Here is a 115343-nt window from a genome sequence, read left to right on the forward strand (position 1 = left end):
GATTCCGTCTCTGGATATTGGGCAGAAACAATTCGTTTCCCGGTCTGTGCATCCAACACGGAAACTTTAATAAAAGAGGTCCCTAAGTCAATCCCTAGTAATAGCATAAATTGTTTATAATGGATAAGTTGATTCCACAATATAATTATTTTTAAAATAAGACCTACATTCTATTATGAAATCATGGAAAGCACAGTTTTATCAGCACCCTTCCAAACCAATAGCTAAAAACATACAAAACCCTGATAATCAACCAAAAAACATCTCATTCATTCACTCTTTTCAACTATAACGTTTTCGTAAATAAAGATATAACGGTTTAGCAAAGTCAGTTACTTTATTGGTTATTATTGTGATATAAACCATTACAGATCATTCATTATCTAACTCCATTTTCCGCTTCCTAAGCCTATTTACCAAGCTTTCGAAATGGAAAATGAATTGTAAACCTTAAACTCTTTAAATTATGACAAAACAGTATGTTTTACTCATCCTATTCTCGTTTTGGATGATTCTGCTCTCTGCAGACCCCTGTTTTTCACAGCAAAACCAAAACCTCATACGAGGGACCGTCAAATCAACGGATGGCACTCCTGTTGAAGGAGCCAGCATCATGCAGACAGGTACAAAAAATGGAACCTTATCTGATGGAGACGGAAAATTTGAACTGGAATTAACAAACGGTACTAGAGGAACCCTGACAATTACCCACACGGGCTTCAATACACAGACCGTTTCAATCAACAGTCAAGATTTACAGATTTCTTTGCAACCTAAAGCAGAAGACTTAGATGAAGTCGTTGTAGTAGGTTATGGTACTCAAAAACGAAAGGACCTTACTGGTGCCGTTGCTTCTGTACAAGCCGAAAAGCTTGAAAAAGAAGCCCCTAGGTCGGTCCAAGATCTATTGAGAGGAAATGCTGCAGGTATTGTAATCAGCCAAGGAAATACAGCGAAGGGCGACGCGGATCTTCTGGTAAGAGGAAGAGGAACCCTAAAAGCTGGCGCTAGCCCACTCAATGTAGTTGATGGGGTTATCTTTGATGGAACATTTGCTGATATCAACCCAAATGACATTGCTTCCATCGATATCCTAAAAGATGCAAGTGCAACCGCAGTTTATGGTGCTAGAGCAGCAAATGGCGTCGTATTGATCACTACCAAACGCGGTGCTTCCGGTAAACCAACCATTACGTTGAATGGCAATTTTGGCTTCGTAGAAAACTCCTACATGCCAAGGGTCATGAATGGACAGGAATTCCTAGCCTATCGTTATGATTATGAAATGGGTAAAAGAGCCCAAGATTACCACGACAAATATCCTGAAATGTTTGTGGATCCAAGAAAACTGTCAAATGTGGATCAATTGGCATGGTATAACTATGACCAAAAAGACCCTGCAACAACCGTAACGGAAGAACAATTGATCCGCTCTTGGTTAGCAAGGTTAGAAATGAGATCTCCTGAAATTGAAAATTACCTGATTGGGAAAGAAACAAACTGGCAAGATCAAGTTTTTCACAAAGGAATCCAGCAAGATTATACAGCAAGTATTTCCAATAAAACGGATAACCTAAACTACTATTTCTCCCTTAACCATGTAGATCGCGAAGGCTTTATCGTTGGAAACCGGTTCAAGAACTTCAGGACCAGGATCAACTTGGAATCCAAGATCACCAACTTCTTAAAAATTGGAACCAACGCCAACTTTGCTGCCAGAAACGAAGGTTTCCTACAGGCAGATTGGGGGCAATCAGCAATTATTCCTCCATATGGGTCTAACAATATCGATGATCCGAACAGCCTTTACAGAAGATTGCCTACGGGCGATGTTACTCCAGTTAACCCATTCTTCGATAATATGTTTAGAGACCGTGTGGATCGCTATAACACTTTAAATGCAACTCTATACGGCGTTATCACATTACCTTATGGATTTGAAATCCAATCCAACTTTACGCCATCATTCATCTGGAGAGAATACTACAATCACGATTCTTCCCTGAACCCAGAATGGGCAGCTAAGGGCGGAACGGCGGAACGTTCCTTCTTCAGGACCTACAACTGGCAGATTGACAACGTCCTGCGTTGGAAAAAAGCCTTTGGAGATCACAACTTTGAGGTTACTTTACTTCAAAATGCTGAAAAAGGTCAATATTGGAGAACCAAAGCTACGGCTTCCAACTTCGTTCCTAGCGATATCTTAGGCTGGCATAGAATACAGGCCGGAACGGTTCCTTTGAATGAAAGTGATGACACTTACCGCACTGGAGATGCCTTAATGGGTCGTTTATTCTACTCTTTCAAAGACACCTACCTTTTCACCGCATCGGTACGTCGTGACGGTTATTCTGCATTCGGTTCTCAAAACCCTCGTGCAACCTTCCCTGCACTGGCCTTCGCATGGAATTTCACGAATGAGAAGTTTATGGAAGGAACTAAATCTTGGTTAGACTACGGAAAACTAAGATTGACTTGGGGAAGAAATGGTAACCGCGATATCCCACAGTACGACGCACTTTCTGATATGACCTCAGGCTTACATCCATATATCGACTCCAAAGGAAATGTTTACCTAGGCTCACAATTGTATGTGAACCGCATGGCCAACCTGGGGCTAAAATGGGAAAACAAAGCCTCTTATAACTTAGGTTTGGATTTCGCGATGTTCAAGAACCGCCTATCTGGAGCAATTGACCTGTACACCGCAACAACCCATGACCTATTAGTTGACCGCGAACTACCTGAAATTATTGGTTTCAGCAGCGTAGCAGCCAATTTAGGAGAACTTAAAAGCCATGGTATCGACGTGAGCTTAACTGGAAACATTATCCAAAAAGAAACCTTTAACTGGTCTTCTAACTTCATTTTCATGCTAAACCGCAGAAAGATCGTAACTCTTTATGGCGACATGGTGGACATTAAAGATGATGCCGGCAATGTTATTGGCCAGAAAGAAGCTGATGATATCAAGAACAGATGGTTTATCGGACAAGACCCTGACCGTATCTGGGATTACGAAAGACAAGGAATCTGGCAACAAAATGAAATTGATGAAGCTGAAAAATTCGGATTACAACCTGGAGATTTCAAATATATTGACCAGAATGGCGATGGCGTGATGACTGATGCTGACCGTATCTTCCAAAGGTACAAAACACCGCGCTTCCGTTGGTCTTGGAGAAATGACTTCAACTATAAAAACTTCAACCTTTCTGTGTTCATTTACTCTAATTGGGGACAAACTGATGGATTCAACCGTGCAGCAAACAACAGTAACTTCGCTGACCGAACTACTGATTATGTGATGCCGCGTTGGACTCCTGAAAACCCAATCGATGATTATGCGAGAATCGGTTCAAAGAATATCGGATCAAATTACATCAATAAGTCCTTTGTTAGGTTAGAGAATATTTCTCTTTCATACTTGGTGCCTTCCAACATCTTGGAGAAAGCAAGCATCCGAAACCTTAGGATTTCTGCTTCTGTAAGAAATGCCGCCATGTGGGCTCCACATTGGGAATTTGGTGACCCAGAAGGATTTCCTGTTCCTAGAACCTACAACCTAAGCCTTAATTTCTCACTATAACCTATTGATCATGAAAACTTATAAGAAACTATTATATATCGGCTTATTTGGCACTGCTTCCATCACCTTGATGGAAAGCTGTAGCAAAGATTGGCTAAAACCTCAACCCCTATCCTTCTATGCCCCTGAAGTAGCCCTATCTACACCTGAAGGACTCTACTCGGCACTGACCGCCTGTGAGCGGAATATGCGACATGAATTCTTTGGAGATGGCGCACCTATCCTGACCGAAATCATCCAATCGGATGTGGCTGTTGAAGGGACTACGGACAAAGCCGGTCCTCAAATGAACATGGACATCGCACTCCTACCTGATGCACAGCTTAACCATGAAAACAATACGCGTGTGGGTTGGTATTGGTATGAAGCCTACAAAGGGATCAAATATGCCAATACGGTGATCGCCAGGATAGACAATGCAACATTTAAGGATGACGCTGAAAAGAACGCTATCCTGGGTGCAGCCTATTTCCAACGTGCTTATCGCTATTACAAATTGGTTCATCAATTTGGAGATGTCCCTTTCCTGGACTGGGAAATCAACGAGCCTAAATACGATTTCTATTCTTACGATCGCTGGAGCATCTTAAAAAGACTGAAAAAAGATCTAGAATTTGCATACCAATGGGTACCGGAAATAGTTGATCGTGGAAGGACCTCGAAAGCAGCTTGCGGAATCCTCTTGATGAAAGTAGCTATGGCACTTGAGGATTTTGATCTGGCCATCAAAGTTGGAAACGAAGTAGTAGCCAAACATCCTTTGATGAAGAACAGGTTTACCGTCAACCAGAACCGACCTAATACAAACTTGATGTTTGATCTCCACAGTGTTGAAGCAAAGCTGGACATGAGCAATACCGAAGGTCTAATGTATGTAGTTGCCTATCCAGAAGCAGAGGGTTCAGCAAGAATCGAAACCATGCGTAATGCCGTTCCATTCTGGAATAATGGAAATATCAAAACACCAGATGGCCAAACAGGAACCAATGTAAACTTGGCCCCGGGCGAAACCGACCCATCCATGGACCTCAACAAATCCTATGGAAGAGGAATTGGAAGGTTGAGACCTACATGGTATTTCAGCAACTCGATCTGGAGAGCCGACAAAGAAAAGAACGACCTACGCGGCATCCACAATATGAACAGCTGGAAACGCATGGAAGACTTGAAATACAACAGCCCAGACCTAAAAGCTAAGGGAAGTCAATGGTATGGAAAAAACTTCGTCAAAAGCCCTAGTATGAGCCCAGAAGACACCATCCGTCTTTGGTTCTCATGGCCGCATTACAAGGTTTTTGTACCAGATCCTTTGAGCTCCACTTGGACAGGCGGTGAAACCCCTTGGTATGTATATCGTTCGGCTGAAGTTTATTTGCTTTTAGCGGAATCATATTACTGGAAGAACCAACCTGGAATGGCTGCAAATGCGCTTAATGAAGTTAGGACAAGAGCCGGCGCAACCCCTATACAGGCAGGAGATGTCAATATCGGGGAAATCCTAGATGAACGCGCAAGAGAGCTTTACTACGAAGAAAACAGGCACGTAGAATTGGTCCGGATGTCATATACCTATGCTAAGACCAGAAAGCCTTGTGAAATTTTTGGAGGAAGGGTCTACAGCCTTGAAAACATCAGCGGACCAGGAGGCACCAATTCCAACATCAAACAAAATGGTGTGAACTTCTGGTATGACCGTGTGGTAGCAAAAAGCAATTTCTACAACAAAGGAGTAAAACATAAATGGGCAGAATACAAAATATCCGTTCACCATATCCTTTGGCCGGTTCCAGCTGGAGCGATCAACACCAACCTAAAGGGAATTATCAACCAGAACATTGGTTACCCTGGCGCGGAAAGAAATGAAAAACCATTAATCGTGCCTGATGAAGGAACAGTATTGGGTCCTAAAGCAGAATAAGAGAAAATTACATGTTGAATACCATAAAATAGCAATCAATGAAAAGAAAAACGATTATCAGATCCATCTCCTCAGTAGGGCTCGCCCTATTACTATCCGCCCAGGCAAATGCACAATCCAGCGATAGCAAAGGTTTTAAACCTCTGTTTGACGGAAAAACTCTGGCTGGTTGGAAATCCGCAGGTGGTGCAGCACCATATACCGTTGAAGACGGAGCAATAGTTGGAAGAATGACCAAAGGAACCCCAAATTCCTTTCTGATCACGGAAAAAGAATATGGCGACTTCATCCTTGAACTCGATATCAAACTGGAAGGCGATAAAACCAATTCGGGAATCCAGACCAGAAGCCATATCGACCCCAATGCCAACAATGGAAAAGGAAGGGTCTATGGCCGTCAGATTGAGATCGACCCTTCTCCACGCGCTTGGGCAGGCGGTGTCTATGATGAAGGAAGAAGAGGATGGATCTATCCATTGGACCTAAATGAACCTTCAAAATCGGCATACAAAAAGGATGAATTCAACCATATCCGTATTGAGGCCATCGGAAATGAACTTCGTTCTTGGGTTAATGGCGTGCCTGCAGCTTATGTTGTGGATACCGTCGATGCATCTGGCTTCATTGGTTTACAGGTCCACAGCATCCCTGCTGAATTGGATGGCAAAAAGGTATATTTCAAAAACATAAAGATCAAGACTGAAAACCTTAAACCTAGCCCATATCCAAAAGGCCAATACATAGTAAACCTTACTCCCAATGCATTAAGTGCGACAGAGCAAAAGAACGGCAGCAAATTGCTATTCAACGGCAAGAACTCCGATGGTTGGCGAAGTGTAAAGGGAGAAAATTTTCCGGAAAAAGGTTGGTCAATCAAGGATGGCATCATAAAAGTGCAGAAATCCGATGGCGGCGAATCTACGAATGGTGGCGATATCATTACCAAGGATAAGTTCAGCGTGTTTGACCTGTCCTTTGAATTTAAACTTACACCGGGTGCTAACAGCGGTGTAAAATACTTTGTCACCTTGGCGGAAAAAACATCAGGATCTGCCATTGGATTGGAATATCAGATCTTGGATGACGCGAAGCATCCTGATGCAAAATTAGGAAGAGATGGAAACCGCACCATTGCATCCCTGTATGATCTAATCACTTCCGATAAAGGTAGAGGTGCCACAAGACCTATTGGAGAATGGAACAGAGGCCGTGTATTGGTGGACAAGGACAACAAGGTGACCTACTACCTCAACGGTGTCAAAGTTTTATCCTATGTGCGAGGATCTAAGGAGTTCAAGGATTTGGTGGCAATCAGTAAATACAAGGACTGGGATAAATTTGGAGAAGCTTCGGAAGGACATATCCTGCTTCAGGACCATGGCGACGAAGTATCGTTCCGATCAATAAAAATCAACAAAATAAAATAACCATTAGCTGTCAATAAATATGAATCATTATTTATCACGCAGGAGCTTCATCAGCAAGTCTATAATGGCAGGAGGTGCAGTTTTACTTTCCAACAGTGTACTGGGGAAAGTAAAACTTGCCAGTGCCAATGAAAGAGTTAATCTTGCCTGCGTAGGAATAGGAAATAGAGCGAACGAAATCATCAAGGAACTGTACAAAACCGGACAATGTAACATTGTCGCACTTTGCGATGTGGACATGGGCGCAAAACAAACCCAGGAAATCATCAAGATGTTCCCAAATGCGCCAAGATATCAGGATTTCAGAAAAATGTTTGATGAAATGGGCAATCAGTTTGATGCTGTTGCCATTGGAACGCCTGACTTTGCCCATTTTGCCATTACCATGCAGGCCCTGGACCAAGGAAAACACGTCTACGTGGAAAAACCTATGGCAAGAACCTTCAATGAGGTGGAGCTGATGATGCAAAAAGCTAGGAAAAACCCGAAGCTTGCCACTCAAATGGGTAACCAGGGTCACTCCGAAGCCAATTACTTTCAGTTTAAGGCTTGGAAAGATGCCGGGATCATCAAAGATGTTACCCGCATCGATGCCCATATGAATAGCCCAAGAAGATGGCATGGCTGGGATCCAAACATCACTGGATTCCCATACCCAGAAAGAATTCCGGAGACCCTAGATTGGGAAATCTGGCAAATGCAGACGCTTGGCCACCATTACAACAAAGACTTTGTAAATGGTCAATGGCGTTGCTGGTTTGACTTTGGAATGGGTGCATTAGGAGATTGGGGAGCCCATATCTTAGATACCTCCCATGAATTCCTCGAGTTGGGATTACCGACCGTGGTTGAGGCAAAATCCCTAGAGGGACATAATTCCTATTTCTTCCCCATGTCCTCGACCTTGAACTTCCATTTCCCGAAAAGAAAGAATATGCCTGCAGTGGACATCAACTGGTATGATGGACTTACAAACCTGCCACAGATTCCGGAAGGTTATGGTGTCTCAGGATTGGATCCAAACATTCCACCGCCAAGTACAGGAAAAATTGAACCCGCGAAACTAAATCCTGGAAAAATAATCTATTCCAAAGACTTAATTTTCAAAGGCGGATCACATGCCAGTACCTTGTCCATCATTCCAGAAACCAAAGCCAAGGATATGGCGTCAAAACTTCCTGAAGTTCCCGCTAGTCCTTCAAACCACTTTGCAAATTTCCTGAATGCCTGCAAAGGAACGGAAAAGACCAGGTCATCCTTTGAAATCGCAGGACCGCTCAGCCAAGTCTTCTGTCTTGGAGTCATCACTCAGAAAATGAACAACAGAATTGAGTTCGACCCAAAAACCAAACAGATTACCAACGACAAGTTCGCCAATGAAATGCTTTATGGACCTCCTCCAGCAAGAGGATGGGAAGAGTATTACAAGGTGTAGTATTTACCAAATAGTATTTAGTATAAAGTATTTAGTATTTAGACTTTCCTTTATTGCGGACAAGAGTTTAGAAGAGTTACTTTTTAAGTATTTAGACTTTCCCGTATTGTGGACAAAGGTTTAGAAGAATTACTTTTTGAGTATTTAGACTTTCCCGTTTTGTGGACAAAGGTCTAGAAGAGTTACTTTTCAAATATTTAGTAATAATATTTAATATTTGGATAGATTAGCCGACCTAGGTCTAAATACTAAATACTTTCTACTAAATACTAAAAAAAAAGATCTGCAAAATATTTGCAGATCTTTTTTTTTGGCTCCTGAAGCTGGGCTCGAACCAGCGACCCTCTGATTAACAGTCAGATGCTCTAACCAACTGAGCTATTCAGGAGTTTAAACCGTCCCTTTCGTTTTCGGTGATGCAATTATCGGAAGTTTCTCCGACAAGTGCAAATATTTTTTGGCGATTTATCGCAAGTTATTCAAAACCAATTAGAATTAATTAAACAGAACATCTCGCAGGATATACGTCGCGAAGCTAAAGTAGATCACTAAGCCCGTTACATCGACAATAGTCGACACAAAGGGAGCTGATGAACTCGCTGGATCCGCTCCAAACCTACGAAGTATGAATGGCAACATCGCCCCGACCAATGATCCCCAAAGTACCACACCGACCAAAGAACTCCCGATTGCCGCGCCATACAGGTACCATGCATCACCATAGGTATCCTTGAACACTTCCTCAACCCCAATTCTCATGAAACCTAAAACACCTAGGATTATCCCAAGCAGCAAACCCGAAAGGATTTCACGCTTCATAACCATCCACCAATCCCGAAGGGTCACTTCACCCATCGCCATCGCTTGAATGATCAGGGTGGATGCTTGAGAACCGGAGTTCCCCCCGCTAGACATGATTACAGGCATCAACAAGACAAGAACGGTAGTGAACTTGGCCTCGTAGTGCTGAAGGACATTAAAAGTCAACAGCTGGCCTAAAAACAGCACGATAAGCCACCCTGCTCTTTTCTTCACTAGGTGAAAGATCGAAACATCCAAATAAGGTTCATCTAAGGCCTCGGTACCCCCGATACGCTGCATGTCTTCGGTATACTCTTCATTGGCCACCCATAAGATATCATCGATCGTCACAATACCCAACATGATATCCTGTTCATCCACCACCGGAAGGGCCACTCGATTGTTCATACGGAAAATCGTCACGGCCTCTTCTTGCGGGTCATCGGCATGCAAAGAGATCAAGCGGTTGTCGATCAAGTCTGCAATTACCTTATCTGGCTCCGCCAGAAGAATGTCCTTGATCCGAACGTCATCGATCAGCTTCCCATCCGAGTCGATCACATACAAGACATCAATCGTTTCAGAAGCCGAACCGTATCGACGGATGTGATCCAAAACGCGAGGCATGGTCCAATGTTCCTTCACTGTTATGTAGTCCGGAGTCATCAAACGTCCTACCGAATCTTCAGGGTAGCCAAGCAAGGACAGTGCTTCCTTTCTCTCTTCGGGAGTCAACAGAATAATGAGCCTTTTTACAACATCACCTTTCAGTTCCGAAAAGAAGGAAGTACGGTCATCCGGAGGCATCTCGTTTAGGAGCTCTCGGATCTTGGAAGCCGGTAATTTTTTGAGAATTCTTTCTTGGGTGGGGAAGTCTAAAATACGGAACACATTGACCGCTCTTTTAAGACTTAAAGTTTCTAAAAACAGGGGGCCATATTCAGGAAGCTCATCAATCAATTCTTCAACATCCGAAATATTTAGTTCGTTCAAATAATCCGCAAGCTCAGTATGATCTCCACGTTCAATCAATTGCTCAACATGTGCTACAAGCATTGCTAATTCTTCCATACGCCTCCTTTATTTTATTATCCTACATTGGTCCAAAAATCGTTTGTGCAAAAGTCGTTTTTTTTGGCATAATAATATAATTAATTTTTAATCAATAAATCCGACAACCCGGACAACTCAATAAGCATGCAACACCCACACCCGCAACATGCCATAATGTCACTAGAAAAATTTACTAGACCAACCCAATAAATCGAGATCAAATCAATGGGTAAATTCCAGTTCATAAAAATTAAGAAAATCCGGGGTTTCAAATTTTTGAAAATAAAACAGGGACGAAAACCAAGTTGGAATCCCAGCACCTGGATCTAGAAATTTTTCAAATCAAAAATCCACCCTCCAGCTAACGTCAATCCTATTTTAAAAAAAGCCTTAAGAAGCGCCAAACATTTGAATTTATTAAAATTTAACCTACATTTACAAAGCAAAAAGTTAACTGAATTATTAATCGCAACTCAGTGATTTAAAGACAAAAATACACTTAAAACAGTGTAAATTATGGAAAAATCAATATGAATATTAAACACTATTATTCAACTACTTATATCTTCTATAAAAACAATCAATTAATATAAACACCTAAATTTTTACTAATATATTTAGTATATGCTAATATCACCATATTCTATCAATTATAAAAAGCTTTTTATCAGCATTTTAACTATTCTTATAATAAGTTTAAATACACATCTTGTAAAATCTCAAATAATTGACAATGAACAAGCCTCTTCTAAGGTTAAGTGGAGACAGATAAATACTGAAAAATTTCAACTCATATTCCCGATGGAGTTCGAAAAATCAGCCTTGCTCCTCTCCCAACAAATCGACAGCATGATTGATTATTCCAGTCGGGATTTAAAGCGCGCTCCAAAGAAAATTTCAATAATTCTTCACGAAAATCATATTGAACAGAACGGCTATGCACAACTTGCCCCTCGAAAAGTCGAAGCATTTTCAACCCCTGGACCTGCAAGCGATAATACTGAATGGCTTCCAAATCTCATCCAACATGAGTTAAGACATGTAGCACAATTTGACAAGTTGACAGGTAGTATTCAAGGTCCATTTTTCCAACAATTGGCCTTCGCATTGTATGGTCTTCACCTACCGGCTTGGTACTTTGAGGGAGACGCGGTCTCCATAGAAACTCAATTTTCTGCCGGAGGTAGAGGCAGAAGTAGCTCCTGGTTCATGCCCCTTCGGACCAATTTGCTCTCCGGAAAAGACTACTCTTTTAGTAAAAATATACTAGGGTCTTTCCGAGATCTGACCCCCTCCTACTACCTCACCGGGTACAGCATGAACAGCTATCTGACCAACCATTTTGGCTATGGGGTAAAGGAAGAAATCATGGACAACATGAGAGCAAATCTATGGCGACCTTTTAACTTCAATTTAGCACTGAAAAAGTACAGCAATCTGAACAGCAAAAAACTCTATGACGCCACAATTTCTGAACTCAAAAAGGAATGGGAATCTTCAAAAAATGAAGGAAATTTTAACCTTATTTTTAAGGAAAACAACCGCTACCCCACGCACTATTTCCTTCCTCAAACCAACTCCTCAAAAGCAATTTTTACCCTTGTTCAATCACCCGCTTTCATCCCAGAAATCAGAAAAAGAACTGCAGATAAAGAAGAAATCATAACCAAAATTGGGTACCAACTCACTCCATATTTTCATGTGAACGACCAATTTCTGGTATGGGATGAACTCAGAAAGGATGCTAGATTTGGCAAACAGACCTATAATATTATTAGGATTTTGGATCTCAAAACTGGAAAAATTAAGGACCTTTCTAAAAATTCTCGATTTTACAGCCCTATATTGAGCGATAATTCCCAAAAGGTATATACAGTCCAAGTGGACCAAAACAACTTATCTAGCCTCTTCTATATCGACCGAATTTCAAAGAAATCCTCAAAAATCATGGATTTTCCTGCAGGATTTCTTATCCAACAGCCCCGCTTGAATGCAGATGAAACAAAGATTTCAGCGATTGCCATCAGTCCAAAAGGGACAAATATCATTGAGATAGACCTCGAAACCTCGCAATTTAAGGAGCTGTTTCCTTGGTCAAACCAAGAATTCCAACGTCCCATTTACCTGGAAAATGACCTTATTTTTAAAGCTCAATTTCAAAAAATCGACAATCTTTACCGCTATTCCAGCAACGATAAGAAGCTATATATTATCTCAGATTCGCCATTCGGAGCCTTTCATCCAAGCCCCGGGAACAACCATTCCGTACTTTATAACGAGTATCAATTCAACGGATATAAAGCAGCTTTCCTTGACTCTGCACAACTGATAGGACAGGAAATCACAGCGAATTTTGAGGTTCCGGCCCAGACAGACCACAGGATAAAAGCTAGTTTTGCAGGACCACAACCCGAGGAAACACAGCCTTATCAAGTAGAAAAATACAATAGCCTTAGTCATTTATTTAACTTTCACAGCCTAAGCATAAGCAGCAATAACTTCGAAAGTTTCGACAATTATAGACCTGGAATCTTCTGGATTGCCAATGATCTACTCAATACTTCTCAGCTAAAATTAGGTTATGAATACGATTTGGACATGGAAAAAAGCGTCTATTCAGCAGAGCTAACCTACCAGAAATACTATCCGAAATTCAGTTTTTCCTATAAAAACAGGGGCCAAATCGGCTATGCTAAGAAGCAAAACTCGGAAAATGAGTACACAAGATTTGACTTCAGGGAACATGTTTATAGCTTGGACATGCAGATTCCCTTGAGCATTTACAGAGGAAAAACCACCTATAACTACGGCTTTAACCTAGGTACGTCCTATCAAAAACGATATGATTTAAGCTTAAATACCCTGCGGGGATTTCATGATGAAATTGCCTTCCCTCTCAATTATCAGGCATATTTCAACCGTAATCAAAGAAGAAGTCAAATGGACCTGATCCCTAAATGGGGACAGAATATCAATGTTCTTTACCGTCATGTACCATTCGAAAACACGTTAGAAGGCTCATTATTTGCCATCAGGACCAATTTCTATTTTCCTGGTTTCTTCAGGAACCATGGCTTCCAGGCTAGGCTATCCTACCAGAAAACTGATGGAAGATACAATGATACCTATGATATTCCAATGGTATCTGGCTATGCTCATTTCGATTCGCCGAAAGTAGAAAACACCCTTTTGATGAACTACAGGTTCCCGATTGCTTATCCCGACTGGGCAATTGGGCAATTGGCTTATATCAAACGTTTCCATGGTTATTTCTTTGCCGACTATCAAAATATCCAGGACAGCAAGGCCGAACCTACCTCATTCGGAATAGGCCTATCAGCAGACTTCAATATGTTCAAATATGTACTTCCAGACTTTGGAGTGGGAGCTAAACTCAGCTATATCAATCAGGCTAGTGCCAAGCAGCGGTTTGTGCCAAGCTTCAGCTTGAGCTACAGCTATTAAACAAGGAAGGGGAACCAAATGGCTCCCCTTCCTTTATTTTATAGATAATATTAGTCTAAAATAGCTTTAACACCAGGAAGTGTCTTACCTTCCATGTATTCTAACAAAGCACCACCACCAGTACTAACATAGCTAACATGTTCTGTCATTCCAAATTTAGATACCGCAGCAGCTGAGTCACCACCACCGATCAATGAGAATGCACCGCGCTCTGTTGCTGCAACAACTGCATTTGCAACCGCACGAGTACCTTTAGCAAAAGTATCCATCTCAAATACACCCATTGGACCATTCCACAACAAGGTATTTGAAGCCATGATCACATCTTTAAAATGCTCAGAGGACTCAGGACCTATATCCAAACCTTGCTTATCAGCAGGAATCTCATCATTAGGACCATCATAAACATTGGCATCATTTGCAAAACGGTCAGCAATCTGAGCATCAGTTGGAAGAACCAAGTTCACGCCTTTTTCATCCGCTTTTTTCACTAATTCATTTGCCAAATCCAATTTATCTAGCTCAACCAAAGATTGACCAATTTCACCACCGCGCGCCTTTACAAAGGTATAAGCCATACCACCACCAATGATCAAATTGTCAACTTTGTCCAATAAGGCCTCAATCAATTCCAATTTATCAGAAACCTTAGCTCCACCCATAATAGCTGTAAATGGACGTTCAGGTTTATTCAATACTTTCTCCGCATTTTCAATTTCCTTCGCCATTAAGTAACCAAAGTACTTGTTGTTAGGGAAAAATTCAGCAATAATAGCCGTAGAAGCATGAGCTCTGTGCGCAGTACCAAATGCATCATTAACATAGACATCACCTAATTCAGCTAATTTCTTTGCAAAATCACGGTCTCCTTTTTCTTCTTCTTTGTAGAATCTTAGGTTCTCTAACAATAAAACCTGACCTGCCTGCAAATTCTTTGCCTTCTCCACAGCATCAGAACCAATACAGTCATCTGCAAATTGTACATCAACACCTAATACCTCAGATAAGTGCTTTACAATATGTTTAAGTGAATATTTGTCGGTAGGTCCTTCTTTTGGTCTTCCTAAGTGGGACATCAAAATAACGGAACCTCCGTCTTTTGAGATCTTTTTAATAGTAGGCAGCGCACCTTGAATACGGTTGTCATCAGTAATGTTGAAGTTCTCATCTAAAGGAACATTGAAATCAACTCTTATTAAAGCTTTCTTCCCGTTGAAATTTAAATCGTCGATAGTTTTCATTTTATTTTTATTTCCGGTTGATTTTAGAGTTTAAAGATATAAAAAACTTTCATTTTTCTTTTCAATCTGTAAATCTCTACAATAATTCTAAATCTATGTAGTAATACCTTATGCATTTCCTATAAAAGCCCATTTCTATTTTTATGAAAAGGCTGAGCGCTGGCAAGAACTGCCATGATTCAAAAAAAGCGCTGATTTCTCAATCAGCGCTTTTTATTAATATATCTCTACCAGATATGGAACCCTAGCCTGCACACCCGATTGCTGACTGATCCTTTTCAGTTCCGTCAAATATTTTACGTAGTCCCCCATCTCATCTTCTAACATCCACATCTTTATTTTATCCCTCGAAGTAGACCATATCGAAGCAAAAGGATCTTTCGCTCTTGGATACTCCGAAACTCTATAATTCTCGATTTTTGCTTTCTTAGCAGCCGCAAGAATAGCTTGGTCCAAGGTCGCTAAACGGTCCACCAATTTCAATTTCACAGCTTGTTCACCGGTCCACACTCGGCCTTGACCAATGCTATCAACATCTGCTACTTGCATTTTCCTTCCATCAGCCACACGCTTCAGGAATACTTGGTAAATCTTATTAACGCCACCCTGAATGATTCCTTTTTCCTCTTCCGACAATGGTCTGTCCATATCCACATCCATATCAGCAAACTTAGAAGTCTTCACCGCATCGAAATGGATGCCTAATTTATCATTGAATAATTTTTGGAAACTTGGAATCAATCCGAATACACCAATTGAACCTGTTAGGGTTGTTGGATCGGCAAAGATAGAATCCGCAGCAGCCGAGATATAATAACCTCCAGAAGCAGCATAATCACCCATGGATACTACTACAGGTTTCACTTTCTTTGTTAGATCGACCTCTCTCCAGATGGATTCCGAAGCCAAGGCAGAACCTCCCGGAGAATTTACGCGCATCACAATAGCCTTAACCTTATCATCCTGTCTCAATTCCCGTAATTCCCTAGACAATTTATCTCCACCAATCTGTCCTTCTATACCTTCACCATCAATGATCTCTCCATAGGCATATAATACAGCTATACGATCGCCACCTGCTTCGCCAGCACTTGCTTTGTTATTATAATCTAATAAGGAAACTACTGGAATATTTTTTTTCGCATCAATACCCAACTTGTCCTTGATTTTAGAAATCACTTGATCTTTGTACAACAGATCTGTAACAAATCCATATTTCTTGGCATCTTCCGCTTCACGGATCAAATAACCGTTTGCAATGCTTTTTAAGCTATCTGTTGATATCTTTTTAACAACCGAAATATCGTTCAGGAAAGTACCATAAATACTGCTTAGATAAGAATTCACCTGCTCCTTATTCGCCTCGCTCATACTATTGAGGATAAAAGGTTCAACCGCACTTTTATAAGTTCCAACTTTGAGGACTTGCATATCGATTCCCAATTTATCCAATGCCTCTTTATAAAACATGACCGAAGTAGCCAACCCTCTGAAATCAAGGTTCCCTTGTGGATGCAAATAAACCTCATTAGCCACAGAGTTCAGGTAATAGCCTTTTTGGCTCATCACGTCACTATAGGCTACAATAAACTTATCCGAAGTCTTAAAGTCCAAAAGTGCCTCACGAATGGCTTTCATCGTTGCGAAGCCAGTCCCTACACTTGTCACATTAAGATAGATTCCCTTGATGTTATTGTCTGTTTTTGCTGCTTTTATCTTTGAAACGATATCATTCAATCCAATGGATTTAGACCCCGAATAGCCCGGGATATCCAGACCTTCAAATGGATTTGCTTCTGTTTTTTCTGTGATTGCATGATTTAGGTCGATTAACAGAACAGAGTTGCTAGCTGTTACAGTTTCACTCTTACTGCCCACCGAACTGATCATCATCCCAATGATCCCCATCAGGATAAAAAACATTAATATACTACTGATAATAATACCTGTAATGGTCGCAAGTACGTATTTAAAAAATGATCTCATATAATTTATTTAAGTAGTGTCCGTAAATTTAAGCTATTATTCCGATTATCATAAAACAATTCATATATTAAACTCATGAATAAAGTTTACCTACTTTTAGGGGCAAATATTGGTAATCCCAACAAACAACTAGAAGACGCAAAGGTTGAAATTGAAGACAGAATTGGAAAAATCACACGGCAATCCAAAATTTATGAATCCGAAGCTTGGGGCGTAGAAAACCAACCGGTATTTTTAAACCAGGTGATCTTGTTGGAGACTGATTTCTCCGCAAATAAAGTCTTGAATGAAATCTTGAAGATTGAAATTCTTTTGGGCAGGATCCGTGGACAACGCTGGGGATCAAGGATCATCGATATTGACATTCTATACTATAACGAAGACATTATACATACCGAAGACCTTCAAGTCCCTCATCCATATATTCAAGAAAGAAACTTTACCCTGATACCCCTCGTAGAAATAGCTGCCGACTACTCCCACCCTATTTTTAAGAAATCTAACAAGGAATTGCTGGAAGAATCAACCGATCAACTGAATGTAAAAACAATCTAACATGAACCATTATTCCATTATTAACCCCGCCTCTATCCAAGAGAACATGATGAACAACATCGAGGTCATCAAACAGATGATCCCTTTATATCTTGGTCAGGGAGTAGAAGATTTTAAGGCTTTAGAAGTCGCGATTGAATCTCAGGACCATTCAGACATCAAATCAAAAGCGCATCATATCAAGCCGACCATGCAATACCTAGGTGCTACGGATTTAAGGATGAAGTTCCAGGATCTTGAGGACAAAGCTGCCGGCGAAGAACCGATGGCAGACATCCTGGATCTATTTGAAAACATCAAAAAGGATTTCCATTTAGCCATGGCTGAATTGGAAGATTATCAAACTAAACTTCACTAATTTCTTTCTCGGAGGCAAAATGTATTTTTGAAAAAACAATATAAAGAACCAAGATAATTGGTAAAGCTAAAAACTTCAAGATTACCAATAACACGACGCTGATAATAAGGAAAAGGTATTTGTATTTATTGACAACCCAACTCAAACTGCTCAGTTTCATAGAGAATAATTTTATTTCCGACACCAATAGCAAACTGGTCAGGATAGCTATGCCCAATAAAAGCCAAGTGTTCTTTAAGGCAGGATAATCTTGGAGGATAAAAGGCAAGGAAACTATAAAAAAGGTATTCATTGGCGTATTCACACCAATGAAATCCGTGCTCTGTCTCGTATCAATATTGAATTTTGCCAATCTTAAAGCCGAAAATACGGTAATGATAAAACCTAGATAAGGAAGGTATTCATTCGAACTGGTATCTTTTAGTAGTGTAAAGATTATGGCTCCCGGTAAAAACCCAAAACTAATCACATCAGCCAAGGAGTCCAATTCCTTTCCAATCAACGATTTGACATGCAATGCTCTAGCTGACATACCATCGAAAAAGTCAAAAATACCCGAAGCTAATACACAGTAAAAAGCCAACATATACTCTTGGTTCAGGACCATGACAGTACCGATGCAACCTGAAAAGAGGTTTAGGGAAGTGATCGTATTTGGAATGTATTTCTTCATAAAAAAAGCCATCTTTTCGCAAAGATGGCTTAAAAATATCAATTTATGATGGCTTTTTAGCCATTCATGCTAATTAAAAATTCTCCGTTGGATTTAGTTCCACGCATTTGGGTCAACAAAAATTCCATTGCTTCTTGCGAGTTCATGTCGGCAAGGTGGTTTCTCAATACCCATAGGCGTTGCAATTCATCACGGTCAACCAATAGGTCATCACGTCTTGTGCTAGATGCAGTAAGATCGATGGCAGGGAAGATACGTTTGTTAGACAATTTACGGTCTAATTGTAGCTCCATATTACCTGTACCCTTGAATTCTTCAAAGATTACCTCATCCATTTTAGAACCTGTTTCAGTCAATGCTGTAGCTAAAATCGTCAATGAACCACCGTTCTCGATATTTCTAGCTGCACCGAAGAAACGTTTTGGTTTATGAAGTGCATTGGCATCCACACCACCGGAAAGGATTTTTCCTGATGCTGGAGCAACAGTGTTATAAGCACGTGCTAACCTGGTAATGGAATCCAATAAGATAACCACATCATGGCCACACTCTACCATACGTTTTGCTTTTTCCAATACGATGTTGGCAATTTTCACGTGACGGTCAGCAGGCTCATCAAAAGTCGATGAAACAACTTCTGCACGTACGCTTCTTGCCATGTCTGTAACCTCCTCTGGACGTTCATCGATCAATAAAATGATCAAGTAAACTTCAGGATGGTTTTTGGCGATCGCATTGGCAACCTCTTTCAATAAATTGGTCTTACCAGTTTTAGGCTGTGCAACGATCAATCCACGTTGTCCTTTACCGATTGGAGTGAAAAGATCCATAATCCTTGTCGAGTAGTTGCTCGGACCTAGATCCAAATTCAATTTCTCATCAGGGAACAATGGTGTCAAATAATCAAAAGGAACACGGTCTCTTACTTCAGCTGGGTCTTGACCATTGATGGCCTCAACTCTCACCAAAGGAAAATATTTCTCGCCTTCTTTCGGAGGACGGATACATCCTCTTACATTATCTCCAGTTTTCAATCCAAATAACTTGATCTGTGATTGAGAAACATAGATATCATCCGGAGATGTCAAATAATTATAGTCTGAAGACCTTAAGAAACCATAACCATCGGCCATAATTTCCAATACACCTTCATTAATAATTACGTTGTCAAAATCTGTTGGAGTGGAAGCTTTAGAAGAAGGTTCAGGAGAAGGAGTAGTTGTGGATTCTGTGGGAGTAGATTCTGCTGCTGGTTTGCTAACAAAATCCATTTTCGTTTCCTCATCATCGGCTGCCACTCTGTTTCTACCTACTGCTACAGGTTCTGCAGCTTTCACTGTACGCACTCTTTTTCTTGTTCGCTCTGCATTGGCTTTATCCGAATCAGCATCAGAAACTTCTACAGTTTGCTCTTGCTGAGACTCTTTGGCTATTTCAGAAATACGATCAATTAACTCTTGTTTTCTAAGCTTTTCAGCATCAACAATGCCTAGAACTTTCGCAATCTCGCGCAATTCAGACACGAGCTTCGTATTCAATTCATTAATATCCATTAATATTAAAATATGATTTTTAAGGATTTTTACTTTTTTTGAAATATATCTCTCAGCTAATACATAAATTTCATATGTCTTATTGGGTAACTAAATCTTTTATAGAGATTTTATACTAGCGTCCCGAAAGATAAATTAAGAACCGCCACAAAGAAAAAAAGAACTATTGTAATTTCAAAAGAAAATCAGCACTTTTTTTTATTTATAGTTTATTATATAACGTTAAGTAGCAGTAAAATGTTTTAGCAGCTGCCGAAAAACTTTAGAAATCAAAAAAAAGTTCTTTATTTGTACGATTAAATCATAAAGTTAGACATTTTTTTTATGAATAACCAACAAACAAACACCAATTACCCAGCTCTTTACACCTTAATCGTGGTGTTTTTTTTCTGGGGATTTATCGCAGCTGGAAACAGTGTATTTATTCCGTTCTGTAAAAATTACTTTCACTTAGATCAATTTCAATCTCAACTTATTGATTTTGCTTTTTACTCGGCCTACTACATTGGCGCTCTTCTTCTCTTTATTTTCGGAACCATTTCTGGAAAAGACCTCGTAGGAAAATGGGGCTACAAGCGAAGTATAGTCTATGGCCTTTTGTTCTCGGCATTAGGTGCCGCAGCAATGATCGTCGCTGTAGAAGTCAATGTGTACACGGGAATGTTAATAGGTCTATTTATTGTTGCATTAGGTTTCTCCTTGCAGCAAACCGCAGCAAACCCATTTGCAGTGCTATTGGGCGACCCTAAAACTGGGGCATCTCGGGTGAACCTGGGGGGCGGTATCAACTCTTTCGGTACCACTATCGGACCATTGATCGTTGGATTTGCACTATTTGGTACCTTCGAAACCATTTCCGATGCTGAAATCGCTAACCTTCCCCTAAACAAAGTCGTATACCTTTATATAGGTGTGGGTCTTCTTTTCGTATTGGCAGCTGGTTTATTCCATTTCTCTAAGAAAGTTCCGGCAGGTTTCAACCTGGAACAGATGGAACCCGCTAACAAGGCGAGGACAACATTGATCATTATGACCATTTTGTTGCTATGTGCTTTTATCCCTGTATTTACCAGTTACAAATCTGACACTGCCCTTCATATCCTAGACCTAAAGGAACAAGCGGCTAACAACAATAACCAAGAGCTTTTAGCACAGATTAAAGACCTTTCACATGGTTTGGAAATCAAACGTATGCTATGGTTACTGGGTGCTTTGGCCGTAATTGTTTTCGGTCTTCTGTTCTCTTATAATAGTGCCAAGAAAAATCCTGAAGGTTGGGGAGCCATGAAATATCCACAATTGGTTTTGGGTATGTTGGCCTTATTTATCTATGTAGGGATTGAAGTTGCTATCGGTAGTAACCTAGGTGAACTTTTGACTTTGGAAGAATTCGGCAACCTGCAATCTTCGCAGATTACTCCATACGTTTCCATGTACTGGGGCGGTATGATGATCGGTCGATGGGCAGGCGCGATTACAGCGTTCAACTTGACAAAATCTAAGAAAAAATTACTTACTATTATCGTTCCTGTCATAGCTTTCACCATTATTATCGGTGTGAATTCACTTGCTGGATTCGACATGTCCGTTCTATACTATTTCATTATCTGTGTGGCATTACAGATCGCTGCATTCTTCTTGAGTAAAGAAAAACCTGTCCGTACCTTGATCATTTTCGGAACTTTCGGGCTATTGGCCATGATCGTTGGTTTGATGACATCAGGCACGGTAGCAATCTACTCCTTCCTAGCTGGAGGTTTAGCTTGTTCTATCATGTGGGGTTCCATCTTTAGTCTTTCCATCGTAGGATTAGGAAAATACACCGAACAAGGTTCGGCATTCTTGGTGATGATGATTTTAGGTGGTGGTATCATCCCTCCTATCCAAGGAAAGCTTTCGGATATCATTGGTATTCACAACTCTTACATTGTTCCAGCGGTTGGTTTTATCTACATCATCGTCTTTGCGGTACTGGTTCGCAAATTCTTGTCTAAACAAGGAATTGCAATTGACGAAATTGAGGCCGAAGGAGCTCACTAATGCTAAACTAATTGTAAAAAATACACTAAGTATTTTTCGCGCTAAAATAATTTTAAAAACCTTATAACCAAGCAGTTATAAGGTTTTTATTTTTAATCAAGGCCCTAACCTTCCTAAATTATTTCAATATATCAAATAAAAATTCTTATTTTTATTAATAAATACCGTATTTTGGGATTTAAACTTAGAACAATACCATTGTAAAACGAAAAAACAAGTTACTTTAAAACTAAATTTATAAATAATGATAATAATTGCAGATGGAGGGTCTACAAAAACAAACTGGTGTTTGCTAGATGATAACAACAAGAAGATTTACTTCAACACCGAGGGTTATAACCCATATTTTGTAGATAGCGAATACATTATTGCATCCCTTAAAAAAGGACTACCTCAAGATATTCCATTTGAAAAAATCAGCGAGGTAAATTATTATGGTGCTGGTGTACACAATGAAGAGAAGGCAAAAATTGTCGAAGATGCGATCCAGGCAGTGTTCCCAAATTCTAAAGTTGAGGTTGGTCACGACTTATTAGCTGCTGCACGCGCTTTATTAGGTACTAACCCTGGTTTTGCTGCAATCCTTGGAACGGGTACTAACACTTGTATATACGACGGAAAAGACATAACTCACAATATTGATTCAGCTGCCTACATCCTAGGTGACGAAGGATCTGGTAGTTTCATCGGTAAGAAACTTTTGGTAGATTTTATCAGAGGTCTAATGCCTAAAGATGTTGCTGAGGCATTCTTTAATACTTACAAACTTACTCCTGATGAAATCATGGACAACGTATACACAAAACCTTTAGCTAACCGTTTCTGCGCTAGCTTCAGTAAATTTGTATACGACAATAATGTAAATATTGAATACACTCGCAAAATCGTTGACGATGCTTTCGAAGCTTTCTTCAACAACCTTGTGAGCAAATACCCTGATTACCAATCTTACACTTTCAACTGTATCGGTTCTGTAGGTTACAACTTCAGAAACGTACTGGAAGAAAAAGCTACTCAATATGGAATGAAAGTTGGAAAAATCTTGCGTTCTCCTATTGACGATTTGGTACAGTTCCACATCAACAGATCAAAAAGCGTTGCTTAACCTATAGCAGCCTGAACATAAAAAAGCCCAATTGCTAGCAATTGGGCTTTTCTTTTGATATATCTCTTTTAGAGCTCTACCGACTCACCGATCTTTGGCAAGGCCAAGTACACCTCTGACTCGTTAAACTTCTTCTTTGCTTCCTCATGATTAATCGTAATTGGAGGAAAAGAATCATAATGTATTCCGATCACATTATTGCAGTTCACAAATTCAGCTGCAATCACGGCATCATCCACATCCATGGTATAATGGCCACCAATAGGCAACAAGGCCCAATCAATCTTATGGCGTTCCAATAACTTCATTTCCATGGTCAACGCAGTATCTCCAGCAAAATAAATGGTTTTGTCTTTCAAAAAGAACACATAACCTACCGGAAAACCTGCATAAGCACCATCTGGAGTGCTATTGCTATGTGCGGCATAAACCATCTTCACCTTCCCAAAAGGAAGGTTCAAGGTTCCACCCAGATTATATTCGATTACTTTATCATCGGGTACCCCTTGTTTTCTCACCCATGCAGCTGTTTCTACAATGGTTGCAACAGTGGCCCCACTTTGTTGTTGGATACTGAACATGTCGGCCACATGGTCTTGATGGCCATGGCTCAGGAAAATGTAATCAGGATTGATCTTACCGATATCCACAGCCTTCGCCAAAGGATTATAACTGATGAATGGATCCATCAAAACCTTGGTCCCATCAAAATCAAACTCCACACATGACTGTCCGTAATATGTTGCTTTCATTTCTCTTTTATTATTTACCAAATAAGTTGCCTAAACCTCCTAATCCACCTAATAGGTCCTGTGAGGCTGCTTGCATTTCAGTTTGACTGATACTTTCAGCCTGAACCAAAGCCTTATTCAAGGCAACAACCATTAGCTCTTCGATTTCCTCTTTTTCTGCATCCTTAAAGAATTCAGGGTCGATCTGAATTTCTTTGATCTCCTTATTCGCCGTGGATATTACACGGACCTTGCCGCCCTCTGCTTCTCCCGATACGGAAATATGATCCAATCTTGCCTTGATCTCCTGTGCCTTTTGCTGTGCTTCAAATAACTTATCAAACATAAATACTCCTTAAATTTTAAACCCCAAATTACAAATTATTTATGAATCTCGACAATTGCTTGGCTCTTTTGAGCAGCTTGTTTACCTTTGTAGGATAATTGTCTATCATAATGATTCAACTAAAACACTATTCCGCAATAGCAAACGAATTACAAGAGTCTGAGCCCGAAAAATTCGAGCAACTTGAAGAAGAAATCAATATCATTATCCATAAATTAAAGTTCATCCATATTGAAAACCGACCGATGGTCGAAATTGTGGACCTTTCAAAACCTACCACAGACCCAACTTATATCGAAGAACTGAGCGAAATCGCTGGAGCTCAGAACAACCCCTTGGTAAAAGAGCCTGAAAACACCGAAATCCTGATCTTTATCAACGACAATCCTGCTTTCCTAGGAACACTGCCAGATTTATTGAACGAGCAATACAGCGACTATAAAGCCGTTAAAAACAACAATGTCTTTATTATTCAAAAGCCTGGTTTTGGAAAACGCAAAGGAGACTTTTTATTGGATACAGAAATATTCGCTGAAATTATCCAATCAAAATATTTTGTATATGGACATGAAGGAAACCATTGGATCAAATTTGATCTTTTATTCTGAAAACTCCATAAAAAAGGTCGCTTCTTGAATTAGAAGCGACCTTTTTTATTCGAACTGAAATTATATATATTTCTTTCTTAAGATAGCATAAAGCTTATCCACAGTCTGTGGTTTTGAAGCCCAGTTATTCTTCAGCGAATAGTTAGACTGCAAAAAGGCATCTGCTTCTGCAAAATTGTCAAATCTGTTCAGGAGTTCAATCGCTTCAGAATAAGCTAAGCTATAGCCATTGAACAGGTCTTTAATAAACAGGAGTTTATCATTTAGGCTCACTGCAACCTTAAGGTCTGCAATGCGGTCACTACTTTTATCTTGGGAAGTATTGAACTGATTTGCATTGGTCAATCCAGCCTTTTTTTGTTGCTGGATCAATTCGTTCAATGTCAATGGACGGCTAGGTTTAACTTCCGCCTGTTTTGCCAAATCATTCAAGGAAACGACCTCTTCCGGTTTATCTTCCTCAATCTCGATTTCCTTCTCTTCGATTACGACCTCGTTAACGGTAGGTTCAGCATCAGCTTTCACTTCCTCCCTGTTTTGCTCCTCGACATTCTTTTTATCTTCTTCAGCTTCATCTGCAGATGCTACTGAAGTATAACCTGAAGAGGCGGTATGGACAGGATTGGATGATATATTGAAATTTTTGAAATCAGATACTTCTTCAACGGGTTCAGCTTCTTCCTTCTCTTCTTCCCTAGCCTCAGCCTCTTTTGGATCTTCTACCAATTCCTCTTCCTCATCTTCTATTATTTCCTGGTTTTCCTCGTTCGATTCCTCTGCATAAGTGGTCGATTCCGGTTCCTCTTCATCATATTCCTCGACAAAAGGTTTCCTTTCAGTTTCAGGTTCTACGGCTTCAACTTCTTGGATCTCTTCTTCCACCGGTTGCTCATCAGCCTCATGCTCCTCGTGTTCGATCGCTGGCGTAAAGGTTTTTTCCTCTTCCTGCACTATCCCTGCACTCGCAGAAGCCAATAAATGAGTCGGTTGAGTCTGTAGCGATGCTAAGGCTTCGATATGTGCTGCCAAGTATTTCGCCTGAGCAGCCAACAACAATATATCTGCTTTTTTGCCTGCTAGATTCTTCTTGTCTAGCCCTGCATAATGCTCATTGATTTCTACCAAAAGATCCCCAATTTTCCCTAAAATATCCTGATCTGAATAAGCCATGTTTTATGTGTATAGATTGAAATTAATTCTATTATTAAATGTGATATAAAAAAATAAACAAACTGATTGACACCTCGTTTACGCTTTTATCCTATCTCCTTAAACCAAAAATAAGATTAAATTTCGATATTCGTAAGCTATATTAGCTAAGAATTTCATATTATATGAAACTTCTGAAATCAGGTTTTTAGAATAAAGTTTTATCAAAATGATGTTGTTTTCTGAACATAATTTCCCCAACAGAAGAGGTCCCATTGGTAGTATCGAAGTGATCTGTGGGTCTATGTTTTCTGGCAAAACGGAGGAACTGATCCGTCGGATGAAAAGGGCTCAATTTGCTAAACTTCCAGTAGAAATTTTCAAACCTGAAATCGATGTGCGTTATGGCATAAATGAAGTCGTTTCCCATGATAGCAACTCCATTCCATCCACGCCAGTATCGCATTCTTCAGCCATCCTGCTCTTAAGTGCCGATACCAAGGTAGTAGGAATCGATGAAGCCCAATTCTTTGATGAGGAACTCCCTAACGTCTGTGTAGAATTAGCAAACCGTGGTATCCGAGTGATCGTTGCAGGGCTGGACATGGATTATCTAGGGAAACCCTTCGGACCCATACCTAGCCTGATGGCCATTGCCGAAGATGTAACCAAAGTCCATGCTGTCTGTGTTAAATGCGGCGCTCCGGCTAACTACTCCTACCGTCTCCAACAAAATGAATCCCGTGTCCTTCTCGGTGAAAAAGAAAGCTATGAACCTAGATGTAGGTCTTGCTATTTTGGATTAGATAGGAATTAGACATAAGACAATAGACATAAGACAATTGTCCATCCCTAAATAGGGTTGACCGTTTTTATACTTTTCTCATTTTCATCAAATATTCTCCATCTCTGCCATAAGTTGAGCCAAGATAACCCGTCAGAAAGTTCTTTTGTCTGATGTCTAATGTCTTGTGTCTAAATCTTATAAAAACAAAAAAGACGCCTTGGAGCGTCTTTTTGTTTTTATAAGATTTGTGATGTTATCACCTTATCAAGTGGTGTAACTTTCGAACGGTATCGGTGTGCTAGTTTACCATCTTTTCCGATCAGAAATTTCTCGAAGTTCCAATTGATATCACCTTTGAAGTCTGGATTTTCGGTTTCTGTTAGGTATTTGAATAAGGCAGTTTGCTTATCACCTTTTACATCTACCTTTTCAGAAAGGATGAAGTTCACCCCAAAATTCTTTTCACAGAACTCAGCGATCTTTTTATTGTCTCCGTATTCCTGGTTTCCAAAATTATCAGAAGGGAACCCGATAACCACCAGTTTATCTCCATATTGTTCATGTAGCTCCTGAAGCTCTTTATACTGCTTCGTGAACCCACATTTAGAAGCGGTGTTGACTATCAAAAGTTGTTTTCCTTTGAAATCAGCGAGATCTACTTTCTTTCCATCAATGGATGTGAAAGAAAAGTCATATACGGTAGGCTGTTGGAACAGCATAGTATAAAACATTATCATGGCCATGATCATAATCTATATATTTTTAAAGTTGAACATTCAGCTCTCTGTCCACTACATAATGGAACAGCTCTTCAATTGGGCTACTCAATATCTTGCCCACACGAACACCATGCAAAGAACATACCTCTCTTAGGTGAATATCAAAATAATAGGCAATTCTCCCAACAAAATGACATTCAAATTCCCAAAAGTTCGGGTATGTCATGATATTGGTCCTTACAAATTCGTCAAAACCATTTCTCAGGAGATTATCGATATAGGGATGTTGTCTATTCTGTCCCATAAATTCGGCAAAAGATGCCAAATAGGCATTGGGTCTATCCCTTTGATACACATTCTTGATGATGATATCTTTTGTGATGTGATGCGTCTCCTTAAAGATCCTTGCCAAATCCCTTGGCATGGTCTCATAGAGATAGGCAGTAATCAACTGTTTTCCAAACCAGGCACCAGAACCCTCATCCCCAAGCACATAGCCATTACCATGCAAACTTGCCGACAGTTTCTCCCCATCATAGAAACTGATATCAGAACCAGTTCCAAGATTGGAAATCAATCCTTTTCCAGCTCCAAAGGTTGCATAGGCAGACCCTAACAGGTCGCTTTCAACAGAAATAAAGGAGGATGGAAAAATTTGGGTCAGGGCATTGGATACTAATTCACGGCGGTCAGGAGTAGAACAACCTGCTCCAAAAAAATAGACCTCATGAACTTCTTTTATATATGGGATAATTTCGGGAACCTCAGTCAAAATTGCCGCAATCTCCTTCTCGCTTACGAAGAAAGGATTTAAACCTTTGGTACTGAAACGTAATGGTTTGCTATCTGGAAGATGGAGCATCCAATCTGATCGTGAGGATCCGCTATCTGCAACTAAAATCATATGCTACTAAATGTCATCATCTCAAATATACAAATTCCAAGAGAATAAAAATCGTTTTCTCGATTTAAACAAAAACGAGTATTCGACATTAAAATCCACCCCTTTGACAGGACCAACCGGATAAGATTGCAAAAGCTCTAGACTGTAATATTATTGTGAAGGTCCTGCATTAGATCGATCTTTCTCCAATGAATCTGCAAGCGATTCTTATCTTTAACCTATAAATTATTACCTAATAAAATTATGAAGAACTCAATGAACCTCATCCGGTTACTGATGTTTTCCTTTGCTTTTATTCAGATGGTATTTGCCCAACAAATAACCAGTCCGAAAGAGCACTTTGGATTCCAGATTGGTGATGACTACCAATTGGCAACATTTACTGAAACTGAACAGTATTTCAAAAAATTGGACCAACAATCTGATCGATTGTTATACACGGTCATCGGCAAGACCGAAGAAGGCCGTGACCAATGTATGCTGATCATCAGTTCTCCGGAAAACTTAAAAAATCTGGAAGAATTCAAGAACATCTCGACAAAACTTGCCCATGCGGAACTGTCTGAAGAGGAAGCTAGTGCACTGGCCCAAAAAGGCAAGAGCATCGTTTGGATTGATGGTGGCCTTCACTCCAATGAAGTGGTAGGAACACACCAGCTTATCCAAACTGCCTACCTGCTGGCTTCATCCAACGACCTTGAAACGAAGAACATCCTGGAGAACAGCATTGTCCTCATGGTGCATGCCAATCCAGATGGGCAAGAGTTGATCTCTAACTGGTACATGCGTGAAAAAACTCCTGAAAAAAGATCGGGCAACTATGTCCCTGTCCTTTACCAGAAATATGCAGGACATGATAATAACCGCGACTTTTTTATGCTGAACCTCAAGGAATCCCAAAACATGGCTAGACAGCTGTTTGTTGAATGGATCCCTCAGATTATGTACAACCACCACCAAACTGCACCAGCAGGTGCCGTGGTAGCAGGCGCACCCTATAGAGATCCGTTCAATTATGTATTTGACCCAATCTTAATGTCTGGAATCGATGCCTTGGGAGCCGCAATGTCTTCTAGGTTGAATGCCGAAGGCAAACCCGGATATACGGCAAAAGACGGTTCGGTATTCTCGACCTGGTATAATGGTGGCCTGAGAACGACCACCTATTTCCACAACATGATGGGACTGTTGACCGAAATGATCGGCAACCCAACTCCATTCGAGATCCCACTTGTTCCAAACCGCTTGATTCCGAATAATGACACCCAAAACCCGGTGATTCCGCAGGTATGGCATTTCCAACAATCAATTGATTATTCCGTATCCTTAAACTACGCAGTCTTGAACTATGCCAGCCGCTATAAGGATGAAGTCCTGTACAACATGTTCAGGATGGGCAAGAACTCCATAGAGCGAGGTTCTAAAGACTTCTGGCCACTTTCACCTAGCAAGGTAGCTGTAATCGATACAGCCTTTCAACAAGCCAAGAGAAAGGACCCTAAAATCGAGAACAACCGCGAAGCAGAAAGAAAATTATTGGGCAGCCTCTTCGAGAACAAATCCCTTCGTGACCCTCGCGGATTTATTATCCCTGCGGATCAGGCTGATTTTGTAAAAGCTACTGATTTCGTGAATGCATTGATCCAAAATGGTATCGATATCCAACAGGCAACAGCGGACTTCACTGTAAACGGCAAGAAATATGCAAAGGATTCCTATATCATCAAGACTGACCAAGCTTTCCGTCCACATATCTTAGATATGTTCGAGCCGCAAGATCACCCTGATGATTTTCAATATCCAGGAGGCCCTCCAATTCCGCCTTATGATGCTGCAGGCTGGACATTGGCTTACCTGATGGATGTAAAATTCGACCGTATCCTTGAGGACTTCAATGGTCCATTCCAATATTTGACGAACGGAAAGGTCATCCAATTGGCAGAACTTGCAAAACCTAAAGGTAAATACCTAAGACTTCCCGCAACAATCAACGAATCCTTCCGCGTAAGCAATGACTTGCTTAAACAAGGAAAGAATGTGTGGCGAGATGAATCAAATGGGGATATCTATGTTGAAAACAATGCGAACGTGAAATTGATCTTCCCTGCGGAGGCCAGCAATAGCTTACCAAAACAAAACAAGAAGATCAAACCTCTACGAATAGCGCTATGGGATACTTATGGCGGGAGCATGCCTTCCGGATGGTTGAGGTTCCTGATGGAAAAATATCACTATAATTTTGAGGTCATCTATGCACCAGATATCGACAAGGGTAACCTGAATGCAAAATATGATGTCATTATCTTCCCTGGAAATTCTATTCCTAGGTTCAATAGCAATCCAAATGCATCTTCCTACTATGGACGTATGCCAGCAGAGGCTCCAGAAAATATCCCTTCTCCATTTAAAGAAAGATGGGGTCGCTTGACCGAACAGAAATCAATACCTGTATTGAAATCATTCTTGGAAAACGGAGGTAAAATCGTAACGATCGGAAGCAGTTCTGATTTGGCTGAACATTTGGAATTAGGTGTAGAAAACCATTTGGTAGATGCCCAACACAAGGCTTTAAAGAGAACTGAGTTTTATACCCCTGGATCTGTTTTGACAGCAAAAGTTGCAAAAGGATCTGCCAGCACTTGGGGCTATAATGATGAAATAGATATATATTACAGCAACGACAACTTGTATAAGATCAAAAATACCAATATCAAACCATTGATGTGGTTTGATTCGGAGAAGGTCCTAAAGAGTGGGTGGTCATGGGGACAGAAATATTTGAAGGATGGAGTTATTGCATTTGAAGCGCCAGTAGGCAAAGGTAAACTGGTATCTTTTGGAAATGACATTAATTTCCGCGCGCAAACTCATGGAACTTTCAAGCTATTGTTCAACCAGCTGCAGTAAGTTAAATAAACATAAATTTTAAGGTCATATCTCCACAGATATGGCCTTTTCTTTTTATTTGTAACATAGGCTGCTGTTCTAAATCCATTTTTTTTGTGGATTTGCAATTGACCTTATTCGAGACATATTCGGAATTTTCGCAAAATGTCTAAACCAGTATACCTTAATTACTCGAATCATTCTCGAATGAGACCCGAATGAGACCAAGAGAAAGTGACAAGAAGAAAAAGAGGAAACGGAAGTAAGCAGGAGGGATTTTTTAGGCCAGGAATAATATTGGTGGTGAACCATAAAGAAAGGCAAAGAATATTAGTTCATTGCCTTTCTTATGTTAATTATCTTTTAAATATCGTTATTCGCTGCCTCGATCAATTCGGAATAGAAAGCGGTTTCTGTACGGCCATCTGCTCGGACCTGTTGCGGAATAAAGCTTTGTGCAGTTTGACCAGGAATGGTATTGATCTCAATAAAATAGAATTTATCGGTGTCATTTTGGATAAAGAAATCCACACGGACCATACCTTTACAATTCAATCGGACATAAACTTCACGGATAATGGCATCTGCCCTATCCTTTTGTTCTTTGTTAAGGTCGGCAGGTGTGATCTCTTGGGTCAACCCTGGTGTGTATTTGGCTTCAAAGTCAAAGAATTCCCTGGTCGTGATCACCTCTGTTGCCGGAAGCACCTGAAGCTCTCCTTTGGAGTCCCTAAAGATCCCTTGGGAGAATTCTCTACCTTTAACAAACTCTTCGACCAAAACTTGCATACCGGTTCCTTCTGCATCATATGCTTCATCTAAGGCCTTAGGAAGTTCCTCCCAAGTATTGACCTTGTTCATTCCGATACTGCTACCTCCAGCATTTGGTTTTACAAATAAGGGAAGAGTTAATTTTTCTTTGACCAGGTCGAATGCCTTTGGTCTGTCGATATCAAATAAAAGAACCGATTTTGCGACGTTCAATTCTGCAATGTCCTGGATAATAGCCTTGGTATAACCCTTGTTCATGGTCAAGGATGAGGTCAAAGCGCCACAAGAAGTATAAGGCAATCCAACCATATCTAAATAACCTTGTAACCTTCCATCCTCGCCCGGGCTACCGTGCAAAATGATAAAGGCCACGTCAAAACGTAGCTTTTCGTTATTTATGTTCAAAGAGAAATCTTGACGATCAATTTCGTGTTTTTGGCCGTTCTCATCCGTATAGGCCCAGCTATGCAATGTAATATCAATAAGATACACATCGTATTTTTCTTTATCGATTTGGGAATAAACAAACGCTGAACTTTTATAGGAAATTTCAGCCTCTCCAGTATAACCACCCGTAATTAATGCTACTTTAGTTTTCATATGTAATAATCGAGAAGCAAATATAATTTGAGATACGAGGAAAAACGAATATTTTTGCCTTTATATTAGCAGTATTTGCGGGAATTTGTAAAATTGGAATTAATATTGTTAATAGGATATTCAAAAAAAACACATTAATAGATGTCGAAGTTCTTTTTATACTTGAGAACGAGTGCTTTCAGGAAAAACTTAATTGCAGGGCTCATTTTCATTGTCATTCTTTTTATTTTAGTTTATTTCGGATTAAAGATCTACACTAAGCATGGTGATTCTCAAGAGGTTCCTCTATTGAAAGGCTTGAACATCAGTGAAGCTTTGAACGTATTGGACAAGGCAGGATTAGAGGTGGAAATCGATTCCATCTACCAAATGGATGCGAAACCAGGATTGGTGATCGACCAGGATCCTGACCCTAAGACGCATGTAAAAGGTGGTCGTACGATTTATTTGACCATCATTACCCAGTCTGCACCTGAAATTGCCTTCCCAGAAGTTATTGATAAAACATTTATCGAGGCATCTGCTATCTTAAAGAACCATTCTTTAAAGATTGCGGATACCGTCTATAGGAATGACATCGCTAGAGATGTGGTATTGGATGTAAAATTTGCCGGCCAACCGATCCGACCGGGACGTATGGTTCCTAAAGGATCCAAAATCAGCTTGATCTTAGGTAATGGTCGCGGAGACGATGAGGTTGAAATCCCTGTATTGATTGGATTGAACCTGACTGAGGCCAAATTTGCACTGGCAGGAAAAGGCTTGACCTTGGGTTCTGTTTCTTTTGATGGGAACTCAAATGATACTTTAGGATCAGTGGTCGTAAAACAAAACCCAGATACGAGTGCGAAGATTATTTCCATTGGCAATGCCATCCATGTTACCTTAGGTAAACCGGCAGAACCAACTCCAACACCTACTATTCCACAAAACCCATAACATGGCTGAGAACAGAAATAAAAGAAAAGGATTAGGGATTGTACTTATCATTATCTTATTGATAGTATTGGTCGCTGGATGGGTAGGATATCAGGCGTTTATGGCACCAAGTATTGCCAGCGATAAGGATTACTTCTACGTAAAAACCGATGAACCTTATGCGAGTGTGATCTCCAGGATCGAGTCGGAAGGTATTGTAAAAAACCCAACCTATTTCAAGTATGTGGCGAAAGCTATGGATCTGGAAAGCACCGGCATTAAGGCGGGCCGCTACAAAATATCGAAAGATATGAGCAATCGCCGATTGATCGGGAACTTGCGTGGCGGTTATCAGGATGCTGTAAAGTTCAGGTTTCAGAATATACGATTGAGACAGGATTTTGCTGGATTGCTGGGTAGAGATTTTGAAGCGGATTCCCTGACTTTCATCAATCTGCTGAATGATGAGAAGTTAGCAGAGAGATATGGTTTCAATAAAGAGAATTTCTTCAGCATGTTCATTCCAAATACGTATGAAATCTATTGGAACACCAAGCCTGAGGAGATCATCGATCGTTTTTCGAAGGAATATGAGAAGTTCTGGAATGCTGAGCGGAAAGCAAAGGCAGATTCTTTGGGAATGACCATACAAGAGGTGAGCACCTTAGCTTCTATTGTAAAAGGTGAAGCCCTGCATGTGGATGAAATGCCAAAAATTGCAGGTCTTTATATCAATAGATTGAAGAAAGGGATGCTATTGCAGGCGGATCCTACGGTGATCTTTGCCAATAATGACTTTACTATCCGTAGGGTATTGAACAGGCACCTGACCATTGACAATCCATATAACACTTATCGTTTCAAAGGCCTTCCTCCGGGACCGATCATGATGCCAAGTATCGCCTCTATCGATGCGGTATTGAATTATGACCATCACCCCTATATCTATATGTGTGCGAAGGATGATTTTTCAGGATACCATTTATATGCGGAAACAGTTGCTGAACATTTGATCAATGCGCGTAAATTCCAAAAAGCTTTAGACGCCAGAAATATCAAGAAATAGTATGTTTCATTATCAGCATCAGATCAGGGTTCGTTACGCAGAGACAGACAATATGGGTTATGTCTATTATGGAAACTATGCGACCTATTATGAAGTTGCCCGTACCGAAATGTTAAGGAGCACGGGGATTTCCTATAAACAGCTCGAGGAAATGGGCGTGATGTTGCCTGTGATCGAATTGAGCTGCAAATTCAACAAAGCAGCGAAATATGATGATTTAGTAACCATAAATATTTATATTAGAGAAAAACCAGGAATAAGGATTAAATTTGAATATGAGCTGTTTAATGAATCTGGAGAGCTGTTGAATACAGGTTCTACCCAACTGGTATTTGTTGATATGGAACGAAACAGGCCTTGCAAACCTCCACAGATTTTCATGGATAAGATGGCTCCATTTTTTGGAGAATAATGAAAAAAATTCACCAACATCTTCTGTACGTTAAGCCGTATGACAGATTTATCGAGTGGACCAAATCAGCCACCTTACCGGGATTTGGAAAATTACCGCTCTATACTGTCATGGTATTTTTCTTTCAGGAGATCGCTCGGGAATCCATCATCAATAAAGCCTCTTCCCTAGCCTACAACTTTATGTTGGCGGTATTTCCTGGAATCATTTTCCTTTTTACGCTGATCCCTTACATTCCTGTGGACAATTTTCAGGAACAATTGATGGAACTGATCCAGTTGGCTCTGCCAAACAATGCATACGAAATCCTGGAAACTACCTTAGAAGATATCATCAAGAGACAGAACAGTGGCTTGTTATCTGCCGGTTTTGTACTCTGTACATTTTTTGCGACCAATGGTATGACGACATTGATGATGAGCTTTAATAAAGCATCCTTATCCAAAGAGTCCAGAACTTGGTTTCAAAGACGAATTGTAGCCCTAGCCCTATCCCTTGCCATCGTATTGGCCCTTGCCGTAGGAATTGCACTTTATGCCGGTTCAAACTACCTGATCAATTACCTGAAAACCCATATCGATTATGACCTGAAATGGTTTTGGGCATTTGCCATTAAAGTTGCACAATGGATTATTTTATTTGGTATCTATTTTTTTACAGTGAGCCTTATTTATAAGTTTGGACCAAGTTCGACAAAAAAATGGAAGCTATTTACGCCCGGTGCAACCTTGGCTACGATATTGGCCATGTTGTCTTTTTCATTTTTTACCTTCTATATCAATAACTTCGGTGCGTACAACAAATTATACGGTTCTATCGGAACATTGATCGTCGTGATGATCTGGATGTACATCAACGCCCTGATCTTGATCATAGGTTTCGAATTAAATGCCAGTATTGCGCTTTCAAAGCAAAGCATTAAAATTGTTAAGCCGCGAGTATACAACTCATTTAAACCAAACAAAATTTAATTTATTATAAATTTATTATTATTGTAATCGTATTGAGTATTTTGTTAGCTCAGATCAACGATTAGACCGGAAAAACTTACCGATGGAAGACAAGGATTTACAAAAGCGGAACAAGCGGAACCAGAACGTCAGAAATATCCTGTTGAGTTCAATAATTGTATTGTTCATCACTTTTGTTGTCTTTTTTATCTTCTCCTATATACAGTACAAGAGCATACAGAACAAAATCCAGAATATTTACACTTCTGTAAACAGTGACCAAAATAACTTTACAGAATTACTGACCATATTCAGCGAGGCAGAAGACCATTTCAGGTTATTCTCCATTACCTATAATATCAATGACTATAATTCCTACCGTTCTAAACTGATAACCTTAAAGTCGGCGGTCGATTCATTGATCAAAGTACGAAGTGAGGAGTCCAAAACATTTAGTGATAAAAATTACCATGGTCGCAAGCTGGAAGACCTCCTGCCTAAATACAGTCAGTTGAACAGCAAATTGGATTCTATCTTGGTCGCTTCAGAGACCCTGAAGACCTTTAATATCCAAGCGAACAATGAAACGAACATCAGCATCCCACGTCCTAAGGAACCTGCACCGATCGTTGCCAATGAGCCGAAGAAAGTCGTAGTCAAGAAGAAATCATTGTTAAAGCGGATCTTCCAAAAAGGAGATGATACCATTACGGTGGAAACAGGTACGCCTACGCATACCCAACAGGTAACTGAGCAGAACGCGAACCTGAAAAACATCATTAAACAAGGCAATACGCAAGCGGAGAACAGGCTGAAAGAACTGAAACAAACCCTGACCGATATCCGGAAAAATGAAAGGTCTCTTTTGGCAGATAATTTTACCCTATTGCACTCTGCCAATCAGTTGATCAGGATCATCCATGAAGAGCGCATACAGATCCAAAGAGACAAGACCGACCATGAGTTGAGCATCTTAATCGCTAGGACCGATACCTTCAAATGGCAGATCATTATATCCCTGACCTTTGTCTTTATCGTGATCTGTATCTTGGTTTACTACCAATTCTTTACCAACTACTATGAGCGTAAATTATTGGATGAACGCGTTTACGCCTCCAAATTGGCAGAACAGAAAACAGATATCCTGGCGGAAATTACCCATGAAATCCGGACCCCTATCAATTCGCTGATCGGCATTGTGGACCTATTGAAGAGCCGCAAGGACCTTTATCAGGCCAACGACATCCACTTGTTGGAATCGGCCTATACAAATATTACGGCGACCTCCAAAACCATCAATGATATCCTGAACCTGAGCAAAATAGACCAACAGAACAGCATTGAGGCCATTCACTTTGATTTCGTTGACCTGCTGATCGATGTGGTGGAAACCCATCGCAACCATGCCGAAATGAAAGGGATAGAATTGGCGTATGAGCTGGACAAAAATCAGCCAACGGTGATTTTCTCGGATGAATTTAAGGTCCGCCAGATCATGAGCAACCTGGTGAGCAACGCGATCAAATACTCGAATGGTGGAAAGGTGGTGGCTAGCGCGATCGTAGATGACCAGAGCAACCTGATATTTAAGGTATCGGATCAAGGCCAGGGAATCCCTGATGCCCTAAAGAAGAACATCTTCAAGAAATACTATACGGTCAATAAGTCCAATAAGGTAGAAGGTGGCGTTGGATTAGGGCTATATATCACCAAAAATATTGTCAGCACATTAAAAGGAAAGATAAACTTTAAAACGAATGCCGGTCAAGGCACCACCTTTAAGGTAGAGATCCCTATTCCTGAGCCGAAATTCCGTCGGAAGACATCGTTGAACATTGAGAAAATCAGCGATTTTTCCAAGGATCTAAGTTGGCTAATCGTGGATGATAACGCCTTGAATTTACTGTATTTAAAGCAGTTCTTCTCGTTACATACCCATGTTAAGACAGCAACCAACGGAAAAGAGGCCTTAGAGATATTGAGCAGGTTTCCGATTGACGTTGTTGTTACCGATATCAACATGCCGGTGATGACCGGTGACGAATTATTGGCTACCGTAAGGGCGAACCCTGCCTACAACTCGGTTAAAATAATAGCTACATCTTCTGATAATGAGCAGGTTAAGAAGCTGGAAAAGGAGAGACAGGTCTTATTTGACGGAATTTTGATCAAGCCATTTAACGAGCGGAAACTGACCGAAGTGATTGTAAAAACGATCTATCCTATCTTTGAGGACAGCGACGAGTTACGTCAAGAATCCTAAACTTTTCAATCTTTTTAAACTTTTTTACATCTAAACTCTTGTAAATAAAAGTTTTTCGTATCTTTGCAATCCCTACATTGTAGGGAAAAGGAGATTATTAATTAATGGCAAAAAAACAAGAAGCAGAAAAAGAGTTAGCGGCAAAAAATGCAGAGCTACAAGGTGCTGACACAAAAGTTGTGAAGGACACTGAAAAGATTGAGTCTGAGGCAGATTCAAATTTAATCGATGAGATTAAATCAAACACTTGGAGTACTCCATCAGGAGACTTCGACTGGGATCTTGATGAAAAAGCTTTTGGTAACTACAGTGATGCGGAACGTACTAAACTAGAAGAGCAGTACGCTGGCACATTCAACCAAATCAATCAAGGTGAGATTATTGAAGGTATCGTTGTATCTATCAATAACAAAGATGTTGTTTTAAACATCGGTTTCAAATCAGACGGTCTAGTAGCATTATCTGAGTTCCGTGACTTACCTGACTTAAAAATCGGTGATACGGTTGATGTATTTGTTGAATCGCAAGAGGATGCAAATGGTCAATTGGTATTATCACGCAAACGTGCTAAAACACAAAAATCTTGGGAAGAGATCAACGAGGCTTTGGAGAACGACAAAGTTATCGATGGTTTTGTTAAATCACGTACAAAAGGTGGTTTAATTGTAGACATCAAAGGTGTTGAGGCATTCTTACCAGGATCTCAAATTGATATCAAACCTATCCGTGACTATGATGTTTACGTAGGTAAAACTATGGAGTTCAAAGTTGTTAAGATCAACCATGAGTTCAAAAACGTAGTTGTATCACACAAAGTATTGATCGAAGACGATTTGGAAAACCAAAAATCAGAGATCGTTGCGAAATTGGAAAAAGGACAAGTATTGGAAGGTACTGTTAAAAACATCACTGACTTCGGTGTGTTCATCGACTTGGGTGGTGTTGACGGATTACTTCACATTACAGACATCTCTTGGGGCCGTATCGAGCATCCAAAAGAGGTGTTGGCTTTAGACCAAACTATCAACGTTGTAGTTCTTGACTTTGATGACGAGAAAAAACGTATTGCATTAGGTTTGAAACAACTTTCAGAGCACCCTTGGGAATCTTTAGACAAGAACTTAGAAATCGGTTCTAAAGTAAAAGGTAAGATCGTTACTGTAGCTGACTACGGTGCTTTCTTAGAAATCATCCCAGGAGTAGAAGGATTAATCCACGTTTCTGAAATGTCTTGGTCTCAAAACTTACGTTCTCCACAAGAATTCTTGAAAGTAGGTGACGAAATCGAAGCTGAAATCTTGACTTTGGACCGTGAAGAGCGCAAAATGAGCTTAGGTATCAAACAATTGACTCCAGATCCTTGGCAGAACATCACTGAACGTTACCCAGTTGGTTCAAAACAATCAGCAGTTGTTAAGAACATGACTAACTTCGGTGTATTCGTTGAGTTAGAAGACGGAATCGATGGTTTAATTCACATCTCTGACCTTTCATGGTCTAAGAAAGTTAACCACCCTAACGAATTCACTAAAGTTGGTGAAAGATTAGAGGTTGTGGTATTAGAATTAGACGAAGAAAACCGCAAGCTTTCTTTAGGTCACAAACAATTAGAGGAAAACCCTTGGGATACTTTCGAAACGATCTTCACTGAAGGTTCAGTTCACGAAGGTACTGTAATCAAAGTTGGTGACAAAGGTGATATCGTAGCTTTACAATATGGTGTTGAAGGATTCTGCCCTAACAAACACTCTGTAAAAGAAGACGGTTCAGCATTGAAAGTTGACGAAGTTGCTGAATTCAAAATCATTGAATTCAACAAAGAAAACAAACGTCTAGTGATTTCTCACTCTCGTATTTGGGAAGATGCTAAAGCTGAAGCTCGTATCGAAGAGTTCAACGCTCGTAAAAAAGAAGCTAAAACTGCTAACGCAGCAGTGAAAAAAGTTAAAGATTCAGTTGAGAAATCAACTCTAGGTGATCTTGACGTATTAGCTCAATTGAAAGAGCAAATGGAAGACGACGAGAAAAAATCTAAATAATTTTAGATTACTCTAAATACTTCGAAGCCCCGATTTTACAATCGGGGCTTTTTTTGTTTATAGATTTGAGATGGGAGATATGAGATGTGAGATATTGGAAAAATTTTATTTCTTGAATGTAGCATAAGGGATTTAGGTTGTGAGATTAGTGAATGTAAAAGATTAGATGTAGATGTTCCAAGTCTTATTACATTTTGCATATCTTTAACTTAAGAAGTTTAATATCTCAATACTCATATCTCATATCTATATACCCATGAGAACAGCAGCATTAATCAGTACCGATGAGGCCCTCAAATTGATCAATGAGGAGAATGCCATAGTCTTGGATGCGACCATCGACAAGGTCAACCAGAAGATGGACAACGATAATCTGGAACTGTTGCCCAACAGTTTGTTTTTGGATATCGAAGGTGCGTTTTCAGATCATCATAGTCCATTTCCACATACGATGCTTTCGGCACAGCAATTCAGCAAGGAAGTACAGAAGTTAGGCATCAATCAGGATTCGACATTGATCATCTATGATCGCTGGGGGGTCTATTCAAGTCCGCGTGCTTGGTGGATGTTGAGGTATATGGGCTTGGATAAGGTTTATGTGCTGAACGGTGGACTGCCGGCCTGGAAAGCGGCAGGATTGCCCATCGAACATCAATATACTGAAGCTGTGGCCTTAGGCAACTTTAAAGCGAAGCCAAATTATGAATGGTTCATCTCGAAAGATGAACTGGTGGAGCGCCTAGGCGATGATGATATCAGCATTACCGACGCGAGATCTTCTGGAAGGTTCCATGGAACTGCTCCAGAACCGAGACCTGGATTGCGTTCAGGGCATATCCCCGGATCAAAGAACCTACCCTTTGACCTGGTACTCGATGGCATAAAATATCAGGAGAAGGAAGAACTACAGCGACTGTTTGAAGGGAAGATCGATTCCGCTAAGCAAAATATCTTTACCTGCGGCTCAGGCGTATCGGCAGCAATCATTGCTTTGGCTGCCTATGAACTAGGAAATGACTATGTAACTATTTTTGATGGGTCCTGGAGCGAATGGGGCGCTGATGAGAATACATTGGTTAGTATATAGTATTTAGTATATAGTATTTAGTATATAGTATTTAGTATTTAGACTTTCCTGTATTGTCGCCTAGGATTTTGAAGAATTACATTTCAAGAATTTAAAAGTAATATTTAGTATTTAGATAGGTTCGGCGAAATAGGTCTAAATACTAAATACTTAATACTAAATACTACCTAACAGGTAGTGGCACATAACCATCATCACCAGGTACTTTAGGGAATTCATGGTTGATCCATTTTTCTTTGGCTTCATCGATGGTGGATTTATCACTGGCTACAAAATTCCAGGAGATAAAGCGTTCTTCAGGGAAGGGTTCGCCTCCGAAGATATAGACGGTAGATCCGGCTTTCATTTCAAAGGTACATAGATGTGCATCTAGGGTGATCAGGATCTGTTTAGGTCCATATGTAAAGCCATTGCTATCGACCTCCCCTTCTAGGATATACAGTCCGCTCTCACCATACAGCTCCCCTCTTATATCAATTAAGGAATCTTTCTCAGCCTTGACCTCAATCATATAGAGTTTGCTATAGACAGGAACGGGTGATTTCTTTCCGAATGCTTCACCAGCTATCAGCTTGTAGGAAACATCTGCATCTTTCCAAGTAGGAATATCGCTAGCTTCGGTATGGTGGAATTCAGGGTCCATAAATTCGAGGTCCTTTGGAAGGGCTACCCAAATCTGAAGACCATGGAGGAACTTATCCTTTTGGCGTAGGTATTCGGGAGTCCTTTCTGAGTGGACTACCCCTTTTCCGGCGGTCATCCAGTTAACAGCCCCTGGTTTGATCTCCATGGCTGTACCGAGGCTGTCCCGATGGAAAATAGAACCATCAAACAAATAAGTCAAAGTGGATAAACCAATATGCGGGTGTGGACCGACATCTAAGTTCTCATGGTCTGCCAAACAGGCTGGCCCCATATGGTCAATAAAAACAAAGGGTCCTATAGAACGTTTTTGACGGAAAGGCAGTAACCTACCTACCATAAAGTTGCCGATGTTCGCTGCTGTCTCTTCTCTAATGAAATCTATATTCGACATATGTTTCCTTTTTTTATGTTTCTTTAAAGTTACATATTATCGTTTATTATTCACTAGGCGAAAAATCAGATCAGCAGCCAATTTTGTCGTCCTATTGTCAATATCATAAAGGGGATTTATTTCAGCAAAGTCAATGGACTTTATACTTGGGAGCTGCAAAAGGGATTGGAATATTTTGTGGAAGTTATGGTCTGGAACAATGCCATGGAAAGCTGGTGCGCTTACCCCTGGGGCATATGCAGCAGCGAATACATCCATATCCACCGTAAGGTAGATGTCATCGGAGTCATTCGCAAACCCTTGGATTTGGGAAATCAACCTATCGATATTTTCAGGAAAGATTTCTTCTCCTTTGATGACCTGTACACCCTTATCCTTTGCATAATTGAACAGGGCCTGGGTATTACTGATATCTTGTATCCCAAGAGCTAAATAACGAGCTTCAAAGCCTTCCTGTTCGGCATCCTCAAAAATCTGATAGAATCCAGTCCCTGAGTTTCCTTGATCATTTACTAAAGGTCGGATATCGAAATGTGCATCCAGATTGATTACACCAATCTTTTTGGTTTTACTATGGCTTTTCAGTCCATTAAAATGTCCATAGGTCACTTCATGTCCTCCGCCCAGTACCACAGGGAAACCTCCCTTATCTAAAATCTGCGCTACTCTTTTTGCAAGTTCATTTTGCGCTGCTTCTAAATCTTCTGCTGAACAGAATACATCACCTGCATCAGCTATTTTAATGGCAGCCTGCATATGGCTAGGAAGTCCAGCAAGAACCTTTCTTAAGGCTGCAGGAGCATCCTTTGCTCCTATTCGTCCTTGGTTCCTTCTTACACCTTCATCACAGCAGAAACCTAAGAAAACAATATGTTTGTCAAGTGATAGGGTCACTGCATTCAGATCAACACAAGTGATCAACTGGTGCCAACGAAGGTTTTCCGCTGTATCACCATCGATTCTTCCTGACCAATTTTGTTGTTCAGCGGGTTTATAGCATACATTCCCAAATGCTTCCATAAAAGGTTTATTCAAAAAGGTTATCAATTAATTGGTCATCCACGAGTTCGGCCTTGGTGACTTTCAAGGTAGATGTCCTTTCTAATTCTGTTTCAATGGCACTAATCGCTTCCTTGTTTCTTGCCCAGGCTCTCCTTGCAATTCCATTATTGACATCAAAGAAAAGCATTTGTTTCAATTTGCGATCACTGGCTTCCGAACCGTCCAAGACCATTCCAAAACCACCATTGATTACTTCTCCCCAGCCTACACCGCCACCGTTGTGGATGGAAACCCATGTGGCACCACGGAAACTATCTCCAATTACGTTATGGATGGCCATATCTGCAGTAAATTTACTACCGTCATAGATATTACTGGTTTCACGATAAGGCGAATCAGTTCCGCTTACATCATGATGGTCGCGACCTAAAACAACAGGAGCCGACAATCGACCATCTGCAACCGCCTGATTGAAGGCTTCAGCAATCTTCATTCTTCCCAAGGCATCAGCATAGAGGATACGAGCTTGGGAGCCCACAACCAATTTATTGTTTTCAGCTTCAGATATCCATTTTATGTTATCTTCCATCTGTTGATAAATCTCAGATGAAGCCGCTTTTTGAAGTTCTTTCATCACTTCCAAAGCTAACTGATCGGTCAATCGGAGATCTTCAGGTTTACCTGATGTACAAACCCATCTGAAAGGTCCAAACCCATAGTCAAAACACATTGGACCAAGGATATCCTGAACATAGGAGGGATATCTAAAATCAATTCCGTTTGAAGCCATTACCTCTGCACCAGCACGACTTGCCTCCAAAAGGAAAGCATTTCCATAATCAAAGAAATAGGTTCCTTTTGCCGCATGTCTATTGATTGCGTCTGCATGCCGAACTAAAGTCCGTTGGACTTCCTTTTTAAATTGTTCAGGGTTATTTGCGATGAGATCATTTGATTCTTCGAAACTCAGATCAACAGGATAGTATCCTCCCGACCAAGGATTGTGCAAAGAGGTTTGGTCAGAGCCAACGGTAACTGGGATATTCTGCTTATCAAATTGTTCCCATACATCAACGATGTTTCCGATATAGGCGATTGATACCACTTCCTTTTGGGCCATTGCAGCTTTTACCGCTAGGATAAGACCGTCCATATCTTCTACCAATAAATCCACCCAACCTTGTGCATGCCTCTTCCTTGCTGCTGCAGGATTGACCTCAGCACATACGGTGATACAGCCTGCAATGTTTCCTGCTTTGGGTTGCGCACCACTCATTCCGCCCAATCCAGATGTGACAAAAACTTTCCCTTGTATCGTTTCTCCTTCAGGAAGATGCTTCCTGAAGGCATTCATCACTGTAATTGTAGTTCCATGAACTATCCCCTGTGGTCCGATATACATATATGAACCTGCAGTCATTTGCCCATATTGGGTTACCCCTAGCGCATTGAATCTTTCCCAATCATCAGGTTTCGAATAGTTCGGGATCATCATACCGTTCGTCACGACCACCCGCGGGGCATTTTCGGACGATGGAAAAAGTCCCATAGGATGTCCTGAATACATGTGCAGGGTTTGCTGTTCAGTCATCTGGGACAGATATTTCATGGTCAACAGGTATTGAGCCCAGTTTTGGAAAACCGCTCCATTACCACCATAAGTAATCAGTTCGTGGGGATGCTGCGCTACAGCAGGGTCCAAATTGTTCTGGATCATCAGCATAATGGCTGCAGCTTGCTGACTTTTTGCTGGGTAGGCAGAAATTGGCCTTGCATACATTTCATATTGAGGCCTGAAACGGTACATATAGATACGTCCGTATGTTCTTAGTTCCTTTAAAAACTCAGCGGCCAATTCATTATGCCACACTTTAGGAAAATAACGCAATGCATTTCGGATGGCTAACTTTTCTTCTTCAGGGCTTAGTATAGCCTTACGTTTTGGAGCATGGCTTACTTTATTATCGAGATTAGCTTTTGCAGGTAATTCTGAAGGAATCCCTTGCATAATTGCTTCCTTAAAATCTTTTTCAATCATGTTATTAATCATTTCTAACAAACACTTCGATTCCATTTTTCCAGACTGCCTTTGGCTGTAATCCGCCTTGCAGGTAGGTAATGTTCTGGTAGTTATCCGTATCATAGATGACGAAGTCTGCCAACATCCCTTCCATCAAACGTCCTCTATCATCCAAGTTCAAGGCTTTGGCAGCCCTGTAGGTAATCCCGGCCAAGAGCTCAGCATTGCTAAGTTTCTCCATGGTTGCCAAAATACTTGCGCTTTCGATCAGTTTTCCCATTGGAGCAGAACCAGGGTTCCAGTCTGTGGCAATAGCTAAACTGGCACCAGCATCTAACAGCCTCCGTGCAGGAGTAAATCCACAGCCAATACCTAATGATGCCGCCGGCAAAGCCACTGGAATCACGTCAGAACCTGCCAACAAACTGATCTCATTTTCAGTTGAAGCTTCTAGGTGATCTGCCGAAACTGCCGCCAATTCAACTGCCAATTTAGAACCGGAGGTGCTGAACTGATCCGCATGTACCGTCAGGTCAAAGCCCAAATCCTTGGCTTTTTGGTAATAGGGAAAAATCTGCTCAGCAGAGAAGGCACTCTTCTCGACAAAGGCATCTACACGGCTGGTCAAATTCTCTGCTTTCAGAATCGGAAACAGCTTTTCCCCCATTTCAAACAGGTAATCTTCTGCATTCCCTTCATAGTCCTTAGGATGCATATGGGCAGCAAGACAGGTCGAAACCAAGTCTACATAAGTGGATTGGTTTGCTTCTTTGATGGCGCGAAGGGTTTTCAATTCCTCCTCCACTTGAAGTCCATAACCACTTTTGACCTCTACGGTTGTTATACCTTGTCTCAACAGGGCATCAGCACGTTTCAGGGTCACAGCTTTTAATTCTTCTTGGCTACAAGCACGGGTATGTTTTACAGTACTCCAGATACCGCCACCAGCTTCTGCAATTTCTAGGTATGAACTCCCGGCATTACGCATGGCAAAGTCATTCGCTCGGTTTCCACCGAAGGCGATATGGGTATGGCAATCAATATATCCTGGTAGAGCAACGAAATCTCCTTTCAGTTCAACGATCTCAATATCATCGGGCAAAGCCTCCTTCAATCCCTCAAAATCGCCTACCACGCTTATTTTGCCATCAACAATATAAATACCCGCTTGTTCTATGATTTCCAGTTGCTCGTCCTTTAAAGCACCCTTCAGAGGCAAATGCTGCATAGTCAGCACCTGTTTGAATGGCCCTATTAATTTTCCGTTCTCATTCATGATCAATAGTTTTCAAAATATTCGACATCCTTACCAAAGTACGGCTTATCACTATCTTTGGCAGCTTTTCTTGCTACCTCGATCAACTCTCCAGATTTAATGATAGCCAAAGCATTGTCCAAGATATCCTGCATAGGTTGATCCTCTTCGATATGTGGAATCCTTGTCCTGATATGTTTATGGATGGCTTCAATTACTGCTGTTGACTGTTTAGGATTATGAAAATCCTTAGCTTGGGCAGCACAAAGCATCTCAATGCTCAATATTTTATCAACGTTATCCAGTACCTGCAGCAGTTTTCTGCCAGAGATAGACCCCATGCTCACATGGTCTTCCTGACCTAAAGAAGTCGGAATGCTATCCGCACTTGCTGGGAAGCAAAGTCCTTTGTTTTCACTAGCGATGGCAGCGGTACTATATTGAAGGATCATAAATCCAGAGTTTAAACCTGTTGCTTTCATCAACAATTTAGGAACCCCATTAGTTTCCCCTTCAAGGGATAAATAAACCCTTCTGTCGGAAATATTTCCCAATTCAGAAACTGAAAGTGTAGCATAGTCCAAAGGCAAAGCAATCGGCTGCCCATGGAAAGATCCGCCGCTGATGGTCAGTTCACTATTGATGATGATCGGGTTATCGGTTACCGAATTGATTTCCGTTTCGATGATTTCCTTAAAGTGCAACCAAGCATTTCTTGACGCCCCATGCACTTGTGGGATACAGCGTAAAGAATAAGGATCCTGTACCCGGGAGCAATTTTTATGCGATTCCAATATTTCCGAATCTTTCAAAAGATTAAAAATAGTCGAGGCCACAAAAGTATTTCCTTTGTAAGGCCTCAGTTGATGCAATTCAGCAAAGAATGGTTTGATAGAGCCGTTCAACCCTTCAATCATCAGGGTGGCGATCAGGTCGGCATTGTTCATCAATCTATTCATTTCCACTACAGCTTTTACACCATGGGCAGCCATGAATTGCGTTCCATTGATCAGGGCCAAACCCTCCTTGGCGCCAAGTTGAATGGGTTCCATTCCAAATTCCTGAAGCACAGAAGCCGAATCAACTGACTTTCCATCTATCCAGACCTTACCTAACCCGATCAAGGGTAAGAAAAGATGAGATAAAGGAGCTAAATCACCAGATGCACCAACCGAACCTTGCTTAGGTACAACTGGAATCACATCATTCTGAATATGCCAGATAATACGTTCTACCGTGCTCAATTGAACCCCCGAAAACCCCTTTGCCAGGGCATGCACCTTTAAGATAAGCATGAGCTTGCTCAATTCCTTATCAATAGGCTCGCCTACCCCAACGGCATGGCTCTTTAATATATTTTCCTGTAATTTCTTGGTATCTTGAGGGCTGATCAAAGTAGTACACAGTGGCCCGAAACCAGTGTTGATTCCATACACCACTTTTCCAGCATCTACAATCTCTTGGACATACTGGGCGCTTTGGTTTATTTTACTGATCGTTTCATCAGTCAATAGCCCTTGGCAATCAGATTTCGCAATAGCTATGGCTATTGAACTATTCAAATAATCTTCTCCGTATTTAAATGTTTTCATAATATTTCCCTGTGTAACCCAAATTTACCTGCTATATTTGATAATTGGCAATATCAATTTTAGCAACAACTGATAACCATGAATTATCAAATAGAACTCCGACATCTCTTATATTTCAAGGTAGTAGCCGAGGAATTACACTTCAGAAGGGCCGCTGAAAGACTATTTATTGCTCAGCCAGGACTGTCTAGGCAGATCAAGCAATTGGAGGAGCATTATGGCACTCAACTTTTCCGCCGTGACAAGAGAAATGTGGAATTGACAGAGTCAGGCATTTACCTTAAAAAAGAGGTGGATTTGATTTTCAATCAATTGGACAATATCAAAGACCATATTGAAAAAATATCAGAAGGTAAGATTACTTCGCTGAAGCTTGGGTTTATCGGATCTGCCGTTCAAGCCATGTTGCCCCAATTACTGGTGGAACTGAAGCAGAAACAACCATTGATCGATATTACGCTCAATGAACTCGCCAATGAGATTCAGATCGACATGATCAACAAACAAGAACTCGACTTTGGTTTTGTTCGGGTCAAGGACACTCCTATAGGCTTAAAATCCATTCCCATCTTAACGGAACATTTCTCCTTGGTGGTTCCTAAAAACTCCACGGCTAGGCCAAAGGGAAAGGTCAATCTCCATAATTTTAAGGACGAATCCTTTATTCTCTTTTCCAAGGAATACAGTAATTCCTATTATGAACTGGTGATGAGTATTTTTGAAGATCATGATTTTGACCCGCACGTAGCGCTGCGTACAGTCAATGCACTAAGTATTTTTAACCTGGTGAGTCAAGGCTTAGGTGTAGCCATTGTGCCTACTTCCTTAAAAAAAGGTTATCATACCCATGTGGATTTCTTAGAGTTGAACCATCTGCCACAACGCACTACTCTATCTCTTATCTGGAGCAAAAAGAACAGAAACCCAGGTATTCCTCTGCTATTGGATATTGTTTCGGGGTTAAAAAGAAAACAATAGTTTTTTCCTAAATTTAGTACCAATCAAGAGATTTCTGGTAAGGAAGAAATTCAGTCCATTAACAATATTTAAAGGAGCATTATGGAATCAGCTCCATTTCTGCATCCATTGCAAAAACAAGGTTATGAACATTAAGGTTTATGTTATATGAAACAATTATTCATCCTATTATTCGCACTTTCACCCATCTTGCTATTCAGTCAGCAATCTAAAACGACAAACATGATAGAAGAAAAATGGAAAGAGGTAGACAGACTAATTTCCATTGGGAATTATGAACAGACAGCCCCTCTTCTGAATGAAATAAAAACTTACGCCAAAAAATCTAAAAATGGCCCAATGGAGCTTCGAGCGATTATTGCAGAGAGCCAATTGCTTCAAGTCAATACGACACAAGAAGATCTTTTCGATAAAGTAGACAAACACTTCCAAAACAACATCAACCAAGCAGAGGGGGTTCAAAGAAGTCTACTCTATAGTTTTTATGCCCAGTATTTAGGAAGCAATACCGATTACTACAGCGAAAGCAAGAATAAATTTTTAGAGGCAGATGAAGAAACCAAGTATAAAATCTTGGACTCCCTGTTCAATAAATCCTTGGAGAACAAAGACCTTCTCTTGAAACAACCTATTGAAGATTGGAAATCGCTCTTTTCCAGCAGCAAAAATTTTAGCCTCAGTCCTACCCTTTACCACTTCAATAGTAATGCATACCTCGCTTTCTTGCGAGGGAACAGGGTAAAAAATGCAGTAAAAATCAAAAATATATCAGAAGATTTGTTCAGCATCAATAAAAAAGTAGGATACGCTGATGCGACCTCCTATCTAATGGTGAACAATATTTCCCCTAGCTATCAAAAAAAAGACGGCTATGTTGATGCTTTGAAAAACGTAATTGCCCAAAACAAGAGCGATTATAACGCGTTCATCTATGCCATCATTGCAGAAACATTGCACAACAATAATGACACAAAAAAGGCAGTTGAATATCTAGCCAAAGCAAAACAAGAGTATCCAAAATCACCTTGGATCAAGGATGTTGAGCTCATGGATCAACGATTTAAAAGTGTGGAAATACAGTTTTATAATAAGCAGATTAATCCTTCCAATGTCAACAGTCCGGTCCAGCTATCCTTTAAAAATGCGGAAAAGCTCTACTTGAAAGTTTTCAATGTGACCAATACCCCAACAAACTATAAGAAATTTGAAGTAAAATTAGATAGCATAACGAAAAAAGTAGAGGTAAATGCGACGGAGGTGTATGCAGAGGAAATTCCAATAAAATCATTTGATGATTATAAACGACATTCTACCATTTACAAGATAAATGCTCTTCCTTTTGGCAATTATGTAGCCCTTATTTCAAACAATCCTGAATTCAAAGCTGATGGTCTATTCAATACCGTGTCCTCATCAAGTTTTATTGTTTCGGATTTATTTAACTACACAGAACTGGAGAAAGGGAAGAATACAGAATATCTTTTCAAAGGTTTGCTGATCAATCGAAAGACGGGTTTGCCTTATGCTGATAAATCGTTGGAGATCTATGATGTAAATTCAGGAAAAGCACCAAAGCTGGTTCATAAAATGAAAACTAATCAGAATGGAGAGTTTTCAGTAGATATCAATAAGGATTCATATTATCGCTATCAATCTGGGGCGATGCTTTACCTTGCCGAGGAAAAGCAGATCATCGACATGGCTGCTCCTTTAAATTATAGCTTTTCGCAGATCGAGAAAGAAGAGGATAGGGTTAGGTTCAATACCAAGATCCTAACCGATAGAAGGATTTATAGACCCGGTCAAAAGCTTTACTTCAAAGGAATTGTTTATAACAACAGCTCATTAAGTGGAAAAGTAATAGAAGGTAAAAAACTAGATGTTATCCTTCAGGATGCCAACGGTCAGAAGGTAGACTCCTTGTCATTGACCAGCAATGCATTTGGTTCTGTAAATGGAGAACTTCAAATCCCAGCCAATACCTTGGCGGGTGGGTTCAATATCCTGATTATGGATAAAGGAAACCAAATTGGCTATCACTACCTAAATGTGGAAGAGTATAAGCGTCCTACCTTTAGTGTTAAATTTGAACCCAATAAGGAAACCTATAAACGCTCAGATATAGCCGAATTCATAGGAAAAGTAGAATCCTATTCCGGTGTGCCACTTGTAGGTGCTTCGGTGAATTACAAAGTTCGAATAAACTCCTATGGTCGTAATTATACCAATTTCACATTAGCCGACAGTTCAATAATCGCTGATGAGCAAGGAAAATTTACCATCAGGGTTCCACTGGAAGATACCGCATTAAATAAATTGGAAGATTTCAACATCAGTGTAACTGCTGAGGTCGTGAATCAGACCGGAGAAATGCAGCAAGCATCTGTTTTTTACACCTATTCGGATAAGCCTTGGGTAATCAATATTCAAGGTCCAAGAATAGAAGAAGCAGGTAAATGGAATAAATTATTCATCAGTACCGTGAATAAAAATAACCAGCCCTTGCCCTTGACAGGTGAGATAAAAATCTATAAGTATCCTGAGCCTAATATTGCTTTACCGGATCAATATGACAATATATTTAAAAATGTAGATTACCATATTTTCAGTAATGCAGAGTACAAAAAACTTTTCCCAACCTCATTTGATGAGTCTTTAATCATCAAGAAACCAACAGAATTGGTAAAAACCTATTCCTTTGACACAAGGGATACGAGCCTTGTGAAAATAGATTCCAACCTGTTTCCAAAAGGAAAGTATTACGTTGAAGTCATTTCAATCCAAGGAAAAGATACCATAAGAAGTCAAGCAGATGTGAGCATTTTCGACCCTGTAACCAAAAAGAGCAGTGATCATGACTTTCTCACATACAGTTTTGATAAACCAAATTATGGTCTGGATGAACAGGTCAAATTAAATTTCTATACAGATGTCCCTAATGCAAAGGAGATTTTTCTTTTTCCAAGTAACTCCTTTGGTAAACAAGAGACCTTTACCATTCCTGTAAAGAATGGCCGAGCAACCTATGAATTCAAATTTGATAAGGAAAAGTTTGCACGAGGTTATCAATTAGACGCTATATTAATTGTAGACAACCAGATTGAAAATAAATTCATCAGCGCTCCTAAGCGAACTGATGATCAAGATTTAAAAATTAAAATCAGCAGCTTTAGAGACAAAATTACGCCGGGAACAAAAGAGAAATGGAGCTTTAGCATCTTGCAAAAGGACAAGGTCATTCCATCCGAGGTATTGGCTACCATGTATGACATGTCATTAGACGTTTTTGGAGCCAATTACTTCCCTACCTTTTTTGACAGGTATAGCCCATCCTATTACAGGCGATATAATTTTACCAATTTATTCTATGCTTCATCAGCCTCAAGTCCCTTTGGATTCAATGAAAAAATTATCAATGCAGTTGGCAATGAATTACCTATAGTAAACAATTATGGCCTGTGGGATGCCTATTGGTTAAATCGCGGCATCAATAGTCTGCATAATTATTATGATGATCAAGTTCAATATGCAGCTGGATCAGCCCCTGCAGCAAATGGTATGCAAAGAGTTCTTCGAGGCAAAGTATCTGCTGTCAATATTGAAGCAGTAGCCGATGTACGTGAAGTAACGGAAGAAACTGTATCCTTATATGATGAACTAAAAGACCCTAATCTTAGGGCACAAGTTGAAGAATTAAAGAATAAGGGCCAAGGAGTAGACCTCTCCCAAGTCCAAGCGCGCAAGAACCTTCAGGAAACGGCATTCTTCTACCCGAACCTGTACACCGACAAGGAGGGCAACATCAGTTTCGAGTTCGACAGTCCCGAGGCCCTGACCAAGTGGAAGCTCATGCTCTTCGCCCATGGCAAGAACCTCGAGGTGGGCTCCGAACAGTTCTATACACAGACCCAGAAGCAGCTGATGGTACGTCCCAACCTGCCTAGGTACTTCCGCGAATCCGACCAGATCGAGATCATCGCCCAGGTACAGAACCTCAGCGGCAAGCCGCAGCAGGGCAAGGCCAAGATCGAGATCATCAACCCGGTCGACAATGCCGACCTCAGCGAACGGTTCGTGCTGGGCGACATCACGACCGACTTCAGCGTAGAAAAGGACAACAACCAAACGGTGTCCTGGAAGCTCAAGGTACCTGAAGGGTACCCAAGCGTGCAGGTCAAGATCGTTGCGGCAAGCGGGGAACATTCCGATGGCGAGATCGTGGAGCTGCCGGTACTGTCCAACAAGGTGCTGGTTTCCCAGACCGAGAAGATCGCCCTGAAGGCCGGCCAAAAACAGGACTTCAGCATCGCTTCTGCCGGCAAGGACAACCTACAGGCCAAGGTACAGGTACAGAGCAACCCGATCCTGGAGATTATCTCTGCCCTAGACTACCTCAAGAACTACCCTTACGAATGTACCGAACAGTCCAGCAGTAAATGGTTCGGTCTGAAGATGGTACAGTACATAGGCAAGCATTACCCTGCAATTTCCGATTATTTCAGGTCCATCAAGGTAAAGGATACCAAGAGCAGACTGGAGGAGAATGCCCAGCTCAACGAGCTGAAGCTGCAGGAAATGCCTTGGCTACGCGACATACAGCATGACAGCAAGCGCCTGGAGGCTTTGGCCGAACTGTTCAATTCCAATATCGAGACCGAGCTCAAGGGCATCGAGCAGAAACTGCTCCGTGGACAATTGGACAATGGATCCTTCCCTTGGTTCGAAGGCGGGAAGTCCGATACCCATATCTCCATGCGGATACTGGAGGTCGTTGGCAAGGTATTCTACCTGGACCACAGCCTAGTGAACCCGCAGATGAACGGCAGCATGAGACGCCTGGCTACCTATTTGGACCAGGACAGCAGCATAACCAGGGAAAAGGCATCCGCCAATATCGCACTGGACTATCTATATGCACGCCACTTCTGGAACTCGGAAGTCAAGGTACCTGAAAAGAACGGCAAGGTCCTTCGGGCCAAGATCGCCAAGGCACCGATCATCACCGCCAAGGGTCCTGCCGGCTATGCCGCAAAGGCATGGATCGTCAACCAATTGTTCGGGGAGTCCAAGGAGTCCAACGAGATCCGCAACAGGATCCAACAGGAGGTCATCCTGGATCCCGACAAGGGCATGTACTGGGAGAGCAACGGCAAGCAGTACAACGATATCAGCCTACATAGCTATATGCTGGAGGCATACAAGCTCCATGACCCGAGCAAGCTCAATCCGATCAGCCAATGGATCTTCTTCCGCAAGGAAGCCAACTATTGGCGAAACACCTGGATGACCGTGGATGCCATCTATAGCCTGTTGCTGGCCAACAATCCAAAGGACTTCAACCTGGACAATGCCGTAACCGTACTGGTCGACGGACAGAACGCCAAGATGGACTCGGTGGTACTGGGACAGTTCTCCAAGACCTTCAATAAGCAGGATCTTGATCGCAACAGGTCCGTACAGATCGAGAACCACAACGACCGCACGGTCTTCGGTGGAGTTTTCCATCAGTACTTCCTTCCTGTGTCCGAAGTGAAGGCATCGACCAACGACATCAAGGTCAGCAAACAGTACATGGTAGAGCGGAACGGTAAATGGGTGGAGAGCAATCAGGCAAAACTGGGCGAAAAGATCAAGGTGATCATCACCGTCATCAACGACCAGGACCTGGAATATGTGCACCTGAAGGACAGCCGACCTGCAGGCGTGGAACCTGTATTCGTACCTTCGGGCTACAGCTGGAGGAACAACTACTATTTCACCCTGAAGGACGCATCGACCAACTACTTCTTCAACGCCCTGCAAAAAGGGAAAAGGACTTTCGAGTACGAGGTCAAGGCCAATAACCTAGGTGAATTCAGCTCCGGTATAACCAACATCGAAAGCATGTACGACCCGACCGTGAATGCAAGATCTGATAACAAGGTCATCACGATTGTAAAGTAAGCACATAAAAAAAGAAAGCCCTCTGTCGCAATTTGCATGACAGAGGGCTTTTATTTTAGAAAGGTTTAATGCTTATTTGTTTTTCGTGATTACCGGTTTATGATCAACCATAACCACTTTTTCTTTATTATCTACCTTATCCTTCTTTGCATTTTCTGCAAGGTGATGTCCGCCCAAGATTGGAGCAATCACCAACCCTACCAGACAAGTCAATTTGATCAAGATATTCATGGAAGGACCGGAAGTATCTTTGAATGGATCACCAACGGTATCACCGGTTACAGCTGCTTTATGGGCATCTGAACCTTTAAAGGTCATCTCACCATTGATCATAACACCAGCTTCAAAGGATTTTTTGGCATTATCCCAAGCACCACCGGCATTATTTTGGAAGATTGCCCACATGACTCCGGAAACCGCAACTCCCGCCATATACGCTCCTAATGCCTCTGCTCCCATCACAAACCCAACAATGATCGGCGTGATAATGGTGATGGCACCCGGCAACATCATTTCGCGCAGGGCGGCTTTGGTGGAAATATCCACACATCTTCCATAATCAGGTTGACCTGTTCCTTCCAAGATGCCTGGAATTTCACGGAATTGCCTTCTCACTTCGTTCACCATATCCATGGCTGCTTTACCTACCGATTGCATCGCCAAAGCGGAGAATACAACCGGAATCATACCACCAATAAACAAGGCAGCCAATACATCGGCCTTAAAAATATTGATACCATCAATTCCTGTAAAAGTCACATAAGCTGCAAATAAAGCGAGTGCGGTCAATGCTGCTGAAGCAATGGCAAAACCCTTTCCTACCGCAGCTGTAGTATTACCCACCGAATCCAAAACATCCGTACGCTGACGCACCTCTTTTGGCAATTCGCTCATTTCCGCAATACCGCCGGCATTATCAGCAATTGGTCCAAAAGCATCGATGGCTAATTGCATCGCTGTGGTCGCCATCATCGCTGAAGCCGCAATTGCCACGCCATAGAAACCCGCCAGTTCGTATGAACCCCAAATTGCCAATGCAAATAGGATAACTGAAGAAGCCGTCGATTTCATACCGGTTGCTAATCCCGCAATAATATTGGTCGCTGCACCGGTAGAAGAATTCTGTACAATATTCAAAACTGGTTTCTTACCCAAACCGGTATAGTATTCCGTGAAAGATGAAATCAAACCTCCAACGGCTAAGCCTACAATGGTTGAATAGAATATGTTCATTCGAGGGACATCCTGATAGCCTTCACCAAAAAACTTCATCTGGATAACCTCTGGCAACATATACTGGATCAAAAAGAAACAAGCAACCACCGTCAATAGGATCGATGTCCAGTTCCCCATATTTAAGGCCTTCTGTACTTGATTTTCGCGGGCATCATTCGATGAAACCTTAACCAGGAATGTACCGATAATAGAGGCTAAAATACCTACTCCTGCAATCACGATAGGAAGCAAGATCGGTCCCATGCCATTAAATGCATCCGTAAACTGCGATCCATTTACTTCCGACATGTCCTTGATGATATAGTTTCCCAGCACCATAGATGCCAATACGGTTGCTACATAAGACCCAAATAGATCGGCCCCCATCCCTGCTACGTCACCCACATTATCACCAACGTTATCGGCAATGGTTGCCGGATTACGAGGATCATCCTCTGGAATCCCAGCTTCCACCTTACCCACTAAATCCGCTCCAACGTCTGCTGCTTTGGTATAGATACCACCACCAACACGTGCAAATAGGGCAATTGACTCAGCACCTAGGGAAAAGCCTGCCAGAGCCTCCAAAACAACGGTCATCTCCAGGTAGAAATTACCACCCTCGGTCAAAAACATCTTAAGGAACAACAGAAAGAAAATACTCAATCCCAATACCGCCAATCCGGCTACGCCTAATCCCATAACGGTACCTCCAGAAAAGGAAACCTTTAGGGCTTGTGGTAGACTGGTTCTGGCTGCTTGGGTTGTTCTGACATTGGCACGAGTCGCTATCCGCATCCCGATATTCCCTGCCAAAGCCGAGAAAAAGGCACCACAGACAAAAGCAACGACAATGATCCAATGGGAAGTCTCTACCAAGGTAGAAACGATAAAAAGTGCAATCGAGGCGATCACAACAAAAATTAACAGGATTCGGTACTCCGCTTTTAGGAAAGCCATCGCCCCCTCTTGGATACTCTTGGAAATGGATTGCATCTTGCCGTCGCCAGCATCTTGCTTACCAACCCATCCTGCTTTGACAAACATAAATAACAGACCCAATACAGCGAGTGCTGCTGGTAAATAGATGATAAATTGTTCCATACAAAGTTTATTTGGTTAGTATTAAAGATAACACATTTTTTTATCAATATACAAGCGTACAAAAACTTGTTTGTTTTTGTACTCAATCGATAAACCTTGGAGGAACAATCACTTATGCTTAAGATTTTTTATGCTGGAATTGGTTAGAGGGCATTCCAACTATAGTGCTCGTTTTCCAATTTCACTTCATCGGAATCCAATAGTTTTCGGAGGACTTTGAGGCGATCCTCATCTTTGCCTATCTCAATAGCTTCGATCAGGTCATGAAGCAACATGGGCTTTGCCAGCAATAGGAACTGGATCTTCTTTTCGATAGACTCGGCCAAACCCGATTTATGCTCGCGGACCACACAGAGATCACATACGCCACAGGGCTCCTTGGCTTCTTCCCCAAAATAATGCTGCAAACTCAAACTCCGGCAATCCTTGCTGTCCAGATAATGATATATGGCCTTTACCTGATCCTCTTTGATCAGTTTTCGTTCTGCAATAAACGCGGTATCGATGTAGAGGTTCTTATAGTCCACCCTTGGCTGTAAAAATTGTAATTGTGGTGAATCGGTCTTGGCCACATAGGTCATCAGTTCCTGTTGTTGCAGGTACCGCATCATCCGAACAATCTCTTCATAGGGCTTGCTTAACTTCTTGGCAATTTCAAATTCATTGATCGGGACATAATAATCAAATACACCACCATAAATCCGCAAGATGGCCTTGATCAATGGATCATACTGCGCACTCTGGACCTGAAATTTATAAAGCTCCTGAAAATCCACCTCGAATTTAATCCTTGCCGGAATATACACCGCTTCACTTAATGACAACCATTTATCTCTTTCCAGGAATTTCAAGGAGCTCAGGGTCTTGACCACATCCAGCTTATATTTCTTGGCAAAATCGACCACATCAAAATCATAGGTCAACCCTTTCCCAGCACCGTACGCAATCTGGAAATAATTACAGAGATGATGGTAGACTTGTTGGATATATTGAAAATCCGGAAAGCTCAAATCTATATTTTCCCAGAGTTCATTTCGATCAGCTTGTTGATATAACAAGACTGGAAATGCTTTTTTTCCATCTCTACCTGCCCTTCCAGCTTCTTGATAATAGGCCTCTAGGGAGTCTGGAATGTCCAGGTGAATGACAAAACGTACATCAGGCTTATCTATTCCCATCCCAAAGGCATTGGTCGCTACAATGACCCGTACCTGGTTACTGGTCCAAGCATCCTGTTTTTTGGAACGGCTTTGCATATCCAATCCGGCATGATAGTAATCGGCCGGTATACCATGGTTCAACAGATAGCGAGCCACCTCTTGGGTTTCCCGACGGTTCCTTACATAAACAATTCCCGTTCCACCGACCTTGGAGATGATCTTTAACATCCGACCCATCTTATTGTCTTCCTTGAAAACCATATAACCCAAGTTTTCCCTTCGGAAACTCTTGGAGAGTACATTTGGCTTCGCAAATCCTAATTTTTCCTGTATATCTTCAACGACCTTAGGGGTAGCGGTGGCGGTCAAGGCAAGTATCGGAACTTTGGGTTGTAATTCCCTTAACTTGATCAGTTCCAGATACGATGGGCGAAAATCATATCCCCATTGCGAAATACAATGGGCCTCATCAATGGCAAACAGATTCACCTTCATGTGGCGAATCCTTTCTTTGACCATATCGTTGTACAATCGCTCCGGTGCCAAATAGAGGAATTTGATATTGCCGAAAATACAGTTGTCCAGTGCAATATCCACTTCTCGATGCGACATACCTGAATAAATGGCAATCGCTGGAATATTTCGCTTACGTAGATTTTCGACTTGATCTTTCATCAGGGCAATCAATGGACTGATCACGATGCAGATCCCTTCTTCGAGCATGGCAGGTACCTGGAAACAAATAGATTTCCCGCCACCGGTTGGCATCAAAGCCAAGGTGTCATTTCCCAACAGGATCTCATGGATTATCTCTTCCTGCAAGGGACGGAATTTATCGTATCCCCAGAACTCCTTTAATATGGATAAGCTCGTTTTTTCCATCTTGATTACTCTCCCAAACATACGCAAAATTATCCTTCAATATGTAATAAGCCCTGTTTACCCTTTTTAATTCTGCCACTGTCTGCTCGATATACCAATCTGAATTGGACCCATCCAAAATGCACATAGAAGCATTCAATTCATTCGGTAGCTGCGCATTCTTTCTGAGCAATAAAATCTTGGAAGCCTGATGATCATGGACCTGGGTATTTTGGATATATAGGTCCATATCATCATAGAGATGTAGGAATTGGTTTTCATCCTTAACCTTCAAGCTGGCAAACTGAATATCTTTTGGATCCACATACTTCTTTAAATCTGGCAATACTGAAAACCGCAGGCTTTTATGCTGAAGAGAATCACAGGTACTCAAGAGCAGTACATCTGCACGATTGATATAGGCAATGCTCAACTCTTTTCTTGTATTATAGATTTTTACTCCCTGAAAGGATCGATGATCCAGCCTTATTTTTAGGACCATGGAAAATAGCATGACAAAGGAAATGACCGAGGTGCAGAGAAATATTTTCGACTGTTTCTGAAATCCAATAAAAAGAAAGGCAAGACCTAAGTAGCAGAGAAAGGTTACTTTCGCATCTATTACCACTCCTTTGATGCTGGAAAAAGGAATGGAATCAATGTACTTAAGGATTTGGTAGGAAAACAAAATGCATTTGTTCAAGAGATTGCCAAGGATCTCTCCTATCCCTTCCATTGAAAAAACGACTAGCCCCATGCCTAAATAAAGGATAACCGTAGATGGCAGGCTGATAAAAAGGTTAGAAAACAGAAAGAAGGTGGGAAACTGCTGGAAATAGAAAATTGCCAAGGCAGTTGTTGATAATTGTGCTGCAATGGAAATATATAACAGGTCCAATAGCTTATTGATCCATATGTGGGATGTATAATATAAACCTTGGAGTACGGGAATAAACAGCAGGATTCCAATAACTGCAAGATAGGAAAGCTGAAAACCTATATCAAGAAGCATAAAGGGGTCAAAAACCAATAAAAGAAATGCAGAGGAAAAGACCGTGTTTAATGATAGGACGACCCGAGCTCGCCAATGTCCGATCAAGTACAGGCTAAACATTAATGTTGCTCGCAGCACGGCGGGGACAAATCCACAGATCAGTGCGTAAAACCATATAAAACAAAGAATTAGAAGGTACCTTGCCTTTAGACCATGTGCTAGGCGATCTATTGGTTTTAATATCCAGGTCAAAAGCAAGAACATCAAACCGACGTGCATGCCTGATACACTCAGTACATGAATGGTCCCGGTGTTAGAGAACACTTCCATCAGCTCATCGGCCATGTCGGAGCGATATCCAAAAGTAATCGCACTGGCAATCTGAAAGGCTGAAGGATCGTTGATAAATTTCCTGAAGTTCATCTGGAGCCTTTCCTGATATTGCAAAACCCAGCTTTCAAACCTGTTGATCTTGGCAATTTTCAGTCGCAACAATTGGTCTTTTGGGATAAAGACCTGGTAGAATATCCCCTTCCCATTTAAATATTTTGAATAGTCAACCTGTCCTGGATTAAAGGCTGGATCCAATTCCTTAATCTTGGTTCTAAATCCAATGATATCGCCCTTGTGCAAATGGACTATGCTGGAATCTTTATCCCAAATAGTGGCCATAACCAGGATACTCTTTGGTTTTGGACCTGAAGGAAGATGTTGAAAATTCAGTTCAAGCTTACTTCTTAAAACCTGACCCTTTCTGCTTGGCTCTTCCAATAATTTCCCTGAATAGATCAGCGTTTTGGATAGATCGACTTTTTCTTTGGGCATTTTTATCGCAAGGCTCAAGACCCCCAACAGAAATAATAGGACATAGATAAGATAGTAAAGATTCCTTGATTTTTTCCGCACCCAAAACAGGAGAAGGAGAACAAACAACATTAGGATCAATAGTGCCAATCCTTGGAAATAGGCATAATTCCAATGGATCTGAAAGGAGACCAATATCCCAAGTCCGAAGCAAAAACATATCCGAAAGAAGGGAATCTGCTCTAATTTTAATTCTTGGATTTCCATGTTTACCAGGAATAACGGATTTGCAATTTTATATCCGACTTTATATTCCCCGATATCTGATCCAAGCCAGAGCCTATCTGCGTTTGACCTAGATAATGTGTCAGGGCATACCTGAGCCAGATATCAATTCCTTTAATAGGTCTCATTTTTTGGTTGAGGTAGGCGCGAAAGCCTTTTCGAAAATAAGATGGAAATGAAAATCCATACAGTACATCCCTTTCGTAAGCATATAATCGCGATTCGTAGGATTCGGCATTGAAATAGGCCAAGCGGAGGTTCCCCCCGATCCGCCAGGTAGGTTTATTCCAGATCAAATCTTGATATGCCATGAAACCATGCTTTTTCCCCAAGTTGCTTTTATGGAACTCTTTCACTTCCATCTGATGTCCAATCTGTACCGAATTATTGAGCTTGTACAGGAAGATCAGCCTCGCCTGTTGCCTGGCTACATCTGCCACAGCTATTGGTCCCTTCTGCGTAGCACGATAGTTCTCCTGAAAGAATTTATATTGATACCGTAATCGCAGATGCCCTTTCTTATACCAGATATAACTTATTTGGATGCGTCCCTGGAAGGAATAGGAAGCTTCTTTGGTCCTAAATTTCATCCAAGGAAATTTTACATAGTCTATGCTACTCATCCATTCTATTTTCCGGTTAGGTTGAAAGGCGAAACCCAGGCTCCAAGCTTTTTCATTGGACAAATGAGATTGTGCCTGAAGAGACTGAGCAAAGAAAGCATGATAATCTTTCGCATAATCCCTATAGGAAATGGAAGCAGAAAACTTCCTTCCCAGCGCTGCTATCAATCCATGGTTATGGGCCCAGCCTGATCCAATGGAATGTGCTGATTCTCCAAATAGCAACATGTTGTATAGATTGTATTGATAGTAGGCAGAAACGTTCTGTAAATTTTGACCTTCAAATCTATACCGGCTGTGGGCTTTCGTATTTAGCTTTAGGGGTAAGCTGAATTGCGTATTCAAAAGATTTGCCCCTACTTTAAAACGTTCATTCACATAACCCACCTGAATTCCGTAGACCATTTGATCGAGCCTTTTTCGATTTTTCCATTCAGTGGGCGTTCGATGTAATCCAGAATAATTGATGCGCTCGACAAAGGGTTCTTTGCCTTCGGTATTTAGGCTGGCCGAGAGGTTATTGTAGGAAAAAAAAGGGCTTAGCTCAAAGCTTTTCCTTTTGATCCGAATCGCCAAGCCACGCATAAATTTACTTTCCATCATTCCTGTATGCGGCCTGATCCCCAATCCCTGTTGCATAATGTTTGCAACAGATGCTGACCTACCCACTACAGATCCATTCCATAAGGAAAGGCCTTGACCAAACTGTAAAAGATAATCGCCCACAACAATCTGCTCAAAAGGTCCTAGCTTATTGATCAAGATCGATCCTGAATAATAATCGAATCCCATCCTTTTACCCTTTATCGAAAAGGGTTCACCCGCATCTTTCTTCATGTTGAGGCTGACCTTAAGCTTCTTTCGGGCATTCCAGCGGATACGGTTGATGATCCTGTCTGGACTGCCCAAATACCTTGAGCGCTTAGGATCGGCAATCTCATAACCTCTAGGCACCTGCAATCCACGGGAATAGGTCATCATCCAAGATCCACTTGGATCCTTGAGCAATTCGCGCCAATGCCCATCTCCATCCAAAAGGTTTTCATTGACCCTGACAAAGGGAAGCAGTTTTTCTAAAGTTTCTAGATTGACGCTTGGAATAGCCTGAAGTTCCAAGGTGGAGATAAATGGTCCAGCTTTCTCGCGGTGTAGCAGGATCTGCTGTACCTGAAATGGTGAAAGGAAAATCAATTGATTTAGATCCGCTGCTGTTACCTTGTTCAAATCCAGAGGTCGCTTTAAGTATTGAGATAAAGCTTCTGCATAGTCGGAAAGACCTGCATCTACTTCACTTTCATCCAGAATCTGGTTGACTATTATTTCTTCGGTTTCACTTTCATTTTGGGCAAGTACAGAACATGAAAAAAGACATAGGGCAAAATGGGAAAGCAAACAACGAAATATACTATTCATTCAAAAAAGCAATACAAATCCACACTCGGGTTTTCATGCTAAATATCGTTGCCCTCTGTTAATCGGGAATGATCTCAATTTTAAACTAAGGCTAAGGGTACGGTACTGTAAAATAATTTTTGGTAAAGTACAGCTGAAGATCAGGACAGGGAAAGGGGAAAAAACCTAAAGAAAAATAGGGTTGAAAAATAAAAAAATCGAAAAAAGTTGGAAAACTTTACCTTACTCTTGTTCGAGGCATGTTCGGGCCATATTGCGAAAATTCCGAATATGTCCCGAATAAGACCAAAATCAGAATGGGGGAAAAATTCATGGCAAATTCATGTTAAGAAAAAGTAAAGGTGGTCAAAATTACTTCTGACCACCTTTACTCTGTGAAACTTATATTTTTATCTATTCTTAGATATCTATTTTTGCGTAACGCGCATTCGCTTCGATGAACTCTCTACGTGGCGCAACCTCATCACCCATTAGCATGGAGAAGATACGGTCACATTCAGCAGCGTTCTCAATGGTGACTTGGCGAAGCGTACGTTTTTCAGGATCCATGGTCGTATCCCATAACTGCTCAGCGTTCATCTCTCCAAGACCTTTATAACGTTGAACATGTACGCTATCTTCTTTACCTGCACCTTTTAAGCGTTGGATTGCTGCCAGACGCTGATCTTCGGTCCAAGCGTATTCGAAATCTTTACCTTTCTTCACCAAATATAATGGTGGAGTAGCGATATAGACATAGCCACGTTCAATCAATTCTTTCATGTAACGGAAATAGAAAGTCAACAACAAGGTTGCAATGTGCGAACCATCGACGTCGGCATCCGTCATGATGATGATCTTGTGGTAGCGAAGCTTATCAATGTTCAAGGCTTTGGAATCTTCGGCAGTACCGATCGACACGCCTAATGCAGTGAACATGTTCTTGATCTCTTCATTTTCATAGATCTTGTGTTCCATGGCTTTTTCCACGTTCAAGATCTTACCACGTAAAGGCATGATGGCCTGAGTAGCACGGTCACGGCCTTGTTTCGCCGTTCCACCCGCTGAGTCCCCCTCGACGAAGAAAATCTCACATCTTTCAGGATCCCTATCCGAACAGTCGGCCAGTTTTCCAGGAAGTCCGGAACCACCCATTACGGTTTTACGTTGCACCAATTCTCTTGCCTTACGCGCAGCAGCACGTGCTTGGGCAGCTATCACTACCTTCTGAACGATTTGCTTAGCCTCTTTCGGGTTCTCTTCCAAATAAGAGCTCAAGATCTCGCCTACGGCAACATCTACGGCACCCATTACTTCCGAGTTACCCAATTTGGTTTTGGTCTGTCCCTCGAATTGAGGTTCTGCAACTTTTACCGAGATTACCGCAGTAAGTCCTTCACGGAAGTCATCACCGGTGATCTCGACTTTTAAGTTTTTCAATAGACCCGAATCGTCAGCGTATTTCTTCAGGGTACGGGTCAATCCTCTACGGAAACCAGCAACGTGAGAACCACCTTCGATGGTATTGATGTTATTTACATAAGAATGAACATTCTCAGAGTACGTATCGTTGTATTGCAGGGCAAGTTCAACTGGAACCCCTTGTTTGATACCTTCCACATATATTGGTTCAGGGATCAGAGCGGTTCTATTACCGTCCAGGAATTTCACGAATTCTTGAAGACCACCTTCTGACAGGTATACATTTTTCTTAAACTCGCCATTGTCCAAGATTTCCCTTTCATCGATCAAGGTCAACTTAATGCCTTTGTTCAAGAAAGAAAGCTCTCTAAGACGGTTTGCTAAGGTATCGTAGTTATATACTGTGGTAGTGGTAAAGATTTCCGGATCAGGAATGAATGTAACAATGGTTCCTGTGACATCACTGGTACCGATTTCTTTTACATCAGCCTGAGGTTTTCCTTGTGCATATTCTTGGACAAAGATCTTACCTTCTCTATGTACTTCAGCGCGTAAATGAGTGGAAAGGGCATTCACACAGGAAACCCCCACACCGTGCAAACCTCCGGACACCTTGTAGGTATCCTTGTCGAATTTACCACCGGCGTGCAATACAGTCATTACAAGCTCTAAAGCAGATTTCTTTTCTTTTTTATTGATTCCTGTTGGAATACCACGACCATTGTCGCGTACAGATACACCGTTAGATTTTAGAATGGTTACGACGATGTCGTTACAATAACCGGCAACAGCTTCATCGATAGAGTTATCGACTACTTCATAAACCAAGTGATGTAGGCCTTTTACGCCTGTATCACCGATGTACATGGAAGGGCGCTTACGTACAGCTTCTAATCCTTCTAATACCTGGATATTATCCGCTGAATACGTAGATGCATTTTTATTTTCTTCGCTCATGAAAATCCTTTAAAATTACTGTTGATTAACTTTCAAAAATACGAAATTTTCCCCTAATAATCAAATAAAAAAGGCAACGTGAACGAGCAAAATTAACATTATTTCACTATTTAAATTCCATAGGAAATAGCGGCGTTTTTAGAATAATTGAAATTTTTATATTAGGTTTGTCATTAAGAAAATCGAAATATAAAACACAGAATGAATAAACTATTAAAAATTACCTTAGGTCTTGTTGCTACTGCAGCAATCGTATCTTGTAATCAACAGGCTAGTACCCAAGCAGAAAAATCACCATCTGCAGCAACAACTACCGCTACTACGCCTGACCCTACTGACAAAATCGCATATGTAAACTCGGATACTCTTTCTGAGAAATACCAATATTTCAAAGACGTTCGCACTAAACTTGAAGCTAAAGTGAAAAAAGCACAGAGCGACCTTCAAGCGAAAGGACAAGCTTACCAACGTGAACTAGCTGAATACCAACAAAAAGCAGCGACCATGAGCGCTTCGGAGCGTCAAGCTACAGAAGAGCGTTTGGTAAGACACCAAAATGACCTTGGCCGTATGGACCAAAATGCATCTACTTCCATTGCGCAAGAAGAACAGACTGAATTCACTAAAGTGTACACCACCATTACCGACCACCTGAAGAAACACTCAGAAGGAAAAGGTTACAAATTGGTATTGACCTATTCAAAAACCAATCCTGCGGTATTGTATGCTGATCCTAAAATGGACATCACAAACGAAGTTTTAGATGCCCTAAACAAGGAATATAAAGACAAAAGCGCTGCTGACAAAAAATAAGCAGTAAAGGAAATTTTGGAGATGCCCCGATAGATCGGGGCATTTTTTATGCCCTACAGTTCCCTAAAAAACTGTCAAAGGCATGCCTAGCCTTACAAATCAAATTTGTAATTTAATGGAATCTCACTAAATTTCATCTTTAAACGAAATACATGGTACGACATATCCTCCGAAAAGAAGAAAATGGTTACGATTGGTACGAGATCCTGGACCCTACCCTAGAGGACTTTATCGAACTCAAGGCAAAATACGACCTGAACGACGCTTCCATCAAGGATTGTTTGGAAATTGGCCACCTTCCCAAGATTGAGGAATTCGACAATTACCACTTCCTGATCTTGCGTTCCATTGCCGATTCCTTTCCGGAAAATTCGGATACCTTAGCGGATATCACCTTACGTATTTCGGTCTTTTATGATGAAGATTTCATCATAACGGTCCACAGGAATGAAATCCCATTGCTCAATGAACTGATTGAACTGGACAAGACCAATAAAAAGCTGAAGTCCAGCAAGAGCCTGGTCAACAGCTTGGTATCGCAATCGCTGAAAACCTTCGAAAACCTGGTGATCAATGATTTGGCCGAGAAACTGGATGATTATGAAGAGATCGTGTTTTTGCACAGAAAGCGGAAACCCTTCCTGATGAAGCTTTATTACCTGAAAAGGCAGGTAGACCTTATCAAGATAATCCTAACCCTGTACAAGGACATTGTGGACTATTTCCATATGCCGGAATACCAGAACATCTATACGCAGGACCTTAGGGACATTTACTCCAGAACGAACACCTTGTATAGGAATATAGCTGAAAACACGGCTCAGTTGCTTTCTGTTTACTTTAACATAGAATCCAACCACACCAATGAGATCATGCGCATCCTGACCATTATCTCGGTGTTCTTTATGCCATTGACCTTTATCGTCGGGGTATATGGGATGAACTTCAAATATATGCCCGAATTGGAATGGTTGCTAGGCTATCCTGCAGTCTGGATCTTGATGATCTTGGTTTCCCTGATGATCTACATCTGGTTCAAAAGGAAAAGATGGTTATAATAAAGGCGATTTCTTGGGTGTAGTAGCCACAAAATCTTTGAGATAGAAAGGCTCAAAATAGGCCACATCTTCAAATTTCTGATCCACAAATTTCTTGTAGGAAACTTCATCCTGGTAGTTGGCAATGGAATCGAAGCCAGCAATGACCTGAACCTGATCGTTATTTTCAAACGTAGTCATAAACTTATCTGCACCTGAACCGAAAAGTATCAGTCGGTATCCATCGTTCAGGTATCCATCAAATGTATGTTCATCGATGATCAAGGCTTCAGTTTCCTTATACAGGCTTCCGTCTGTGTGGAATACTGCGGTATAAACCTCTCTCCGTCTTGCATCGATCATTGGCAACAGTAGCACCTTATGATCACTTTGGGGATATTTGGTCATGAAACCGTCTTTTAGCGCTTCTAAGGTATTATTGGCGATAAGCGGGATATCCAAGGCGTAACACAGTCCTTTTGCCGTAGAGACGCCAATTCGCAATCCGGTATAAGATCCTGGCCCCATGCTTACGGCAACTGCGGCAAGCTGATCGAGGGACATGCCAGCCTTATCCATTAATTCCTGGATGAAAACGGTCAGTTTGGTCGCATGAAGATTGGGCTCATTGCCGACTACGCTGCATAGATTTTGACCATGATTGGAAAGAGAAACTGAACACAGATTGGTCGCAGTCTCGATGGAAAGGATATACGAATTTGACATAGTGAATTAAGGGACTGGATCGTGCCCATGTCCACCCCAAGGGTTGCAACGGGCAATACGTTTAATAGTTAGCCAACCACCCTTGAAAGGGCCGTGCTTAAGAATTGCTTCTTTGCCGTATTGGGAACAGGTTGGGGAATATCGACAGCTAGCGCCGAGCAATGGCGATAGAAATAGCTGGTAAATCTTGATTATGAGCAAAAAAAGCCACTTTATGGGTAACTTAATTCCTTTCTCCCAGATTAGATTTAGATATTTCATGTTCTAGTTTACCGATCAATTGACCAAGCTTGCCCTGAAGCGTTTCCATAGGTAGCTTTTCATTACTTACGTACTGAATGGCCAGCAACAAATTTAAGGAATGATCTTGTAAAAAGGAATAGAGTTTGTCTTTCTCGAGCCTGTAAGATTCCCGGGTAAGTCTTTTGATACGGTTTCGGTCCACTGCTTTTTTGAAGCGTTTCTTGGGGACCGAGGTAATGACCTGAGCGGGGAATTGCTGTTCGGGACTGGCGGGCTGGCTAAGGTAAACCACTCGGAAAGGATATACAACAAAAGAAGAACCATTATGGAAAAGATCGTCAATAGACCTTTTGCTACATAATCGTTCTTCTTTTTTAAATGTATATTTTTTCATCACGATGACCATAAAGCCGGCTAAAACAGCGCGGTCCCTATATCACCGGCGAGCGCAAGATTAACCTTTGTGACGGCTTTCGTCAGAAACTGAAAGGCGTTTTCTTCCTTTTGCTCTACGAGCAGCAAGTACTCTTCTACCATTTGCAGAGCTCATACGCTCTCTGAATCCGTGTTTATTTCTTCTTTTTCTTTGCGAAGGTTGAAATGTTCTCTTCATGACGCTTTTATGCTTGTTTTAATACTTTTAATCAAATTATCCCTCAAAAGAGGAATGCAAAAATAAAGTTTATTTCACACATACGCAACACTCTAAATCTAATAAATAAAAAAAAGCAAATTATTTGGGCCAATAACCCTCATAATTTGCTTTAGAGCATATATTTTATGCTTATTTATTTTTTAAAATATCGCGAATCTCAGCAAGCAATGCTTCCTCTTTTGTAGGAGCTGGAGCTGCTTCTGGTTCTTTTGGTTCTTCTCTTTTCAAAGAATTGATCCCTTTAATCACCAAGAAAATACAGAAAGCAATGATCAGGAACTGGATCAACACGTTGATGAAGTTACCATACGTTACGGCCACTTCGGCAACACCTGCTGCTTCGTTTCCTTCTTTGATAACATACTTCATGGCGGAGAAATCCACACCACCGGTGATGAATCCAATAGGAGGCATGATGATATCATCGACCAAGGAGGTAACGATCTTTCCAAACGCGCCACCGATAACAACACCGACAGCTAGATCAATCACGCTGCCGCGCATAGCGAATTCTTTAAATTCTTTTAAAAATCCCATAAGTTAAATAGTCTAAAAGTGAATATAATATGTTTAAATTGTTTTTCCCTTAATAGTTGTGTAATGTATTGAATATCTTACAAAAAAAGCGGTTTACATTCACAAACTAAAATTATTTTCAAAATAAATGAGTATTTTTATTGTATACTAGGTACTTGTACTGAAGTAGCCGCACACAAAACTTTAAATTATTTTTTAAAGAGAACGAATACATATAAAATTATTATATTTGAGGAAACAAATTAACTACTAAATACAATTTTTCAACCCAAATCTATACGTTGAGAAATTCAAAAAAATCATGTGAATCTAGGGTAATTTGTGTAATAACTTTATGAAAAAAATATTAATAGCCGACGACCATATTATTGTCCGACTGGGGGTTTCAACTGCCATTAAAGAGACTTTAAAAGCGGTTGAGATAGTCCATGCGCAAACATATGATGAGGTATTTGCACAATTAAAGACAACACATTTTGATTTACTTCTCCTAGATATCAATATGCCGGGAGGAAATAACATCAAGGTGATCAAGGAGTTGTTGGACATTCAACCTGACTTAAAAATCTTAGTCTTTTCTTCTTATGACGAGACCCTGTACGCCCTTCGCTATATAGAGGCTGGTGCAGCGGGCTATGTCAATAAAACGACTAGCATGACCGAATTCACCAATGCCATCAATAGCATTTTTGAACGCGGACGCTATATGTCAGAAGCCATTAAGGACCTCTATGTTCAAAAATTGACGACCAGTAAATCCAAGGTGGATAGCCTGAACCCTCTGTACAAACTTTCTAATCGCGAAATGGACGTGGCGAGACACTTAATAGAAGGATTGGGAATCATTGAGGTTTCAAACAGGTTGAACCTGAGCTCATCCACAGTGAGTACCTATAAGAGTAGAATCTTCGAGAAGCTGGGTGTACACAACATCCCAGATTTGATATCGCTGTTCAAAATGAACGCAGATAAGGAATAACCAAACGGTTATTCCTTATTTTTTTATCTTCTGCCTATGGTTTAAAACCCTTAGGTCAGATCAGCCATGCTCTTCACGGGAATGTCTTCTCGCGAAACTACATTTAAAGGCTTCTGCTCGGTAAATTCATATCCATTGGCATCTAGCTTCCAGAGCAATGGTGAAAGGAAGCTGATACAGGCTCTGGCACCTTGGTTGATCGCCGCCATATTATGCGTGTCCTTGGAATTCTTCGCTTCGTTTTCAATTTCAAAGGGCCCTGAAAAGCCGCGCTCATGCAGAACCTCCGCAAAGCTGTTCCAGTCCATATCATCAGTACCTCCAAAACCCGGAAGCATCGCGGTATAATGATGACGGTCCCAATCGCTCTGGGGCACACTGACACCCGCTCGTTTAGCAAGTTCAGCATCCACCTGCTGCATGGGATACATTCCGCCCCACTCTACCCTAGCCTTGCTGCTCAGCATCCTAGTTGTTTTTACATGTACACGCTTCAATCGCTCGATATCCATTTCTTCAATTACCTCCACGGGATCTGTATTCTGCCAGATATCATGGGAAGGATCGTATATCTCTCCATGTGCCTTGCTAGGGATCATCGTGTACATTAGTTTGCGAGCTGCCAATACGCCGGGCAGGTTGTTGAAGGTACTGGTGTAACGAGAGGAACGCCATCCTTCCATCGGACAGTTTTCGTAGACCACCGTTACGCCCAGGTCTTCTGCATAGCGGATGATGGGCTCGAAAACCCGTTTATATTCATCGAGGTTCTTTTGGAAGCCATCGATTTGGTTACCCAGCTCATGGTTATAGCCTACGAATGTCCCCACCATGACATTGTTTTCATCTCCACCCAGCAAATGAGCTATTCTAATCAGTTTTAAGAGATGGTCCTGGTTTTTCAGCCTTTCCCCTTCATCACCACCGACCATGTTCTCAAAAGCCCCCAAAGACAGCCTTAGCCCTTTATTATTGAAGGCTTCCAATGTTCTTTTGGCCTCCTCTGGACCGAAGCCTTCGTAATCCAAATGGGTAGCGGTATGGTCCGCCCTGGAACCATCCTTACGGAACACACAGAGATCAATTCCCTGCGCACCTAATTGGGCAGCAGTATCTAATAGTTCGGATTGTCCCAACTGGTCGTATGCGGAGCTCATCAGCCAAATGGGATTCTGGATCTGTTTCATCTTATATCTAGTTTATTCGAATATACACATAAAAAAAGCCCAATAATGGGCTTAGTTCTTAATAGGGTTAAAGATCTTTATTTCTTGTTTTTCAGACCTTGGATTCCTAGGCGTAGATCTTGAGCTAATGTCTTGATATCCTGCAGGCCTTTTCTTACTCGTGTACCAGCGGCACTATTCCCTTTTGCAAAAAACTTGTCTGCGTCATTTTCTAATCCGTCAATTAGAGACTTCAACTCTTTGAATTTATCAATACTTGCCATAACTTTTAGATTTATTTATAATTTTTAATAGTAACTCACTTAAAATTAGCATCTTTTTTCTATAAACAAAATCTAAAAAACAAAAAAGGTGACCTTTTCAAGCCACCCTTTATTTATTAAATAGGATAAGATTAATCTACATTATCGTGTAGAAAGGAGTTGTTCGGTCTGATTTCAGTCTCACCATCATCAAAAGATAGGGTGAAACGGGAAACCTGAGATTCTGAGGAATGAGGAACATCATCCAATGTTTTTTGCTTTCTTTTGTAAGCTGGCTCATTCTCAAGCTCTTGAAGACCATTTGAAGACTTCAACTTCATGCTCAGTTCTTTCAGGCGAAGGATACGCTCCTTGGTTTTCAACAACTGATCTTCGAAATTAGTTTCTTCTTTCTTCGCTTCTTCCAACTCGATTTCAGCTTTTGGCTGAACAACTTCGTTCACTGGCTCTGGAGTTGGCTCTTCCTTCTCTTCAGTAGGTTTGTATGTATCAAATACAGTTGGCAACTTGAACTCGAACAGTGATGGCGAAGTCTTTAATTCAAATCCATGTGGATTTGGATCTTCCTCAATTTCTTCCACATCAGAGTTATCATCTAATTCCAATGTATGGCGAACGATTTGAGATTCGTTTTTTTCCACTGCATTTGCTTGTTGGGCAGCTACTGCTGCTTTGTTTGAAAACAAGTCGCTTTGTGGAGCTTGATTCGATGGCGAGTCAACTGGCGTACTAGGCTTCACGAAAGCACTAGCTTCAGTATTGCTTCTATCCACGAATTGATTGGTCGTTACCGGTTTAACGAATGCTGAAGTCGATACCTCAGGAGTCAAAGGAATGGCAATCTTTTCCATTTCTTTTTCCTTCACACGCTCTTCAGAAGTCTGAAAACCAGTAGCGATTATGGTTACTGAAAGTTCCTCTTCGTAGTTTGCATCGATACAGTTACCCCAGATTAAGTCAGCTGAAAGGCCAGCTTTTTCTTGGATATAGTCTGTAATGATCGCAACCTCATCCATGGTTACTTCACGGGTACCGGAAGTAATGTTCAATAGGATGTAACGAGCACCTTCAATTTCATTGTCTTTTAATAATGGTGATGCCAACGCGCCTGTTACAGCATCTAATGCACGTTGTTCACCTGTTGCCACAGCATTACCCATGATCGCAACACCAGAATCGTTCATTACGGTACGAACGTCCTTGAAATCGACGTTTACATATCCAGGGATGGTGATGATCTCTGCTATACCTTTGGCCGCAGTGGTCAAGATATCATCTGCTTTGGCAAATGCAGCAGTCATCGTCAGGTTCCCGAAGATTTCGCGCAAACGGTCGTTTGAAATAACTAGATAAGAGTCAACGTATTTGCGAAGTTCTCCCAAACCGTCTTCTGCTTGCATACGACGACGTTTACCTTCGAATGTGAATGGAGTTGTAACGATAGCAACGGTCAAGATTCCTAATTCCTTTGCTGCCTTGGCAAGCACCGGACTAGCTCCAGTACCAGTACCACCACCCATTCCTGCAGTAATGAAAAGCATCTTTGTATTGGTACCCAACATGCGTTTGATATCCTCAATACTTTCGATAGCTGAGTTTTCACCAACATCAGGATCAGCGCCAGCACCCATACCTTCTGTAAGACTCGCTCCCAATTGCACCTTGTTTGGAATAGGGCTAAGCTCCAAAGCTTGCGCATCTGTATTGCAAACTATGAAATCAACACCACTAATTCCTTGCTTATACATGTGATTGACTGCGTTTCCGCCGCCCCCACCTACACCAATTACCTTGATAATTGATGAGTTCTCCTTTAACATTTCAAATTGTATCGACATATATTTTATCCTATTTAATTCTTCATCAAGCCTTTACGTTAACACAACGCAAGTCAACAATTCTAATGTAATATTACCAAATTCTTAACAAGAGTTTTCCACATTTGTTAAAATGTGGAAAAAACAAGTCGATGTTGATAATTATTTCTTACCGATGAATGTGTCGTCGTCTATATCCGCCCCATCTTTGATCCAATCGCCTAAAAAACGAGTCAACCACCCTTCTTTTTTGTTTTGACCTTCCGCTATTTCTTTAACGCCTTCTTTCACTTTTCCTTGTGTTGGCGCAGTCTTTTTGATGAATTTCTCTTCATTCCTTTTCTCTTCTTCCTCGATCGACTGAATCCCTTTGATCAATAGACCAATACCGGTTGCATACAATGGGCTCTTCAATTCTTCAAATGCCTGCTTGTTCAACATATCGGTTTTTGCAAGGTATTCATTCGGATATCCAATTCGACAATCGATTCCAGTGATATATTCTACCAATTGAACCAAGTGCTTTAATTGTGCACCACCACCAGTGATCACGATTCCTGCAATCAATTTGTCTTCATAACCTGAAGATTTGATTTCGTAGAACACGTGCTCGATGATCTCTTCCATTCTCGCTTGAATGATATATGCTAAGTTCTTAACGGAAATTTCTTTAGCTTCTCTTCCTCTGATACCAGGTACACAGATAACCTCGTTCTCTTTGTTCTCATCGGCTAAAGCTGATCCGTAACGTACTTTCAATTGCTCAGCTTGATTGCGCAATACGGCACAACCTTGACGGATATCTTCCGTAACGATATTTCCTCCCAAAGGAATAACAGCCGTATGACGGATGATGCCCTCATGGAAGATAGCAACGTCGGTAGTTCCACCACCGATATCCACCAACACAACACCTGCAGTCTTTTCCTCTTCATCCAACACAGCCTCGGATGATGCAAGAGGTTCAAGAATCAATTCAGAAACTTCAAGGTCCGAGTTGTCCACACATCTCTTGATGTTCTTGATGTCGGTAACACGACCAGAGATGATATGGAAGTTAGCTTCCACTCTTCTTCCCGCCATACCGATTGGCTCCTTGATACCAGGTTCGTTGTCAATGGTAAATTCTTGTGGCAAGACATGGATGATCTCTTCTCCCGGAGGCAGTACCAACTTGTACATGTCCGAGATCAAACGCTCGATATCCAGGCGTCCGATTTCATCATCGTCATTCTTTGTTAAAATACCACGGTGTTGGATACTCTTGATGTGCTGTCCGGCAATACCTACATTGACAACTTTGATGTCAACATTGGATTGACCTTCAGCCACAGCAACAGCCTCACGGATACTTGTAACGGTCTTCTGGATGTTGGCAACAACTCCACGATTTACGCCGGCAGATTCCGCTTTCCCTACACCTAATAACTCAACCTTGTTCGATCCACTACGACGACCTACAGTTACGCAGATCTTTGTCGTACCGATGTCCAATCCAACGATAATTGGATTTTCTTTTTCATTTTCTACAATTCTAGGTTTCATATGCTGTGTTTGATGCTGTATGTAATTTGTTTCTTAAATCTTCTTGTTAATTTTCATTTGCAGGCTATCGATAAACCAATCGCCCTTGCGCTCGCAGACTATCTGTCCGCTATACTTCACGTTCACCTTGCTGTATGCATCGGAGCCTACCCTTGGAAGGATATGCGTATAGAACTTCTTCAAACGTTCCAACTTGTAGCTTAAAGAGTCTGCATTTCCGATGATCAATTGTTGGCTGCCCACTCTAGGAACGATCTCGATATCTCTTTCATCATTGACATAAAGTTGGACGATCTGGTTGCTCCAAAGCTCATCTGCTATTGTTTCCTCAACGATTCTAACCAGGTCTTTCACCAACTGGCTCTGTACAGGCTCCAAAGACTTCTTATAGCCCTCTTTGATATTTCCATTTGCAACCATGACATGCGGTACATATTTTAAGGTCACTGGAATCTTATTTCCTTTGGAGTCTACATAGAACTCCTGCCCACCTTGATTGATAATCCTGACAACAACCTCGCGCTGCTGAACGGAAACGCGCATTGTACCATCCATATCCATATGAACATCAGCATTGGATACATACGGTGATTTTTTCAATTCCGTTTCGATCTGTTGCAATGGCAATTGGTTCAATTGCTTGCCTACCACTGCTCCAAACTTCTCCTTGATCATCGATGAAATATCATTCTGATCGATGAAAGTCTCCTTTCCTTCTACCATCACTTTGAGTGCGGTACATTCTTGCACTTGGTCTTTCTTGTTGACCAAGCTCATCAACATGCCGACACCTACGATGGCCACTAATCCTAAGAAAAAATAGCCGACTTGACGCCATTGTATATTTCTTATTCTATTTAGCATGGTTCAATTCTTCTTTAAGAGGTTTCACCAATTTGTCAATATCTCCAGCTCCAACGGTTACCAATAATTCTGGATCTTCTGTTTTCACGATTTCCAGAACTTCCTCTGGGCTTACCAAACGCTTGTTTTCCAATTCGATCTTGTTCAGCAACCATGTTGAGTCAACACCTGGGATTGGCAATTCCCTTGCAGGATAGATTTCCATCAATAGCAACTCATCTGCCAAGGCCAACACTTCTGCAAAGCCATCAACAAAATCCCTGGTCCTGCTGAAAAGGTGCGGTTGAAAAACTACCGTCAATTTCTTGTTTGGGTACAGTTTTTTCATCGAGGTCAAAAAAGCCCTCAACTCTTCTGGATGATGTGCATAATCATCGATGTACACATTCTTATCAGACTTCACGATATATTCAAAGCGTCTTTTCACGCCTTGGAAATCAGATAATGCCGCAACGATTTTATCAGCAGGGATATCCAAAAGATGAGCAACCGTAATGGCCGCAACTGCATTTTCAACATTGTGCAATCCTGGAATTCCTAAATGGATATCTTTGATCACTAAATCTGCAGAGTGGTAATCAAAATAGAACTCTCCATTTTCCACCCTTACATTTTCTGCATAGGCATCACAGACCTGCTCTCTTGCATAGCTGATATCACCTGAAAAAGGCAATCCAACCTTTACGATTTTCTTTCCGCCATCTACGACTCTATCCAGGAACATCTCAAAAGAAGTAATCAACTCCTGAGGATCGCCGTAGATATCCAAGTGATCCGCATCCGCGGAAGTCACGATGGCAATATTTGGATGCAGGGTCAGGAATGAGCGATCATATTCATCGGCCTCAACCACCACTACATCATTTTCTCCAAAGAGAACATTGTTTTGATAATTGGTACTGATGCCGCCTAAGAAGGCTGAGCAATCAAAACCAGAATGTTTCAAAACATGTGCTACCATGGTCGAAGTTGTTGTCTTTCCATGTGTACCTGCAACTGCAATGGTAAATCTACTTGCAGAGATAAAACCAAGTACCTGAGAGCGTTTGAACAGTTCATGTCCGTGATCAACAAAAAACGCTTTCAATTTTAGATCCTTTGGAATAGCAGGTGTGAAAATGATCAGGGTTTCATCGCTTGCCGATTTAAAAGAAGCAGGAACGGAATCCACATCATCAGCATAACTGATCGGCATGCCTTCCGCTTCTAATGTTCTGGTAAGCTCTGTTGAGGTACGGTCATAACCGGTCACCTCACAGCCCAAACGACTAAAATAACGAGCCAATCCGCTCATGCCGATTCCGCCGATACCCAGTAGATAAACTCTTTTTATTTTGTCGATATTCATTTTCTATTTTCTATTATACTCAATACTTCCTGTGCGATCACCTCATCTGCGTCAGCCAAAGCCAATTTCAGAATATGTTCGCCTAGTTCCTTCTGCTTGCTTTCACCCTGAAACAAAGCCAAGACCGTAGGCACCAGCTCTTCACGAGCCACATTATCTTTCACCATCAGGGCGGCATCCTTTTCAACCAGGGCATTTGCATTCTTGGTCTGATGGTCATCCGCTACATTTGGCGATGGCACCAAGACCACTGGCTTTCCTACCACGCATAATTCTGATATGGTCCCTGCTCCTGCTCTCGCCACGATAACGTCAGCTGCTGCATAAGCATAATCCATACGCTCTAAGAATGGCATCAACTTGATGGTCTCCGGTAATTGATCTGCCAGTTCAGCATTCAATTTCTCGTAGTAGTAGCTACCACATTGCCAGATTACCTGTATTCCTGCTGCCACCAATTTCTCCAAACCGGCTTTAATGCTATCATTCAAGGTCAATGCACCAAGGCTTCCACCAGTAACCAACAAGGTTTTCTTGTCCAGGTCCAATCCAAAAGCATGGATAGCTTCCTCTCGTTTACCTTCAATGGCTACTGAAGATTTACGGATCGGATTACCGGTCAACAAAACGCGGTCTGCCGGAAAGAACCTTTCCATGCCTTCATAGGCAACACAGATCTTTTTGGCCTTAGCACCCAACTTTTTGTTGGTCACCCCTGCAAAGGAATTCTGCTCTTGGATTACCGTCGGCAACCCCATCATATTCGCCATCATCAATAATGGCCCAGATGCATATCCGCCAACACCAATCGCCGCTTCCGCTTTAAACTCTTTAAGAACTTTCCTCGCCTTCCACAAGCTTTTCAACATCTTGAATGGAAGACTTATATTTTTCAGTAAGGACTGACGGTTGATCCCAACGATATCCAGTCCTACTATTTCATATCCAGCTGCCGGTACTCTTTCCATCTCCATCTTGCCATTGGCCCCTACGAACAGGATCTCAATATCTGGAGACAGGTTTTTTAACGCATTGGCTATCGCTATCGCCGGGAAGATATGCCCTCCGGTTCCACCACCACTTATGATTACTCGATGCGCCATTCAATATTTCAATTAAATTGAGCCAACTACCACTTTGCGTGGAGCCTTTACAACTTCTTTTTCTTCTTTAACTTTCAACTCTTCAACATTACGGCTCACACTTAGGATAATCCCTAAGGCTACACTCGTAAACAAGATCGATGTTCCCCCCATACTCACTAATGGAAGAGGAACCCCGGTCACTGGTCCAAGACCAACGGCAACCGCCATGTTTGCCAAAGCCTGAATCGTCAGACTGAAGCCCAACCCGGCTGCCAGAAATGCCCCGAAGGCCCGCGGACTTAAGGTGACAATCCGGATACATCGATACATCAATGCTATATACAGGAAGAGCAACACCGCCCCTCCGATCGTGCCATACTCCTCAATGATAATGGCGAAAATAAAATCTGAATATGGGTGAGGCAATACGTTACGCTGAACACTGTTACCGACACCTTTACCAAACATCTCACCCGTAGCAATCGCTATCTTGGCATTGTTTGCCTGGTAGTTTTTATCATCCTGAAAGGACCCTTTCCCTTCATGCACTTCTTCTGTATTGAAGAAACCTTGAATACGGCTGATATAAGTAGCTCGTCTAGGCCCCATAAAGATCACCAGCATCAACAGCACTCCTCCGCCCATACACACCACTGCAATCTGTTTGAAACTGATACGACCGATCAACAACAACAATACACTCACCCCAAACAGCATCAAGGCTGTGGAAAGGTTTGCCCAAGCGATCAATACGAATACAAAACATACCGCTCCCATAATCGGAATAAAGGATTTCTTCACGTCCTTGATCTCCTCTTGTTTGCGGGACAGCATCCTCGCCAAGAAGGTAATCAAGGCCAATTTCGCCAAATCCGAAGTCTGGAAAGTCTGATTGATCACCGGAATGGTCAACCAACGGCTGGCATCATTTACCTTGCTACCGAAAACAAGGGTATATAACAACAATGGAATCGTGACTACCATCAGCAACTTGGATATCCCAGCATAATAGCGGTAATCCAACTTATGTGATAGATACATCATCACTAAACCTGCAACAACGATGAAAAGGTGTTTGAATAAATAAAGTTCTGTACCTTTTCCTTCCTTGTATGCCAAGGTGCCTACTGAGCTATAAACAGCTAATAGTGACCAAATGGATAGCAAGATCACAATGATCCAGATCCATTTATCGCCTTTTAGTTTAGAAAAAATGTATTCCATTGTCCTCCTAATTATAAAGTCATTACCGCTTCCTTAAATTTATCACCACGATCTTCGTAGTTCTTGAACCAGTCAAAGCTGGCACATGCTGGCGATAACAATACGGTATCACCTTTCTTCGCCAAATGAGATGCGATCTGAACAGCATCACTCATCGAGGCGCTATTGACGATTACATCCGTATCATCCTCAAAAGCCTCATGAATACGGCCCGTATCCTTTCCGATACAGATGATTGCTTTCACTTTTGATTTCACAAGGTCTTTCAACATTTCATAGTCGTTGCCTTTATCTACACCACCCATGATCAATACGATATCCGTAGAGAAACTCTCAAGTGCATACCAAACCGAATTGACATTGGTCGCTTTAGAATCATTGATATAATTAACCCCACCGATACAAGCTACATGCTCCAATCTGTGTTCCACGTTCACAAATGAACCCATGCTCTCCTTCATCGTTTGGTTCCTCAATTCCTGAGCCTTAGCAACCAGTCCTGAAGCCATGTTGTTGTAAACATTGTGCTTGCCTTGCAGTGATAATTCTTCGATATTCATGATAAAAGCTTCTCTATTTGGTATTAAAATGTTCAAATTCTTCTCCTCGTCCAGATACGCACCGGTATCTACGGTTCCTTCCTGTGTAAATGGCAGGTGCATTGCTGCTGTTGGATGTTTCTCCAGGGCTGCCATCGTCTCCGGATCATCTTTACAATAGATAAAGTAATCCGTCGGCTTTTGATTTTGAACCATGCGGAACTTCGAGGCCACATAATTCTCCATCTTATAATCATATCGATCCAAATGATCGGGTGTGATATTCAAAATCACGGCAACATCAGCGCGGAAGTGGTACATATCATCCAGCATAAAACTGGAGATCTCCAAAACGTAAGCATCATGTTGCTTTCTAGCTACCTGCAAGGCAAAGCTATTTCCTATATTTCCAGCTAGACCTACATTCAGACCTGCATTCTTCAATATATGGTAAGTCAACAAGGTTGATGTTGTCTTGCCGTTTGAACCCGTGATGCACAATAATTTGGCATCCGTATATTGAGCTGCAAACTCGATTTCCGAAATGATCGGTAGGCCTAAACCTCTTAGTTCTTTTATCAATGGAGCCTTCTCCGGAATCCCTGGGCTCTTCACCACTAGATCGGCGTTGATTACCAATTCCTGTGTGTGCTGCCCCTCTTCAAATGCAATCCCCTCTTTTTCCAAAGTGGCTTTATACGTATCAGCTATCGTTCCCATATCTGACACAAACACATCAAAACCCTTATCCTTACCTAGGATCGCTGCACCAACTCCACTCTCGCCTGCGCCTAAGATCACTAGGCGGCCAGTTTGAGGGTAATATGTGTGTGCTATATTCGACATCTTCTTCTACTATCTTACTTTCAATGTAACTATGGTTAATATGGCCAACATGATCGACACGATCACAAATCGCGTCACGATCTTGGACTCATGATAACCCTTTTTCTGATAATGGTGGTGCAAAGGCGACATCAGGAAAATCCTTCGGCCTTCGCCATATTTCTTCTTGGTATACTTGAAGTAGGAAACCTGAAGGATAACCGATAGATTCTCGATCAAGAAAATACCACACAATACCGGAATCAATAATTCCTTACGGATCAGGATCGCGAAAGCAGCAATGATACCACCGATCGCCAAACTACCCGTATCTCCCATAAATACCTGTGCAGGGTAGGCATTGTACCAAAGGAAACCTGTACAGGCTCCAACAAATGCACCCGCGAAAATTACTAGCTCACCCGAATTCGGGATAAACATAATGTTCAGGTAATCCGCAAAAATGATGTTACCGGATACATAGGCCAATATGGCCAAGGTAATCCCCATAATAGCGGAGGTTCCCGTGGCGAGTCCATCGATCCCATCTGTAATGTTAGCTCCATTGGAGACTGCCGTGATGATAAACACGACAACAACCAAGAAAACAAAGAACGTTGCCAAAGGGCTATTGATACCGAATACGTCCAACACTTTGGCGTAATCGAACTCATTGTTTTTGTAAAAAGGAATGTTCGTCTTGGTAGACTTCACATTCTCCGCATAGGTCTTCTCACCAGTTGATGGATTGATGATCACTTCCACCGGTTTTGAAGAAGTAGGATTTGCCACTTGCTGTCTAGCAACAATCTCAGGGTGGAAATACATCGTGATCGCGATCAATACGCCCAATCCCACTTGACCAATCACCTTGAACTTCCCAGCCAATCCTTCTTTATTCTTACGGAATACTTTGATGTAGTCATCCAAGAACCCTATTGCACCCATCCAGATCGTTGTGATGATCATCAGGATGATGTAGATATTATCCAATTTTGCAAAGAGCAATGTTGGGATCAAGATACCGGCGATGATGATCAGACCTCCCATTGTAGGGGTTCCTTGTTTTTTCTTCTCACCTTCCAATCCTAAATCACGGATGGTCTCTCCCACTTGTTTTTGATGCAGTAAACGAATCAATCGGCTACCAAATACCGTTGTGATGATTAACGAAAGGATGACTGCCATGGCCGTACGAAACGAGATATATTGGAATAATCCAGCACCTGGAATATGTACGTGCTCGTTAAGCCAAGTGAATAAATAGTAAAGCATGCAGTCTAATTATGTTCGTTAAAAATCTTTATTAATTCCTCTTTATCGTCAAAGTGATTTTTCACCCCATTGATATCTTGGTATTTCTCATGTCCTTTTCCAGCGACCAAGATCACATCCCCTGGTTGTGCTAGATGGAAAGCAGCACGGATAGCCTCTCTTCTATCTGTAATCGAGAAAACATTCTTGCGCTTATCTCCAGGAATACCAACTTCCATTTCTTTGATAATGGCAGCAGGGTCTTCCGTTCTCGGATTGTCCGAAGTCAGGACCACTTTATCGCTCAATCGTGAGGCTACTTCTGCCATCTCTGGGCGTTTAGTCTTATCACGGTCTCCACCGCAACCCAACACCGTCAGGATCTGTTGACCAGGCTTTCTCAATCCGCCAATGGTTTCCAGAACATTTTCCACCGCATCAGGGGTATGGGCATAGTCCACAATGGCAACCACACCTGTAGTAGATTTTAAGGTTTCAAAACGCCCCTCAGCACCAGTGATCTCACTCAAAGCCATCAACACCTTTACAGTCTCCTGCTCCAATAAAATGGAAGCACCGAACACTGCCAATAGGTTATAGGCATTGAAATCACCGACCAATTTCACCCACACTTCCTGTCCGTCAACCTGCAATAACATCCCATCAAAATGGCTTTCCAAGATTTTTGCCTTAAAGTCCGCCATTTGGTGCAAGCCATAGGTTTTCTTATGGGCAAATGTATTCTGAAGCATCACCTGACCGTTTTTATCATCGATATTGGTCAATGCAAATGCATATCTGTCTAGATCATCAAAGAACTTTTTCTTCGCCTTGATATAGTTGGCGAAAGTTCCATGGAAGTCCAAGTGATCATGCGTGATATTGGTAAAGATGCCACCCGCAAATTTCAACCCTGCGATACGCTGCTGAACAACAGCATGCGAACTCACTTCCATAAAACAGTAGTCACATCCATCTTCCACCATTTCCTTCAACAGGGAATTCAATGATATGGGATCTGGAGTGGTATGGGTCGCTTCAACAATGCGCTCACCGATCTGGTTCTGTACCGTAGACAATAGGCCTACATGAAAACCCAATCTGCTGAACAGGTTGAAGAGCAAGGTAGCCACGGTCGTTTTCCCATTGGTACCTGTCACGCCCACTAACTTCAGTTTCGAGGATGGATTTCCGTAAAATGTAGAGGCCATTACACCCAGTGCATAAGCCGAATCGCCGACTACCACATAAACTACATCTTCCTTGATCTCCTCTGGTAATTCTTCTACCAGCACCACGGAAGCACCTGATTCAATCGCTTTATTGACGAAAAGGTGTCCATCGGTCTGATGCCCACGAACTGCCACAAATACACTGCCTTTAACCGCCTTTCTTGAATCCAAGCATAGCGAGCTAACCTCTGTGTCCAGAGACCCTCGGTAATCAATTACCGGAATGGCATGTAGCAACTCTTTCAACAACATATTAATTCAATTCTATTAGAACATGGGTGCCAGGTTTTAATTTCTGACCAGCAACCAATGATTGATTTATTACTCTTCCTTTTCCCCTTACAGTGGTCTTGAATCCCGCATTCTCCATCGCGTAGATTGCATCTACCAATCCCATTCCTTTCACGTTCGGCACTACACCTTCCTTAAACTCTGCCACTGTAAATGCGCCCGCCGAATGGTTCGCTGAATCCTTATCAGCAGCAACAATGGAATTCCAGTTCACGGCCTGCACGCCCAACATCTCATAGACCTTCGCCGTAGCATCCTTAGAACCTTTCAAAGTATATGGAACTTTATTTCCAGCTACATTTACTTTTCTATTGTTAAATGTCTTGTGCAATGACAGGTCATTTGCAAAAACCATATCAGCCAACTCTCTAAATACAGGACCTGCTACCGAACCACCATAGTATCCATTCCTAGGATTACGAATCACGACGATCATCGAATACTTTGGATTCTCCGCTGGGAAATAACCTGCAAATGATGATTGGTATCTTCTCGCTCCATATCCCCTTGCACCATCAGCCATCTGCGCTGTACCTGTTTTACCTGCAGATGAATAAAGTGGGCTCTTCAATTTCTTACCGGTCCCTTCAACCATCACCCCTTCCATCATCTTCTGCATCTTACCGATCGCCTCTTTGGAAGCAATCTGCTTATTGATCACCCTAGCTTCAAACTTCTTAACCGTTGAACCTAGGTGTTGAATTTCTTTTACGAACAATGGAGCCAACATCTTACCATCATTGGCAACTGCATTGTACAAGGTCAATGTCTGCAATGGCGTTAATTTCAACTCATATCCATAGGCCATCTGTACCAATGACAGCTTGCTCCAAGACCTGCTGTCCGGCATTTTCACCCAAGGATTTGCCTCACCGGGAATTTGCAAGCCTAATGGCTTGGCCATTCCCCACTCGTGCAATTTGCCAGTGAATTTCTCTGGATTCTTGCCATATGCATTCCCGATCGTCTTGGCAACCCCCACGTTGGATGACTCTTCAAATGCCTCCTTGATGGTCACCTTTGATTTTTTCGGTGGGTGAGAATCTCTAATGGTATGGCCAGGAACTTTCCAGGTACCATTACCGATATCGATTACTGTATTGGTGTCAACCTTATTATCATCCAATGCCACCAGGTAGGACGCAACCTTGAAAGTTGAACCAGGGTCAGCACCTTGCGCAATGGCATAATTAAATTTCTCTCTATATACCCCTTCACCATCTCTGGTAAAGTTGGCAATCGCACGTACCTCTCCAGTTTCCACCTCCATCAGGATCACACAACCGTTGTCTGCATTACTGATGATCAGCTGTTTTTCCAAGGCACGTTGCGCCATGTCCTGCATGTTCACATCAATAGTGGCAATGATATCCGAACCATCGGTTGGAGCGACCTCCATCTCACGGTTTACCGGAATCCATACCCCACCAGCAATACGCTGCATCAACTGCACCCCGCTCTTACCTTCGATATAATCCCCGTAAGCACCTTCCAATCCAACACGAACGGTATCGCCCTTGCTGTTTTTATAACCAATGGTACGGGCTGCCAAATTCGTGAATGGCAGGATACGCTTGTTTTCTCTTACTGCTATCAAAGAACTGGAGAATCTTTCCTTCTCTTCCTTAAAGTTTCTCAACAAAGGAAAGGTCTTTAGGACCTTCAACTGTTGGTGTGATACATTACGCTTGATCAAAACGTAACGTTGTTTTTTAGCCCTTGCCTCTTTCAACTGAGTCAGGTACTGTCTGGCCGATTTATCCTTAAAATAGGTCGCTAGCTTACTGGCCAAAGAATCCACCCGAGCATTGAACACATTGTTGTGCTCGGATGGAATGGCCATCGCATCAAACCGTATCTCATATTCCGGAACAGAAGTAGCCAGTAAACTTCCGTCATTGGAATAAATATTTCCTCTTGCCGCTTCGATTACGCGTTCGCGTATCGTCAAGCTATCTGCAATCTCACGCCACTTATCACCGTCCACATATTGCAAATGCAATAATTTCCCAAATACCATTAAAGCACCAAAAACCATCAGGCCAAACGCCAGGTACACCCTAATCAATATGGACTTCCTAATATTCATGTTTTGGTCTTAATCTTTATTTTACTTCCCTTACTATTTCCAACTTGATTGGCGGTTCCGTTCTTTCTTTCAAGCCCAAGGTATCCGCACGTTTTGCAATCTCTGTCTGCGTGGTCAATTTCATCAACTCGGCATTCAACGATTTATAGTCCCAACCTAACTCCTTCACTTCCCTGCCCAACTTATCGATCCTTCTAACCGTGTTCTCTGCCAAGTGACGGTTTGAGATATACAGCAAACCTAATAAGGCAAGAAATGCCACGAAAGGCAGATTCTTGGCAACTAGGTATGTAGAAAGCTTTTTCTGAGAAAAGAAGGTCTTCAGGAAGTCTTGGGTTTCCTCAACCTTTTCCTCCAGTGCATCAGACATCTCCTCTTGCACTTCCTCACTCAGTTCATTTTGCTTTATAGTATTTCTCTTTGCCATATACCTTCGCTACTATATTTTTTCCGCAATCCTCAACTTCGCACTGCGTGCTCTATTGTTCTGTTTTACTTCATCTTCCGAAGCAACGATCGCTTTTCTACTGATCACTTTAAATGGCTTGATCTCATTCCCAAAGAAATCCTTCTCCACTTCGCCCTTAAACTTCCCTTTGGCCATAAAATTCTTTACCAACCTGTCTTCCAATGAATGGTATGACATGACTACCAAACGACCTTCCGGTTTTAAGACCAATGAGGTCTGCTCCAAAAATTCCTGCAAGGCTTCCAGCTCTTTGTTCACCTCAATGCGCAGGGCCTGAAAAACCTGAGCATGATATTTATGCTCTTTGCCTTTAGGAACCAATTTCTGGATCACCTGCTTCAACTCGGCCACCGTCTGGATCGGATTGCTCAATCGGCTCGTCACAATGGTTTTGGCCAAGGATTTCGCATTCTGGATCTCACCGTACATCCCAAAAATCCTGTGCAATTCCTCTTCAGGATAGGTATTCAGTACTTTACGGGCATCCAGATCAGCTACTTGATCCATTCGCATATCCAGATCCGCATCAAAACGGATGGAAAAGCCACGGTCTGCAGCATCAAATTGATGCGATGAAACACCCAGGTCAGCTAAAATCCCATCCACTTGTTTCACCCCTTCCAGGCGCAAATAATTTTTTAAGAACTTGAAATTTTGATGGATCAATGTAAATCGATCATCAGGAAGTGTGTTTTTAATCGCATCTGGATCTTGATCAAAAGCGATCAATCTGCCATTCGGCCCCAAATGCTTCAGGATTTCCTTCGAGTGTCCACCACCCCCAAATGTCACGTCTACATAAATCCCGTTTGGCTTTATCGCTAGTGCGTCGATACATTCCTGCAACATCACAGGAACATGATATCCAATTTCATTATTCATTGTCATCTCCTGCAAAGTTAAATCCACCCATTACCTCCTCAGCCAATGCAGAAAAATCCTCGTCAGTACTACTGTCCATCATTTTTTCGTATTCGTCTTTCGCCCAAACCTCAATCTTATCAAACTGACATTGCAAGAAAACCTCACCTTTGATATTGGCATATTCCAGCAATGATTTTGGCAAAAGAACCCTACCTGCAGAATCCAAAGAAAGCTCCGTAGCACCACGCATAAACTGACGGATAAAGTTCCTGGTCTTCTCGTTATACTGGTTCAATTTCGAAAGCTGGTGCATCTTTTTGCTCCATTCTTCTTTGGTATAGATCACTAAATTCTTCTCAAAACCGCGATTCATAACAAGCCCCTCACGCTCTACATCAGGCAGTTGCCTTTTGAGCGCAGCAGGGACCACCATTCTTCCTTTGGTGTCTAGCTTGCATTCGAATTCTCCGATTAATTGAATCATTTCCTATAATTCTACTCTAATTTTAATGTAAAAGTATACACTTTCTCCCACAATCTCCCACAATGCCCCACAAAAAAGTTTTCCACATAGCCTATCAACTACAAAAAAGCCCTTTATTGCACTTTAAAAGCATAATAACATTGAAATACAATAAATTAAGAATTGTAAAAATCATCCCCATAACGGTAATATTTAGCCCCAATTCTCTTGTTTTTAAGGAATTGTAGACCCAAAAAACAGCAAAAGTGGGGCGAAGTGGAGCAACTGGAACCAAATGACATGTCGAGTGGGGCAAAGTGGTAGAATCGGCTGTTTTTTGACCTAGATTTCACAGGGCTTTTGCTCAAGCCCTACCCTCCTTCTGGTTATTACTTAAATATTCTTTATTCTCGCATAAATGCGATAATTTTGTGGCTCAATAAAATTGAGATAATCATGCACAGAACACATACTTGTGGCGAATTAAGAATTGAAGACCTAGGAAAAACCGTAACCCTGAGCGGATGGGTACAAAAATCACGCGATTTAGGTGGAATGACTTTTATTGATGTTCGTGATAGATATGGTATTACTCAGCTAACTTTCAATACCGAAGACAATGAATCACTTCGTAGCCAAGCCCGCGAATTGGGAAGAGAGTATGTTATTAAGGTTACAGGTACCGTTATTGAACGTTCCAGCAAAAACCCTAAAATCCCTACCGGAGATATTGAAATCAAAGTCAGCAACCTTGAGGTACTGAACGAATCAAAATTACCTCCTTTTACTATAGAAGATGAAACAGACGGCGGTGAAGACATCCGTATGAAATTCCGTTACCTGGATATCCGTAGAAATCCCGTAAAGAACAGCCTATTGTTCCGTCATAAGGTAACCCAAGAGGTAAGAAACTATTTATCTGCCCTAGATTTCTGCGAGATCGAAACACCTTATTTAATAAAGTCCACACCTGAAGGTGCCCGTGACTTTATCGTTCCATCACGCATGAACCCTGGTCAGTTTTACGCACTTCCTCAATCTCCACAGACCTTTAAACAACTGTTGATGGTGGGTGGAATGGATAAATATTTCCAAATCGTTAAATGTTTCCGTGACGAGGATTTACGTGCTGACAGACAACCTGAGTTTACACAGATAGACTGTGAAATGTCTTTCGTAGAACAAGAAGATATCTTGAACGTATTCGAAGGAATGACCCGTCACCTATTAAAGACCATCCATGGAATCGAATTGGATCAATTCCCAAGAATGACTTTTGACGAAGCGATGCGTACCTATGGCAACGACAAACCAGATATCCGTTTCGGAATGAAGTTTGGCGAACTAAATACCGTAGCTCAACATAAGGACTTCGCGATCTTCAACAATGCCGAATTGGTTGTTGGTATCGCAGTTCCAGGCGCTGCTTCCTACACTAGAAAACAGATCGACGAGCTAGTTGACTGGGTTAAACGCCCCCAAGTAGGTGCTTCTGGAATGGTCTATGTAAAATGTGAAGCTGATGGAACCTATAAATCATCAGTAGATAAATTCTACGACCAGGCTGACCTAGCTAAATGGGCCGAGGTAACCGGCGCTCAAACTGGCGACCTGATCTTAATCCTTTCTGGACCTGCAAATAAAACAAGAGCGCAATTAAGCGCCCTGCGTATGGAATTAGGAAATCGCATGGGCTTACGTAAGCCGAACGAATTTGCTCCACTATGGGTAGTAGACTTCCCGTTATTGGAATGGGATGAAGAAACGGAAAGATTCCACGCTATGCACCACCCATTTACATCTCCGAAAATCGAGGATATGCCTTTATTGGATACTGACCCAGGAAAGGTTCGTGCCAATGCATATGACTTGGTGTTGAACGGAAATGAAATCGGCGGTGGCTCTATCCGTATCCACGACAAGGATATGCAAGCCTTGATGTTCAAGCACCTAGGCTTTACTCCAGAACAGGCTCAAGCGCAGTTTGGCTTCTTAATGAATGCTTTCCAATATGGAGCTCCTCCACATGGTGGTTTAGCATTCGGCCTTGACCGCTTGACCGCAATCTTAGGAGGTCAGGAAACCATCCGTGACTTTATCGCATTCCCGAAAAACAATTCCGGACGCGATGTCATGATCGATGCTCCTGCTGAAATTGCCAAAGAACAACTGGACGAACTAAGCATCAGCTTAATCGAACCGAAAAAATAAAAAACACAAAAGCAAAAATAGCGGTCAACGAAAATTGACCGCTATTTTTTTGTTCATAGCTCAAATTTTGAACAGCGCTTTAGTTATAAACATTTTACTGCCTTTAGCAGATATTTTTTTATCTTTAAAATTGGTTGATTATCACGCTCAACCTTTATTTTTGCATGAGCAACAGAACATCCCTATGGCACAGACAGTAGCTGAGAAATTCCTGAAAGATAGTGCTTCAAAATCCTTCGATTTACAGCATAGACAGATTATCAATAATAACATTGATAAGTATGAGCATGCTTTTGAAAAAGGGAAAAGTAAGTTCCTAGACCTCGAAAATTCCAAGATCAAGGCAAACCTGATCAAATGGAAGGTAATAGAGAATCTGGATCGCTATCTCCTGGATTTTGAATCCAATTTTACAGCGCATGGCGGCAAGGTCATTTGGGCAAACGATGCTGAAGAAGCTCGGGAGGAAATCTGGAAGATCATGGAACAGCACCAAGCCAAATCGGTAGTAAAATCCAAATCCATGGCCACTGAGGAAATTGAGCTCAACCATTTCCTGGAAAAGAAAAACATTGAGACCATTGAAAGTGACTTGGGTGAATTTATCATTCAACTGCTTGGTCAAAAACCGTATCACTTCGTCACTCCTGCCATGCACCTCAGCTTGGAGGAGATTGCGAAACTTTTCCATGAAAAGTTTGACACCCCATTGGAAGCTACAGCTGAAGAGCTCACGATGAAAGCCAGGGAAATATTGCGAGAGAAATATACCCAAGCCGATATCGGAATCACAGGAGCAAACTTCCTATTGGCAGATACCGGTGCCATCGCCATTACCGAAAATGAAGGAAATGCCCGATTGACTACCACCTTCCCTAAAGTGCATATCGCCGTTGTAGGGATCGAAAAAATATTGCCGAGCATAAACGACCTAGACCTTTTCTGGCCTTTATTGGCCACCCATGGAACTGGTCAAAATCTAACGGTATACAATACCGTCTTATCTGGCCCAAGGAAAAACACGGAATACGATGGCCCTGAGGAGATGTATGTCATCCTCTTGGACAATGGCCGTACCAATGTACTTGAACAGAAAGAGCAACGCCAAGGATTGTACTGTATCCGTTGTGGCGCTTGCCTCAATGTATGCCCAATCTATCAAAATATTGGTGGCCATACTTATGAAACAACCTATCAAGGTCCTATTGGCTCCCTGATCTCACCTCACTTGAATGGCATGAAAGAATTCAAGCATCTCAGCTATGCTTCTTCCTTATGCGGAAAATGTACAGAGGTCTGTCCAGTAGGCATCGATATCCAAAAGATGCTTTTGGTAAACAGAAGGGATGCCGTTCAACAAGACCTGGTTTCTTCAGTAGAGAAGAAAGGCTGGAGCATGTTCACTTGGGCAATCCAAAAAAGAAAACTCCTTGATTTCTTCGGAGGAAAGACCAAAAACTTCTTTGTCCGAAACTTCTTCAAGAAAGCTTGGGGAAACCAACGCGAACTTCCAAAAATCGCCGATAAATCTTTTTCCCAGCAATGGAAAGAAAAACAGAAAGATAAATAACAAACAAGAATTGTTGTAGCGTATTGGATAATCAGGTTTTTGAACCAGGATGTTCGGGATTCGAGGATGGACCAAGATCTGGGAATGAACCAGGATTCAACAGATTTGAGAGTAGACCAAGAAAGGGGAATGAACTAGGATGTGGCTCGACTCTGCTCCTTTAGCTTTCTATGAATACAACTCCAGCGCATTTCCAATTCTGAACGGTCAGTGAAGAATCCGTTCGGTTCTCCTCCATCAGGCCCTGTCATTCTGCACCGAAAGGTGCAGGAACTGTACGCCAAAAAACTCATTGCTTGAATGGTTTCGATAATCTTTTTGCCTCAGATTAACTTGAAAAAGTAACAAAGAAAATTATTGTCAACTCGACTTCGTACTTGAGGATCCTTTAGGTTCCTATAGTCGATGATTTTTACGCCCTTTGGTAAATTTCATCTTCCAGACTTTTTTTTAATAGAAAAAAGGTTCACTTTCGCGAACCTTTAAAAATAAAAACATTAAAAACCTATTTATCTCCTCACTTTTACTTTTCTGTATCGACAATTGACTTACTATTTTCTGCCATACGGATAAACTCTGCACGATAGCCTTCATCATCCTTTCCTTTTGCAGCTTTTGCACGGGCGATCAAGCTTGCAAAACTTGAGTTTTGCTTATAATCTGAATTACGCAACAACATCCCAAATTCAGCAACTGCTGTTGCAAAACGGAAATCCTCACTCACGGTATCAAATGCTTTTGGAGCATCTTTCACGACAGTCTGCTGCAATTCACTCTTGTCCGATTTAGGGTCTTTGTACCTGAATTTCACGGTTGCCAATTCCCCATTCTTAGACCCCAGATTTGGTTTATCGTTATCCTGGTATTTCAATGGATCAACCGTTCCAATAATTGAACTCTTAACACCTACCGGAATGATTTCGTAGATCGCAGTTACGGTATGTCCTACGCCCATATCACCCCCTATTTTAGCATCATTATTGAAATCTTCCGCTTCCAATAAACGGTTTTCATAGCCCACCAATCTATAGGCTTGAACGTATGCAGGATTAAACTCCACCTGAATCTTCACATCCTTGGCAACGATAAATAAGGTCGCCCCAAATTCTGTCACCATAGCCTTTCTTGCTTCTGAAATATTATCGATATAAGCATAGTTGCCTCTTCCTTTGTCCGCCAAAGTCTCCATCTTACTATCTTTCAGGTTTCCCATTCCATAACCTAATACAGTCAGGTTAACCCCACTTTCGCGTTCTTTGGCAATCAAGTCTTCCATCGCTTCATCACTGGCCTCACCCACATTGAAATCTCCATCCGATGCCAGGATAATTCTATTGTTTCCATCTTTAATAAAATTTGCTCGGGCAATCTGATAGGCTTTCTTAATTCCTTCTCCACCGGCAGTAGAACCTCCAGCTGTCAGTTCATCAATGGCAGTCTTGATTTTCATCTTTTGATCCCCACGGGTACTCTCTAATTTTACTCCAGCAGAGCCTGCATAGGTAACAATGGCAACCTTATCTTCTGGTCTCAATTGGTCCACCAGCATCTTCAAGGAAGACTGCACCAATGGTAATCTATTATCTCCCATCATAGATCCTGATACATCGATCAAGAAAACAAAATTGGATGCCTTCAAATTTTCCTTAGGAATATCTTTTGCCTTCAAGGCGATACGCATCAACTGATGCTCCTTATTCCAGGGCGAAGTGGTTAGCTCTGTATAGATCTTCACGGGCTCGCCATTGGTCGGACCTTGTAGGTCATATTGGAAATAATTGATCATCTCCTCTACCCTTACCGCATCTTTAGGCGGCAGATTACCTGCATTGATCATTCTTCTTACATTAGAATAAGAAGCAGCGTCCACATCTACCGCAAAAGTTGACAAAGCTTCTTTCGTAGGAGAAATAAAACCGTTCTCGTCAAAACGACCATAAGTTTCCGTATTTTGAGGTCTAGGTTGCAAATATAAACCGTTTGAATGTGCCATTGCACTGCCGGTTACCCTCTTTTGTGCTTTATTACCATAGCCTACAACAACAACTTCTTCTAATAAGGCCTCCCTTGCTTGCAGTACTACCTTTATGCTATTCTTCTTTCCTACCTTTACTTTTTTAGTTTCGTACCCTAAAAATTTAAACAGCAAAATATCTTTTTCAGCAGCTTTTATGGAAAATGCTCCTTGCTGATCGGTCAGCGTTGCTTGCTGTTTTCCTTCCACGCGAACCTCCACACCGGCGAGTGCCAGCTGTGTTCCCGCCTCAGTTACAATACCTTTGATCATTCTTTCTTGGGCTAGTCCGCTACCACCTAGAGTAAGCAAAAAGACTAATAATGCAAATATTTTATTCATGACTAGTAAGTTTTGCCAAAGGATGCAGAAAAAATCAAATTTCCATAAACGAGAAAAAAAAATTAATTTTCAGCAGTAAATGAGCACTAGGACCTTGTCAAAACAGAAAAATCTATCGGATGAAGATCTGCTAAAACTCTATCTGCTGGATGGCGACCTCAACCATCTGGGAGACCTCTATCAAAAGCATAGTGAAATGGTCTATTATGTGTGTTTACGATACTTTAAAGAGCCTGAACGCAGCAAGGATGCGGTCATGCAAATCTTTGAGGAACTCATCGACAAAGTCAAAAAACAAGATATACAGGATTTCCCCCGCTGGCTCTACGTGGTCAGTAAGAACCACTGCCTGATGGCACTGCGATCTGCAAAAAACAAACAAGAAATTGTTACAGATAATTTTGTGGAATTTTCAATGAACCTGCATCAGGAGGAAAACTATCAAGAAAGGGAGGAACAGTTATTGAGACTGGAAAGCTGCTTGGATACCTTAATAGAAAAGCAAAAGAAAAGTATTCAGCTCTTTTTCATCGAACAGAAATGCTACAAAGAAGTGGTTGATATAACCGGCTACAGCATGAACGATGTAAAAAGCTATATCCAAAATGGCAAAAGGAATTTGAAGAACTGTATGGAAAGGAATTCTCATGAATAAGAACTTTGACATAGCATATCTACGCAAATACGTGAACGGAGAACTGAGCGACTCCGAAATGTATGCTATTGAAAAGGCATCCCATGAAGATGAACTTTTAATGGATGTATTGATGGGATTGGAGGAAGAGAAAAAACTGAACAACCCTCTTGAAGTCGCAGATCTTCATTCCGCAATTTTCGAAAGGACGCATCCTGCGAAGGTTAGACCATTCAGCTTATATAGAAACCTATCAATCGCAGCCTCGGTATTACTGGCATTAGGTATCGGTACGATTTGGTACTTAAACAGGGACCAGAACAAGGTCGCTGAGACGATGGAAACCGTGGCCATGGACAACAAAGCCGATGTGCCAACGGACACCACGCTGAACAGTATACATTTGGACAGTTTAGATGGCCTCTCCGAAGAGGACAACCTGATTGCCCTTGCTACACCAGCCGAACCTGCTCCAGCTGGAGCGGAAGCTTCAGCCCAAAGGAAAAAAAACGCGAATACTGCAAAACCTACGGTAGAAGAAGTGCTTGCTGATAATTCCGATGTTTTCTTAAGGGAAGTTCCTCGATCGGACACAAGTACTTTCCATGATAAAATTGACAATCGAATAGCTTCAAACGAAATGGGATCCTTCAAAAAGATAGACAAAACCAATGTCATCCTGATGAATGGAAAGACGCCAGCGAAGTCAAAACAAACTAGCCAAGCTGCAGTTGCTTCGGCCGACCGCGTAAGCTCCCTCCAAGACGTTAAAAAGTTAGCGACCGGCCGTGTCCTAGATCAGCAATCTGGAAGGCCGATCATTAGTGCATCGGTGCGCGATGTCAAGACCAACGATGTGGTCATGACCGATTCTTCTGGCCAATATATACTGCCCTTGACTTCAGACAATCAAAAACTGGAAATCCTTTCCCTAGGTTACGAGAAAGAATTGATCACTGCCAGCAACAATAAGATCGTGCAACTCAAACCAAGCTTTGGAGCACTTGACGAAGTAGTTGTCGTTGGCTATGGAAATAAAACGGAAAAGGTAAAATCAGAACCTCTAGTAGGTTGGGTTGCCTACAAGAAATACATCAACGATAATTCTTACCAAACCCTGTTGGGCAAAGGCTCCGTTACCTTGATCTTCGATATTTCAACATTCGGTAGGCCGATTGACATCAGCATCAAGAAATCAAGCAATCCTGACCTAAGTCAGAAAGCCATTCAGATTATCCACAATGGACCAGATTGGAAAAAAGGTAATGATGGCAAAAAGATTGAAGTCAAGATCAATTTCAGATAAAATACATCCCCTTTAAAGTTTAATCTTGCTAAAATAAAAAAGGATAAATCATGAATTCATCCTATCTATTGCTCTGAAAATTCTTCGAGAATGCTTCGAGACATATTCGAGACATATTGCCAGATTTCCGAATATGTCTCGAATAAGGTCAAAGTATGAGCTGAAATATTAATACTAAAATTTTTCTGACCGATAATATTGAAAAAAACTCTATTTGAGCTTGATTATACTCCCATTCGAGCTACAGGTCCAACCTCTTGTCCAATAAAGTCTTCTTTCAAGAACTTTTGGTAGCCTGCAATGGAAATCATGGCTGCATTATCTGTACAGTATTCAAATTTAGGGATAAATACATTCCAATTATATTTTTTCCCCATTTCAATCAGACCATTCCTTAAACCAGAATTGGCAGATACCCCACCGGCGATGGCAATATCCTTCACTCCGGTCTGCTTGGCTGCTTTCTTTAATTTATTCAACAGGATGGAAACGATACGGCTCTGAACAGATGCACATAGGTCATCCATTTTTTCATTCAAGAAATTAGGGTTCTGTTTTATTTCAGCCTGTACCAAATATAAAATTGCTGTTTTCAATCCTGAGAAGCTAAAGTTCAGATCTGGGATTTGAGGTTCGGGCAACTTAAAGGCATCGGGGTTTCCGTTTTGGGCATGCTTGTCAATCAAAGGTCCGCCAGGGTAAGGAAGATCTAAAATCTTTGCGGTCTTATCAAAGGCCTCCCCTGCTGCATCGTCTAAAGTTTCGCCCAACAGTTCCATTTCAAAATAATCCTTGACCAATACGATTTGCGTATGACCACCCGAAACGGTAAGGCATAGGAAAGGGAAATTAGGCTTTGGATCATCAATGAAGTGCGCTAAGATATGTGCTTGCATATGATTGACATCGATCAATGGGATATCCATGGCCAAGGCAAATGATTTTGCGAAGGAGGTTCCCACCAATAAAGCACCTAAAAGTCCAGGTCCGCGTGTAAAAGCTACTGCATCTATGTCATTTTTCCGTATTTTAGCAGCAGCGATAGCTTGGTCTACTGTTGGAATGATGTTTTGTTGATGTGCGCGAGAAGCTAACTCAGGAACCACACCCCCATATTTAGCATGAATTGCTTGACTTGCAATAATATTTGACTTAATTTCGCCGTCTATACATATAGAGGCCGAAGTTTCATCACATGAAGATTCTATTCCTAGAATAATGGCCATTTTGAGAGAAGTATAAAATTTAATTTACAAAAGTATCAAAAAAATACTTAAAATAACGCTTATTAGCCTGCTCAGCATACTCGCACTGCTGTCGGTAATTTTATTCTCTTTACAATTTTCATCTGTTCAAACATTTGTCACCAAAAAAGTGGCAAAATACCTTTCCAAAGAGCTTAATGCCAAAGTAGAAATCGGAAGCATTTACTTCAAGCCTTTCTCCGAACTTAATCTCTATAATTTCAACCTGGCAGACCAAAATGGAAACCTAATTCTTTCTGCAAAGAAATTAAATGCAGACCTTATCCTGACGGATTTTTTCCGGAACAAGGTCATCATTGAAAAATTAAATATTGAGCAGGCCTATGTTGATTTTCAGGTCTACAAAGACAGTTCAAACATCAAATTCCTAATCGACTATTTCAGCCCGAAAAAGAAGAAAAAAACTGGCCCTAAGAAGCAAATGGAACTGAAATTGTACGAAGTCAATTTGGTTGACAACCATGTCAAGATCATTAACCATACCCAGAAACACTATAACCGTGGAGTGGATTTTTCGGACATCGAACTGACCCATCTCACAGGCAATTTCAGCAAGATAGAACAGGATAGCAGTTCGATAAAAGCCAAGATCAAGAAATTGACTTTCCAGGAGAAATCTGGTTTTATCGTAAGAGAACTGAGTGCAGATGCCTTCGTTACGGACAAATCCATGGAATTTGACCAATTAAAGCTGATCACCAACAATTCTTCTTTGGGGAGACACTTGAAATTCAGTTATAAAGATTTTGGCGACTTTGGTGATTTCGTGAAGAAAGTACAGATTGAGTCAAGCATGAGCAATGTATTTGTTGATTCCAAGGATATCGAATACTTTGCGCCAGACATGAAATTTGTCAAGTTTAAAGCCAAAGTAAACCAAGGTAGTGTCAAGGGTACGGTAGCCAATATGTTCGTGAAGGATGCCGATATACAGACCGGAGAGGAAACCCGATTGACGGGGGATTTCAGCATCAAGGGGCTACCCGATATCAACAGGACAATTTTTGATTTCAATGCCAATCAGTTGCAGACCAGCGCTTCTGACGTGGAAAAACTGGTACCTGAACTTTCTAACAGAGGGTCATTTGACTTACCTGAGCAGCTTCATAGATTGGGACAGATTAATTTTAGGGGGACTTTTAAAGGGCTGTATAACTTATTTGATGTCGTGGGGGCCTTCGACACGGAATTGGGAAAATTAGAGACCAACGCTAAAATAGACATCCAAAAGAATATTCAGTACGCTGGAAACATGAAATCTGAAGAGTTTCAGATTGGAAATTTGATCAACAGCAATAGCATTAAGAACACGGGGCTTAATCTGGACTTTGATGGGCAAAACTTGGATTTCAAAGAAATTCAATTGAACATCATAGGAGATCTGAGAAGATTACAACTTAATAATTACCAATACGACAGCGTATCCGTGGATGCCTTCCTATTTGAGGAGCAGATTGAAATGAATGGCCACATCAGTGACCCGAACATTGCCTTGGCTTATGATTCGAAAATTAACCTATCCGGTGAATTCAACATCTATAATGTTGATGCCCAGATCGATCAAATCAACCTAAAGAATTTAGGCTTGGTCAATAAGGATAGCATCATCATCTATGATTCCAATATCAGTACGCACCTGACTGGCAACAACCTCAACAACCTGAACGGGGACCTTCGGGCCAATCAGATCAACATGCAGACCAGTAAGGGGAAATTCAGCATTGATGATGTGTTCTTTGCCGCTGAAGGCAATGAAACGGATAGGCTCTTGACCCTGAAATCCAATGTGATGGATGGAGAGATGAAAGGTGTGATAGACCTGAACACACTTGTACCTTATTTCAAGGCATTGGCCATGAAATATGCACCGGCAATTGGCTTGGAAACAGAACCGTACAATCCTCAAATTTTCGACCTTGAACTCAAGGTCAAATCCTTTGAACCTGTATCCGCATTTTTGGACCCAACCTTAACCTTGGAGGATGGAGCAACCTTAGAGGCCCACTTTAATTCAGAAGATTTTACGGCCGAATTCAATGCCTTTAGTCCTTTTGTAAAGTATCAGGGCATTAATCTGCAAAACCTGAGCATCGATGAGATTGCTGACGAAAATGCTTTCTCCCTAAACCTGAAAGCGGACAAGGTATTTCTGACAGACTCCGTTTTTGTCAATAATGTTGAAATCAACAATATCCTTTCCAAGGACAGCCTATTGTTTAATATCAAAGGGGCAGAAGAAACCGAAAAGAATTACATGCGTTTGAATGGTAACATTCACTTCGCACACAATAAACCTGCATATATCCGTTTTGAGGAGTCCACCATCGTTGTGAATTATGAACCTTGGGCTTTCAACAAAGATGCTGAAATGCGGGTGTCCAAGGGGAAATTCTATTTAAACAACTTAATTGCATCCCAAGGAAACCAAAGGGTGGAATTCAATGGCGTATTATCCAATGAAGACGATAAACTAGACATCAAATTTGAAAGGTTCAACCTGCATTCTTTGGAAACGGTAACCAAGCCAATAGGGGTTCATTTAGATGGTGAATTGAACGGAAACATCGAATTGCATTCCATTTTCAAAAAGCCTTACCTATCTGCAAACGTAAACACCACACCTTTGGTGTGGAACCAAATACCAATTGGGCAATTGGTCCTGTTAGCAGATTTCGATCCGGAATCGAAGGTGGCCAATTTGGATTTCCAGTTATTGGACGACCGAAAAAGAGGATTGACCCTGAACGGTACCTACCAAGTTGTATCCGGTGAACAAGCCATAAATTTAAAGGGAAACCTGAACCAGACCGAATTGATCTTGTTCCAACCTTTTATCCGTAGCTTGGCATCCGACCTGGAAGGAAAAATGGATGCGGACCTTCAAATCACAGGAACACTTCAAAATCCGCAAATCAATGGTTCAGCGAAAATTGAAAGTGCATCCTTTAAGGTTAATTACCTAAAGACCACCTATAATCTGAACAATCAGTCTGTGATGATCGATAATAACGCGGTCATGATGAATAACCTGACCTTTACCGACTCTAAAGGGCATCAGGCCGTAGCGGGTGGAGTAGTCAATCTTTCAACATTGAGCAATCCATATATCGATGTGAATGTAGCGACCAATAATGTGATGATCCTGAATACAACCTATAAGGACAATAACCTATATTATGGTACTGCATATGCCACAGGAACCTATCAATTTAAAGGATATACCTCGGCGATCGACATTAATATCAAGGCCAGGTCAGAGGACAATACGGTAATCAGTATTCCATTCAATACGGCCATGACGATCTCAGAAAGTGACTTTATCTACTTTGTCAGTAAAGACTCCAGCGTAAACAAGGAAAATGCAAACCGATATTTCCTAAAGGGCATGACGATGAATATGGACCTGGAGTTGACTCCGAGTGCAGAGGTCAACCTACAGACTGACATTGGTTCGCTGAAAGGTACTGGAACCGGAGAAATCAGTTTGAAGATTTCCAGTCTAGGCGATTTTGAGATGTTCGGGGACTATGCCATCAATTCAGGAAAATTCCACTTTACGGCACAGGATTTTATCAACAAATATTTCGACATCAAGCAAGGAGGAACGATTCGCTGGACGGGATCTCCTTCTGGAGCAACCGTCAATATCACGGCAGTTTATCAGCAGCGCACCTCCATTGGTGATCTGTATAATGCAGCTGGGCGTGCCGGCACGGACGAAAGAGTATTGGCGCAGGCTGACATGATCATCAAGGGAACCTTGAGCCAGCCCGATGTCTCCTTTGACCTGAACTTCCCACAGACACCATATGTCAAGGATGAACTGCAGGCCTATTTCAGTGACGCCAATAATGTCAATCAACAGGCATTGAGTTTAATTATCCGGAGAAGCTTTACCGCTGGAAACTCGGGAGAAATTGGCAGGGAGGTAAACAATACCTTATTATCTGCTGGAACGGAAATCGCCTTTAACCAATTGAACAATATTCTGGCGCAATCCCTAAAGATCAACTTCTTGGATTTCAACATCCGATCTCTAAACGATGCCTCTGCATCCTTCCGATTCTTTGATGACCGATTGGTATTGACAGGAGGAATTGTGGACCGTAGGAACATACAGACGACCGACCTGACCTTTTTCTCTAACCAGGTCGCGACAGATGCCGAACTGACCTATAAGATCAGGAGAGATGGTAGCTTAATGTTTAGGGCATATAACCGATTGAATACAAGAAATATTCTCTTTACCCCTACGGACGATTATATCAATGCTGTCGGTTTGGTATACCGTCAGGAATTCAATACCCTTGGTGAGTTTTGGCGTAAGATGTGGACATGGAAGCCTAAGCGCGACAGCATCCCATCTATCCCTAACATCCCGCAGGACAGCATCAAGAGCTCGTCTGACAGCAGTACGAACGTTAATCCAGGTAAAGCTCCAAAAGCTGGTTATGTTCCGCCTCCAGGCTTCCACTAAACTCAGGCTGCTTGGCACGGTTGTACCAGTACCTAGCATTCCATAGATCCCCTTCCACACGATGTAGGTAAGCATGCACATGGGCAGACCCTCTATCATTAAGGTGATCGATCAGGTCATGGGCATTTTTCCAGTCCCCTTTCGCATCATACCATAGTGCTTGAACCTGTACATTCCAGTTTGGATTTGGCTGAGCGTCTTTCAAGGTTGATTTAAATTCTTCTAAAGTCATGGAATTAAGATATTCATTTTTTTAAGATAAAAGAAATCGTGCGGCTTTCGAGGCGATAGATTTCAAGAGATGGTTAAAAACAAAAGGGCGATAATCGCCCTTTTGTTTTTATTATTTAAACTTGCTTGCCAAGGCTGCCAGTTTAGCTGCCATATCGGTTTCAGGTGCTCGCTCCTGACGTTTGTCGGAACGTTTATCTGAACGTTTCTCCGAATGTTTCCTTGGGGCTTTTTCCTCCGTTTTCATGGTCAGACTGATTCTGTTTCTTTTTTCATCAACCTCAGTCACCGTAACAGTCACCTGTTGTTGAACTTTTACGACCTCATGGGGGTCAGAAACAAAATGGTTAGCCAGTTGGCTGAGGTGAACCAATCCATCCTGATGAACACCGATATCCACAAATGCTCCAAAATTGGTAATATTCGTAACGATACCTGGCAGTTTCATACCGATTTTCAGGTCTGAAATCTTATTCACTCCTTCGGTAAATGAGAAGGCTTCAAACTTATCACGAGGGTCCAACCCTGGTTTAGCCAATTCAGCCATGATATCATTTAAGGTAGGCAACCCTACTTCATCCGATATGTATTTCTTCAGATCAACACTCTTTCTGACCTTTTCATCTTTCATCAGGTCCTGGATGGAAACATGTATATCTTTCGCCATCTGTTCCACCAAAGCATAACGCTCGGGGTGAACTGCAGAGGCATCCAAAGGATGATCCGCATTGCGGATACGCAAGAAACCCGCGGCCTGTTCAAAAGCCTTGTCCCCTAGCCTAGGCACCTTTTTCAATTCCCTTCGAGAACTGAATGGGCCATTTTCTTTCCTATAGTTAATGATCTGTTGCGCCAAAGCAGGCCCTAACCCAGATATATAGGATAGGATCTGTTTCGAAGCTGTATTCAACTCCACCCCAACCGAGTTCACACAGGACATCACGGTATCATCCAGCGCTAACTGCAATTTATTTTGATCCACATCATGTTGGTACTGTCCAACCCCGATTGATTTAGGATCGATCTTCACTAACTCGGCCAATGGATCCATTAATCTTCTACCGATGGAGACTGCACCTCTCACGGTTACATCATGGTCGGGGAATTCTTCCCTTGCCACTTCTGAAGCAGAATAAATAGATGCTCCACTTTCATTGACCATTACGATTGTTGCTCCCGGCATGTTCATTTTACGGATAAAATCTTCCGTTTCCCTACCGGCAGTACCATTACCGATAGCAATGGCTTCGATATCATGTGCTGAGATCAATTTTTTGATGATACGCTCAGCTTCCGCCTGTCCGGCCGCGCCATTGTGCGGGAAGATAGCCGTATTTTCCAAAAGGTTCCCTTGCGCATCTAAAACGACCGTCTTACAACCAGTCCTGAATCCAGGGTCAATGGCCAACAGTCTTTTTTGACCAAGTGGTGCCGCCAATAACAATTGACGAACATTGTCCGCAAATACCTTAATGGCTTCCTCATCAGCTTTCTGTCTCGTCAATACGCGGATTTCCGTTTCCATAGAAGGCTTTAGGAGACGTTTATAGCTATCGGACAGTGCCAATGACACTTGTTTGCTCGCTTCATTGTTTCCTTTGATATATAGCTTCTCAATGCCTGGAACGACATCTGTTTCAGCGATATCAATATCGAGGTACAATAATTCCTCCTTTTCACCTCTTCGCATGGCCAAGACACGGTGCGAAGGGGCCTCTTTCAGGGATTCAGTCCATTCGAAATAATCTTTGTATTTCAGTGCAGCTTCTTCTTTGCCTGGAACAACACGAGAAACAAACTGTCCTTTGTTCAACAATGTTTTTCGGGCATGAGCGCGCACTTCTGCATCTTCAGCGATTTGCTCGGCTATGATATCACGAGCACCAGCGAGTGCTTCTTCCAAGGTTGCTACACCTTTTTCATCATCGATGAAATTGGCAGCATTGGATTCCACATCCAATTTATCTTGCGTAAGCAAGAGATCAGCTAAAGGCTGCAAGCCTTTTTCGCGTGCTGCAGAAGCTCTGGTCTTGCGCTTAGGTTTGTAAGGCAAGTAGATATCTTCCAAGGCAGCCATGGTTTCGGCTGATTTCACTTGGATCTCTAGTTCCGGAGTAAGCTTACCTTGATCAGCGATCGACTTCAGGACGGCTTCCTTACGTTTGTCCAAGTCTCTCAATTGCTGCATGCGATCACGGATGGCTGTTATCTGCACTTCATCCAAGCTTCCGGTCAATTCCTTACGGTATCTCGCGATAAAAGGAACCGTTGCACCTTCATCCAATAGGTTGATGGTGGTATGCACTTGTTTCTCGCTAATCGACAATTCTTTCGATACGATAATCTCGTGGGATGTACTCATAAAATATTTTAAAATGAAAAAACAAAGCTGTTGAATGGATTCCAACAGCTTATCGATATAGAATTCTTAATTGTTTTAGGCTTTTTTAGAATTATTATCTTCTAATGGATTTTGCTCAACTTCGGGTTCAGGGGTTTCCGTTGAGTTAGCTACTGCTTGGGTGTCATCAGCAGCTGGGCTGTCATTGCTTCCAAAGTGATCATTATAACCATAGCTATAGTAATCGTCCTGTGTTGGCGTGCTGTATGGCTTATGCTCATAGGTTCCAGCAGGAGCCGTAAATTGAGGAACTTTCTTCTCCACTACACCCTCTTCGGACACTTCCTCTGTTTCGGTGGCTGCATTTACCTGTTCAAAATCTTGGATAGGTGTTGCAGCAGGTTTATTGGTTTCAGGCTCTTTATCAATATCTGTTTTTATATCGTCAATTTCTTTTTCGAAGTTATTGATCTGATCTGAAATCTCTCTCTTAATCCCCTCAGAAGCATCTTTAAATTCCCGGATACCACGTCCCAGTCCTCTAGCCAATTCTGGTAATTTCTTGCCACCAAAAAGCAATAATGCAACTAAAATAATAAGCATCATCTCTTGGGTACCAATGTTCAAAAACGCTAAATTCATCTCTACTTTATTAATTGTTAATAAGCTAAGGTAAGTCTATTATTTTTTTTCAGCAATTTTTTGATGTAAATATTTAGAAACAAAAAGTTAACCCAAACATGATTCGCTAAGCAAGTTTTAACTCGTACCTTTGTGCTCTTTACTTTTTTCGTATATGCTGCAGAAAATCAAATCCAATAAAATTTATTACTTAAGTACGATGGCTTTGGCGGGTCCGGTTGTGATTTCACAATTGGGGCATACCTTGGTCCAAACAGCAGATACCATTATTGTCGGTCACTTTGCAGGGACCATCCCATTGGCAGCAGTTTCCTTGGTGCACTCTGTTTTCATGGTAGTTTTGGTGATAGGCTTGGGGATAGCTTACGGCTTGACACCTTTGATCGCCCAAGAAAACGGTCGTCAGAATTATAAGGAATGTGCAAAATTATTATCCAATAGTTTTTGGTTGAACATTGTATCAGCTATCCTGCTCTTCCTATTCGTTTTTTATGGTTCTATGTTTGCCATGGAACATGCCGATCAGGATCCTGAGGTAGTTAAGACTGCGAAGCCATATCTATTGATCTTGAGTCTTTCTATCATGCCCTTAATGGTCTTCAATACCTTCAAACAGTTTGCGGAAGGTTTGGGATTCACCAAACAGGCGATGAACATTACCATCTGGGGGAATGTGCTGAACGTCATCATTGCCGTAATCCTTGTGAAAGGGATGTTCGGAATCGAACCGATGGGCGTGCGTGGTGTGGGTATTGCAACCTTGGTTGACCGCATCTTGATGATGATCGTGATGGCTTGGTATGTGTTGAAATCGAAAAACTTCAAGCGCTATATCGACCATTTCTCGGCCAAGTTTATTGACTTCAATAGAGTAAAACAGATCTTTAAGATAGGCGGTCCTGTGGCGATGCAATATGTATTTGAAATCGGAGCATTTGCAGGAGCGGCGCTAATTGCAGGTAAGATCGGTGCGGTAGAGCAGGCAGCTCACCAAACGGCCATAACACTGGCGGCAATGACCTATATGATGGCAAGTGGAATTGCTTCTGCGGCTACCATCAAGGTGGGCAATGCCTATGGAAACAAAAACTTCTTCCGCCTACAGAAGTTCGCAACGGTGTCCTACCATTTGGTATTGATTTTCATGGTTATCTGTGCGATTATTTTTGCTGTGTTCAATCAATACCTGCCATACATCATCAGCAAGGATCATGAGGTCGTGGTTATGGCATCACAGTTATTGATCATTGCAGGAATGTTCCAAATATTTGATGGTACGCAGGTGGTAGGTCTAGGTACATTACGGGGTATGGGTGATGTGAATTCCCCTACTTTTATTACATTCTTTGCCTATTGGGTGATCGGTTTACCAACAGCCTATTTCTTGGGAATTCAACTGAACTTTGGCGTTAAGGGAATATGGTACGGTTTGACATTGGGCTTATTGACCTCTTCGATATTACTATATTTCAGATACCGCTATATGGTGATGATGAAATTACCGAGGCATCAGCTTATGGTAAATGGATAAAACAAAAACGCTCATCGGATGATGAGCGTTTTTGTTTTATTATGGATTAGATAACTCTTTCAGAGTCCCAATTTTCTAAGTAATCAGCCACACGTCGGATAAACTGCCCACCCAATGCACCGTCAATAACGCGATGGTCATAGGACATGGAGATATACATCATATGGCGTACAGCAATGACATCACCAAATTCAGTTTCCAGAACTGCCGGTTTCTTTTTGATCGTTCCGACGGCTAGGATAGCTGCCTGAGGTTGGTTAATGATCGGCATCCCAAAGATATTGCCAAATGCACCGATGTTGGTGAAAGTGAAAGTACCACCTTGGGTATCGTCTGGCTTAAGCTTGTTGCCTCGAGAGCGGTTCGCCAAGTCATTCACAGACCTGGAGATTCCGGTTAGGCTCAGTTGATCGACATTCTTGATTACCGGAACGATAAGGTTGCCTGTAGGCAGTGCCGTTGCCATTCCAATATTGATGTTCTTTTTACGGATAATATTATAACCATCTACTGAAACATTCACCATTGGAAAATCTTTGATGGCTTTTGCAATAGCTTCAATGAACAATGGTGTGAAGGTAATATTCTCACCTTCAGATTTCTTATAGCCATCTTTTACTTTGTTTCTCCAATTCACCAAATTGGTTACATCGGCTTCGACAACAGAGAAAACATGCGGAGAAGTCTTGACACTGTTCACCATATGGTCTGCAATCAGCCTACGCATACGGTCCATTTCAATGATCTCTGAATCACCATTACTACTTTTCACGACCTGAGCTGCTGGGGTTTGAGGTTCCTCTACTTTAGGCTGAGGTCTTTCTTCAGTAGCGGGTTGAACAGGCTTTGGCAATTGAACGCCTTTGTTCTGTTCAAGGTAATTCAAGATATCTTGTTTGGTAACCCTTCCTTCACCGCCAGTACCTGGGATACCGTCAAGCTCTTTTTGAGAAATACCCTCTTGCTGAGCGATATTCCTTACTAAAGGAGAATAGAAGCGGATGCCGGAGTAGATCTCCTGATGGTTGGATTCGATTTGAATATTTTTTTCCTGAACCTGATCGAGACCAGGGATATCATGGTCTGGTATTTCCAATGCCGGCGATTCGACATCAGCAAGGTCCTTATGAATGGATTCGGATTCGTTTGCAGTATCTACAGGCGTATCTGAGCTTTCAGCAGGTTCTTCCTGTTGGGTAGACTGAGGCTCTTGGCTTTCCTCCTCAGGTCCTTCAATTTCAATCAGAGCAATGACCTCACCGACCTGAACTACCTGATTTTCTTCGAACAATCTTTCTTTAAGAATTCCAGATACTGGCGATGGAACTTCAGAATCGACCTTATCGGTAGCAAGTTCTACAACTGCATCATCCTCTTCAATATGATCCCCAACCTGCTTTACCCATTTGGTCAGGGTCGCTTCAGAGACGCTCTCCCCCATCTTAGGTAACAAAAGTTTATATATTGCCATCTATTATTATTTGGATTGTTAGATTACTAAGTTAATTATTAATACTTACTTGACAAGTGAACAAAATTAAATATTTTATCATATATAATTAACAAAATATCGTTTTGTTAAAACTCTGATTCTTGTTGAAATAAGTTCCATAGCATCAGTAATGCCTGAGCAGTAGTGCGTTCTATGTTAATTAAACGGTCATGATGGAAGTGAAACAGCTTTGTTTTCACCTCATTCTTGCCCGCAATGGCCACCCAGACCGTCCCTACAGGTTTCTCGGCCGTACCGCCATCTGGACCGGCAATTCCACTGGTAGCAATGGCATAATCCACTTCTAACCTTTGCTGAACTCCCTTTGCCATTTGAATGACGGTCTCCTCACTTACGGCTCCATGGGCGATCAAGGTTTCCCTATCTACCCCTAACACATGCTCCTTAACTTCATTGGCATAGGCAACAACCGCTCCATTGAACATTTTACTGGAGCCCGGAATTTCGGTTATCAACCTGGAGATATTGCCTCCAGTACAGCTTTCTGCTGTCGCTAAGGTCTTTCCCTTTTCAGAAAAAGCATGGACGATGACTTCTTCAAAACTGATATCCTCCGTAGCTACCACCGCATTGCCAATTCGATCGACCAATTTATTTTTCCAGTCCTCTGCTTCGACTTCAAGCTTTTCAAGATCTGATCCAGTTGCAGTCAACCTTAATCGAACCAAGCCGATCTTAGGTAAGTATGCTAAATGGATATGAGGAGGAAATTGATCCTCAATCGCTGCAATATGTTCAGCTAGATGAGACTCTCCTATTCCGACCGTCAGGATATATTTGTTGACCACCTTTTCTTCCGTTTTAAAGTCCTTCAATTTAGGAAGGACCCGGTAAGTCATCAGGTTCTTCATTTCAAATGGAACCCCAGGAAGGAACACATAGACCTTGCCATCATGCTCTACCCACATACCGGGAGCAGTACCCCAATCATTGAACAGCACATCGGCATTGGCCAATACTTCAGCTTGTCCCTTATTGATTTCAGGCATGGTACGTCCGAAACGATGGAAGATCTGTTTGACATGTTCCATCACCTCTGGATTATGGACCAAAGTAGTGTTAAAGAATTTTGCAGCTGTAAACTTGGTCACATCATCTTTGGTAGGCCCTAGACCACCGGTACAGATGATGATTTCGGCACGGCTGGCAGCATCATGCAATGCTTCCAGGATATGGCTTTCCTGGTCTGTGATAGAAGTGATCTGTTGTATTTGGATTTGCTGGGCGAATAGCTCTTGGGCTATCCAAGCAGAATTGGTATCTACTATCTGTCCGAGCAAGATTTCATCACCAATGGTAATAATTTCAGCTTTCATAGATATAGTTTTATACAGAATGTCTATTAGTACGAATAGTGACTCTGTCTCTTGGTCAATTTTAAATCCTGTAATATGGATGCTTTCGCACGTATGGTAATATTATAACTCTTATAGGTTCCGAATGGCACCCAGCCCACCGACATATCCCAACAGTGCAGATCTCTATAGATGCTGACCTGGGTCATGGATGCTTCTTTCTGCACAAAGTCGTAACCGGTGTTGAATTGTACCTTCCACTTAGGAGTCACATTAAAATCACCATGCACGTTTACCGTACTGGTCAATCTGGTCTCCATTCTTTGCTTTTCACGACTGAATACACGGGCATAGTTCATACTGAATGAACCGGCCAAGTTCCATGGAATATTGAAATCCACAAATGCATTCGGGTCGGTACTGATCCTTGCCAAGGCTTGCGCCTGTTCAGGCGTTAGGTTAGGCATAGAGCTTCTCAGGGAGTCAATATTATCGCTTCTGTTTTGGTTTGCTTTCGGGTTTAGACTATAGTCGAAGGATAAACCAAAGTTGGTCAAGCGTGCTAGCGTACCATCTTTGATTGCAAAACGGTCAATACGGTTACCGGTATATTTATCGTAGGTATATGGATCGAATACCCCGTTGAAGTTCACATTTACTTTTTTGTCGAACAGGGCTGTACGACCAGAGAAAGTAATCTGGGAAAGTTTCAGGGAATCCGCCGCCACATTGTAGTTACCACTAAAGGTCAGACCTTGGATTATGGGCACCTTTTTGATCCCGGTACCGGTGGTGTCCTTATCGTTCCGAATCTTGGCCTCGAGGGTATTATCCACGGAGAATCCAATACCAAAGGATTTACCTGCGCTCGGTGTTCCATAAATACCGTTCTCGAAGATGGAGTATCTGCTGTACACCCCATTTTCATCCGTAAAGTCTCGATAGAAACCATAACGGGCATCTGAGAAATCGGGTCTATAGTTCACATTCACCGATGGGGTAATGGTGTGTCGCATGGCTTCGATCTTCCCGATCTTCTTGTTCATCTGACCATAGATCTTGGTCGATAATCCTGAAGATACTGAATAGTCGTAAGCACGCTTAAAGCCCTGAAGGGTATCTCTTACGTTTTGAAATCCATAAGGTTGGTTCACCAGTCTGTTCCTTACATATTGAAGGTACCAGCGTTCTGTATAGTTGAATGAAGTATTGAATTGGAAGTACTTCATCACGTTTAAACTTAAACTTACTGGGATATTGTGCTGTACACCATTGGTGAATTTATTCAGTGATTCTTTTCTGAACAACAGGGAATCTGTCGTTACGATTCGGTTTTGACCTTGCAAGCTATATCCTACCGTGATACGCTGATACCATTTCTGTTCACCGATACGGTCTTTGGAATCGAATGGGTTGAAGGTTGCAACGTTTAAACTGATGGTTGGTAGGTCCATGGACAAGGCTCCTGTCGATAGGTTCTGTTCATGGGACATATTTGCCGTGAAATTCACCTTGCCATCAGCAAACACTTTTCCGTAAGCAACCGATGAACGCATACTGTTGTTGATCGCTTGCTGAGGGTTATAGCCACCTGTTGTGGCAGCATTTCGGTAAGCATTTCGAGAACCGAAGTTTACCGATGCGGAGAATGATGTACCTGGATTTGCTTCTTGACGTTGAGAGTGGTTCCAAGTAAATCGGAAGTTTTTCTCGCGGCCATAATTATCGGTTCCTTCCACCCCTTGCACATATGAGCCATATTGAAGGGCGAAGTTACCATTGAACTTATAATTCACTAAGTATTGGGTCCTCACATTGGCTTCCCAGGTTCCTTTGGAATATAAGGTACCCCTGATTTCCGAGTCCCAATAATCATTGAATGTCAGGTACCATCCTAGATCACGCATCGCGAAACCTCTAGCGGCATCTTCACCGAAAGATGGAAATAGGAATCCGGAACTTTTCTTGTCCTGTTTAGGAAAAAAACCAAATGGGATGGCCAAAAACTTAATCGGAATATTTGCTACGACCAAATAGGAAGGTCCGGCAATAATCTGTTTCTGGGTGATGACCCCTTTGGTAATCTGAATACCAAAGTGGGTATGTGGATAAGGCAGGTTACAGGTGGAGTAAAGTCCTTTGTAGAGGGACATTTCATCATAGATGTTTTTCCTGACCTCTCTGGCCTGAATGTATCCCCCGTCAACCTCGGTCATTACACCGAAGGTTTTGGGCACTTGAGTCTTATAGTTGTAGAGAAGGGAGTCGACCGCAATGGGCGATTCACCGGGCATGATCACGACGGGACGACCTACATATTTGCCGTTATGGTCCATTACCCCGGAGGCAAACAGGACATTGGTATTTCTATCCAAACGGATATAATCCGCTGCCAATTCAAAGCCTTGGTATTTAACTTTGGCGCCTTTGTATAAGTGAAGGACGTTTTTACTGACCTGGTTCCAGGAGGAATCATTTGCGGAAATGGTCACAACGGTTTCCAAACCACCTTGATCTTTCATGTGGACTGTATCCTGACCATTTACTTCCTTGAAGTTATTTCTGCTGGTATCGGTCGGAATTGTATCTCTTTGAAGGGTGTCTATTGTAACATTTTGAGTGCGAGAATTGGTCTCCACCTGAGCCTGTAGCACAGACATCCCAATAAAAAAAAACAGAATGGAAAGGAAAAAACAACTTAAGGCCTTCAAAATGAAATATGAATGTTATTTTTGTGCTAATTTTAAACTCTTGTTGGCAAAAATAGTCAAAAATCAATAACAACGATTAGGTTTTTCAAAAGTTAATCATATTTAACAGTTTACATTTGCAATGTTATTGATAGGACTAAAATAATAACGTTAACTATGAATTTCAATAAATCAACAAAAATATCGATTACGTTTGCAGCAGTACTTCTTCCCTTGATTTTCTTGAGCAGTATTGTTCATTCCACTGAAAAGAAAAATCCTGAGAATAATCCTCCTCAAACTTCGCAATCCAATAAAACATTCAAATTGGTCGTTATTGACCCAGGACATGGTGGTAATCTACCCGGTGCTCGAGGAAGGACCACCGTGGAAAAGGATATTACGCTGCAAGTGGGGAAACGATTGAAAGAAGCGATTGAAAAAGAAATGCCTGGCGTAAAGGCCATGTTGACCCGTGAAACTGATGTGGATGTTCCATTTCACGAAAGGACAGCCTTGGCAAATAAAAACCATGCTGACCTTTTTATCTCTATCCACTGCAACTCGGCCGATGTCGACCGCCGAGTAAAAGGTAAGAACGGGCGCTATACCACCAGGACCATCAGGAACCCTGGAGTAAGTGGTACCGAAACTTTTGTTTGTGGTTTTAACAGGTTGCAGCGAGGAGAATCGGAAGTAGCCGTTAGGGAGAATGCCGATATTCTTTTTGAAGAGAACTATCAGGAGAACTATGGCGGATTTGACCCAAATGACCCTTCTACCTATATTATCTTCTCTTTAATGAAGAGGACATATCGCGATAAGAGCATTCGGTTTGCAACTCATATCCAAAATGAATATGTTAAAAAAGGCCGTCCAAACCGCGGGGTACAAGAATTATCCCTGGCAGTTTTAGCTTCGGCAGCTATGCCCGCAGTACTGACGGAAATCGGCTTTATTTCTAACCCAGATGAAGAACAGTTCATGGCTTCTGAAGCTGGACAGAATGAAATCGTAGGTAATTTAGTGGACGCCATCAAGCAATATAAATCAAATTCAATTGCACATTAGGAATAGAATTTGATAGGAAACAGAAACGATTAAGAGAAATTGGAGAAATTGACGACAAAAAAGACAAACGTGATTCGGAAAATTGGGTTATTGTTGACTTGTATCTCAGTGGTTGTATTAGCGAGTTTTAAACCAAAAGATTTACAAAGCGACCAAAGTGGAAGTCCTAGAAAAATTAAAACAATAGTATTAGATCCTGGGCATGGTGGACATGATTCTGGGGCAGTAGGTAGGCAATCTAAGGAAAAAGACATTGCCCTACAGGTGGCCTTGAAACTGGGAAAGAAGATCCAGAAGGAGTTCCCAGGCATCAAAGTGATCTATACACGTACCACGGATGTATATCCTAAACTTTATGAACGTCCTGCATTGGCAAATAAGCATCATGCGGACCTTTTTATTTCCATACACTGTAACTCCGGTGGTGCCAGTAGCCGTAGGGTAAAAAACAGCCGAGGTCGTTATGTCACGCAACGTGTTCTGAACACCTCCGCGAAAGGAACCGAAACATTGGTTCTGGGTTTTAGCCGTACCGGTGACCAAGATGTAGCGATCCGTGAGAACGCATCCATCCTAATGGAGGAAAACTACAAAGAAAACTATGGTGGTTTTGACCCTAAAGACCCCTCTACCTACATCGTATTTTCATTGATGAAAAGAAAATTTAGAGAGCAAAGTATCCGTCTTGCATCCTATATGCAAGATCAATTTGCAGGGTCTAGCCGTACAGATAGAGGTGTAAAAGAACAATCTTTAGCAGTTTTGGCAACGGCAGGTATGCCGGCAGTATTGACCGAGATCGGATTTATTTCCAATCCAGATGAGGAACGCTTCATGATGTCATCCGCTGGACAAGAATCAATTGTCACCGATTTGTTCAATGCCATAAATACCTACAGAAAAAGCATAGAAAAATAAACTTTTTCTTAAATTGGCGGTTAGAACAGAGTGGTAGTACTTAAATAGGGTAATTTTGAAAATATCTAACGAAACTAAAGTCGGGGCATTAACTAGTATTGCTATTGCAATCTTATTTATCGGTTACAGTTTCCTCAAAGGGAACAATGTTTTTAGCAGCGAAAATACTTTTTACACAGAATATGACAACGTGGATGGGCTAGCGGTTTCTAAACCTGTATTGGTCAGTGGTTTCCAAATTGGCCGCGTTTCTAAACTTACCCTCCAACCGAACGGAAAAATCAGGACTGAATTCAAGATCAACAATGACTATGATATCCCATCCAATACGGTGGCAAGAATCGTAAGTGCCGACCTATTGGGTAGTAAGGCCATAGTCTTTGAATTAGGAAACAGCACCACCATGGCCAGAAACGGAGATCCATTGCTATCGGATGTACAGGCTAATCTGATGGAAAAAGTTGAACCTTTGCAAAAGAAAATCGAAAACTTGGTCGTAAAACTGGATTCCGTACTATCGGGTGTAAACTCGGTATTGGATGAAAACTTCCAAAGAGATTTCAAGAGCAGTGTACATAGTATCTCTGTTTCCTTGAAGAACCTTGAAAAGATTACAGGTGATGTAGATGGATTGATGGGTGCAGAGAAAAACCGCTTGAGTAAGATCCTTGCCAATATGGAGTCCATTACGATGAACTTCAAAAACAACAACGAAAAGATCAATTCCATTTTAGCGAATCTGGATAACCTTTCAGATGATCTATCAAAAACGGAAATCAAGGCGACCGTTGACAATGCCAACCAAGCCATGAAGGACGTGATGGAAATAACCAATAAGATCAATACTGGAGATGGATCACTAAGT

At 41.7% G+C, this 115343-nt stretch carries 83 protein-coding genes and 1 tRNA gene (2 of these 84 running past the window's edge); 33 read left to right on the forward strand and 51 right to left on the reverse strand.

What is annotated here, in order from left to right:
• On the reverse strand, nt 1-107 hold the 5' portion of the coding sequence (locus tag ACWIB3_RS07185; protein ID WP_454291259.1) for a xylulokinase. The gene continues 1369 nt to the left of window position 1, outside the view; the window shows 107 of its 1476 coding nt (coding positions 1-107); it begins with the start codon at nt 105-107; its stop codon lies beyond the left edge, outside the window.
• Between the two features lie 359 nt (nt 108-466).
• Between ACWIB3_RS07185 and ACWIB3_RS07190 the strand changes: the two genes are divergently transcribed.
• Genes ACWIB3_RS07190 through ACWIB3_RS07205 form a run of 4 tightly spaced genes read left to right on the forward strand, consistent with a single transcriptional unit; the run spans nt 467 to nt 8369 of the window.
• Complete coding sequence (locus ACWIB3_RS07190) at nt 467-3589, forward strand: SusC/RagA family TonB-linked outer membrane protein (protein WP_454291260.1); 3123 nt, start codon at nt 467-469, stop codon at nt 3587-3589.
• 10 nt (nt 3590-3599) lie between these two features.
• Nucleotides 3600-5507, forward strand: a complete 1908-nt coding sequence (locus tag ACWIB3_RS07195; protein ID WP_185214049.1) for a RagB/SusD family nutrient uptake outer membrane protein — start codon at nt 3600-3602, stop codon at nt 5505-5507.
• Between the two features lie 38 nt (nt 5508-5545).
• Nucleotides 5546-6934 (forward strand): 3-keto-disaccharide hydrolase, encoded by a 1389-nt coding sequence (locus ACWIB3_RS07200; protein ID WP_454291261.1) that lies wholly within the window; start codon nt 5546-5548, stop codon nt 6932-6934.
• A gap of 19 nt (nt 6935-6953) precedes the next feature.
• Nucleotides 6954-8369 (forward strand): Gfo/Idh/MocA family oxidoreductase, encoded by a 1416-nt coding sequence (locus tag ACWIB3_RS07205; protein WP_454291262.1) that lies wholly within the window; start codon nt 6954-6956, stop codon nt 8367-8369.
• 311 nt (nt 8370-8680) lie between these two features.
• Here the strand turns inward: ACWIB3_RS07205 and ACWIB3_RS07210 are convergent.
• Together ACWIB3_RS07210 and mgtE are read right to left on the reverse strand one after the other, a co-directional pair.
• A tRNA-Asn gene (locus ACWIB3_RS07210) sits at nt 8681-8757 on the reverse strand.
• A gap of 107 nt (nt 8758-8864) precedes the next feature.
• A complete protein-coding gene (mgtE, locus tag ACWIB3_RS07215; protein WP_185214112.1) occupies nt 8865-10241 on the reverse strand; it encodes a magnesium transporter in 1377 nt (458 codons plus the stop codon).
• A 783-nt stretch (nt 10242-11024) separates the two neighbouring features.
• Here mgtE and ACWIB3_RS07220 point away from each other — a divergent pair.
• Nucleotides 11025-13688, forward strand: a complete 2664-nt coding sequence (locus ACWIB3_RS07220; RefSeq protein ID WP_454291263.1) for a hypothetical protein — start codon at nt 11025-11027, stop codon at nt 13686-13688.
• A gap of 50 nt (nt 13689-13738) precedes the next feature.
• Here the strand turns inward: ACWIB3_RS07220 and ACWIB3_RS07225 are convergent, their stop codons facing one another.
• Nucleotides 13739-14929, reverse strand: coding sequence for a phosphoglycerate kinase (locus ACWIB3_RS07225; protein WP_454291264.1), 1191 nt, complete (start codon nt 14927-14929; stop codon nt 13739-13741).
• Nucleotides 14930-15145: 216 nt separating this feature from the next.
• On the reverse strand, nt 15146-16915 hold the full coding sequence (gene sppA, locus ACWIB3_RS07230) for a signal peptide peptidase SppA (protein WP_454291265.1): 1770 nt from the start codon (nt 16913-16915) through the stop codon (nt 15146-15148).
• 75 nt (nt 16916-16990) lie between these two features.
• On the opposite strand from sppA, the gene folK reads away from it, so the two are divergent.
• On the forward strand, nt 16991-17470 hold the full coding sequence (gene folK / locus ACWIB3_RS07235; RefSeq protein WP_185214116.1) for a 2-amino-4-hydroxy-6-hydroxymethyldihydropteridine diphosphokinase: 480 nt from the start codon (nt 16991-16993) through the stop codon (nt 17468-17470).
• A gap of 1 nt (nt 17471) precedes the next feature.
• Nucleotides 17472-17828, forward strand: coding sequence for an Hpt domain-containing protein (locus tag ACWIB3_RS07240; protein ID WP_185214117.1), 357 nt, complete (start codon nt 17472-17474; stop codon nt 17826-17828).
• On the opposite strand, the gene pssA is transcribed toward ACWIB3_RS07240, so the two are convergent.
• Nucleotides 17815-18501: a CDP-diacylglycerol--serine O-phosphatidyltransferase gene (gene pssA, locus ACWIB3_RS07245; protein WP_237219515.1), complete on the reverse strand. Its 687-nt coding sequence runs from the start codon at nt 18499-18501 to the stop codon at nt 17815-17817. The two genes, ACWIB3_RS07240 and pssA, sit on opposite strands and share 14 nt — an antisense overlap.
• Before the next feature lie 56 nt (nt 18502-18557).
• Nucleotides 18558-20054 (reverse strand): transcription termination factor Rho, encoded by a 1497-nt coding sequence (gene rho, locus ACWIB3_RS07250; protein WP_185217615.1) that lies wholly within the window; start codon nt 20052-20054, stop codon nt 18558-18560.
• Between the two features lie 324 nt (nt 20055-20378).
• Here rho and ACWIB3_RS07255 point away from each other — a divergent pair, with 324 nt between their 5' ends.
• Together ACWIB3_RS07255 and ACWIB3_RS07260 are read left to right on the forward strand one after the other, a co-directional pair.
• Entirely contained in the window at nt 20379-22094 is a 1716-nt protein-coding gene (locus tag ACWIB3_RS07255) for an MFS transporter (RefSeq protein WP_185214120.1), read from the forward strand.
• Nucleotides 22095-22338: 244 nt separating this feature from the next.
• A complete protein-coding gene (locus ACWIB3_RS07260) occupies nt 22339-23199 on the forward strand; it encodes an N-acetylglucosamine kinase (protein ID WP_185217616.1) in 861 nt (286 codons plus the stop codon).
• A gap of 68 nt (nt 23200-23267) precedes the next feature.
• Here ACWIB3_RS07260 and ACWIB3_RS07265 read toward each other — a convergent pair whose 3' ends face one another.
• Both ACWIB3_RS07265 and ACWIB3_RS07270 read right to left on the reverse strand, forming a co-directional pair.
• Nucleotides 23268-23951 (reverse strand): metal-dependent hydrolase, encoded by a 684-nt coding sequence (locus tag ACWIB3_RS07265; RefSeq protein ID WP_454291266.1) that lies wholly within the window; start codon nt 23949-23951, stop codon nt 23268-23270.
• Between the two features lie 10 nt (nt 23952-23961).
• Nucleotides 23962-24276: a YbaB/EbfC family nucleoid-associated protein gene (locus tag ACWIB3_RS07270; RefSeq protein WP_454291267.1), complete on the reverse strand. Its 315-nt coding sequence runs from the start codon at nt 24274-24276 to the stop codon at nt 23962-23964.
• A 110-nt stretch (nt 24277-24386) separates the two neighbouring features.
• On the opposite strand from ACWIB3_RS07270, the gene ACWIB3_RS07275 reads away from it, so the two are divergent.
• Nucleotides 24387-24884, forward strand: a complete 498-nt coding sequence (locus ACWIB3_RS07275; protein ID WP_454291268.1) for a hypothetical protein — start codon at nt 24387-24389, stop codon at nt 24882-24884.
• A 60-nt stretch (nt 24885-24944) separates the two neighbouring features.
• Here the strand turns inward: ACWIB3_RS07275 and ACWIB3_RS07280 are convergent, their stop codons facing one another.
• The gene (locus ACWIB3_RS07280) at nt 24945-26054 is read right to left on the reverse strand and encodes a hypothetical protein (RefSeq protein ID WP_454291269.1); all 1110 of its coding nucleotides are present in this window, start codon (nt 26052-26054) and stop codon (nt 24945-24947) included.
• A 211-nt stretch (nt 26055-26265) separates the two neighbouring features.
• Between ACWIB3_RS07280 and ACWIB3_RS07285 the strand changes: the two genes are divergently transcribed.
• Complete coding sequence (locus ACWIB3_RS07285; protein WP_185214148.1) at nt 26266-26850, forward strand: thymidine kinase; 585 nt, start codon at nt 26266-26268, stop codon at nt 26848-26850.
• 206 nt (nt 26851-27056) lie between these two features.
• Here the strand turns inward: ACWIB3_RS07285 and ACWIB3_RS07290 are convergent, their stop codons facing one another.
• The gene (locus tag ACWIB3_RS07290) at nt 27057-27569 is read right to left on the reverse strand and encodes a glutathione peroxidase (protein WP_374670585.1); all 513 of its coding nucleotides are present in this window, start codon (nt 27567-27569) and stop codon (nt 27057-27059) included.
• A gap of 13 nt (nt 27570-27582) precedes the next feature.
• Nucleotides 27583-28443, reverse strand: a complete 861-nt coding sequence (locus tag ACWIB3_RS07295) for an N-acetylglucosamine kinase (RefSeq protein WP_185214126.1) — start codon at nt 28441-28443, stop codon at nt 27583-27585.
• A gap of 243 nt (nt 28444-28686) precedes the next feature.
• On the opposite strand from ACWIB3_RS07295, the gene ACWIB3_RS07300 reads away from it, so the two are divergent.
• Entirely contained in the window at nt 28687-31350 is a 2664-nt protein-coding gene (locus ACWIB3_RS07300; RefSeq protein WP_454291270.1) for a M14 family metallopeptidase, read from the forward strand.
• A gap of 342 nt (nt 31351-31692) precedes the next feature.
• Here the strand turns inward: ACWIB3_RS07300 and ACWIB3_RS07305 are convergent, their stop codons facing one another.
• A complete protein-coding gene (locus tag ACWIB3_RS07305; RefSeq protein ID WP_454291271.1) occupies nt 31693-32700 on the reverse strand; it encodes a D-alanine--D-alanine ligase in 1008 nt (335 codons plus the stop codon).
• A gap of 141 nt (nt 32701-32841) precedes the next feature.
• Between ACWIB3_RS07305 and ACWIB3_RS07310 the strand changes: the two genes are divergently transcribed.
• The 7 genes from ACWIB3_RS07310 (at nt 32842) to ACWIB3_RS07340 (ending at nt 41435) form a co-directional block, all read left to right on the forward strand.
• A complete protein-coding gene (locus tag ACWIB3_RS07310; protein WP_185214129.1) occupies nt 32842-33639 on the forward strand; it encodes a PASTA domain-containing protein in 798 nt (265 codons plus the stop codon).
• Between the two features lies 1 nt (nt 33640).
• On the forward strand, nt 33641-34684 hold the full coding sequence (gene mltG, locus ACWIB3_RS07315) for an endolytic transglycosylase MltG (protein WP_313261164.1): 1044 nt from the start codon (nt 33641-33643) through the stop codon (nt 34682-34684).
• A gap of 1 nt (nt 34685) precedes the next feature.
• Entirely contained in the window at nt 34686-35096 is a 411-nt protein-coding gene (locus ACWIB3_RS07320; RefSeq protein ID WP_185214131.1) for an acyl-CoA thioesterase, read from the forward strand.
• Complete coding sequence (locus ACWIB3_RS07325) at nt 35096-36067, forward strand: YihY/virulence factor BrkB family protein (protein ID WP_185214132.1); 972 nt, start codon at nt 35096-35098, stop codon at nt 36065-36067. Before ACWIB3_RS07320 ends, ACWIB3_RS07325 begins: the two co-directional genes overlap by 1 nt.
• A gap of 82 nt (nt 36068-36149) precedes the next feature.
• The gene (locus tag ACWIB3_RS07330; protein WP_454291272.1) at nt 36150-38309 is read left to right on the forward strand and encodes an ATP-binding response regulator; all 2160 of its coding nucleotides are present in this window, start codon (nt 36150-36152) and stop codon (nt 38307-38309) included.
• Between the two features lie 104 nt (nt 38310-38413).
• Nucleotides 38414-40348, forward strand: coding sequence for a 30S ribosomal protein S1 (rpsA, locus tag ACWIB3_RS07335; protein ID WP_185214134.1), 1935 nt, complete (start codon nt 38414-38416; stop codon nt 40346-40348).
• A 256-nt stretch (nt 40349-40604) separates the two neighbouring features.
• Nucleotides 40605-41435 (forward strand): sulfurtransferase, encoded by an 831-nt coding sequence (locus ACWIB3_RS07340; RefSeq protein WP_313261163.1) that lies wholly within the window; start codon nt 40605-40607, stop codon nt 41433-41435.
• A gap of 163 nt (nt 41436-41598) precedes the next feature.
• Here the strand turns inward: ACWIB3_RS07340 and ACWIB3_RS07345 are convergent, their stop codons facing one another.
• The 5 genes from ACWIB3_RS07345 to hutH are packed head-to-tail and all read right to left on the reverse strand — an operon-like array spanning nt 41599 to nt 48340.
• Nucleotides 41599-42471: a pirin family protein gene (locus tag ACWIB3_RS07345; RefSeq protein WP_185214136.1), complete on the reverse strand. Its 873-nt coding sequence runs from the start codon at nt 42469-42471 to the stop codon at nt 41599-41601.
• 36 nt (nt 42472-42507) lie between these two features.
• Nucleotides 42508-43491, reverse strand: a complete 984-nt coding sequence (hutG, locus tag ACWIB3_RS07350) for a formimidoylglutamase (protein WP_454291273.1) — start codon at nt 43489-43491, stop codon at nt 42508-42510.
• A gap of 7 nt (nt 43492-43498) precedes the next feature.
• The gene (locus ACWIB3_RS07355; RefSeq protein ID WP_454291274.1) at nt 43499-45511 is read right to left on the reverse strand and encodes a urocanate hydratase; all 2013 of its coding nucleotides are present in this window, start codon (nt 45509-45511) and stop codon (nt 43499-43501) included.
• 4 nt (nt 45512-45515) lie between these two features.
• Nucleotides 45516-46769: an imidazolonepropionase gene (gene hutI / locus ACWIB3_RS07360; RefSeq protein WP_454291275.1), complete on the reverse strand. Its 1254-nt coding sequence runs from the start codon at nt 46767-46769 to the stop codon at nt 45516-45518.
• A gap of 2 nt (nt 46770-46771) precedes the next feature.
• Nucleotides 46772-48340: a histidine ammonia-lyase gene (hutH, locus tag ACWIB3_RS07365; RefSeq protein WP_454291276.1), complete on the reverse strand. Its 1569-nt coding sequence runs from the start codon at nt 48338-48340 to the stop codon at nt 46772-46774.
• Nucleotides 48341-48418: 78 nt separating this feature from the next.
• On the opposite strand from hutH, the gene ACWIB3_RS07370 reads away from it, so the two are divergent.
• Together ACWIB3_RS07370 and ACWIB3_RS07375 are read left to right on the forward strand one after the other, a co-directional pair.
• A complete protein-coding gene (locus tag ACWIB3_RS07370) occupies nt 48419-49318 on the forward strand; it encodes a LysR family transcriptional regulator (RefSeq protein WP_313261157.1) in 900 nt (299 codons plus the stop codon).
• A gap of 147 nt (nt 49319-49465) precedes the next feature.
• Nucleotides 49466-55261, forward strand: coding sequence for an alpha-2-macroglobulin family protein (locus ACWIB3_RS07375; protein ID WP_454291277.1), 5796 nt, complete (start codon nt 49466-49468; stop codon nt 55259-55261).
• A gap of 72 nt (nt 55262-55333) precedes the next feature.
• On the opposite strand, the gene ACWIB3_RS07380 is transcribed toward ACWIB3_RS07375, so the two are convergent.
• From ACWIB3_RS07380 to gyrB, 5 genes are all read right to left on the reverse strand, one after another.
• A complete protein-coding gene (locus ACWIB3_RS07380; RefSeq protein WP_185218560.1) occupies nt 55334-57580 on the reverse strand; it encodes a sodium-translocating pyrophosphatase in 2247 nt (748 codons plus the stop codon).
• Nucleotides 57581-57723: 143 nt separating this feature from the next.
• On the reverse strand, nt 57724-59643 hold the full coding sequence (locus ACWIB3_RS07385; protein ID WP_454291278.1) for a RecQ family ATP-dependent DNA helicase: 1920 nt from the start codon (nt 59641-59643) through the stop codon (nt 57724-57726).
• Nucleotides 59573-61666, reverse strand: coding sequence for a ComEC/Rec2 family competence protein (locus ACWIB3_RS07390; RefSeq protein WP_454291279.1), 2094 nt, complete (start codon nt 61664-61666; stop codon nt 59573-59575). The genes ACWIB3_RS07385 and ACWIB3_RS07390 overlap by 71 nt, the downstream gene beginning before the upstream one ends.
• Before the next feature lie 2 nt (nt 61667-61668).
• On the reverse strand, nt 61669-63720 hold the full coding sequence (locus tag ACWIB3_RS07395; protein WP_454291280.1) for a ComEA family DNA-binding protein: 2052 nt from the start codon (nt 63718-63720) through the stop codon (nt 61669-61671).
• 399 nt (nt 63721-64119) lie between these two features.
• Entirely contained in the window at nt 64120-66078 is a 1959-nt protein-coding gene (gyrB, locus tag ACWIB3_RS07400) for a DNA topoisomerase (ATP-hydrolyzing) subunit B (protein ID WP_185214354.1), read from the reverse strand.
• Between the two features lie 201 nt (nt 66079-66279).
• Here gyrB and ACWIB3_RS07405 point away from each other — a divergent pair, with 201 nt between their 5' ends.
• Nucleotides 66280-66891 (forward strand): OmpH family outer membrane protein, encoded by a 612-nt coding sequence (locus ACWIB3_RS07405; protein WP_093098363.1) that lies wholly within the window; start codon nt 66280-66282, stop codon nt 66889-66891.
• 152 nt (nt 66892-67043) lie between these two features.
• A complete protein-coding gene (locus tag ACWIB3_RS07410) occupies nt 67044-67949 on the forward strand; it encodes a CorA family divalent cation transporter (RefSeq protein WP_185214353.1) in 906 nt (301 codons plus the stop codon).
• Here ACWIB3_RS07410 and tsaB read toward each other — a convergent pair.
• The 5 genes from tsaB to mscL form a co-directional block, all read right to left on the reverse strand.
• Nucleotides 67944-68654: a tRNA (adenosine(37)-N6)-threonylcarbamoyltransferase complex dimerization subunit type 1 TsaB gene (tsaB, locus tag ACWIB3_RS07415; protein WP_454291281.1), complete on the reverse strand. Its 711-nt coding sequence runs from the start codon at nt 68652-68654 to the stop codon at nt 67944-67946. The two genes, ACWIB3_RS07410 and tsaB, sit on opposite strands and share 6 nt — an antisense overlap.
• Before the next feature lie 6 nt (nt 68655-68660).
• On the reverse strand, nt 68661-68915 hold the full coding sequence (yidD, locus tag ACWIB3_RS07420) for a membrane protein insertion efficiency factor YidD (RefSeq protein ID WP_185214351.1): 255 nt from the start codon (nt 68913-68915) through the stop codon (nt 68661-68663).
• Entirely contained in the window at nt 68878-69291 is a 414-nt protein-coding gene (locus tag ACWIB3_RS07425) for a ribonuclease P protein component (protein WP_454291282.1), read from the reverse strand. The genes yidD and ACWIB3_RS07425 overlap by 38 nt, the downstream gene beginning before the upstream one ends.
• A 60-nt stretch (nt 69292-69351) precedes the next feature.
• Nucleotides 69352-69510 (reverse strand): 50S ribosomal protein L34, encoded by a 159-nt coding sequence (rpmH, locus tag ACWIB3_RS07430; RefSeq protein ID WP_093098370.1) that lies wholly within the window; start codon nt 69508-69510, stop codon nt 69352-69354.
• Nucleotides 69511-69681: 171 nt separating this feature from the next.
• Entirely contained in the window at nt 69682-70089 is a 408-nt protein-coding gene (mscL, locus tag ACWIB3_RS07435; RefSeq protein WP_185214349.1) for a large-conductance mechanosensitive channel protein MscL, read from the reverse strand.
• Between the two features lie 334 nt (nt 70090-70423).
• Between mscL and ACWIB3_RS07440 the strand changes: the two genes are divergently transcribed.
• Nucleotides 70424-71068 carry a response regulator transcription factor gene (locus tag ACWIB3_RS07440; RefSeq protein ID WP_185214348.1) on the forward strand — a complete coding sequence of 215 codons (645 nt, stop codon included), beginning with the start codon at nt 70424-70426 and terminating at the stop codon, nt 71066-71068.
• A 50-nt stretch (nt 71069-71118) separates the two neighbouring features.
• On the opposite strand, the gene ACWIB3_RS07445 is transcribed toward ACWIB3_RS07440, so the two are convergent.
• The 15 genes from ACWIB3_RS07445 to mraZ form a co-directional block, all read right to left on the reverse strand.
• On the reverse strand, nt 71119-72255 hold the full coding sequence (locus ACWIB3_RS07445; RefSeq protein ID WP_454291283.1) for a sugar phosphate isomerase/epimerase family protein: 1137 nt from the start codon (nt 72253-72255) through the stop codon (nt 71119-71121).
• A gap of 77 nt (nt 72256-72332) precedes the next feature.
• Nucleotides 72333-72518, reverse strand: coding sequence for a histone H1 (locus ACWIB3_RS07450; protein ID WP_185214346.1), 186 nt, complete (start codon nt 72516-72518; stop codon nt 72333-72335).
• A gap of 131 nt (nt 72519-72649) precedes the next feature.
• Entirely contained in the window at nt 72650-74356 is a 1707-nt protein-coding gene (gene ftsZ / locus ACWIB3_RS07455; protein WP_185214345.1) for a cell division protein FtsZ, read from the reverse strand.
• 141 nt (nt 74357-74497) lie between these two features.
• Complete coding sequence (ftsA, locus tag ACWIB3_RS07460; protein WP_185214344.1) at nt 74498-75880, reverse strand: cell division protein FtsA; 1383 nt, start codon at nt 75878-75880, stop codon at nt 74498-74500.
• A gap of 33 nt (nt 75881-75913) precedes the next feature.
• Nucleotides 75914-76744, reverse strand: coding sequence for a cell division protein FtsQ/DivIB (locus tag ACWIB3_RS07465; protein WP_454291284.1), 831 nt, complete (start codon nt 76742-76744; stop codon nt 75914-75916).
• Entirely contained in the window at nt 76734-78092 is a 1359-nt protein-coding gene (murC, locus tag ACWIB3_RS07470) for a UDP-N-acetylmuramate--L-alanine ligase (RefSeq protein ID WP_454291285.1), read from the reverse strand. Before murC ends, ACWIB3_RS07465 begins: the two co-directional genes overlap by 11 nt.
• A complete protein-coding gene (gene murG, locus ACWIB3_RS07475; RefSeq protein ID WP_313261148.1) occupies nt 78089-79195 on the reverse strand; it encodes an undecaprenyldiphospho-muramoylpentapeptide beta-N-acetylglucosaminyltransferase in 1107 nt (368 codons plus the stop codon). Before murG ends, murC begins: the two co-directional genes overlap by 4 nt.
• A gap of 12 nt (nt 79196-79207) precedes the next feature.
• The gene (locus ACWIB3_RS07480) at nt 79208-80401 is read right to left on the reverse strand and encodes an FtsW/RodA/SpoVE family cell cycle protein (RefSeq protein ID WP_185214340.1); all 1194 of its coding nucleotides are present in this window, start codon (nt 80399-80401) and stop codon (nt 79208-79210) included.
• 11 nt (nt 80402-80412) lie between these two features.
• Nucleotides 80413-81786 (reverse strand): UDP-N-acetylmuramoyl-L-alanine--D-glutamate ligase, encoded by a 1374-nt coding sequence (murD, locus tag ACWIB3_RS07485; RefSeq protein ID WP_454291286.1) that lies wholly within the window; start codon nt 81784-81786, stop codon nt 80413-80415.
• 9 nt (nt 81787-81795) lie between these two features.
• Nucleotides 81796-83040 (reverse strand): phospho-N-acetylmuramoyl-pentapeptide-transferase, encoded by a 1245-nt coding sequence (mraY, locus tag ACWIB3_RS07490; protein ID WP_185214338.1) that lies wholly within the window; start codon nt 83038-83040, stop codon nt 81796-81798.
• A 5-nt stretch (nt 83041-83045) separates the two neighbouring features.
• On the reverse strand, nt 83046-84503 hold the full coding sequence (locus tag ACWIB3_RS07495) for a UDP-N-acetylmuramoyl-L-alanyl-D-glutamate--2,6-diaminopimelate ligase (protein WP_454291287.1): 1458 nt from the start codon (nt 84501-84503) through the stop codon (nt 83046-83048).
• A gap of 1 nt (nt 84504) precedes the next feature.
• Entirely contained in the window at nt 84505-86631 is a 2127-nt protein-coding gene (locus ACWIB3_RS07500) for a penicillin-binding protein (protein WP_185214336.1), read from the reverse strand.
• A gap of 16 nt (nt 86632-86647) precedes the next feature.
• Nucleotides 86648-87058: an FtsL-like putative cell division protein gene (locus ACWIB3_RS07505; RefSeq protein ID WP_185214335.1), complete on the reverse strand. Its 411-nt coding sequence runs from the start codon at nt 87056-87058 to the stop codon at nt 86648-86650.
• Between the two features lie 12 nt (nt 87059-87070).
• Nucleotides 87071-87988: a 16S rRNA (cytosine(1402)-N(4))-methyltransferase RsmH gene (gene rsmH / locus ACWIB3_RS07510; protein ID WP_374671271.1), complete on the reverse strand. Its 918-nt coding sequence runs from the start codon at nt 87986-87988 to the stop codon at nt 87071-87073.
• Nucleotides 87975-88448: a division/cell wall cluster transcriptional repressor MraZ gene (gene mraZ / locus ACWIB3_RS07515; RefSeq protein ID WP_185214334.1), complete on the reverse strand. Its 474-nt coding sequence runs from the start codon at nt 88446-88448 to the stop codon at nt 87975-87977. Before mraZ ends, rsmH begins: the two co-directional genes overlap by 14 nt.
• A 435-nt stretch (nt 88449-88883) precedes the next feature.
• Between mraZ and aspS the strand changes: the two genes are divergently transcribed.
• Together aspS and ACWIB3_RS07525 are read left to right on the forward strand one after the other, a co-directional pair.
• On the forward strand, nt 88884-90638 hold the full coding sequence (gene aspS, locus ACWIB3_RS07520; protein WP_454291288.1) for an aspartate--tRNA ligase: 1755 nt from the start codon (nt 88884-88886) through the stop codon (nt 90636-90638).
• A 184-nt stretch (nt 90639-90822) separates the two neighbouring features.
• Nucleotides 90823-92208 carry a LutB/LldF family L-lactate oxidation iron-sulfur protein gene (locus ACWIB3_RS07525; RefSeq protein WP_185218547.1) on the forward strand — a complete coding sequence of 462 codons (1386 nt, stop codon included), beginning with the start codon at nt 90823-90825 and terminating at the stop codon, nt 92206-92208.
• Nucleotides 92209-92731: 523 nt separating this feature from the next.
• Here ACWIB3_RS07525 and ACWIB3_RS07530 read toward each other — a convergent pair.
• A complete protein-coding gene (locus ACWIB3_RS07530; protein WP_454291289.1) occupies nt 92732-94564 on the reverse strand; it encodes a YfbK domain-containing protein in 1833 nt (610 codons plus the stop codon).
• Between the two features lie 79 nt (nt 94565-94643).
• Between ACWIB3_RS07530 and ACWIB3_RS07535 the strand changes: the two genes are divergently transcribed.
• The gene (locus tag ACWIB3_RS07535; protein WP_185214330.1) at nt 94644-95219 is read left to right on the forward strand and encodes an RNA polymerase sigma factor; all 576 of its coding nucleotides are present in this window, start codon (nt 94644-94646) and stop codon (nt 95217-95219) included.
• Entirely contained in the window at nt 95212-96504 is a 1293-nt protein-coding gene (locus ACWIB3_RS07540; RefSeq protein ID WP_454291290.1) for a carboxypeptidase-like regulatory domain-containing protein, read from the forward strand. Before ACWIB3_RS07535 ends, ACWIB3_RS07540 begins: the two co-directional genes overlap by 8 nt.
• A 224-nt stretch (nt 96505-96728) precedes the next feature.
• Here ACWIB3_RS07540 and tsaD read toward each other — a convergent pair whose 3' ends face one another.
• Nucleotides 96729-97730, reverse strand: a complete 1002-nt coding sequence (tsaD, locus tag ACWIB3_RS07545) for a tRNA (adenosine(37)-N6)-threonylcarbamoyltransferase complex transferase subunit TsaD (protein WP_185218544.1) — start codon at nt 97728-97730, stop codon at nt 96729-96731.
• A 43-nt stretch (nt 97731-97773) separates the two neighbouring features.
• On the opposite strand from tsaD, the gene ACWIB3_RS07550 reads away from it, so the two are divergent.
• A complete protein-coding gene (locus ACWIB3_RS07550) occupies nt 97774-102246 on the forward strand; it encodes a translocation/assembly module TamB domain-containing protein (protein WP_454291297.1) in 4473 nt (1490 codons plus the stop codon).
• Here ACWIB3_RS07550 and ACWIB3_RS07555 read toward each other — a convergent pair.
• The 3 genes from ACWIB3_RS07555 to ACWIB3_RS07565 form a co-directional block, all read right to left on the reverse strand.
• Nucleotides 102191-102478, reverse strand: a complete 288-nt coding sequence (locus ACWIB3_RS07555; protein ID WP_454291291.1) for a hypothetical protein — start codon at nt 102476-102478, stop codon at nt 102191-102193. The two genes, ACWIB3_RS07550 and ACWIB3_RS07555, sit on opposite strands and share 56 nt — an antisense overlap.
• Before the next feature lie 111 nt (nt 102479-102589).
• On the reverse strand, nt 102590-104839 hold the full coding sequence (locus ACWIB3_RS07560) for a Tex family protein (RefSeq protein WP_454291292.1): 2250 nt from the start codon (nt 104837-104839) through the stop codon (nt 102590-102592).
• Nucleotides 104840-104914: 75 nt separating this feature from the next.
• Nucleotides 104915-105460: a Sec-independent protein translocase subunit TatA/TatB gene (locus ACWIB3_RS07565; protein WP_185218541.1), complete on the reverse strand. Its 546-nt coding sequence runs from the start codon at nt 105458-105460 to the stop codon at nt 104915-104917.
• Between the two features lie 154 nt (nt 105461-105614).
• On the opposite strand from ACWIB3_RS07565, the gene ACWIB3_RS07570 reads away from it, so the two are divergent.
• A complete protein-coding gene (locus ACWIB3_RS07570) occupies nt 105615-106991 on the forward strand; it encodes an MATE family efflux transporter (RefSeq protein ID WP_254530158.1) in 1377 nt (458 codons plus the stop codon).
• Nucleotides 106992-107037: 46 nt separating this feature from the next.
• Here the strand turns inward: ACWIB3_RS07570 and ACWIB3_RS07575 are convergent, their stop codons facing one another.
• The 3 genes from ACWIB3_RS07575 to ACWIB3_RS07585 form a co-directional block, all read right to left on the reverse strand.
• A complete protein-coding gene (locus ACWIB3_RS07575) occupies nt 107038-108462 on the reverse strand; it encodes a dihydrolipoamide acetyltransferase family protein (RefSeq protein ID WP_454291293.1) in 1425 nt (474 codons plus the stop codon).
• 107 nt (nt 108463-108569) lie between these two features.
• Nucleotides 108570-109820 carry a competence/damage-inducible protein A gene (locus tag ACWIB3_RS07580; RefSeq protein ID WP_454291294.1) on the reverse strand — a complete coding sequence of 417 codons (1251 nt, stop codon included), beginning with the start codon at nt 109818-109820 and terminating at the stop codon, nt 108570-108572.
• Between the two features lie 26 nt (nt 109821-109846).
• Nucleotides 109847-112459: a putative LPS assembly protein LptD gene (locus tag ACWIB3_RS07585; RefSeq protein WP_214648520.1), complete on the reverse strand. Its 2613-nt coding sequence runs from the start codon at nt 112457-112459 to the stop codon at nt 109847-109849.
• A 207-nt stretch (nt 112460-112666) separates the two neighbouring features.
• Here ACWIB3_RS07585 and ACWIB3_RS07590 point away from each other — a divergent pair, with 207 nt between their 5' ends.
• The 3 genes from ACWIB3_RS07590 to ACWIB3_RS07600 form a co-directional block, all read left to right on the forward strand.
• Nucleotides 112667-113560 (forward strand): N-acetylmuramoyl-L-alanine amidase family protein, encoded by an 894-nt coding sequence (locus ACWIB3_RS07590; RefSeq protein ID WP_454291295.1) that lies wholly within the window; start codon nt 112667-112669, stop codon nt 113558-113560.
• A 69-nt stretch (nt 113561-113629) separates the two neighbouring features.
• Entirely contained in the window at nt 113630-114478 is an 849-nt protein-coding gene (locus ACWIB3_RS07595) for an N-acetylmuramoyl-L-alanine amidase family protein (protein ID WP_254530167.1), read from the forward strand.
• Between the two features lie 55 nt (nt 114479-114533).
• On the forward strand, nt 114534-115343 hold the 5' portion of the coding sequence (locus ACWIB3_RS07600; protein ID WP_185214320.1) for an MlaD family protein. It continues 138 nt past the right edge of the window; 810 of the gene's 948 nt are visible here — the first part of the coding sequence; it begins with the start codon at nt 114534-114536; its stop codon lies beyond the right edge, outside the window.

This window comes from Sphingobacterium sp. NPDC055431 (assembly GCF_053644255.1).

What these genes read in the sequence shown, in the direction of transcription:
- ACWIB3_RS07190 (WP_454291260.1), top strand. Translation starts at nt 467, where the DNA reads ATGACAAAACAGTATGTTTTACTCATCCTATTCTCGTTTTGGATGATT.
- ACWIB3_RS07195 (WP_185214049.1), top strand. Translation starts at nt 3,600, where the DNA reads ATGAAAACTTATAAGAAACTATTATATATCGGCTTATTTGGCACTGCT.
- ACWIB3_RS07200 (WP_454291261.1), top strand. Translation starts at nt 5,546, where the DNA reads ATGAAAAGAAAAACGATTATCAGATCCATCTCCTCAGTAGGGCTCGCC.
- ACWIB3_RS07205 (WP_454291262.1), top strand. Translation starts at nt 6,954, where the DNA reads ATGAATCATTATTTATCACGCAGGAGCTTCATCAGCAAGTCTATAATG.
- mgtE (WP_185214112.1), bottom strand. Translation starts at nt 10,241, where the DNA reads ATGGAAGAATTAGCAATGCTTGTAGCACATGTTGAGCAATTGATTGAA.
- ACWIB3_RS07220 (WP_454291263.1), top strand. Translation starts at nt 11,025, where the DNA reads ATGGAGTTCGAAAAATCAGCCTTGCTCCTCTCCCAACAAATCGACAGC.
- ACWIB3_RS07225 (WP_454291264.1), bottom strand. Translation starts at nt 14,929, where the DNA reads ATGAAAACTATCGACGATTTAAATTTCAACGGGAAGAAAGCTTTAATA.
- sppA (WP_454291265.1), bottom strand. Translation starts at nt 16,915, where the DNA reads ATGAGATCATTTTTTAAATACGTACTTGCGACCATTACAGGTATTATT.
- folK (WP_185214116.1), top strand. Translation starts at nt 16,991, where the DNA reads ATGAATAAAGTTTACCTACTTTTAGGGGCAAATATTGGTAATCCCAAC.
- ACWIB3_RS07240 (WP_185214117.1), top strand. Translation starts at nt 17,472, where the DNA reads ATGAACCATTATTCCATTATTAACCCCGCCTCTATCCAAGAGAACATG.
- pssA (WP_237219515.1), bottom strand. Translation starts at nt 18,501, where the DNA reads ATGAAGAAATACATTCCAAATACGATCACTTCCCTAAACCTCTTTTCA.
- rho (WP_185217615.1), bottom strand. Translation starts at nt 20,054, where the DNA reads ATGGATATTAATGAATTGAATACGAAGCTCGTGTCTGAATTGCGCGAG.
- ACWIB3_RS07255 (WP_185214120.1), top strand. Translation starts at nt 20,379, where the DNA reads ATGAATAACCAACAAACAAACACCAATTACCCAGCTCTTTACACCTTA.
- ACWIB3_RS07260 (WP_185217616.1), top strand. Translation starts at nt 22,339, where the DNA reads ATGATAATAATTGCAGATGGAGGGTCTACAAAAACAAACTGGTGTTTG.
- ACWIB3_RS07265 (WP_454291266.1), bottom strand. Translation starts at nt 23,951, where the DNA reads ATGAAAGCAACATATTACGGACAGTCATGTGTGGAGTTTGATTTTGAT.
- ACWIB3_RS07270 (WP_454291267.1), bottom strand. Translation starts at nt 24,276, where the DNA reads ATGTTTGATAAGTTATTTGAAGCACAGCAAAAGGCACAGGAGATCAAG.
- ACWIB3_RS07275 (WP_454291268.1), top strand. Translation starts at nt 24,387, where the DNA reads ATGATTCAACTAAAACACTATTCCGCAATAGCAAACGAATTACAAGAG.
- ACWIB3_RS07280 (WP_454291269.1), bottom strand. Translation starts at nt 26,054, where the DNA reads ATGGCTTATTCAGATCAGGATATTTTAGGGAAAATTGGGGATCTTTTG.
- ACWIB3_RS07285 (WP_185214148.1), top strand. Translation starts at nt 26,266, where the DNA reads ATGTTGTTTTCTGAACATAATTTCCCCAACAGAAGAGGTCCCATTGGT.
- ACWIB3_RS07290 (WP_374670585.1), bottom strand. Translation starts at nt 27,569, where the DNA reads ATGATCATGGCCATGATAATGTTTTATACTATGCTGTTCCAACAGCCT.
- ACWIB3_RS07295 (WP_185214126.1), bottom strand. Translation starts at nt 28,443, where the DNA reads ATGATTTTAGTTGCAGATAGCGGATCCTCACGATCAGATTGGATGCTC.
- ACWIB3_RS07300 (WP_454291270.1), top strand. Translation starts at nt 28,687, where the DNA reads ATGAAGAACTCAATGAACCTCATCCGGTTACTGATGTTTTCCTTTGCT.
- ACWIB3_RS07305 (WP_454291271.1), bottom strand. Translation starts at nt 32,700, where the DNA reads ATGAAAACTAAAGTAGCATTAATTACGGGTGGTTATACTGGAGAGGCT.
- ACWIB3_RS07310 (WP_185214129.1), top strand. Translation starts at nt 32,842, where the DNA reads ATGTCGAAGTTCTTTTTATACTTGAGAACGAGTGCTTTCAGGAAAAAC.
- mltG (WP_313261164.1), top strand. Translation starts at nt 33,641, where the DNA reads ATGGCTGAGAACAGAAATAAAAGAAAAGGATTAGGGATTGTACTTATC.
- ACWIB3_RS07320 (WP_185214131.1), top strand. Translation starts at nt 34,686, where the DNA reads ATGTTTCATTATCAGCATCAGATCAGGGTTCGTTACGCAGAGACAGAC.
- ACWIB3_RS07325 (WP_185214132.1), top strand. Translation starts at nt 35,096, where the DNA reads ATGAAAAAAATTCACCAACATCTTCTGTACGTTAAGCCGTATGACAGA.
- ACWIB3_RS07330 (WP_454291272.1), top strand. Translation starts at nt 36,150, where the DNA reads ATGGAAGACAAGGATTTACAAAAGCGGAACAAGCGGAACCAGAACGTC.
- rpsA (WP_185214134.1), top strand. Translation starts at nt 38,414, where the DNA reads ATGGCAAAAAAACAAGAAGCAGAAAAAGAGTTAGCGGCAAAAAATGCA.
- ACWIB3_RS07340 (WP_313261163.1), top strand. Translation starts at nt 40,605, where the DNA reads ATGAGAACAGCAGCATTAATCAGTACCGATGAGGCCCTCAAATTGATC.
- ACWIB3_RS07345 (WP_185214136.1), bottom strand. Translation starts at nt 42,471, where the DNA reads ATGTCGAATATAGATTTCATTAGAGAAGAGACAGCAGCGAACATCGGC.
- hutG (WP_454291273.1), bottom strand. Translation starts at nt 43,491, where the DNA reads ATGGAAGCATTTGGGAATGTATGCTATAAACCCGCTGAACAACAAAAT.
- ACWIB3_RS07355 (WP_454291274.1), bottom strand. Translation starts at nt 45,511, where the DNA reads ATGATTGAAAAAGATTTTAAGGAAGCAATTATGCAAGGGATTCCTTCA.
- hutI (WP_454291275.1), bottom strand. Translation starts at nt 46,769, where the DNA reads ATGAATGAGAACGGAAAATTAATAGGGCCATTCAAACAGGTGCTGACT.
- hutH (WP_454291276.1), bottom strand. Translation starts at nt 48,340, where the DNA reads ATGAAAACATTTAAATACGGAGAAGATTATTTGAATAGTTCAATAGCC.
- ACWIB3_RS07370 (WP_313261157.1), top strand. Translation starts at nt 48,419, where the DNA reads ATGAATTATCAAATAGAACTCCGACATCTCTTATATTTCAAGGTAGTA.
- ACWIB3_RS07375 (WP_454291277.1), top strand. Translation starts at nt 49,466, where the DNA reads ATGAAACAATTATTCATCCTATTATTCGCACTTTCACCCATCTTGCTA.
- ACWIB3_RS07380 (WP_185218560.1), bottom strand. Translation starts at nt 57,580, where the DNA reads ATGGAACAATTTATCATCTATTTACCAGCAGCACTCGCTGTATTGGGT.
- ACWIB3_RS07385 (WP_454291278.1), bottom strand. Translation starts at nt 59,643, where the DNA reads ATGTTTGGGAGAGTAATCAAGATGGAAAAAACGAGCTTATCCATATTA.
- ACWIB3_RS07390 (WP_454291279.1), bottom strand. Translation starts at nt 61,666, where the DNA reads ATGGAAATCCAAGAATTAAAATTAGAGCAGATTCCCTTCTTTCGGATA.
- ACWIB3_RS07395 (WP_454291280.1), bottom strand. Translation starts at nt 63,720, where the DNA reads ATGAATAGTATATTTCGTTGTTTGCTTTCCCATTTTGCCCTATGTCTT.
- gyrB (WP_185214354.1), bottom strand. Translation starts at nt 66,078, where the DNA reads ATGAGCGAAGAAAATAAAAATGCATCTACGTATTCAGCGGATAATATC.
- ACWIB3_RS07405 (WP_093098363.1), top strand. Translation starts at nt 66,280, where the DNA reads ATGAATAAACTATTAAAAATTACCTTAGGTCTTGTTGCTACTGCAGCA.
- ACWIB3_RS07410 (WP_185214353.1), top strand. Translation starts at nt 67,044, where the DNA reads ATGGTACGACATATCCTCCGAAAAGAAGAAAATGGTTACGATTGGTAC.
- tsaB (WP_454291281.1), bottom strand. Translation starts at nt 68,654, where the DNA reads ATGTCAAATTCGTATATCCTTTCCATCGAGACTGCGACCAATCTGTGT.
- yidD (WP_185214351.1), bottom strand. Translation starts at nt 68,915, where the DNA reads ATGAAATATCTAAATCTAATCTGGGAGAAAGGAATTAAGTTACCCATA.
- ACWIB3_RS07425 (WP_454291282.1), bottom strand. Translation starts at nt 69,291, where the DNA reads ATGAAAAAATATACATTTAAAAAAGAAGAACGATTATGTAGCAAAAGG.
- rpmH (WP_093098370.1), bottom strand. Translation starts at nt 69,510, where the DNA reads ATGAAGAGAACATTTCAACCTTCGCAAAGAAAAAGAAGAAATAAACAC.
- mscL (WP_185214349.1), bottom strand. Translation starts at nt 70,089, where the DNA reads ATGGGATTTTTAAAAGAATTTAAAGAATTCGCTATGCGCGGCAGCGTG.
- ACWIB3_RS07440 (WP_185214348.1), top strand. Translation starts at nt 70,424, where the DNA reads ATGAAAAAAATATTAATAGCCGACGACCATATTATTGTCCGACTGGGG.
- ACWIB3_RS07445 (WP_454291283.1), bottom strand. Translation starts at nt 72,255, where the DNA reads ATGAAACAGATCCAGAATCCCATTTGGCTGATGAGCTCCGCATACGAC.
- ACWIB3_RS07450 (WP_185214346.1), bottom strand. Translation starts at nt 72,518, where the DNA reads ATGGCAAGTATTGATAAATTCAAAGAGTTGAAGTCTCTAATTGACGGA.
- ftsZ (WP_185214345.1), bottom strand. Translation starts at nt 74,356, where the DNA reads ATGTCGATACAATTTGAAATGTTAAAGGAGAACTCATCAATTATCAAG.
- ftsA (WP_185214344.1), bottom strand. Translation starts at nt 75,880, where the DNA reads ATGAAACCTAGAATTGTAGAAAATGAAAAAGAAAATCCAATTATCGTT.
- ACWIB3_RS07465 (WP_454291284.1), bottom strand. Translation starts at nt 76,744, where the DNA reads ATGCTAAATAGAATAAGAAATATACAATGGCGTCAAGTCGGCTATTTT.
- murC (WP_454291285.1), bottom strand. Translation starts at nt 78,092, where the DNA reads ATGAATATCGACAAAATAAAAAGAGTTTATCTACTGGGTATCGGCGGA.
- murG (WP_313261148.1), bottom strand. Translation starts at nt 79,195, where the DNA reads ATGGCGCATCGAGTAATCATAAGTGGTGGTGGAACCGGAGGGCATATC.
- ACWIB3_RS07480 (WP_185214340.1), bottom strand. Translation starts at nt 80,401, where the DNA reads ATGGAATACATTTTTTCTAAACTAAAAGGCGATAAATGGATCTGGATC.
- murD (WP_454291286.1), bottom strand. Translation starts at nt 81,786, where the DNA reads ATGTCGAATATAGCACACACATATTACCCTCAAACTGGCCGCCTAGTG.
- mraY (WP_185214338.1), bottom strand. Translation starts at nt 83,040, where the DNA reads ATGCTTTACTATTTATTCACTTGGCTTAACGAGCACGTACATATTCCA.
- ACWIB3_RS07495 (WP_454291287.1), bottom strand. Translation starts at nt 84,503, where the DNA reads ATGTTGTTGAAAGAGTTGCTACATGCCATTCCGGTAATTGATTACCGA.
- ACWIB3_RS07500 (WP_185214336.1), bottom strand. Translation starts at nt 86,631, where the DNA reads ATGAATATTAGGAAGTCCATATTGATTAGGGTGTACCTGGCGTTTGGC.
- ACWIB3_RS07505 (WP_185214335.1), bottom strand. Translation starts at nt 87,058, where the DNA reads ATGGCAAAGAGAAATACTATAAAGCAAAATGAACTGAGTGAGGAAGTG.
- rsmH (WP_374671271.1), bottom strand. Translation starts at nt 87,988, where the DNA reads ATGACAATGAATAATGAAATTGGATATCATGTTCCTGTGATGTTGCAG.
- mraZ (WP_185214334.1), bottom strand. Translation starts at nt 88,448, where the DNA reads ATGATTCAATTAATCGGAGAATTCGAATGCAAGCTAGACACCAAAGGA.
- aspS (WP_454291288.1), top strand. Translation starts at nt 88,884, where the DNA reads ATGCACAGAACACATACTTGTGGCGAATTAAGAATTGAAGACCTAGGA.
- ACWIB3_RS07525 (WP_185218547.1), top strand. Translation starts at nt 90,823, where the DNA reads ATGGCACAGACAGTAGCTGAGAAATTCCTGAAAGATAGTGCTTCAAAA.
- ACWIB3_RS07530 (WP_454291289.1), bottom strand. Translation starts at nt 94,564, where the DNA reads ATGAATAAAATATTTGCATTATTAGTCTTTTTGCTTACTCTAGGTGGT.
- ACWIB3_RS07535 (WP_185214330.1), top strand. Translation starts at nt 94,644, where the DNA reads ATGAGCACTAGGACCTTGTCAAAACAGAAAAATCTATCGGATGAAGAT.
- ACWIB3_RS07540 (WP_454291290.1), top strand. Translation starts at nt 95,212, where the DNA reads ATGAATAAGAACTTTGACATAGCATATCTACGCAAATACGTGAACGGA.
- tsaD (WP_185218544.1), bottom strand. Translation starts at nt 97,730, where the DNA reads ATGGCCATTATTCTAGGAATAGAATCTTCATGTGATGAAACTTCGGCC.
- ACWIB3_RS07555 (WP_454291291.1), bottom strand. Translation starts at nt 102,478, where the DNA reads ATGACTTTAGAAGAATTTAAATCAACCTTGAAAGACGCTCAGCCAAAT.
- ACWIB3_RS07560 (WP_454291292.1), bottom strand. Translation starts at nt 104,839, where the DNA reads ATGAGTACATCCCACGAGATTATCGTATCGAAAGAATTGTCGATTAGC.
- ACWIB3_RS07565 (WP_185218541.1), bottom strand. Translation starts at nt 105,460, where the DNA reads ATGAATTTAGCGTTTTTGAACATTGGTACCCAAGAGATGATGCTTATT.
- ACWIB3_RS07570 (WP_254530158.1), top strand. Translation starts at nt 105,615, where the DNA reads ATGCTGCAGAAAATCAAATCCAATAAAATTTATTACTTAAGTACGATG.
- ACWIB3_RS07575 (WP_454291293.1), bottom strand. Translation starts at nt 108,462, where the DNA reads ATGGCAATATATAAACTTTTGTTACCTAAGATGGGGGAGAGCGTCTCT.
- ACWIB3_RS07580 (WP_454291294.1), bottom strand. Translation starts at nt 109,820, where the DNA reads ATGAAAGCTGAAATTATTACCATTGGTGATGAAATCTTGCTCGGACAG.
- ACWIB3_RS07585 (WP_214648520.1), bottom strand. Translation starts at nt 112,459, where the DNA reads ATGTCTGTGCTACAGGCTCAGGTGGAGACCAATTCTCGCACTCAAAAT.
- ACWIB3_RS07590 (WP_454291295.1), top strand. Translation starts at nt 112,667, where the DNA reads ATGAATTTCAATAAATCAACAAAAATATCGATTACGTTTGCAGCAGTA.